Genomic DNA, 111,854 nt, shown 5'->3' with positions numbered 1-111,854 from the left:
GCGTACTGGGAGATCCAGACCGACCTCCACACGGGCAGGACGAAGCACGGCATCGGCGTCGGCGACATGGGCCTGTTGAACCTGGTCGCGTACTCGAAGTGGTCAGGTCGACTGATCACGGGCCCGCGGATCAACACGCGGTTCAAGGCGAACGAGCGCACCCCGTACAGCCTCTGGCGTCATAAGTAGGAGGCCGGCGTGGTGCGTCTGTCCGTGGTGGTGATGGCGCACCCGAAGCGCCGTCACGCCGCCGAGCAGCTCGCCCGCGACGTCGACGCGGCGATCGTCTGGGATGAGCGCGACGACGAGTGGGACACGGGCGCGCGCGCGATCGCCGCCTACGACCCCGAGGCGACGCATCACCTGGTGCTGCAGGATGACGCCCTGCCCGTGCCTGACTTCCGCCGGCACGCGGCCGCGGCGCTCGATCAGCACCCGGACGCGCTCGTGTCGTTCTACCTCGGCACCTCGCGGCCACCCCAGTGGCAGGCCGCCGTGGACCGGGCGTGTGAGCAGGCTGAGGATATCGGCGCCGCATGGCTGTCCGCACCCGTCCTACTGCACGGCGTCGCGATCGCGATCCCTACCCCGGAGATCCCCGCGCTGCTCGACTGGTGCGACCGGCCTACGGTGCCGTACGACGAGCGCATCGGCATGTACTGGCGCTACGTGCTGGACCGCCCGGTGCTGTACACGTGGCCGTCTCTCGTCGACCACGAGGACGGCGCACCGGTCGCCGCACACCGGGACGGGGAACCCCGCGACGAGCCGCGGCGGGCGCGACTGCTCGGCTGGCCGCAGACCTGGAACACCCCAGTCGTCCCGATCGGAGGCTGAGCATGGCGAAGCGTCAGCGCGACGGCCGCGGCAAGACCGCGTACCGCCGCAAGCGAGACGCACTGAAGCGCCGCGTCGAACGCGACAACCTCCCATGCGGCTACGGGTCGCCCACGCAGGAGGGCTGCGGCGAACCCATCGACCTCACCCTGCCCGCCGGGCACCCGCAGGCGTTCACCGCAGACCACCCGGAAGCGCTCGCCAACGGCGGACACCTCGTCGCGCAAACTCTGATCCCAATGCATAACGCCTGCAATAGCCGCAAGGGCAGCCGGGCTCCAGTCGAAATCTGGGAGGCCACATGATCGCGACCACTGCCGCGCTATGCGCGATCAACGGATGCGGCAAGCCTCGCCACCAGCGCCGCCGCTACTGCGGCTCCCACGCCATGCGCGCATACCGCTACGGCGACCCGAATGCCCGAAAGCCGCAACCTCGGCGCGATTTGATCGGCCAGGTGTTCGGCCTCCTCACAGTCCTCGAGACTGACGGCTACCACTGGCGATGCAAGTGCGAGTGCGGAGCGATCGCGACGATCCCGACCGGCAACCTCAACCGGGGCCAGACCACCTGCGGCAACCGCACCACGCACCGCAGAGAAGCCACGGTCGGCTACTACCAGGCACACAAGCGGCTCACCGTCGATAGAGGCCCAGCATCAGCGCACGCATGCGTCGACTGCGGGCAGCCCGCACAGCACTGGTCATACAGCAACGCCAGCCCTGACGAGCTCACCGACGTCACGGGACTGCGATACAGCCTGAACCAGGACGACTACCAGCCCCGCTGCGCACCCTGCCACTCCATCCACGACGGCAAGACCACCCGCGCAGCCTGACGGGGGTGGGGGGACCCCTCTGAAGCCCGTCACGCGGACACCTCCCGCCCAGCCTGCCCTCGTCTCTCTCCCGGTCACCTGACACCTGACACGCCTGGAGGTGCTCGATGGCGGCTGTTCTGGCTCCGTGCGGCACTCCGGCGGCGTATCGGCGGCACAAGCGCAAGGGTGAGCCGGTCGATGAGGCGTGTCGGGTGGCTGCTCGGCAGGCGGAGGCGGATCGGCGGCGTGAGGCGTCGGGGAATGGCGAGGGGAACGGCGCGGTGGTGCAGCTGCGGCCGTCGGCGGCGCCTGCTGCCGCGTCGACGGAGTCGCGTGAGCTCGCTCGGAAGCGGCTGGTCGCGCAGCTTGAGCGGCTCGAGCGTGCGATGGACAAGGTCATCGAGTCGGAGCCGATGCAGATCGTGACGTTATCGAAGCGTCACTCGGAAGTGCTCGCGGAGCTGCTGGCGCTGGATGCGCCCGGCCCTTCGACGCCGGGCCCGGCTGGAGAGGTGGACCCCTTTGAAGGGCTCTTCGGTGCTGGAGGTACTGCTCGGCGAGCAGCGGCCACGCCTCGCACGTAGGCCGGAGTCGGCGGTCGCCTCCTATGGCGACATGGTGGTCGACTTCGTTCGCGCGTGCGGGATGCGGTTGGACGACTGGCAGGAGTACGTGCTGTGGGCGTTGCACGACGTCGACGAGAAGGACCGGTGGGCGGCGTCTGAGGCTGGCCTGCTGGTGTCTCGGCAGCAGGGGAAGACGGAGATCCTGGTCGCCTTCGACCTGGCGCGCCTGTTCCTGTTCCCGATGGAGGATCTCCGCCGGCGGACGGTGCTGCACACGGCGCATGAGGTGAAGACGGCGACGGAGTCGTTCGAGGCGCTGAAGTCGATCATCGAGTCGCAGCCGCGCCTGGAGCCGCTGGTGGATCACATCTACTCGGCGAACGGCAAGGAAGCGATCGTGCTGAAGAAGCGGCGCGGTCAGCGACTGGGTGACCGCGTTCGGTTCGTGGCCCGGTCGAAGGGCTCGGGTCGTGGTTTCGCTGCGGCGGACATCGTCTACGACGAGGCGCAGTACCTGACCCACTCGCAACGGTCGGCGCTGTCGTACACGACGACGACGATCCCGAACCGGCAGCAGCTGTACTTCGGCACGGTGCCGGATGACGGCGAGGGCGAGGTGTTCGAGGGCGTGCGCGATCGCGGTCGCACGGGGCCGGCGCCGCGGACGATGTGGATGGAGTGGTCGCCCGAGGGTGCGGAGGATCCGAAGCTGACGGCGTCGATTGACCTGCACGATCCGATGGTGTGGGCGCAGTCCCTGCCGGCGCTCGGCATCCGTGTGGAGCCGGAGACCATCCAGGAGCAGGTGGACACGGCGACCGACCGCGGCGAGCTGCTGCGGGAGCGGTTCTCGGTGTGGCCGAACCGACCCGAGGTCGAAGAGGTCGCACTGTCGGCCCTGGACCTGAAGGCGTGGGACGACCACAAGGTCGAGAACCGCGAGCACGGGAAGGGCGCGGCGATCGCGCTCGCGCTCGGCGGTGGCGGCCAGTTCGCCTCCATCGGCATCGCATCGCAGACCGAAGACGGTCGCGTGTACGTCGAGCACCGGCACACCGCCGCGGGCACGCTGTGGCTGGCTGACTTCGTCGCGGTGCTGAAGAAGCAGATGCCCGACGCGCTCGTCGTCCTGGACCCGAAGAACGCGGCGATGGTGCTGACCGCGCTCGGCCGCCGCAACGTGCGGTACATGGCGATGTCGCTCGACGAGCTCGCCGCAGCGCACTCGCAGTTCATCGAGCACGTCAACGCCGGCCGGGTGGAGCACCGCGGCCAGGCGGAGGTGCGGAAGTCGCTGCAGTACGCGACGACGCGCGTCATCGGCAAGGCCGGCAGCACGTGGGAGGCCTCGGACCCGAGGTACCCGATCGCGCAGGCGCAGGTCGTCACGTGGGCCCTCTGGGGCGTGTTCAAGCTCGCGGCCAATCCGCCTCGAGACCCAGCGAAGGTGAAGGGATACGCCTGATGCCGACAGACGCAGAGCTGTACGACATCGACCTGCCGGAGGTGCCCGAGGGGGCGCTGACGGCGGTGGAGATCTCGACACTGGTGGACTCGTTCTTCTCGAAGGCGCGCCAGGAGTGGGCTCGCCTGGAGACGTTGCAGAAGAAGATCGACGGGAAGCTGACGCGCACGTGGATGCCGGCGAACGCCGACATGGAGTACAAGGACCTGTTCCGGAAGGCGTCGTCGCCGTGGCTGGACTTCGCCGCGGCCGCGCTCGGCCAGGGGTGCCGTATCGACGGGTTTTCCGATGAGGTCGTGTGGCGGCAGGCGTGGCAGGCGTCGGGGATGGACGGGCGTCAGGGTCACCTGACCCGACAGTCGATCTCGCTCGGCTACTCCTACCTGGCGGTCATCCCGCACCGGGACCCGGAGAAGGTGCTACTGCGGCCGATGTCGGCGCTGAAGACCTTCGCGGTGTATGACGAGCCGTGGGACGACTACCCGCGTGTGGTGCTGCACCTCGTCGAGGGGTCGCTGCGGGACACCAAGTCGCAGAAGTGGATGCTCATCACCGAGGAGGGCGTGCACCGCTTTAGCGGCGGCTACAAGGTGCCTGGTGATGTCGAGTTCGCGCCGCACAGCCTTGGCTACACGCCGGTGGCGCGCATCGGCGCGACCTACGATGACGTGCCGCGCTCGATCGTCGAGCCTGCCCTGCCGGTCTATAACCGGGTCGTGGATGCGACGTTCACTCTGCAGATGGTGCAGCGGTACGGCGCGTTCCCGCAGAAGTGGATGGCGGGCGGTGAGGCGCTCGACGAGAACGTGCGCGTCGCGGTCGACACCCTGATCCAGGCGGTCGGCGTGAACGGGGAGACGGCTCGCTTCGGGTCGTTCCAGCCGGCCGATCTCGACCAGGTGGTGAAGGCACTCGAGGCGCACATTCGCCACATGCTGTCGATCCTGCAGGTGCCGCCCACGTACGGGCCGTTCGCCGCGATGGTGAACATGAGCGCGGAGGGCATCGCAGCGGCTGAGGCGGGTTACTTCCGTCACCTGGGCGATCTGCAGGACCCGCTGGGTGAGGGCTACGAGCTCGCGCTGCGCATGGCGGGAGACCTGCTGAACGTCGATGTGCCGGATGACGCTGAGGTGTCGTGGGCGGACGTGTCTTCGCGGTCGCTCGCGCAAGCCGCCGACGCGATCCAGAAGCTCGCCTCGCTCCCGTCGCCGCCGCCGCTGGAAATGCTGCTCGGTCTCTTGCCGGGCTGGAAGCCGGCCGACGCGATCGCTGGCGCGCAGAGCGCCCGCGCGATCGCCCCCATCGACGTCCCTCCTGCCATCGAGCAGTAGGGGTCCACTCCCACCCGCCTACCCGGGCGGGGATGCAGGTACGCCAGCTGCTCCCTCTGGCGGTCACATCGACGGATTCACGGAGGCAACAGCCATGTCAGATCCCACACCTTCACCGGAGCCGACTCTCGAGCCGACCCCGGACCCCACTCCTGAGCCGAGCCCGTTCACGGCGCCCGCGTCGCAGGAGGAGCTGGACCGCATCATCGAGGCCCGTCTCGCGCGCGAGCGCAAGCGGTTCGAGGGCTTCGACGCCATCAAGGAGAAGGCGGCGAAGTGGGACCAGCTCGAGGAGGAGAAGAAGACCCCGAGCGAGAAGGCGATCGAGGAGGCGGCCGCGAAGGCCCGCGCCGAGGTCGCCTCGAAGTACGAGCGGCAGATCGCCGAGGGACGGGTCGAGTCGATCGCTGCGGCGGTCGGCTTCATCGACCCGGCCGACGCGGTGCTGCGCGTGCTGTCGGGGGATCTCCCGAAGAAGGACGACGAGCTGGACGTCGACGAGCTGAAGAAGCGCGTCGAGCAGCTCGCGAAGGACAAGCCCCACCTCGTCAAGACGGAGCAGCGTCAGCGTCCCGGCCGGCAGGAGCCGAAGCCGGGCGTGAAGGTCGCTGCTGCGGCTGGCGAGAAGGGCAAGGCGGCAGCCGCCATTCGGCAGCTCCGCGGCGCGCGTGGCTGAGGCCTGACGACCTCACTCAACCTCTCAACACAGAACGGAGGCCATCATGGCCGACATTTCGCGCGACGACGTCGCAACCCTCATCGAGGAGGAGTACACGAACGTGCTCCTCGAGAGCGCGGAGGTCGCCTCGGCGTCGCTGTCCGCGTTCACCACGGTGCCGCTCGGCACCAAGATCACGAACGCTCCGGTGCTCGCGACCCTGCCCGAGGCCTCCTGGGTCTCGGAGTCGGCGACCGACCCCGCGGGCGTGAAGCCGACCTCGCAGGCGACCTGGGCCAACCGCCAGTTCGTCGTCGAGGAGATCGCCGTGATCATCCCGATCCACGAGGACGCCCTCGAGGACATGACCGAGGACGGCGTCACCCGGCTGACGCAGCTGGGCGGCACCGCGATCGGGAAGAAGCTCGACCAGGCGATCCTGTTCGGCACGAACAAGCCGACCACCTGGGTCAGCCCGGGCCTGCTGCCGGCGGCGGTCGCCGCGGGCGCGGTGTTCCAGGTGTCGGCCACGCCCGGCGAGGACGACCTGGCCGGTTCGCTGTACCAGGCGGCCGACTTCGTCGACCAGTCGGGTGCCGACCCGTCGGTCATCCTGTCGCGCCGCGGCCTGCGGTTCAAGCTCGCGAACCTCCGCGACTCGGAGGGCAGCCGCCTGTACCAGTCGGCGCCCGACGGTGTCGGCGAGGGCTCGATCATCGGCATCGACGCAGCCTGGGTGCGTAACGGCGCCTGGAACTCGGCGTCGGCGACCGCGCTGATCGCCGACCGCGAGCGCGTCATGGTCGGTGTCCGCCAGGACATCACCGTGAAGTACCTCGACCAGGCGACCCTCGGCACCGGTGAGGGCCAGATCAACCTGGCCGAGCGCGACATGGTCGCGTTCCGGTTCAAGGCCCGCTACGCCTACGTGCTCGGCAACACGCTCACCGCGGAGGGCGCGACCGCCGTCCCGGTGGCCGCCGTCACCCCGGCGTCGGGTTCCTGATCCCACGGCGGGGCGCACCCATTCCTCCGGGTGCGCCCCGCGCTGGCCTTCCCACTGAGAGGGGACCCTCATGGCCGTAACGCTCGTGTGGAGCGACGTCAGCCCCTTCCTGCCCGGCCTGTCGAGTGCACAGACCACCATCGGTCAGGCGTGGCTCCCTGTGCTGGTGTTGCACCTCGACAAGCGGTACGGCAGCCACTACACGGACGCGCTCAAGCCGGCGTTCGCCTCGGCCGCGGCGGATGCCATTCGTACGCGCCTCGACCGACCTGGCATGGTGCTGCAGCAGGCGATCTCCGGCGCATCCGTGCGCTACTCCGACCGAGCCGCGCTGCTGTCCTGGTTCCAGCCCGAGCAGCTCGCGGAGCTCGACATGCTCTGCGGCCTGGGCACGGTGCGCTCCGTGCGCACGCCGGCGCCGGACGGCCAGCGGTTCGGGAACCTGGCTCGTGCGTTCGTCGACGAGGAGGAGCTCGTCGGCGGTGACGTCGTCGGGGGCTCCTGATGAAGTTCGCGTACGGGCAGACCGTGTACCGCGACCGGCGCATTCAGGTGCCCGACCCGTACAACCCGACGCGCACCGAGCCCGGCCCGTGGTCGTCAGCGGTGTCGATCGTGATCGAGGGCGCCTACGTCGGGCCTGCCTCGTCGGTGGCGGTCGCGGACCCTACGCGGAACCAGCTGCAGGTTGACCGGTCGCTCTACTGTCCGCCGACGGCCGACGTGCTGGTCGGCGATCGCATCCGCACCGGTTCGGAGACGTTCGAGGTGCGCGAGCTTCCCGACGCTCCGACGAATCCCTTCACTGGTTGGCGGCCGGTGCTCGAGGTGCCGCTGGAGAGGGTGGTGGGCTGACATGCAGTTCAACAATGCCTTCTTCGAGCAGCTGAGCCGCTCGCCCGGCGTGGTGAGCGTGACGGTCGAGGCGGCGAACCGGGTGGCCGCTACCGCGCGCGAGAACGCCCCGGTGGACTCCGGCAAGTACCGCAAGGGCATCGTGGTGCGGAAGAAGTTCCAGCGCCGCGTCGTCGCCCTTGTGGAGGGCACCGACCCGAAGACGATGCTCATCGAGTCGAAGACCGGCAACCTGGTGCGCGCGCTGCAGAAGAACAAGCAGGTGCGCCGTGGCTGACCCGCTCGTCATCGACTCCGACCTCGAGCTGTTCCTCACCACCTGGTACCGGCAGGCGCTCGCCGCCCGCCCGGAGCCGGTGTGCGCCGGCGTGGAGGTCGACAACAAAGAGCCCTCAACGGGAATGTTCCCGGCTCGCCTGCTCGTCATCCGCGACGACGGGGGACCGGCGACGTCGGCGGTCACCGGCGAGCGGTCGGTCGGGTTCACCGTGTTGGCGGGGTCGAAGCTCGCGCCGAAGGACGCGAACGACCTGATCCGCATCGTGCTCGCCCTCGTCGTGCAGATCCCCGGCCCGGATGTTCCGGGCCAGTCGCCGCGGAACCCCGTGTCCGCGGTGCTCGAGCGCAATGGCCCGTTCTCCGTCGTGGAGGAGCAGGACCGCGCGCGTCGGTTCGCGACGGTCACCTTCGCGGTGACGCCCGAACCGCTCTGACCTACCCACACCATCGCCCCTCCGGGGCACGACACCTGAAGGAGATGCCATGACTGCAGACAGCAGCGGCAACGACATCCTCGCCGTCGGAGTCCCGGTCACGGGCTTCATCGGCATCGCCCCCTACGGGACGACCATCCCCACGCCCTCGGGCGGCGCCGCCGAGCCCCTCGTGCTCGACCCGGCGTTCAAGAAGCTCGGCCTGCTGAAGACCGACGGCGGCCCGCAGTTCGCGTACGCGGCCGACGGCGACCCGATCGAGTTCTGGCAGGACTCGTACTCGATCCCCACCGGCCTCGCGAACGTCACCCTCACGGTGTCGATCGCCGAGGCGCTGAACACGAACGTGCGCGAGCTCATCGCCGGCGCGACGGTCGACGTGAACGGGTACCTCGAGTACGACGGCGGCGGCCACGCCACGAAGTACGTGGTCTTCACGGAGGAGATCTTCAAGAACGGCGCCATCCGCCGCCGCGTCTGCCCGAACGTGCAGGTGCAGGGCATCACGGAGGACCAGTCGAACCGCGGCCAGGTGAACGGTCAGCAGCTCGTCTTCGAGATCCTCCGCGACGCGGCGGTCAACGGGAACCACTTCGGCGAGTGGGTGCTGCCCGCAGCATCCGGCTCCTGATCTGAGCGGCGCCGCCTCGAGCTCGTGGGTGCTCGGGGCGGCGCCTTCACCCACACACCCACGACTCACCCACAGGAGAACCCATGTCCAGAAAGAACGGCAAGAGCCCTGCCCCCAAGCGGGCGCCGTTGGAGGTGCCCGTCTTCGCGCTCGCCCCGACGGACCCGCCGCCGCACATGATCGTCGGCGACCAGTTCGTAGCCCAGACCCCGGAGGGCCCTTTTCAGATCAGCCTGCGGCTGAAGGAGCGCCACATCCGCGAGATGCAGGACAAGCCGCTGCAGGACCAGTTCGACATCGCGGTGGCCACGCTCGCGCCCGACTGGTCGACGCGACTGCTTGATCTCGACCACGTCGACGTCGTGGTGCTGCAGCAGAAGTGGATCGCCGCGGTGTTCCAGTGGCAGGGGGCGCGCCTGGGGGAATCGCTCGGCTCCTCGACGTCCTAGAGGAGCACCGGGCCGCGCTGCGCTTCGACTTCCGCGACCGGTTCGGCTTGAGCCTCGACGACGCCGGCGACGGGTACACGTTCGGCGAGGCACTTGATCTGGTGCGTGAGCTCGTCGACGAGCAGGGCACGCGGTCGCACGCCTCCGTCCGCGGGTGGGCGTATGCGTTGTCGACGACGAACCAGACACTGCAGCACCTGCTCGAGCTCTACGCGGCCGTGCACCGGGACACGAATAAGCAGCCGAAGCCGATGTCGTTGGGCTGGCCATGGCCTGAGCAAGCGGACGTCACCGAGGAAGAGCGCGACGCGCTCACGCAACAGCTCATCGCACGGTCGGCGCTGGCCGACCGATGATCATCTTCGAGGGGAGGCCCTACAGTGTCGACTCCTCAGGTGGGCCAGGGCGCGGTCGCGATCTTCCCGACGTTCAAGGGCTTCCGGAAGGCTCTGACGGCCGAGGTTGACGACTCGACGCGTGAGGGTGGTCAGCGGTTCACGAAGGGATTCTCTGCTGCGGGCACGACTGCGGGGAAGGGCTTCGCGGAGGGCTTCAAGAAGCAGGCCGCCAACGTCTCGGCCGACGCGCTGAAGAAGGCCACCGACGAGGTCGCGAAGGCGACCCGCGAGCTGTCGGCGGTGCGGTTGAAGGAGCAGGACGCGCTCGGCAAGCAGCGGGTGGCGGAGGCTCAGCTGGCCGACGCGCGCAAGCGATATGCCGACGACTCGGTGCAAGTGGTGCGTGCGCAGGAGCGGCTCGCGTCGGCGCAGCGGCAGGTGCTGAACGTGCAGGAGTCGGTGGAGAACTCCACCGAGCGCCTCGCGCGGGCGAAGCGTGACCTGGCGGATGCGTCGACGGCGGCCGCGAACGGCGGCTCCGGTTGGGGTCGCGTGTTTGGCAACTTCGGCGGCCAGGCGGCCGACGGGTTCGGCGGTGGTTTCCGCCGCCGTGTGGGCGAGATATTCACCGGCAACTTCCTCGCCGACGTCGCGTTCTCGGTTGGACAGGCCGCTCTTCGCGGTGTCGTGTCGGGCGTGCAGGCGGGCGTGCAGTTCGGTTTCGAGGGCATTCAGCTGGCGAGCGACCTCGCTGAGGCGACCAACGCGGCACGGGTTACGTTCGGCGACGAGCTCGGCGCGCAGCTGGAGTCGCTGGCGAAGGATGCTCCGGCGAACCTTGCGCTTACTCGGCGCGCGTTCCTGCAGACCGCGACTCAGTTCTCGGCCTTCGCGCGGGTGGTGCGCCGTGACAACCCTGTCGGGTTCATCGACGAGCTCACCACGCGTGGTGCTGACTTCGCATCGGTGTACAACCTCGACGTGGCGGAGGCGCTGCAGCTGTTCCAGTCCGGGCTTGCCGGTGAGACAGAGCCGCTGCGTCGGTACGGGCTGAACCTGTCGGCGGCCGCGGTCGAGTCCTTCGCCTACGCGAACGGCATTGCTGCTGCTGGCCGCGAGTTGACAGAGAACGAGAAGGTGCAGGCCCGCTGGGGTCTTCTGCTCGAGCAGACCGCCGCGGTGCAGGGTGACGCGTCGAACACGTCGGGTGAGCTCGCCCGACAGCAGCGTGACCTCGCGGTCGCACTGGAGGAGTCCCAGACAAAGCTCGGCGAGTACCTCATCCCGGGGTTCCTCAGCTTGGTGACGGTCGCGAACGATCAGGTGCTGCCGGTTCTCGGCGGCATCGTCGACCGCGTCGGGCCGCGACTGGGTGCGGCGCTCGAGGACGTCGACTGGGCGGGCCTCGCCAGCTCCATCGCGCCCGTGCTCGAGGATGTCATCGAGCTCGGGGTCGACGGGCTGCCGGACATGATCCGCGGGTTCGAGGACTTCGCGAACGAGGCGCCGATCTGGATCGAGCGATTCCAGAGCATCGGCGCCGCGCTCGAGCCGATCGGCGGTCTCCTGGCGACCGCTGCCGCCGACAGCGCTGGGTTCTGGGCGCTCGCGGGTGACATCATCGGCGGCGACCTGCTGTTCGCGGACGACACCGAGCTCAACCGCCTGAAGTTCCGCGCTCAGGAAGGCCTGTACGGGCCGCTGCTCGAGGGCCTGTTCGACTTCTCGGTCGATTGGGATCGCGAGTGGAATCGTATCTTCGGCATCCCTGACACCTACTTCGGGCCCGGGGAGTTCGTCCCGACGGAGTCGATCGACGAGGGCTTCCGTTCAGGTCTTCGATCCACGCGAAGTGGATTGGATGCGATCAGCGACGAGTTCGCCGAGGAGGCGGAACGTAATGGGCGCCGCGGCGGTGGCGGCGCATTCGACCTCGGGCAGAGCGTTGGCGATGGACTTGAAGCGGGCCTGAACGCCGCGAGGGGCCGTGTGGGTCGCGCTGCATCGAACCTTGCGAACGAGGTGAAGAAGCAAACGCAGCTCACACTCGAGACCAACTCGCCGTCGAAGGTCGCGCGTGAGTTCGGCCAGTTCTACGGGGATGGGCTCGTGTTGGGCATGCGAGACCGGCAATCGTCTGTCGCGACTGCGGCGTCGATGTTGGCCGGTGTCATACCTGTCGCAACCTCCATGAACGCCGGCGGCGCTGGCGGGTCGTCGTCCTCAAGTTCCTCGTCGACGACGATCCAGCTGATGTCTCCGGACCCGTACGCCGCGGCCGCGATGGTCATGCAGGAACTCGACGAGAGGCTGAGGGTCAACGGATGATCACGGTCACGATCGACGGGCTCGTGTTTGAGGCGAAGCCGTCTTACCCCGCCTCTGGGTGGGTCTGCCGTCGACTGCAGGGTTGGTACTCGGGCGCTCCCATCAGGGATGACGCTGTGGACCGTCCTGCAGCCGACGGCGCCTTCGGCGTTTCTCGGGCGTTCCGGTCGGCGCGGCCGCTGCGGTTCGAGGGTGCGCTGGTGGGGGCGACGGCGCAGCAGGCTCAGGCTGACCTGTGGCGTGCGTTCTCCGCGGTGCAGTCCGATGGGCGCCCGTTCGAGATCTCGGTGACGGACAACGTCGGCACGCTGTCGGTGATGGCGTCGGTGTCGGGCGCGATCGAGATCGAGCCGGAGACGGACAAGGTCGCTCGAGTGACGGCGCGCTTCATTGCCTACGACCCGGTCAAGTACGGGCCGTCCCGTCAGTTGGTGACGGGCCTGCCGACCGCGGGTGGCGGCCTGGCGTACAACCTCTTCGACCCGGCAGGGCAGCTCGACTACGGGGCGAACGGGAACCTCGGCCGCGTGCAACTCACCAACGCGGGCACGGCTGACGTGTGGCCGCACGTTCGTGTCGACGGCGGCCTCGCCAGCGGATTCTTCATCCAGCGCCTCGACACAGGCCAGGTCGTCCGCTACGACCGCGTCGTGCCGCTGGGCAGCTGGGTGGAGATCGACTTCGCTTCGGGCGCCGTCATCATCGACGGGACGTCGGACGGGTCGACCTACCTGACCCGCGGCGAGTTCTTCGACGTGCCCCCTGGCGCAGCATTCGACGTGCAGTTCAACGCCATCGGCGCGGCGACCGGCACGCCCCTCATGACCGTGACGATCTCGGACGGCTACTGGTGACGACGTACATCATCGGCGACCTGCGCACCGGTCGCCGCATCCAGACCGTCCCGGCGCTCGCGGGCCCCTGGGATGACGTGCTCAACGACGCCGGCACCGTGTCGTGCACGGTGTCGCTCCGGGACCCGGATGTGCAGCGCCTCGGCCTGAAGGAGTCCGCGAAGCCTGGCAAGGCGTTCCTCGCCGCCGTCGACGGAGACCTGGTGCTACAGGCAGGCCCGATCTGGCTGCACTCGTACGACGCCGACCTGGGCCGTCTCACGCTGTCGGCCGCGGGGATGTGGTCGTACTTCGATCAGCGGCGCATCCTGCCGGTGCTCGCGGGCCGCTCGCCGACGGACCCGACGACGGACACGCGGTTCGCGCCGGCGTCGATCGACCCGGCGGGGCCGTGGCCGACGGACACGCGCACGTCGCTGCAGGGCATCGCTCGAGCGCTGGTGGCGCAGGCGCAGGCGTGGACGGGCGGGAACGTGCCGGTGATCCTGCCGGCGTCGATCGCTGGCACGTCAGAGCGCGTCTACCGTGGGGTCGACCTGTCGACGGTGGGGCAGGCGCTGCGCGATCTGACCGCGGTCGAGGGTGGCCCGGATGTGCGGTTTGAGCCGCGCCTCACCACGGACCGGCTGGGCGTGGAGTGGGTGATGCGGATCGGCACGCCGACGCAGCCGCTGCTGTTTTCGGCTGTGGAGCCGACGTTCACGATCGGCGCTCCGAAGTCGCCGGTGTCGTCGTTCAAGACGACGGTGTCGGGCCGGGGTGTGGCGACGCATGTGTACGCGGCCGCGGGTCGTGGCGCGAACGAGGCGATCGTCGGTGAGGGTGTGAACCAGGCGCTTCTGGATGCCGGCTATCCGGTGTTGGAGCTAGTGGATTCGTCGCGGTCGACGGTGTCGGAGCAGGCGACGATCGACGCGTTCGCGGAGGAGCTGCGGTTGCGGTCGGCGTCGCAGACGGAGACGTGGGAGTTCGCGCACGAGACGTCGGAGCGGCCGTTCCTGTCGGGGTACACGGTGGGTGACTTCGCGCTGGTGCGCGTCGTCGACGACCTGTATCACGGGCCGATCGACCCGCCGAAGCGGATGCGGATCGTCGCCCGGTCGGGCGATGCCGAGGGGCGGAAGGTGACCGTGAAGTTCCAGCCGGAGGTGGTCTGATGTCGGGCGGCTACGAGACACCTGCATCTGGCGACTACGCCGAGCTGATCAGGCAGATGCGCGACATGACGCGGCGGCTGGACGAGCTGGAGCGGCCGAGCGGTACGCAGATCGTGCTGGAGGACGAGTCGGAGCGTGAGGACGCGTCCGGGTTCGGTGTCGGCACGGGCTTTGCGACGGTGGTGACGATTCCGTACACGTGCCCGCCGTACAAGTGCCGCACGAACTTTCTGCTGGGCGGGCAGGTGTTTGCCCGCAACTCGCGCGGTGTGACGGACTTCCTGTATGCGCAGGTCGAGGTCGAAGGGTCGGTGTTCGGCCTCGGCCAGGGCAACCCGCAGCCGGTGCAGGTCGCGGCGTCTGCGTGGGGGTCGGCGACGACGGGCTACGCCGCGGATGTGACGACGCAGGCGGGGGAGACGATCACGTTCCGCCTGCTCGTGCGCGCGGACGGTGGTGCGTGGTCGGCCGACGGGTCGAACCAGGCGTCGCTGTGGGTCGTGGCGTCGCACAAGATCCGCTCCTGACCGGCCGACGAGGCCCTCTCAGATGAGAGACCTCTCATCTTCATCTCACTCTCTTCTCACCGTTGGAGGACGGCATGGCGATCACTCGAGGTCTCGGGACCACAGGGAACGCGGCGGGCACGGTCACGCCGCTGGACCACAAGCTGGCCCAGTCGGGTCTGCTGGCGAAGCAGGGGGCCGGGTCGAACCTGATCCGTCCGGGCTTGTTCTTCGACGGTGTCACGGCGATCGTGACGGGCACGTCCGGCATGAGCTACAACGTGGCTCCGTTCACGGCGGCGCTGTCGCGGGGTGCCGCGGCGGGGACGGTGCTGCTGTGCAATGACGGCACGGTGAACGTGGTGACGACGGCGGCGCCCGGGTCGAACTCGCGCATCGATGTGGTGTACGCGTGGCAGCGGGAGTTCTCCCTGGATGGGGTGGACTCGGATCCGGTGATCGGGGTGGTGCAGGGGTCGCCGGCGGCGGTGCCGGTGGCTCCGTCGCTGGCGGCGTTCCCGGGCGCGATCGAGCTGGCGCGCATCACGGTGCCTGCTGGTGTGACGGCGACGAACTCGGGTCCGACGATCACGCAGTCGGCTCCGTTCACTGCTGCGGCGGGTGGGGTGCTGGTGTTCCGCACGACGGCGGAGCGGAACGCGGCGGTGGTGGCTGACGGGACGCTCGGCTACGTGGTGGCGTCTGGGCTGCTGCAGATGTGGCGGGCGGATGTGGCGGCGTGGGTGAACGTCGACGGCGTGTTCGAGCGCGGCCGGCTCGGATTCTCGTCGGTCACTGCCGGGGCGGGTGGAGTGCAGGACCTGAGCGGGGTGGTGAGCTTCGCGGCCGTGCCCTATGCCACCGTGATCGACCTGGAGACGATGTGCATCGTCGACCTCACCGCGTCGCCGCCGTCAGCCCGAAGCGTGAACCTCGGCTTCAACACGACGGCGGGCACTCTCGATCAGGACATGTCGGGCAACATCGAGTGGGCGGCCTCCGTCGCGGCGGCGGGCAGCTCGCGAGTGATCACCCAGCGCGCCTCGGTCTCCCTGCCGGCATCCACCGCGACCGACATCAAGCTCCGCTGGAACCCCTCCGGGAACGCCGTGCGTGCCTTCGCGTCGGCGTGGCGGTACACGAGGCGACGCGCATGACCCGCCTGTCGCATCCCGCGCCGTGCCGACATGGACTGCAGACTTCACCGGCAACCCCGCCAGCCTCGGCACGTCGACTTCGACGTCGACACTCGCCACGCCCCTTGACGGCGACACCGATTCGTCGACGGTCAGCACCCTGTCGCCGTACATCGTCTTCAACTGCGTCATCAAGACCTAGCGCACGCGCTCACACACCTCGAGGCAACTCGAGCGCGCCGGGAGAGAGCTGAGTTGGTCGCTCTAGAGGCCACGGCCTTGAACGCTCTCGTCGTCACCAGCCCGGTAGCAGCGGTGTCCCCACGTTGTGCCTTTTCAAGGGTGCGACGTGGGGGCACGCGCCAACTCAAAAGTCCGATCAGGTGCGGGCTTTTCTAACGCATGGGGGTAACTCGCCGTGAAACTCCAAAGCCCTGCCCCGGACGGGTGGACTGAGTTTGGGTGGATGGCATGGCCGAACCATCGGGGCCGCGACTGGGGATGGTACAAACTGCATCCGATCAAGTCTCGCCGCACCTACTTTGCCGCACCCGGCACCGTCGTGCTCGTGGAGGACTACGCCGGGTACAACAACGGGTACGGGAACCGGATTTGGGTTGAGCACGCGCCCGGTTTCCGCACCGCCTACAACCACTACTTCAACGGTGTCACGTCAAAGTTCCGCGTCGGGCAGAAGGTTGCGGCAGGCCAGTATGTGGGGTCGATGGGCAACACCGGCAAAACGAACGGCACCATTCACCTGCACTTTGAGGTGTGGCGGCTGCTCAGTGGAACGTGGGTGCGTGTTGATCCTGATTCTTGGTTTCGCGCCGACATTCCGGACACCTCCCAACCCCCTTCGGACACGACGGATAGGAAGAGACGCACATGGCTTGGATGAAGTCGACCTCAGGCGCGAGCAAGGACCAGTGGTTCCTGACGGGGGAGTTCACCGTCGACCGCATCGGCAAGGACCGCAAGACGGCCGAGGGCATCACCGCCGTTCTGGGCTTCCAGTCGGAGGCGGTCACGCACGAGCAGGTCACGGCCGAGATCGCCCGCGTCGACGCACGCCGCGCTCGCCTTCTGGCAGACCTCGCCGCGCTCGTGAACCCTTCAGGCGTCGATGTGCGCCCGCAGCTCGCGCAGATTCAGGACCGCCTGGACGCGGTGCCCACGGCCGTGCAGAACGGGCAGGCCGCCCGGGCAGCGATCGTGAACGACCAGCGGGGGACCGGGGCGTGACCTGGGAGCACCTCGAACCTCTCCTGCTGCAGACCATCGCGACAGTCGGCATCGTGCTCGCCGCAGTCCTCCCGGCGGTGATCAGCACGCGGCGTTCAGCGAAGCGCGCGGAGAGCGCGGCCGTGCAGGCGAAGAAGGAGATCACGAACGGCCACTCTGAGCATGTCCGAGATCAGCTCGACCGGCAGCACGCAGAGGCGATGAAGGCCACGGACGAGCTGCGGTCGACCTTCGAGAAGCGCGCCGACCGTCTCGCCTCCGACATGAGCGGCATCCGCCGCGACGTCGGCCGTCTCGCCGACGCCCAAGCCGAACAGGGCAAGGCGATCCACACCCTGCAGCTGCAGCAGCTGCGCGACCACCCACCGACGACCTAGGAGGTCACCATGAACCCGATCACCGCACCGTGGGTTGCCACGGCCCGCACCATCCTGCAGAACATCCTCGGCGTCACGTTCGCCCTCGTCAGCGCGTTCCTCGCGTTCGCCGCGATCGCACCGGAGATCCTCGAAGCACTCCGGGACGTGCTGCCCGAACACGCCTACCTGTGGCTGCTCGGCATCGTCGGCACCGCGGGCGCCATCGCTGGTGCGATCGCCCGCGTGATGGCGATCCCGGCGGTGAACGCGTGGCTGGGTCGCCTGGGATATCAGTCCCCGGCCCAGACCGGCCTCGGCTCTCTTTCGTCCGAGTGATGGGCGGCGAGCAGGTCGCCGGCTATGAGGTGCCGGTCGACCCGATGGACGATCTGCAGTGTGAGTCCTGCCAGTAGGCAGGGCATTAGGACGGCCCCGAGCTTCACCCTTACGGGTGGGAGCTCGGGGCCGTTTCTGCATGCGCGGGGCCGGACGCGATGCGGCAGTGAGGGCACCACCAGCCGCTGACCACGAGCTGCATCCGTTCGAGGCACTGCGGGCAGTTCGGGTCGGCAGCGAACGCGAGGTCATCCATGCAGAGAGCTTCTCGACTCAGCGCGGCCACGGCTGGGATACTCCACAGGTGAGCAACGCCGACCGCCTGGCCCGCGACTACTTCCCCGCCCGCACCCCACTGCCGCCCGTGAGCGGCCTCGCGATCGCCTCGCTGATCCTCGGACTCCTCACGACACTCCCCGCGCTCCTGGCGCTCCTGATCCGCTCAGGCGGCTTCCTCGCCGTTCTCCTCTACCTCATCGTCGTGGGCGTGCCCGCCCTGATCGCTGTCGTGCTCGGCCACGTCGCACTGTCGACGATCAAGCGGGCAGAGCGGCGCGGCCGCGGCATGGCGGTCTGGGGTGTGGCGCTCGGCTACCTGGCGCTGGCGGCACCGCTCGTGGCCGCGCTGCTCGCCGACGGCCGGTAGCCCGGCTACTTGCTCTTCTCGTCCCGGAGGATGTCGTACAGGCAGTAGCCGACCAGACCGAAGATCGCGACGATCGCGACCCACCCCCAGCCGCTGAGCTGCAGAGCGTACCCGGTGAGGAACAGTGCGGCGATACCCATGATCACGAGCGTGACCAGGCCGATGCCGCTGATGATCTTGCTGAACAGCTTCATGGTGGTGACTCCTTGGGTGACTTTTTGGTCACCTTCAGGTCTGCGCCCCCGGCAGGATTCGAACCTGCAACCACCGGATTAGAAGGCCGATGCTCTATCCATTGAGCTACGGGGGCTCGACCGTCAGGTTACCCGGTTGGGTGGTCGCGTGCGGCGGCGTGCGGCCGCCTCTGGGCTCATGGGGACGTGCACTCTGGGAAGGCCCTCGATCACCGTTCTGAGGCGATCCTGGCCGGGCCGGACATACACGTGGATGGTCTGCTGGTCGCGGTGCCGGAGTGCATGCTGGACGTCGATACCGTCAGCGCCGAGCTCGAGCAGGGTGGTGCCCATCCATTTGCGCATGTCGTGCGCACGGTGGCCGGTGATGCCGGCGCGGCGGAACGCAGCGTTGAGCGTGCTCGAGACCGATTTGCCGCGCACGTGTTCGCCGTCGATGAGGCCGGGGAACCACCAGCTGTCGGTCGGGTAGGACTCGGCGATGGCGAGGTTGCGCACGAGCGGGTGTAGCGGGCGGGTGATGGTGGTGCGGCCTTTGCCTTCGCGGACGGTGATGGTGTCGGCGGTGAGGTCGATGTCGGAGCCGTGGACGGCGGCGATCTCGGAGGCGCGCATGCCTTGGTAGGCGGCGAGGAGGACCATCATGACGGTGCGGCCGCGGATGCCTGAGGTCAGCAGGGTCTGGATGTTCTCGGTGCTGACGGGGTTGGGTTCGCGGTATTCGACGCGGGGGCGGGGGAGGCGTGCGGCGGGGTTGTCGAGGCGTAGGCCTTCGTCTTGCATCCAGGTGAAGAACGTGTGGAGGGCGGAGCGGTAGTTCTGTTTGGTGCGGCCGGTGAGGTCGGGGCGGCCGAGGAAGGTGATGAGCTGCGGCTTGGTGATCTGGTCGAAGTTCTCGGCTTGGGTGTGGCGGAGGACGGAGCGCATGAAGATCATCCGTTCGCGGATGGTGCGTTCAGTGCAGTGTTGGGCGCGCATGTAGGCGGCCCAGTAGGTGAGGGTGTCTTCGGCGTTCATGGAACGTGAGTCAACTTCCCGTACGGCGGTTGTTCTAGCCCGTCAACTGGGTCTAGCGGACGCGGTTGGAGGGCCCCGTGCCGCGGTCGCGTCGGTTGGTGGGGCGGGTCTTGGCCGGTACCGGGGACTTGTAATCTCTTGGTCGCAGGTTCGATTCCTGCCGAGGGCGCGGCGTATATTGGCTGCGCCGCCGCTTCTGCGGCGCAGCGCCGCGTCCGCGGCGTGAGCGCGGTCACGCCGCTTCGCGTCTCGACCGTGCTGTCTGGCTGCGCCGCCGCTTCTGCGGCGCAGTGGCGCTTCCGCGCGCCGAGCGCGGTCGCCGCGCTTCGCGTCTCGGCAGACGCTGGGCGTGAGCGCCTAGCGTGAGGGGTATGAAGCGGTTTCGACGGGCGGCGGTGTGGGCGCTGCTCAGCGGCGTGCTCGCCGCGCTGATCGTGCCGTTCCTGGTGCCGGTCGAGACCTCGGGCACGCTGACCGAGCGCGAGGCCGCCGGGCCGGGTGCGGAGTTCGTCGAGGTGGGCGGTCTCAGCGTTCACGTCGAGACGGCCACCTACTCGGGCGAGAGCGCCGACCCGCCGGTGATCGTGCTGCTGCACGGCTTCGGCGCGAGCACGTTCTCGTGGCGCGAGGTGCTGCAGCCGCTCGCCGTGCTGGGCGACGTCGTCGCCTACGACCGCCCCGCCTTCGGCTTCACCGAGCGTCCCACCGGGTGGCAGGGCGAGAACCCCTACGGCGTGCCCGGCAACCTCGCGCTGCTCGACGCGGTCATCGACCGGTTCGCGGATGCCCGCGACGTGATCCTCGTCGGCCACTCGGCCGGCGGCCTCGTCGCCGGGGAGTACGCCCGCCTCCACCCCGACCGCGTCGACCGACTGGTGCTGGTCGCACCCGCGGTGCTCGGCGGCGGTGGGCCCCCCGCCTGGCTGACCCCGGTGCTCGGCCTCCCGCAGATCGACCGCCTCGGCCCCCTGCTCGTGCAGGGCATCGCATCGTCGGGAGATCAGATCCTCGAGCAGAGCTTCGCCGACCCGGCCGCGCTCACCGACGCCGTGCGCGCCGGGTACCGGGCGCCGCTGACGGTCATCGGCTGGGAGGCCGCGCTGTGGCGCTTCACGACCTCCCCGCGCGACAACGCGCTCGCGACGAACCTCGACGCGCTTTCCGTGCCGACTCTGCTCATCACGGGCTCCACCGACACCATCGTCGCGACGGCCGACACCGAGCGGCTCGCGACCCTGCTGCCCGATGTCGAGCTGGTGGTGATCCCGAACGCGGGTCATCTGCCGCACGAGGAGAGGCCCGAGCAGTTCGTCGCCGCACTCCTCACCTGGCTCGGAGCCAGCACGACGTAGCATCGGCGCCATGCGACGCCTCCTCGGCGCCACCCGTTTCGTGGTCGCCCTCCCTGCTGTGGCCGCCATCCTCGGCGGCATCTTGCTCATGCTCCAGGGTTCGGTCGCGACGGTCATGGTCATCGTCGACACCGTGTGGTTCGGGGCCGACCTCAAGACGACGACGGTCGATGTTCTCACCGCGATCGACGCGATTCTGCTCGGCACGGTGCTGCTCGTCATCGGTTACGGCCTCTACGAGCTGTTCGTCGACGCCGATCTTCCGGTGCCCGCGTGGTTGCGGGTCACCAACCTGGACGACCTGAAGTCGAAACTCGTCGGTGTCGTGGTGGCGATCATCGCTGTGATCTTCGTCGGCGTCCTGGTCGACGCGAACCGGGCTGCTGACGTCATGTCCTACGGCATCGGTGCCGGTGCGATCGTCGCCGGCCTGGCGCTCTTCTCGTATGCCACGCGCACGGGCGAGACACGCAAAGACGAGAAGGGCACCTAGGTCGTACGCACCCGAACGACCGCGCGCTAGACTCGCCGCACATCCCCGACACGAAGGAGTGCGGCGTGGGCCACAAGCGTGCCGTCACCCTGGAGGAGCTGCTACCGCAGGCCATCCAGGGCATCCAGACCCTGAAGGACACGTACGGGCAGTGGGAGGTGCATCCCAGCCAGCACGTCGACCCCGACCAGGTGGAAGGCGTGCTCGCCGAGCTTGTGGAGCGCCTCGACGACAACTTCCCGTACTTCCACCCGCAGTACGCCGGGCAGATGCTCAAGCCGCCGCATCCGGTCGCGATGGCCGCCTACATCGCGACCATGCAGCTCAACCCCAACAACCACTCCATCGACGCCAGCCGGGCCACCACGGCCATGGAGCACGAGGTCCTCGACCAGCTCGCCGCCATGTTCGACTACCCCGTCGACTACATGGGTCACCTGACCTGGAGCGGCACGACGGCCAACCTCGAGGCTCTGTGGGTGAGCCGAGAGATTGCGCCCGGTTCGGCTATCGCGCATTCGGCGGATGCCCACTACACGCACGCCCGCATGGGAGAGGTGCTCGGCATGCCGACGGTGGGGATCCCGACCGAGGCTGACGGCCGCATGAGCCTCGACGCCCTGGAGCGCGAGCTCGCGACCGGGCGCATCGGCGTCGTCGTCGCGACCCTCGGCACGACGGGGCTCGGCGCCGTCGACCCGCTCGCAGACATCATCCCGCTCGCACGGGCGCACGGCGCCCGTGTGCACGTGGACACCGCCTACGGGGGATTCTTCTCGATCATCGCCGACGAGCTCGAGCCGGAGACGGCGCGGCACTTCCGGGCGATCAAGGACGCCGACTCGGTCGTCGTCGACCCGCACAAGCACGGCCTCCAGCCCTATGGCTGCGGCGCGGTGCTGTTCACCGACCAGTCGATCCTGCGGTTCTACCACCACGAGTCGCCGTACACGTACTTCGCGAGCACCGAGCGGCACTTCGGCGAGATCCAGCTCGAGTGCTCGCGCGCCGGTGCAAGCGCCGCGGCGCTGTGGGCGACGCTCAAGGTCTTCCCGCTCACGAAGCAGGGGCTCGGCGGCATCGTCTTGCCCGGCTACCGCGCGGCGCAGACCTGGCACGGGCTCATCGCCGAGTCGGACATCCTGCAGCCCTATCAGCGCCCCGAGCTCGACATCATCACCTACCTGCCGAGGGTCACCTCGATGTCGGAGCTCGACCGCGTGAGCCACGCGATCTTCGAGTTCGCCGCCGACACCACGCGCCCCCAGCAGACGCACCTGGCGACCTACGTCGTCACCCCTGCCCAGCTGCGCGCCCGGGGCATCCACCTCGAGGAGGACGCCGAGCGCGGGCGCATCATGCGCAGCGTGCTGATGAAGCCCGAGCACGAGCCGCTCATCCCCGAGATGCACCACCACGTCTCGATGTGGTCGCGCCGGGCGTACGAGGCGACCCACTAGGGGATCGCCGCCCGGTCCGGCTCAGCCCGCCGAGGCGGGCAGCACGCGGTCGCGCACCGTGCTCGCCGGCAGCGGCGAGGTGATGATGAGCGGCATGCTGCCGGTCGCCGTCGCGACCGCGGTCGGCGGCTCCGGCGTCAGCGGCGAGGGCTCGCTCGCGGAAGTCTGCGGAATCCAGGTGTCCTCGGGGGCGTGCGCGCCCTCACCGCCGCCGCGGGTGGTCGGGCCGTCGTCGGACGGCGTCGCGGCCTCCTCGTAGCGCCACCGCTCGAGGTCGGCCCCGAACAGCTTCTTCGCCTGCCGCGGCCGTTCGCTCCAGGCGACCAGTCGGTCGCGGTACTCGGCGAGGGTCTGCTGGGCTTGGAACTGGAAGCCCGCCGAATCGCGCTTCATCGCGGCGAGCTCGTGGGCGGCCCACGACGCGGCGAGGCCGGCGCCGGCGATCGGCAGCAGACGGATGCGGGTCTCGGCCTCCGCGATGAGGTGGTCGAGCTGCGCGCGTTCGAGGTCGCTCAGCACGGTCCACTCCGCGGCCTTGCGGCCCGCGAGCAGGAAGCCTCCGAGTGCGGCCCCGAGAGCATCCCGTTGCTGCATCGCGATGAGGCGCCGCGTGGTGCCCCGCCCGATCAGGGCCGCGATGATGCCGGCGGTGATGATCGCGAGCGCCGGGATGATCGCGCCCGAGAGCACGCGCCACCCCTCCTCCGACGCCAGCCATTGCAAAGCACTGTTCCCCCAGTCCATGACGGGCAGGCTACCCCCCGAACGGGGGTCATGGCTAGGTCCTTGAGGGTGAGTCGGATTCGCGCACGATCGTGATCGGGCCGGTGGCGAGGGCCAGGTCGGCATCGACGACCGTCTTCGACACTCGAGCCGTCTGCGCCAGGATGACGCCCGCAAGCACGACGGCGGCCCCGATCACCTGCACCAGGGTCAGGGCCTCGCCGAGCCAGATCCAGGCGACCGCGAAGGCGAAGACGACCTCGCTCGACGCCGTGATGCCGGCCACCGTCGCCGGCAGGCGCCCGAGCGCCGCGAGGCTCAGCAGGAAGGGGGCGAAGGAGCCCAGCAGGATGTTCCAGGCCAGCGGCACCGCCATCGGCACCAGGAACTCGCCGTGCACCCCGCCCAGGTCGACGGGGGTTGTGAGGAACCCGGGGGAGAGCTCCCACCAGCCGGAGACGAAGCTCCAGAACACGGCCGCGATCGACATCGTCCAGAACGACACGGCCAGCGGCGAGGTGCGGGCGACCTGCCGCTCGCCGATCAAGAAGTAGAGGGCCAGACAGACGGCCGCGGCGAGCGCGAGCACGACGCCGAGTGCGTCGAGGGTGCTCGCCCAGACCTGCGCCACGACCGCGAGGCCGAGCAGCACGAAGGCGATGGCCACCCACAGGCGTGCCTTCACGGGCTCGCGGAAGATGAAGTAGGCGACCAGCGCCACCATGACGACGGCGGTGTACTCGAGCAGCAGGGCGATGCCGACAGGCAGCAGCTGCACGGCCGCGGCGTAGGTGGCCTGAAGCAGGGCGACACCGAACACGCCCAGCACGATCATGATCAGCCACTGCGACCGCGGCAGGCGGAACGCCCTGCGGTCGATGACGAGAAGCACGAGCCCGGCGATGATCGCGGTGCCGACGAGGCGGAACTCCGTCACCTGCGCGGGGGTGAGTCCCGCTTCCATCGTCGCTTTCGTGACACTGCCGTTCGCGCCGAACAGCACGGCGGCGAGGAGGGCGTAGACGTATCCCATGGCGCGTCTTTCCGAGGTCGGGGGTGGCGAGGAGGGTGAGGGGTGGTGCGGGGGAGTCGCGCGCGGTCAGCGGCGCGAGCCGGTGCCGTGCACGGCGTGCGGCTCGATCGCCGCGAGCTCGTCGGCCGTCAGCGCGGGCCCCTCGAGCGTGTCGAGGCTGTTGTCGAGCTGGCGCACGCTGCTCGCGCCGATGAGAGCGCTCGTCACCTGCGGGTGGCGCAGCACCCACAGCAGGGCCAGCTGCGCGAGCGACTGCCCGCGCGCCTCGGCGATCGCGTTGAGCGCTCGAGCCCGCTCCAGGTACTCGTCGTCGATCGTGTCGGCGGTGATCCAGCGCCCCTCGGCCGCGCGCGAGTCGGCGGGCACGCCGCCCAGGTACCGGTCGGTGAGCAGCCCCTGCGCCAACGGCGAGAAGACGATGCTGCCGAGGTCGAGCTCGGCGAGAGCATCCAGCAGCCCCTCCTCCATGCGTCGGTCGAACATGTTGTACCGGGGCTGGTGGATCAGCAGCGGAACGCCCAGGTCGGCGAGCACGCGGTGCGCGGCGCGCGTCTGCTCGGCGTCGTAGTTCGAGATGCCGACGTACAGCGCCTTGCCGCTCTGCACCGCGCTCGCGAGGGCGCCCATGGTCTCCTCGAGGGGCGTGTCGGGGTCGGGGCGGTGGTGGTAGAAGATGTCGACGTAGTCGAGGCCCATGCGCTGCAAGCTCGCGTCGAGCGAGCTCAGCACGTACTTGCGCGACCCCCACTCGCCGTACGGCCCGGGCCACATGTAGTACCCGGCCTTCGTCGAGATGATGAGCTCATCGCGGTAGCGGGCGAAGTCCTGCGCGAGGATCGTGCCGAAGTTCTGCTCGGCGCTGCCGGCGGGCGGCCCGTAGTTGTTCGCCAGGTCGAAGTGGGTCACGCCGCGGTCGAAGGCGCGGCGCAGAATCGCGCGCTGCGTCGCGAGCGGGCGGTCGTCGCCGAAGCTGTTCCAGAGGCCGAGCGAGATGCGCGGCAGCCGCAGCCCGCTGCGCCCGACCCGCGCGTACTCAAGGCGGTCGTAGCGGTCGTCGGCGGCGAGGTACGCGTCGTGGGTGTCGGCCATGCACACAGCGTACGACCGGCGGATGCCCGGCTCGTGCACGAGCGGGCCGCCTAGTATTCGCCTATGCGAACCTTCCACCTGGCCGGCGGCTGCTTCTGGTGCCTCGACGCGGTCTATCGCGTTCTCGACGGCGTTCACGACGTGGTGTCGGGCTACACCGGCGGCCATGTCGTGAACCCGAGCTACGAGCTGGTGTGCACCGGCTCGACCGGTCACGCCGAGGCCGTGGCGGTGACCTTCGACCCCGACGTGATCCCGGCCGACGTGATCCTCGACGTCTTCTTCACACTGCACGACCCGCGGCAGCTGAACCGTCAGGGCAACGACATCGGAACCCAGTACCGCTCGGCGATGTTCTACGCCGACGACGAGCAGAAGGCCCTGTTCGAGGCCGCGCGCGACCGGGCATCGGAGTACTGGGACGGCGGCATCGTCACCCAGATCGAGAAGCTCGGCCCGTACTACATCGCCGAGGAGTACCACCAGGACTTCTTCGCGAAGAACCCTGGGCAGGGCTACTGCCTCGCCGTCGCCCTGCCCAAGGTCAACAAGATCCGCGCCTCCTACGCGTCGTACGTGAAGGCCTAGCGGCCGACCACCGCCGGGGCGGATGCGCCTCCGCCGCGCGCGCCCTCGAGCGGGGCGGCGGGCAGCCGCACGCCCTTGACGATCAGCCACACGCCGAGCGAGAACTCCCACACCGCGATCGGCAGGGCCGCGACCGCGCCCACGGTGCCCGTCTGCTCCCAGAGACCGAGCACGACGCCGTAGGACGACAGCAGCAGCAGCGGCCCGCCGATGAGGCCGATCGTGGGGATGATCCGCGGCACGAGGCGCCCGCGCAGCATCACGGTGCCGAGCAGCAGTGCGTTGACTGCCGACATGAACGCCGGACCGAGCAGGAACGCAGCGTCGTGGAGTTCGACGAGCGCCGGCGACATCGCGTTGTCGCGCCCGAGCGCGATCAGCGCCATGACCGGCAGCACACCCGACAGGATCATCCCGGCCTCGACCGTGCGCGAGGCGACGAAGCCGACGGCGAGCGTCTGGCTCACGCGGCGCGCGATCGGCAGCAGGAGCACGGCTGTGGCGACGCAGCTGAAGGCGAGCGTGATCTCGAGCACGAGCCCCCAGGCCGCGAGGCCGGGCTCGGCGCCGCTCTCGAGCAGCGGGGTCTTGAGCGCGAGGGCGGGGATCGAGGTGACGAAGGTCACCAGGTAGGCGATGCCGGCCCAGAGGGCGAGGCGGCGGTCGGTGGACATGGGTTCCTCTCGAGCGGGATGGGGATGAGACAAGGTGTACGGCGTACACCTTGCACCTCGACACCATAGGCGTACGCTGTACACCATGTCAAGAGCGACCCCCGATGCCGCCCGGGCTGCCGGGCGCCTGAGCCGCGCGCAGGTGCTGGAGGGGGCGGTCCGGCTCGCCGACGCCGACGGGCTCGATGCGGTGAGCATGCGCCGGCTCTCGGCCGAGCTCGGGGTCGTGCCGATGGCCCTCTACAAGCACGTTGTCGACAAGGACGACCTCGTCGCGGGCATGATCGACAGCGTCGTCGCCCGGTACCCCGCGCCCGAACCGGATGCGGGCTGGCGCGACGCGGTGCGGCAGCGCGTTCTCGGGGCCCGGGACGCCCTGCAGGAGCATCCCTGGTTGCGCTGCGCGATCGAGCGCGCCACCCTGCGCACCCCGACGGTGCTCGCGTACATGAACGCCGTCGCCGGCGATCTGCGGGGAGGGGGGCTCTCGTACGACCTCGTGCACCACGCCATGCACGCGCTCGGGCACCGCATCTGGGGCTTCAGCCCCGAGGCGTTCGCGGCCCCGGATGCTCCTGCCGGTGCCGCGGGAACCGGTGCGGCCGCCCCCGCTCCCGAGCCCGCCGAGCTGGAAGCCCTGGCCGCGCACTTCCCGCACGTCGTCGCGATCGCCGTCGACACGGCGCAGCGCAACCCGCTGGGTGCCTGCGACACCGACGCCGAGTTCGTCTTCACCCTCGATCTGCTGCTCGACGCGTTCGGGCGGCTGCACGAGGCCGGGTGGGCATCGCACTGATCGCAGCACCTCTCCTCCCGACCCGGCTTCTCGCGATCACGCGACGACAGTCTCCGGATGCTGGTGCCTCGCCCCGACAGTGACAGGCACTCTCGGGGCGGGCGCCGGCGTTCTCCGGCACGAACCGCCGGCGCCCACCCGGCGTCCATCCGCCGCCGGGGTCGACCCCAGCGTCAGGAGAACCCATGACCGACACCATCGCCCTCACCGGCCTGGTCGCGACCAGCCCCCGCCACATCGTCACCAGCGAGGGGCTCACCATCACCTCGTTCCGTCTCGCCTCCAACCAGCGCCGCTTCGACCGCGGGCAGAACGCGTGGGTGGACGGCGACACCAACTGGTACACCGTCACCGCCTTCCGGCAGCTCGGCACGCACGTCGCCAGCTCGATCGAGAAGGGGCAGCGGGTCATCGTCATCGGGCGCGTGCGGATCCGCGACTGGGAGAGCGGAGAGAAGTCGGGAACCACCATCGAGATCGACGCCGAGTCGATCGGCCACGATCTCACCTGGGGCCGGGCGACCTTCACGCGCACGGTCGTTGCGGCCAAGACCGACAGCGCGGAGGAGGCCGGTACGTCGGCGGCGGAGAGCGACGGCATGGACGATGCGCCCGCGCCGTCCGCCGAGTCGACCCTGGTCGGGGCGAGCTCCGTCCCATTCTGATCGAGCCCCGCCTGACGATCGACGGCCCCGAGCGACACGTTCGGGGCCGTCGGCGTGCAGGCGACCCACGATGGCGCCGCGCACGCCGGGCTAGCGCACGCGGATCCCGCCGCGCTGCCAGAGCGTGACAGCGGCCACCCGGGGGTTCGCGTTCTCACTGGTATCCAGGCCGAGTGCGAGGAAGAGCCGGTGCAGCATCGTCTCGACCGCGCGCACCGTCGTGCCGCGCGCCTCGGCGAGCGCGCGGGTCGAGGCACCCTCGGCGAGCATCCGCAGCACCTCGGCCTGCGCCGCGGTCACCACCGGCACGTCGTCGTCGCTCTCACTCTCCGTGGCTTCCGGCTCCTGACCGCTGATCGCGCGTCCGACCGCATCGACCAGGTCGTCGATCCGTCCGAGCTGCGCCTTGACCAGGTAGACCGCGCCGGCGGGGATCTTCTCCGGATTGGCGACGGCGAGCTCGGGGGAGCGGTGGGAGGTGAGCACGACCAGGCCCACCCAGGGGAACTCGTCGGCGACCGCGCGCAACAGCTCGGCGCCGGTCTCGGTCGTGCCGAAGTTCAGATCGCTGATGATCGCGTGCGGGTCGACCTCGCGCACGGCCTCCAGCGCCTGCGCGACGGAGGTGGCAGCGGTCACCGCGAAGCCGCGGCTCTCCAGCCCGCTGCTCACCAATGACAGGGTGAACGCGTCATCGTCGGCGATGACGACGCGCAACTGACGACCGTCGGGTGCGGTCACCGGTCCTCCTCCGTCTGCGTCTCCGTGCGGGTTCGGTGCTCCCGAAGAGTATCGCTGACCGAGGTGATGAGGGTGTGCGTCGTGTACGGCTTTGCCAGGAATCGGGCGATGCCCATGCCGACCCCGCCCGGGTCGGAACCCGACTCTCCTCCCGAGCTCAACCCGCTCGAGGCGATGATCGGCAGGTCGGGATGGTGCTCCTCGAGGTAGGCGGTTGTCGCGGCACCGTCCATGACCGGCATCATCATGTCGGTGATCACGAGAGCGACAGGGGTCGAGCCGTTCTCGATCTCGGCGATTGCCTCCTGCCCGTTTCCGGCCACGAGAACCCGGTAGCCGTAGGCCTCGAGGGTGCGTCGCGCGACCGAGCGGATCGACTCCTCGTCGTCCACGACCAGGATCACCTCGCCCTCCCCGCGCGGCAGTTCGCTGGCGTGCTGCTCTGCGGCCTGCGCTGCGCCTTCGGGCTGGCTGGTGTCGATCGGCAGCCCGACGATGAAGCGCGTGCCGCGCCCCTCCTCGCTGTACACCTGCATGAAGCCGCCGTGGCCCCGGACGATCGAGAGCGACGTTGAGAGCCCCAGGCCGGTGCCGCGGCCGTGCGGCTTGGTCGTGAAGAAGGGTTCGAAGACCTTCTCCGCGACCGCGGGCGGCATGCCATGCCCGTTGTCCTCGACCGCGATCTGCAGGTAGGAGCCGGGGGCCGCCGCATGGCTGACCGAGGAGTACTCGTCCAGGATCGTCAGCGTGTTCGCCGTGATGGAGATGTGACCGTCATCGCCGACCGCGTCGCGGGCATTGGTGATCAGGTTCACGAGCACCTGCAGCAGCTGGGTCGGGTCGCCCACGGTGGTGCCCAGTTCGGTGTCCCGCTGCACGGTCACCGTGATGCCGCGCGGCACGAGGTCGCGGGTGAGCGAGACCAGGTCATCCAGCAGCACATTCGGATCGATCGAGACCCGTCGGCCGTCCACGCCGCGGGCGAAGGTCAGCACCTGACGGATCATCTCCGCCCCGCGCTTGGCCGCGGCCTCCATCGTGCGGAGCATCTCACGGCGCTCCTGGTCCGCCTCGTCCTGTGCGAGCAGCTGCACCGACATCAGGATCGGGGTGAGCACGTTGTTGAGGTCGTGGGCGATGCCGCCGGCGAGCGTCCCGAGGCTCTCGAGCCGCTGGGCCCGCTGCCGATTCTCCTGCTCGCGTCGATACTCGGTGATATCCGTGTTCACGGCGAACACCCCGGTCGTCTCGCCCTCGTCGTCGACCAGCAGCTGCCATCGGACGTCCACGATGATCGTCCGTCCGTCACGGGTCCGCTGTGAAACCTCGCCGGAGAAGTACCCGGTGCGCATCAACTCGTCGATCGCTGCCGCCCGCTCCGACGGCTCCATGCCGATGAGGTCGTAGGCGCTGCGACCCACCGCCTCCTCCTGCGACCAGCCGTACAGCTCGACCGCGCCGCGGTTCCAGAACAGCACGGTGCCGTCTACCTCGCGCACCAGCATCGCATCGCGGGCGTTGTCGATGAGGGCGGCCTGGTACTCCATGCGCTGACGAGCAGTCGCCTCCGCCGTGACGTCGAGGATGGCGCCCCGCGCGCCGATGATCACGCCGTCGGTGCGCCGCTCCGGCTCGCCGACCGTCCTGACCACCAGACGCTCGCCGGTCGTAGTGAACATGACGCTCTCGAGCTCGAACGGCGTGCCGTCGGTCATGCATCGCTCGAGATGCTCCGTGATGCGCGGCCGCTCCTCCTCCGGATGCAGCGCCCAGGCCGCCTCGCTCAGGTTCGGCTCGTCATTCGCGATGCCCAGCAGGTGGCGGGCACCCTCCGACAGGTCGATGGCCCTCGTGGCGGCGTCGACCGACCAGCCGCCGAAGCGGGCGATACGGCCGGCGAGCCGGAGCAGGTCGGCCCCACGGCGGGCCTGGACCTCCTGCGCCTCGACCTCGGTCAGATCGACGGCGATGCCCACGACGCCGACCACGTCGTCGCCGCTGAGGCGCAGCGGAAAGAGGGTCACTTCGGCAATGAACTCCTCGCCGTTCAACCGGGTTCCGGAGTTGCGGTACCGGGACCACGTGCCGTCGAGCGCGACGGCCACGGCCTCGCGGATCCGCTCGGCATCGGTCGATCGCGCCGAGCGGTCGTAGGGCTGGCCGAGGAGCTGGTCCTCCGTCACCCGGAGGAACTGGCAGAGGGTCTCGTTGACCATCAGGAAGCGGTTCTCGGTGTCGATCACGAAGACCGAGTCGGGGCTCGACCGGAAAGCTGCCCGGAGGGCGTTCACCGTCGCGGCGAGGGCACCCTCGCGCTCCCCGACGGCGCCGCTCATTGCGGGTCCGTCACCGGATCGACGAGGCGCTGCACGCGATCGAGCAGGTCGTCGAGCTCGATCGGCTTCCGCGCGAAGTCGGCGAGCGGCCCCTCGAGGTTGCGCGGTGCGTTGCTCTCACCGCTGAGAACGAGCACGGCGATCGCGGGGTGCTGGGCGCGCAGCGCCCTGAGCGTCTCGGGGAGCGTGCCCCCGGGCATGTTGATGTCGAGCACCACGACGCGGGGTGAGTGCTCCGCGGCGGCCGCGATCGCCGTGGGGGCATCCGCCGCTTCGACGACGTCGTACCCGGCCCGGCTGAGTGCCATGCGCAGCACACCCCTCACCAGGGCGTCATCGTCGGCGATGAGCACGGTGGCGAGCGACCCCTCGGGTGCGGTCATGCCTGCAGTGTACGGGTCGCGCCGTGCTGCTCGACAGGAACAACGGGTCAGCGACGGCCCCCGTTAGGGGGCGGTGACGGATGCGGCGCCCGTGATCTTCGCGAGGTCGCGCGAGACGGCGCGCAGGTGCTCGAGCACCGAGTCGGCGAGATCGCGGCCCTGCTCGGGGGTCGCGTCACTTGCGGCGTGGAAGTTCAACGCCATGATGCAGGCGGCGATGCGCCCCTGCACCGGGCCGTGCATGAGGTCGGAGAGCCTTTCGCGCTCGCGCTGCATCAGCGCAGCGTTGCGCTCGTACAGGGCGTGGAGCTCGCCCTGCAGGGCGGTGAGCCGCCGTTCGGCATCGAGGTTGGCATCGGCGAGCAGCAGCGCTGCCGTCGCCGTCGCCGTCGCGATCGTGAGGCCGAGCGCGAGCAGGGGCAGCAGCACGAGGCCGTGCCAGGTGATGGGGTCGATGCCGCTGTTCAGCATGAGCACGGTGGCGACGAAGACGCCGAGCAGGGCGGCGAGGCCGGTGATGCGCTGGCCGCTCTTCTGCAGCACCTCGGGGTTCACCACGCCCACGGCGGCGGGCACCGCGCCGATGACGATCGCGGCGGCGGCGGTCGAGATGGCCACCTCGAGAGCGGCGAGGCTCCCGAAGATGATCCACGCGTCGAACACGATCAGCGCGATCGTCCCGGATCCCACGAGGAGGGCGGCCACCCAGGGCCGCCGCGGAGGCACGTCGAGGGCACGGCGCAACGAAGCGACGGCGCGGGGTGGATGGCTCGGCGCCTCGCGAGCCGACTCGAGCAGGTCGGCGGCCTCGTCGTGCAGCTTCGACACCCGCAGGCTCAGCTCGGCGACCGCCCCGCGATCGAAGCGGGTGCGGCTGGCGTCGAGGCTGCCCTGCAGATCGTGGAGCGCCGGCGCGAGCGACTCGGCGATCGCGATGCGCAGCTGCCGCTGCACCTCGGCACTCGAGGCGTCGGCGCGCGGCCGGGCGCGATCGAGCTCGAACTCGGTGATATCGATGGCGCCGAGGATCAACCGACGCCGTTCGAACTGCGCGATCGCGTAGACGACAGGCGGCACCCACACCAGGCTAACGAGCACCCAGATCGCCGAGCGGATCAGGATCTGGCCGTCAACACCGGCCACCTGCTCCGCGAGCACCCCGGCGACGACGCCGCGCAGCACCGCCCCCAGCGTCCAGATCGCGAGCACGGTCGGCAGGGGCACGATGTCGTGTCGCGCACGGGCGATGCGTGCGCCGAGGAGGATCACCGCGCCGGTCACGAGGTGCTGCGCCCCGGCCGAGACCAGCGGCCACCACCACTCGGGGTAGGGCGTCGCGGACTCCCGCAGGATCACCAGCAGTGTGGTCGGCGGCAGGAAGGCGACGAGCACGAGCCAGTGGGCGGCCCAGGGCCCGCCCAGCGCCTCGCGAATCGTCATCTCGCCCCTGCCTTCTCCGAGCGGGAATGAATGCAGCGGCTCGGGATGCCCACAGTGTGCCTTAACGAGAGCGGTCGTTCCTGGTCCCACCCGAAGAGACCAGGAACGACCGCGAATCGTGAGGAACTCGGAATCGACCCGAACGATTCCGATCCTCCGGTTCCTGCGGGCCCCCGGTGATCCCCCGACCACCACCCGCTGATGTTCCGAACTGGAATCATGCTCCGCCCGCCGCTGCAGTGCAATGCATGCCCTCTTGGCCGTGTTCGCAATGCGAACGGGCCCCGGCTCCCGGTCGCGCCGCGGTTGTGGCCCTAGAATCGAGGCGGCCGACGACCGGCGGCCGGGAGAGGTGGACGACGTGCGGAAGCGGAGCGGAGCATCCGTCGGCGGGATGATCGCCCTGGCCGCCGCCCTGGTGCTCGGCCTCGTCGCCGGATGCGCACCCGCGGCCCCGCTGCCGACGCCCACGATCACGCCCTCGGTGACGGCGACGCCGACCCCCACCGCGACCCCGGACCCGGAACTCGTCGAGGGCGGCACCGCCGGCCAGAACCGTCCGTACTTCGTCTTCGTGCTCACACGACTCGTCGAGGAGAATCCGAGCCCCTCGAGCAAGCGCCTGCTGCGCACGCTCGTCGAGGCGGGCTTCGATCGCGAGGCGATCGAGATCACGCAGGACCGCACTCGGATCGACGCGCCCGCCGACTCGATCCTCATCGGGGTTCTCATCGACGGGCAGTGCCTGCTGGGTCAGGTCATCGACGGCGAGGTCGTGACCGAGCTGGCCGAGGTGCTCGGCACCGGCCGGTGCCTGGTGGGTCGCACAGCCTCTCTAGACTGAGAGCCATGGCCGAGTTCATTTACACCATGGTGCGCGCCCGCAAGTCGGTCGGCGACAAGCTCATCCTCGATGACGTCACGATGTCGTTCTTCCCCGGCGCGAAGATCGGCATGGTCGGCCCCAATGGTGCGGGCAAGTCGACGATCCTGAAGATCATGGCGGGGCTCGACACCCCGTCGAACGGCGAGGCGCGCCTCAGCGACGGCTACACCGTGGGCATTCTCATGCAGGAGCCCGAGCTCGACGAGTCGAAGACGGTGCTCGAGAACGTGCAGGACGGCGTGCGCGAGCTGCACGGCAAGATCACCCGCTTCAACGAGATCTCGCTCGCGATGGCCGACCCCGACGCCGACTTCGACGCGCTGCTGGCCGAGATGGGCGCCCTGCAGGAGGATATCGACGCGGCGAACGGGTGGGATCTCGACAGCCAGCTGGAGCAGGCGATGGATGCCCTGCGCTGCCCGCCCGGCGACGCCCAGATCACCCACCTCAGCGGTGGTGAGAAGCGCCGTGTCGCGCTCTGCAAGCTCCTGCTCGAGAAGCCCGACCTGCTGCTGCTCGACGAGCCCACCAACCACCTCGACGCCGAGAGCGTGCTCTGGCTCGAGCAGCACCTGCAGAAGTACCCCGGCGCCGTGATCGCGATCACCCACGACCGGTACTTCCTCGACCACGTCGCGCAGTGGATCGCCGAGGTCGACCGCGGCCGCCTGTATCCCTATGAGGGCAACTACTCGACCTACCTCGAGAAGAAGGCCGAGCGCCTCGAGGTGCAGGGCAAGAAGGACGCCAAGCTCGCCAAGCGACTCGCGGACGAGCTCGACTGGGTGCGCTCGAACGCCAAGGGCCGCCAGGCCAAGTCGAAGGCCCGTCTGGCCCGCTACGAGGAGATGGCGGCCGAGGCGGAGAAGACGCGGAAGCTCGATTTCGAGGAGATCCAGATTCCCGCCGGTCCGCGCCTGGGCTCGATCGTGATCGAGGCGAAGAACCTGCAGAAGGGCTTCGGCGACCGGACCCTCATCGACGGCCTCAGCTTCAGCCTGCCGCCGAACGGAATCGTCGGTGTGATCGGCCCGAACGGTGTCGGCAAGACGACCCTGTTCAAGACCATCGTGGGGCTCGAGCCGCTCGACGGCGGCGACCTCAAGATCGGCGAGACGGTCAAGATCAGCTACGTCGACCAGAGCCGGTCCAACATCGACCCGAACAAGACGCTGTGGGAGGTCGTCAGCGACGGCCTCGACATCATCACGGTCGGCAAGACCGAGATCCCCTCGCGCGCCTACGTGTCGAAGTTCGGCTTCAAGGGCCCCGACCAGCAGAAGAAGGCCGGCGTGCTCTCCGGCGGTGAGCGCAACCGCCTCAACCTGGCGCTCACCCTCAAGGAGGGCGGCAACCTCCTGCTGCTCGACGAGCCGACGAACGACCTCGACGTCGAGACGCTGCAGTCGCTCGAGAACGCGCTGCTGGAGTTCCCGGGTTGCGCGGTGGTCATCACGCACGACCGGTGGTTCCTCGACCGCATCGCGACGCACATCCTCGCCTACGAGGGCACCGAGGAGGACCCGGCGAACTGGTACTGGTTCGAGGGCAACTTCGAGGCCTACGAGGCGAACAAGATCGAGCGTCTGGGCGCCGAGGCCGCGCGGCCGCACCGCGTGACCTACCGCAAGCTGACGCGCGACTGACCGCGGGGGAGCATCCGTGTGTCGGCTGACGACGAGGTGCCGCGCGTGACGCAGCGGCACGGCGCGAGGGCGCGATGACCCGCCTGCACGTCGCGATCCCCGTGCGCTGGAGCGACCTGGATGCTCACGGGCACGTCAACAACGCCCGCATGTTCACCCTGCTCGAGGAGGCGCGCATCGCCGCCTTCTGGGGCGGCGGGCCCGCGTCGCCGCCGACGGCGGTGCTCGAGACGGGCGCGGGCGCGGAGATGCTCACCCTGATCGCCGCGCAGCAGATCGAGTACCGCGCGCCGATTCCGTACCACCGCGAGCCGCTCGACGTCGAGCTGTGGATGGGCCGCCTCGGCGGCGCGAGCCTGCAGGTCTGCTACGAAGTGTTCGGCCCCGTCGGCCAGGAGCCGCGCACCCTGTACGTGCGGGCCGCGACGACGATCGTGCTCGTCGACCGCGATTCGGGCGCGCCTCGGCGGCTGCCCGACGAGGCCCGCGCGGCCTGGGAACCGTTCGTGGGGGAGCCGCTGGCGTTCCGCGGCTGAGATGTCGACCGCGCGCGTCGCCCGCGCGCGGCGCCGGCACGGCGCTCGATCAGGTGGCGGGCGCCAGCACCCAGAGCACCTCGCTGACCGTGTCGGTCGAGGCGTTGCGCCAGGTGTGCGGGTCGCGCCCGCGGAAAGTCATCGAGTCGCCGGCGTCGAGCGTGTGGTCGTCGTCGGCGAGCGTGACCGTGAGGCTGCCGCGCAGCACGAAGACGAACTCGACGTCGCAGTCGAGGCTGTAGAGGTCGTCACCGGCGGAGCCCCCGGGCTGGATGATCGAGTGGATCACTTCGACGTCGGTCTGCGTGCCGGGGGTGAGCAGGAACTCCTCGGCGCCCTCCCCTCCGAAGTTGATGGGGGCGCCCTGGCCGGCGCGCACGATCTGCGAGGGCGGCGGCTCGAACAGCTCGCCGACCTTCAGCCCGACCGCCTCGCAGATGGCGACGAGCGAGGCGACCGACGGCGACACCTGGTCGCGCTCCAGCTTGCTGACGAAGCCCTGGCTGATGCCGGCGGCCTGGCCGACCGCCTCGAGCGTGAGCCCGCGCGCGAGCCGGGCGGCGCGCAGCCGGGCACCGATCTTGACGTCGCTGGTCATGTCTCCATCCTTCCGCACCGATTCGACGAGCGCCGATTCGACGAGCGCCGATTCGACGAGCGCCGACGGATGCTCTCCGCGGCACTCGTCGTCGCGCAGGTCAATCGACCTCGAGGGCGACGGCCCGTACGGGTGCGCCGTCGGCGCCGACGAAGGCGAGGGGCAGCACGGAGATCAGAGGCTCGGCGCTGCGGATCGCGGCGAGGTTGGTCATGTTCTCGATGATCACGCCGGCGACCTCGGCGATGAGGTGGTGACAGGGGAACCCCTCGCCCGGGTGCGTCTCGTCGGGCGTCTCGTCGAGGTTGATCGCGTCGATGCCGATCGTGCGCACCCCGTGCTCGAGCAGCAGGGCGCACGCCTCGCGGTCGAGGTACGGGTGGGCGAAGTAGCGCTCGGTGCCGTAGTGCGCGCTCCAGCCGGTGTGCAGCAGCACGATGACGCCGGGCTCGAGGCGGGGCAGCACGGGCGCGAGGTGGGCGGGAGTGATGCGTCCGCGCTCACCGGCCTCGCGAGCATCCACGATCACACCGCGCCCGACGAAGCGCTCGAGCGGCAGCTCGTCGATGCGCGGGGTCGCATCGTCGAAGTGGTACGGGGCGTCGACGTGGGTTCCGCTCTGCGAGCCCATGGCGACGGAGAGCAGGTTGAAGCCATCGGCGTCAACCGTGCTGTGCGGTGTGAAGCGCACCTCGGGGTCGCCGGGGTAGACCTGGGTCTCGGCGGTGAGGGGCACGGAGAGGTCGACGACGCGATCTATCTTCATGGTCAAGAAGCTTTGCACGACAGGAAAGATGCGTCTATAGTCAGCCGCACTGCACACCCTCGCAGGCCACCCCCTGCCTTCCCCAGTAGACGACCCTCATGACCGACAACAGAGTCGTTGTCCCTTCGTACGACGACATCGCCCTGAACCCGCGCCCCAAGGCCACGGAGGTGGAGCAGCGCGGCATCGACACGGTGCCCGACTCCGACCGCACGTCGACCTGGGTCGACCTGATGCGCATCCAGTTCGGCGGCGCGAACACCTTCGCCACCGTGCTGCTCGGCACCTTCCCCATCCTGTTCGGCCTGTCGTTCTGGGAGGCCGTCGGCGCGGTGGTGCTCGGCCTCGCGGCCGGCATCCTCGTGCTCATGCCGATGGGTCTCTTCGGCCCGAAGACCGGCACCAACAACGCCGTCTCCTCCGGCGCCTTCTTCGGCGTCCGCGGCCGCGTCGTCGGCTCGTTCCTCTCGCTGCTGACCGCGGTCGCGTTCTTCTCGATTTCGGTCTGGGTCGGCGGCGACGCCCTCGTCGGCGCGCTCAACCGTCTCGCCGGCGTGCCCGACTCCATCGGCCTCCGCACGGTCATCTACGGCCTCATCGGCCTGATCGTGATCATCGTGGTCGTGTACGGCTACCAGTTCATGCTGCTGATCAACAAGACGGCCGTCATCGCGAACTCGGTGCTCTTCCTCCTGGCGATCGTCGCCTTCTCGGGCACGTTCGACCCGTCGTATGCGGGCACCGGCGAGTACCTCCTCGGAGGTTTCCTGCCCACCTTCGTGCTCTCCGCCCTCATCGTGATGTCGAACCCGGTCTCGTTCGGCGCCTTCCTCGGCGACTGGTCGCGGTACATCCCGGCGAAGACCCCGGCGCGCAAGCTCTTCGCCGCGACCGCACTCGGCCAGGGCCTCACGATCATCCCGTTCCTCTTCGGTGTCGCCACGGCGACGCTCGTGGCGGGGGAGGCCGACTACGTGTTCGCGCTCATCCAGACCTCGCCGCTCTGGTACGCGGTGCTGCTCATGGTGGTGGCCTTCATCGGCGGTCTCTCGACCGGCTCGACCTCGCTCTACGGCACGGGCCTCGACTTCTCGTCGGTCTTCCCGAGCTTCAGCCGGGTGCGCGCCACGATCTTCATCGGGGTCATCGCCTTCCTGTTCATCCTGCTCGGTCGCATCTTCTTCGACCTGCTCGGAGCGGTGAACGCGTTCGTCGGCGCGATCATCGTCACGACGACCCCGTGGATGGTCATCATGGCGATCGGGTACTTCGTGCGGCGGGGCGCGTTCTCGCGCGATGACCTCCAGGTCTTCAACCGCGGCGAGACCGGCGGTCGCTACTGGTTCACCGCCGGTGTCAACTGGCGCGGCATGGTCGCCTGGATCGCCTCGGCGGTGCTCGGCCTCATGTTCGCCTACTACCCGCCGGTCATCGAGGGTCCGTTCAACGCCGTCGCCGGCGGTGTCGACCTGAGCCTCATCGTGGCGATCGGTTCGGCGGCCATCCTCTACATCGGTGCCCTGCTGATCTTCCCCGAGCCGACCTACGTCTACCCGGCTGAGGGCCCGCGCCTGGTGCGCGAGCGCGCCGGTGAGCCGCAGGCGATCGTCACCGACCACGGTTCGGCGGCCGCCAAGGCCGCCGCCCGCCGGGCGGGCTGAGCTGACGGTCGACCCGGCGACTCCGGGTCGGCCGCACCGACTCGGCCGGCATCGCGTGCCCCTGCGGCGCGGTGCCGGCCGAACCCCTTCCACCCCCGATCGGAGAGACTGAGCAGATGGACGAGCAGACCCCGCGCCTGCACGTGAACGGCAACCTGGGCCAGGTCGACGCGACCGTCGTGCCCCGGTACGGCGGCGCCCCGACCTTCGCCCGTCTGCCACGGTGGGACGAGGTCGACGCGGCCGACGTGGTGATCCTCGGTGTGCCGTTCGACACCGGCGTCAGCTACCGCCCCGGCGCGCGGTTCGGGCCCTCGCACATCCGCGAGTCGTCGCGCCTGCTGCGCCCCTACAACCCCGCGCAGGATGTCTCGCCGTTCGCCGTGCAGCAGGTCGTCGACGGCGGCGACGTCGCGGCGAACCCGTTCTCGATCGAGGAGGCGCTGGCGAGCATCCAGCAGAGCGCGACGCGCGTGCTCGAGACCGGGGCCTCGCTGCTGACCCTCGGCGGCGACCACACCATCGCACTGCCGCTGCTGCGGGCGATGCACGCGACGCACGGCCCGATCGCGGTCGTGCACTTCGACGCGCACCTGGACACCTGGGATACCTACTTCGGGGCGGACTACACGCACGGCACGCCCTTCCGCCGAGCCTCGGAGGAGGGCCTGCTCGCCGCCGACTCGTGCCTGCACATCGGCATCCGGGGCCCGCTGTACACGACCGAGGACCTCGACCAGGACGGCGACCTCGGCTTCCAGATCGTGCATTCGACCGAGATGGATGCTCTCGGCGCGCCCGGCGTCATCGAGCGCATGCGGGCTCGGGTCGGCGACCGTCCCGTCTACGTGTCGATCGACATCGACGTGCTCGACCCCGCCTTTGCGCCGGGCACCGGCACGCCGGAGGCCGGTGGCTTCACCAGCCGCGAGCTGCTGGCCGTGCTGCGCGGCTTCGCGGGCGTGAACCTGGTCGGTGCCGATATCGTCGAGGTCGCCCCGGCCTACGACCATGCCCAGATCACCGGCATCGCCGCTGCACACGCGGCCTACGAGCTGCTCTCGGTGCTGGCCCAGGCGAGGAGTGCACGATGACCGGAACGAACCAGCCCGATGCGGCCGTGACCGAGGCCGTGCTGGCCGCCGCCGACGCGATCGTCGACGACTTCGGCGAGCACCGCACAGCGGCCTACTTCGCCGGCTTCGCCGAGGACGCGACCTTCGTCTTCCACACCGCCGACCGCCGCCTCGAGAGCCGCGCCGACTACGAGGCCCTGTGGGCCCAGTGGGAGCGCGAGGACGGATTCCGGGTGCACGGCTGCACCTCGAGCGACCGCCGCGTGCAGCTGCTCGGCGACGTCGCGATCTTCACGCACTCGGTGCACTCGCGCGTCGAGCTGGGCGGCGAGGTGTCGGAGGTTGACGAGCGGGAGACGATCGTCTTCGCGCACCGCGACGGCCGCTGGGTGGCCGTGCACGAGCACCTCTCGTCGGCGGCCGACGCCGCCTAGGGCGTGTTGATCAAGAAGGTGCGGGGTGGCCAGCCGCCGCGAGTTGCGCGGGAGAATGGGCGTGTGAAGATCCAGGTGCTGCATATCGAGGATTGCCCGAATTGGCAGGAGGCGGGCGATCGAGTACGGCTGGTGCTCGACTCGATCGGACGGGGCGATGTTCCGGTGGAGTTCGTGTTGATCCGCACCGAGGCTGAGGCGGTGAGCTCTGGTTTCGCGGGCTCGCCCACGATTCTTCTGGACGGTCAGGACTTGTTCCCGTCCCAGGGGAACACTGCCGACTTGGCGTGCAGGGTCTATCTGACCGAGCGCGGCTTTGCGGGTGCGCCGACGGTGGGACAGCTTGAGCGCACGCTGCAGGAGCGCGAAGCGCTCAGCGGAGATCGGTCTTGATCCAGATCAGCGCCGCGGCGAGGCTGACGGCGGCTCGGTAGTTGCGGGCGAGTTTGTCCGAGCGCATCGCGATGCCGCGCCACTGCTTGAGACGGTTGAAGCAGCGTTCTACGACGTTGCGTCCCTTGTAGCGTTCCTTCTGCTTGTCGCCGAAAGCGATCGGCCGGCCCGGCTTCTTGCGGCGGTGCGCGATCTGGTCGTCCCGCTCGGTGATGGTCGCCGCGATCCTCCGGTCGCGGAGCCAGGCGCGGTTCGCCCTTGAGGGGTACCCCTTGTCGGCGAGCACCCGGTCGGGGCGGGTGCGGGGGCGGCCCTTCCCGTCGCGGGGAACGCGGATGTTCTCCAGCACCGCGCTCATCATCGTGGTGTCGTTGATGTTCCCGGCGGTGATCATCATGCTCAGCGGCCGGCCGCGGCCGTCGCAGACCAGGTGCAGTTTGGTCGTCAGCCCGCCGCGGGAGCGTCCGATCCCGTGATCAGGCGGCTCGGACCACGGATTCTTGTGATTCGGCACAGCCCCCTGTGTCCCGGGCGAGGGTCGCGCCGTGCTGATGCACGCGCGCGATCGTGGAGTCGATCGAGACGACCCAGTCGATTTCCCCAGCGGCGTCGGCCTGCTTCTGCACCTCGGTGAGCAGCTTCTGCCAGGTGCCGTCCCCGGCCCACCGGTTGAACCGCTTGTAGATCGAGTTCCACTTCCCGAACCGTTCCGGAACGTCACGCCACGGCGCACCGGTCCGGTACTTCCACGCCATCCCCTCGATAGCGAGCCGGTGATCCGTCCACGGCCGCGACCGACCGGTCACCGTCGGCATCAACGGCTCCATCACGGCCCACACCTCGTCAGAGATCTCCTGTCGCGTCACCGTTCAAGACTCACCCACCGAGGAGCGGAACCTCTTGATCAACACGCCCTAGCCGGCGGGCTCCGGCGATCGCGCTCAGGCGACCGGTTGCGAGTACCGCACGCCGGTGACGCGCGCCTCGAGCGGGTACTCGGCGGGGTCGCGCGGGTTCCCGTCGGGCAGCTCGTACAGGTTGAGCATGAGCTGCAGCGGGTAGGCGGGTGACTGGCCGGTCTCGGCGATGAGCTCGTCGTCGAGGAAGAAGCGCGCGGCCCCGGGCATCCACTCGACCGCGTAGGTGCGCTCCCGCCGCAGGTCGACCGCCGTCTCGACCTGCACGAAGTCGTCGCGCAGCCCGGGGTCGCCGAAGGGGTGCACGCCCACGCCGACCCGGCCTGCTCCATCGGCGCGGATGTCGCGGCCGAACAGCTCGACGACGCACAGCTCGCCCGACTGCTCGGGCGTGCTCTCGAAGCCGATCAGCCACAGGGCGGTGAGTGCGCGCGGGTGCAGGCACGGCACGAGGCTGATCTCGATGAGGCCGTAGTGGGGCAGCCACAGCCGTTGCTCCGGCTGCGGGGTGCGCACGACGAGACCCTCGCGAAACGGATGCTGGCCCGAGCCCGACCCCGCCGGCCCCGACCGCACGCCCGTCTGCAGGTTCGACACCCGCAGCTCGCCGTCGTACTCGGGGCTCCACGCTGGCTGGTCGTGGTCGATGCGCAGGGTGAGGCCGCGCGTGCCGTCAGTCCCCAGCGTGTAGCGCGCCGCCGAGCGGTCGGGGGTGCTCCACTGCGGCAGGTAGTGCGGCAGCCAGCGCGCGGTATCGAGCTCGGGGCCGTCGAAGCGCTCGTCGACGGCGAGCCGATAGCCCGAGCGATCGAGCCGTGAGGGAGGCAGGGTGTCGCCGACTCGCACGCCGACCTCAGCGGTTGTCGGTCTCGGGCAGGCGGATCATGCCCTCCTGCGCGACGCTCGCCACGAGGATGCCGTCGCGGGTGAAGATGCGCCCCTGTGCGAGGCCGCGGCCGCCCTGGGCGCTCGGCGACTCCTGAACGTAGAGCAGCCAGTCGTCGACGCGGGCGAAGCGGTGCCACCACATGGCGTGGTCGAGGCTCGCCATCTTGAGCCCCGGGGCGGCCCAGGTGATGCCGTGCCGCCGCATGATCGGCTCGAGGATCGTGTAGTCGCTCGCGTAGGCGAGCGCCGCCCGGTGCAGGTTGGGGTCGTCGGGCAGCGGGCTCGTGGTGCGGAACCACACGGCCTGGTGGGCGACGGCCTCGGGGCCCTGCCGGAAGTAGACGGGAGCATCCACGTGCCGCAGGTCGAACGGGCGCTGGGTCGCCCAGTACTGCGCGACCGGGTGGTCGATGCTGCCCAGGATCTCGGCCGCGCTCGGCAGCGACTCCGGGTCGGGGATGCCCGCGGGCATCTCGGCGTGGTGCTCGAGCCCGGGGTCGACGTCTTGGAAGCTCGCGATCATCGAGAGGATCGGCTGGCCGTTCTGGTACGCCTGCGTGCGCCGGGTCGAGAACGATCGACCGTCGTGGATGCGGTCGACCGAGAAGGTGATCGGCTGCTCGTCGTCGCCGGGCCGCAGGAAGTACCCGTGCATCGAGTGAATGAAGCGGTCGGCGTCGACGGTGCGCATCGCCGCAAGCACGGCCTGCGCCGCGACCTGACCGCCGAACACGCGGCGCTGCGGGGTCCAGAGGCTGGGGGCCGTGAAGATGTCCTCGCGGGTGCGCGCGCCGGTGCTGGTGAGCGTCAGGGCGGTGAGCATGTCCTGCACGGGATCAGGGGTCTTGGTCACCCGCGTAGTCTATGAGCGATGTCCGCCGCCTTCGTCCTGACCACCCGAGCCGCGGCGCACGATCTCTCGGTACTGCTGGGTCGCGCGCAGCGGCTCGATGAGGCCGGAGCCGTGCGCCTCATCGCCGACAGCGGCGTGCTCGCGGTCTACGTCGCCGTCGTCACCCCGAAGGGTCTGCTCGACCGCGGCCCGACCGTGCTGGGCCTGCGCACGCTCGCCCTCGCCGAGGGCGCGTTCGACGAGGTCGTGCCGATCCGCTCGCTGCTGGCGCGGGTGGATGCGGCGCTCGCCGCCGCCCCCGACTCCGAGCCGACCGCACCGGTGCCGGTGGGTCTCCCCGCCGGGGTGAGCACGATCGTCTGGGCGGGCATCACCCCGCCGCGCGGCGGCTGGCAGCGGCTCGCGCCGCTCGAGCCCGCCCCGTTCGCGGCCGCGGCCCGGGTCGGCATCGAGGAGATCGCGACGGCGATCCCCACCGGCACCGGCGAGCAGATCGTGCACCGCGTTCGTAGCGAGGTGTGGGGTCGTCCGCTGCCCGAGGCCGAGCACCTGCCCGCGGGCGCGGCGTTCGCGTTCGAGACCCTCGGGTTTCTCGGGGAAGACCCGGTGCAGCAGTTCGCGGCCGGCTCGTGGATCCGCCTCAGCACCGCGCGTGGGCACGTGCTCGTGAAGCACAGCGGCTGGTCGCTGCAGCGCTAGCCGCGCGCGATCGCGCGGCCCGCGCGCAGCCCGGTGTGCAGGCACCCGCCGAGGAAGGTGCCCTCGAGCGAGCGGTAGCCGTGCACGCCGCCGCCGCCGAAGCCGGCGGCCTCGCCGACGGCGTACAGCCCGGGGAGCACCGTGCCGGAGGCGTCGAGCGCCCGGCAGTCGAGGTCGGTCTGGATGCCGCCGAGGCTCTTGCGCGTGAGCACGTGCAGCCGTACCGCGATCAGCGGCCCGTGCTTGGGGTCGGTGAGCCGGTGCGGCGGCGCGACGCGGATGAGCTTGTCACCCCGGTACTTCCGTGCGCCGCGGATGGCGGTGAGCTGGGCATCTTTGCCGAAGTCGTTGTCGAGCATCCGGTCGCGCGCGGCGATCTCGTCGCGCACACGGGCGACGTCGAGCGGAGCCTCCGGTTCGAGCGCCGCCATGCGGGTCACGAGCTCGTCGACCGATGACGCGACGATGAAGTCGACGCCCTTCTCCTTGAACGCCTCGACCGGCTCGGTGGCGCCCTTTCCGAGCCGCTGGCGGAGCAGCTCGCGCACGCTGCGGCCGGTGAGGTCGGGGTTCTGCTCGCTGCCGCTGAGCGCGAACTCCTTCTCGATGATCGACTGCGTCGTCACGAACCAGCTGTGGTCGTAGCCGGTCGTGCGCAGGTGGGCGAGGGTGCCGAGCGTGTCGAAGCCGGGAAAGAGCGGGGTGGGCAGGCGGCGTCCGGTCGCGTCGAGCCACAGGCTCGAGGGGCCGGGCAGGATGCGGATGCCGTGCTTCGCCCACACCGGCGCGTGATTCTGCACACCCTCGACGTAGTGCCACATGCGGTCGCCGTTCACCAGGCGTGCCCCGGCCGCCTCGGCGATGCCGAGCCCGCGGCCGTCGACGTGCGCGGGCACCCCGCTGATCATGTGCTGCGGGGCGGTGCCGAGCCGCTCGGGCCAGGCCGCCCGTACGAGGTCGTGGTTGCCGCCGATGCCTCCCGTCGCGATGACGACCGCGCTCGCCTCGAGGGCGAACTCGCCGACGACGTCGCGGTTCGAGGGGGCGCCGCGCTCGGCGCTGTCGGGGGCGAGCACGCTGCCGCGCACGCCGACCACGCGCCCGTCGGTGCCGGTCAGCGTGTCGACCCGGTGACGGAAGAGCAGGGTGACGAGGCCGGCATCCACCCCTCGCCGCACCGTGGCGATGAAGGGCTCGAGAATCGCCGGGCCCGTTCCCCACACGATGTGGAAGCGCGGCACCGAGTTGCCGTGCCGCGTGGCCGTGTCACCGCCGCGCTCGGCCCAGCCGACGACCGGGAACAGGCCGATGCCCTTCTGCTTCAGCCAGGCGCGCTTCTCGCCCGCGGCCCACGCGAGGTACGCATCCGCCCACGCCCGCGCCTGGTCGTCCTCCGGCCGGTCGAATCCGGCCGTACCGGCCCAGTCCTGCCGGGCCAGTTCGAGAGAATCGCGGATGCCCATCCGCCGCTGCTCGGGGCTGTCGACCAGGAACAGCCCGCCGAACGACCACCACGCCTGACCGCCGAACGTGGCCTCCGGCTCCTGGTCGACGATCGTGATGCGCTTGCCCGCATCCACCAGCTCGGCGGCCGCCACGAGACCGGCAAGACCGGCCCCGACGATGATGGCGTCGCACTCCGTTGTGCTCACGCGGGATCCCCTAACTGAACGGAACGGCCGAGAGCGCGTCGATGACCTGCTGCACGAGCACGATCGCGAACACCATGGCGACGACGAAGCCGCCGACGAGCACGGCGATGGTCGCCCACATCACCGACAGCCCGGTGCCGGTGCGGCGGTAGGCGACGACAGCGCGACCGATCGTGTACACGGCGAAGCTGATGACGAGGGTGAGGAAGATCCACGCCCAGTGGAACGGCTGGGGCACGCCGCGACGATTCAGCTCGCGCCAGTCGAGGTAGGCGAACGCGATCATCGCGGCGGTGCCGATCCAGCCGAGGGCCACGACGGCGAGGTAGGCGGGGTCGGTGAAGAGCGCGGTGGTGCTCGTTCCGGTCGGGTCGACGATCGCGGCCTCCACGAAGCCCGCCCAGTCGAGGAAGAAGACCGGCAGGGTCTGCACGATCGGCACGAGCAGGATCAGCCAGATCCACGGCGTGCTCGGGTCGGTGCCGGGCGGGGCCTTCAGGTCGGCCGCCGGTTGCTGCGGGCGGTAGGGCTCGGGCTGCGAGTAGGGCGCGGCGTCAGACGGAGTGTCGGTCACGGGGTCTCCTCGAAGGTGTTGACCATGGCGTGGGCGGCTCGCTCCAGGTAATCCCAGAGCGCGGCCTCGTGCAAGGGGGGCAGCTGCAGCTCGTCGACGGCGACGCGCATGTGCCCGAGCCAGCGGTCGCGGGCATCGGGGTTGACGTGGAACGGGGTGTGGCGCATCCGCAACCGCGGGTGCCCGCGCTGCTCGCTGTACGTTCCCGGCCCGCCCCAGTACTGCTCGAGGAAGGCGGTGAGACGCCAGATCGCGCCCTCCATGTCGTCCTCCGGGTACATCGGCTTGAGCACCGGGTCGGCGGCGATGCCCTCGTAGAAGCGGCGCACGAGACGGTCGAAGGTGGCGTGCCCGCCGACCTGCTCGAAGAAGCTCGTAGCTTCGCTCACAGGTCGCTGTCCTCCGGCGGCGTGACCGGGCGGCGGCTCGACCGCGCAGCCTCGCGGGCGTCGATGCCGTCCATGACGATGCGGTTGAGCGAGGGCACCGCCACCCCCATCTCGTCGAGCGCGAGCTTGAGCCGCAGGCGCAGGGCGCGCGCCATGTCGAACTGGTCGCCCGAGCGCACCTTCATCACGAGACGGATGACGAGGGCTTCGGCCGAGATCGACTCGATGCCCCAGATCTCCGGCGGTTCGAGCACCTTGCGCTTGTACTCGGGCTCGGCGGCCATCGCGGTGGCCGTGTCGAGCAGCACGCGCTGCACCTCGTCGACGTCGGAGGTGTACGGCGCCGGCAGGTCGATGATGACGCGCGCCCAGCCCTGCGACTTGTTGCCGACGTTGATGATCTCGCCGTTGCGCACGTACCAGAGCACGCCGCCGACGTCGCGCACCTGCGTGACGCGCACGCCGACGATCTCGACCACGCCGCTCACCGGCCCCTGGGTCGACTGCAGCTCGACGATGTCGCCGACACCGAGCTGGTCTTCGAAGACCATGAAGAGCCCGTTGAGCATGTCTTTCACGACGTTCTGGGCGCCGAAACCGAGGGCGGCACCGAGGATGCCCGCCGAGGCGATGAGCGCCGTCACCGAGAAGTTCAGCTCACCGAGCACCAGCACGATCGCGACCGCGACGATCGCCCAGGTGGTGAGGTTGTTGAGCACGGTGCCCATCGTGCGGGTGCGCTGCACGACGCGCACGGCGTGCAGCGGCGACGCACTGAGCTCGACGGTGTGCTCGACGTTCTGGGCCTTCTTGACGCCGGAGACCACGCGGTCGACGACGCGCCGGATCACCACGCCGAGCACCCAGCGCAGCACAGCCGCGCCGACGATCACGCCGACGATCCGGAACGCCGCCTCGTAGGTGGCGAGGAAGCTGCCGACGCCGGCCCAGAAGCCCGCCCAGTCGAACCCGTCCACGAGCGGCTACACCCGGTCGCGGGCCTGGGCAGCGAGGGCGCGCTCGACGCCGGCGAGGTTCTCGGACACGAGGCGCCGCAGCGCGGGAGCCGCGTCGGTGTGGGCGTCGAGCCACGCGCGCGTCGCATCCACGAGGCCCTGCGAGGCCAGCGGCGCCGGGTACAGGCCCAGCACGATGTACTCGGCGATCGCGTGCGTGCGGCTCGACCAGATCTCGGTCAGCGCGTCGAAGTACGGCTGCACGAGCCCCTCGAGCGAGGCCGGGTCGTTGACGTGCGTGTAGCCCATCGTCGTCATGCGCACGACGACGTTCGGTAGCTCGTCGCGCGCGACCAGCGAGTCGAAGGCGACGCGCTTGTCGTCGGCACCGGGCAGCGAGGCCGCGGCACGGGCGGCCGCCTGCTGGCCGTTCGAGGTGTGGTCGCGCTCGAGCGCGGCATCGATGTCGGCGCGGGATGCGGCGCCGTTGAGCGCAAGGCCCTCCAGCAGCTCCCACTCGAGGTCGGTGTCGATCTCGACGCCGGGCAGGGTGATCGAGCCGTCGCGCAGCCCGCGCAGCACCTCGACGTGCGCCGGCGTGCTGGCGACGTTGGCGAAGAACTTCACGAATTGGAACTGGCTGTCGCTGCCGGCCTCGGCCTGCTGCGCGAGTGTCCACAGCGCGTCGCCGATCTCGGCGATCACGCCGGGGCGCGCGGCCGGGTCGACGTACATGCGGGCGACGGTGAGCAGCTGCGTGAGCGTGGTGCGCACCGTCGTCGACTCGGTCTCGTGCGCGATGTTGCCGAGCACGAGGCGCACGTAGTCGCGCGGGGCGGTCTCGGCGTCGCGCGTCGAATCCCACGCCGAGCCCCACACGAGCGAGCGCGCGAGCGGGTCGCTGATGGTGGCGAGGTGCTCGATGGCCACGGCGAGCGAGGCGTCGTCGAGGCGGATCTTCGCGTAGGCGAGGTCGTCGTCGTTGAGCAGAATGAGGTCGGGGCGGCTGCGACCCACGAGCTCGGGCACGTCGGTGCGCTCGCCGTCGACGTCGAGCTCGAGGCGGTGGGTGCGCGTGAGCGCACCATCCACCCGGTCGTAGAAGCCGATGGCCATTCGGTGCGGGCGGATCGTCGGGTAGTCGGGGTGCGCGCTCTGCAGCACCGCGAAGCCGGTGATGATGCCGGCGTCGTCGACGGTGACTTCGGGGCGCAGCGTGTTGACGCCGGCGGTCTCGAGCCATTTCTTCGACCAGGATGCGAGCTCGCGCCCGCTCGTGGCCTCCAGCTCGGTCAGCAGGTCGGTGAGCTCGGTGTTGCCCCAGGCGTGCTTCTGGAAGTACTGGCCCACCCCGGCGAAGAAGGCCTCTTCGCCCACCCAGGCGACGAGCTGCTTGAGCACGCTGCCGCCCTTGGCGTAGGTGATGCCGTCGAAGTTGACCTGCACGTCTTCGAGGTCGTTGATGGTCGCGACGACGGGGTGGGTCGAGGGCAGCTGGTCTTGCCGGTAGGCCCAGCTCTTCTCCATGGCCTGGAAGGTCGTCCACGCTTCGTGCCACTCGGTAGCTTCGGCGGTGGCGATGGTCGACGCCCACTCGGCGAACGACTCGTTGAGCCACAGGTCGTTCCACCACGTCATGGTGACGAGGTCGCCGAACCACATGTGGGCAAGCTCGTGCAAGATCGTGACGACGCGGCGCTCCTTGACCGCGTCGGTGACCTTGCTGCGGAAGACGTAGACCTCGGTGAAGGTGACGGCTCCGGCGTTCTCCATGGCGCCCGCGTTGAACTCGGGCACGAACAGCTGGTCGTACTTCTCGAACGGATACGGGAACCCGAACTTGCCCTCGAAGTAGGCGAAGCCCTTGCGGGTGATGTCGAAGATGTAGTCGGCGTCGAGGTGCTCGAACAGGCTCGCGCGCGCGTAGATGCCGAGGGGAATGGTGCGGCCGTCGGCGCTCGTCAGCTCGCTGTGCACGCTCTGGTAGGGGCCGGCGATGATCGCGGTGATGTAGCTCGAGATGCGCTTCGTGGTCTGGAAGACCGTGGTTGCGGCGTCGCCGCTTTCGGCGCGCGACTCGACGGGCGCGTTCGACACGACGACCCAGCGGGCCGGGGCGGTGACGGTGAAGCGGAACGTCGCCTTCAGGTCGGGCTGTTCGAAGACCGCGAACACGCGACGGCTGTCGGGCACCTCGAACTGCGAGTAGAGGTAGACCTCGCCATCGACGGGGTCGACGAAGCGGTGCAGGCCCTCGCCCGAGTTCGTGTACTCGTGGTCGGCCACGACCGTGAGCACGTTCTGCTCGGCGAGCCCGTCGAGCTGGATGCGCGTGCCGTCGGCCACGGCCGCCGCGTCGAGCTCGACGCCGTTGAGGGTGACGCTGTGCACCGTGCGCGTGATCGCGTCGATGAAGGTGCTCGCCCCGGCCGTGGCGGAGAAGGTGACGGTCGACGTCGACCGAAACACCTCGTCACCGGTCGTCAGGTCGAGGGCGACGTCGTAGCTCTCGGTCGAGACGAGGGCCGAGCGCTCCTGCGCTTCAATACGGGTCAGGTTCTCAGCGGGCACAGCGGCAGCCTCCTTGGGGCGCGGTACGAGGGATGCGGGGCTCGTGACCCCGCCCCTTCAGCGTAGTGCGGGGCTGCGGTGGAGCGGCTGCGCGTGCGGGTGTCCCAATTGCCTTGGCAGTCACGGAGCGTCCATGCTCAGGCCTGTTGACGACTTGCCCAACAAGTCCCCTGTGTGGGACGAGGGACTCAATGCTTGACGAGCAGTTTCTGGTGGCGTCCCCTGGGTTGGTGTAGTTTCCCGGCTCGGGTGTCACGTCGTGGACGCGGTGAGCCATCGTGCGATGGTCAGTGAGAACTGTCTAGGAATCTCACGGAAGGACACAAACGCACGATGGCTCTTGACCAGTCTGCCCTCCTCGAGCTACTCGGGGAACTGAAACTCACCGATGTGAACGACCGGATCCGGGTCGCGACCGAGACGCTCTACCAGGAGCTGATCGACGCGGAAGCAGCTGCGTTCATCGGCGCTGCCCCGTTCGAACGCTCCCCGGACCGTACGACGCAGCGCAACGGGACCCGGCTGCGGACCCTCACCACCACCGCGGGGGAGCTGGAGTTGCGGATCCCGAAGCTGCGGCAGGGATCGTTTTTCCCGTCGCTGCTGGAACGCCGCCGCCGGGTCGATCAGGCCCTGTTCGCGGTCGTGATGGAGGCGTACGTCCACGGCGTCTCCACCCGCAAGGTCGACGACCTGGTGAAGGCGCTCGGTGCCGACACCGGGATCAGCAAGTCGGAGGTGTCGCGGATCTGCAGCAACCTCGACGAGGACGTCGCGGCGTTCCGCGATCGGCCGCTCGCGGACAGCACGTACCCGTACGTGTTCCTCGACGCGACCTACTGCAAAGCCCGCGTCGGCCGGCGGGTCGTCTCCCAAGCCGTCGTCGTCGCGGTCGGTGTCGCCGCCGACGGGCGCAGGGAAGTCCTCGGCTTCGAGGTCGGGGACACCGAATCGCAACCGTTCTGGACCGCGTTCCTTCGCTCGCTGAAGGCCCGCGGGCTGGGCGGAGTGAAGCTGGTGATCTCCGACGCGCACACCGGGCTGATCGCGGCGATCGACACCGTCTTCCAAGGCTCGTCATGGCAGCGGTGTCGGGTCCACTTCATGCGCAACGTGCTTGCCAACGTCCCCAAGACCGCTGGGCCGATGGTCGCGTCGATCATCCGCACGATCTTCGCCCAGCCAGACACCGAGCACGTGTTCACCCAATTCCACGAAGTCGTCCGCATGCTCTCGAGGTCGCACCCGAAGATCGCCGGCATGCTCGAGGACGCGCAGAACGACATCCTCGCGTTCTGTCAGTTTCCCGCCACACACTGGCGGCAGATCTGGTCCACGAACCCGCTCGAGCGGGTCAACAAGGAGATCAAACGCCGCACCGACGTCGTCGGCACATTCCCCAACCCCGCCGCGTTGCTGCGCCTGGCCGGACACGTCCTGATCGAGCAACACGACGAATGGGACGGCGCTGACCGCCGCTACTTCAGCGAGCACTCCATGAAGCTCCTGAACGTCACCGAAGAGGAGGTCGCGATCCCGGAACTCGCTGCGGCATAATCACAACAGCTGACCCGCACGGTGTTGAGAAACTCCACCACTCAGCGGGACGTCACCCAGTTTCTCGACTCCAGATGAACCACTCACCGCTCGAATGCGGCGACCTTCCAGGAGGAGCAGCGGCACCTATGGCGTCTGCTGTACTCGCGATGCGCATCGCGCGGCACGTTCCATGCGGCCTCTCGAGGGACAACTCCCGCGCAACGGCCAACGAGTTGTCCTCGAACTTGTCGAATACCTTGGGGCGTGAGACGAGTAGCTCTGGGTCGAGCAACTTCGGGTCGCGACACTCGAGTGGGATCGGCGACAAGACAGCCCTTGCGGCCGGAGCGCTCGACACGTACACCCGAAGCCGGCTCAAGAAAGTGCTGCGTTTCCTCTAGACCTGTGTATCGGGCACCTATATGACCAGTGCGAAACGTAGCGCGACTCAGTAATCTGAATGGCCTATCTGGCGACGCCATAAGTAAGGAGGTGACTGGTGGCCCGATACAGTTCTGGCCGATGGTCTCGCCCAGCCACCGGTCGCCAAGTCGCCGCTCTGAAAGCGCACGGCAGATATGACGGCAAGTACTACTCGATGGGTCGCGCAAGTCAGGCGATCGGCCGTGGGTCAACGAGTAGGAGCAGATTCACCAACAGCGGGTATCCATTGCCGGCAAACTCCGCGGCGATTGCGTCGCCGGAACCGTCGATGAGCGGGCTGATCGCTGGGCTGCTGGGTGTGCCGGACAGCATGGAGTCGCTACTTGCCCTAGACGATATGGGTCTTCGGTCTGGTTCTTGAGGCTGGGGCCTCGATTCGCGTATTCGTGGGTTGCCAGCCGTTGAGGGCTGGCCTGTCCACCAGGCGAATGGAGGCCCCAGTTGAGAATCCAGCGTACGAGCGTCGGTCTGGACGTGCACGCCCGCAGCGTCGTGGGATGCGCGATCGACGAGGACACTGGGGAAGTGATCCGTCACCGTTTCGGCTACGACCCCGCGGCAGTGCTGGAGTGGGTGCGGAGCCTGCCGCAGCCGGCAGCGGTGACGTATGAGGCCGGGCCGACCGGGTTCGCTCTGGCCCGCTTGTTCACCGCCGCAGGCATCGAGTGCCTCGTGGCGGCGCCGTCGAAGTTGCAGCGCCCGGTCGGGGAGCGAGTCAAGACCGACGCCAGGGACGCGATGCATTTGGCAAGACTGCTGCGACTGGGAGAGATCGTCGCGGTTGCCGTGCCCACGATCGAGCAGGAAACCGCACGCGACCTGGTGCGAGCACGAGAGGACAATCGGGGTGAGCTGATGGCTGCACGGCATCGGCTCTCGAAGCTGCTGTTGCGCCACGGGATCATCTATGACGGCAAGCAGGCGTGGACCGGCGCGCATGATGCCTGGCTGCGCCGGCAAAGGTTCGACCATCCCGGACTGCAGGCCGCGTTCGATGCCGACTACGAAGCAGTGCAGCAGGTGCGCGCCCGCAAAGACCGACTCGACGCGATCATCGAGCAGATGGCCGCGACCAGCAACTACGCGCCCGTGGTGCGACGCCTGGGGTGCTTGCGCGGGATCTCGACCTTGACCGGGTTCGGCCTCGCGGTCGAGATCGGCAACTGGGAGCGCTTCACCGGATCCAGCATCGGCGCGTTCGTCGGGCTGGTGCCCTCAGAGCACTCCTCCGGACAGTCACGCTCGCAAGGCTCGATCACCAAGACCGGCAACACTCACGCCCGCCGCCTGCTGGTCGAGGCCGCCTGGCATCACCGCAAACCCTATCGGCCCGGAGCGGTGATGCAGGCCCGGTGGGCTGCCGCGCCCAGCCTCGCCGTGTCCCGCGGCGACGACGGCAACCGGCGCCTGCATCAGAAATGGCAGCACTTCACCGCACGCAAGAAGCGGCCCACGATCGCGAACGTCGCCATCGCCCGCGAGCTCGCCGGCTGGTGCTGGTCCCTGGCTGTGATGCCCGACTGACCTGGGCCCCCTGACCGGTCGGTTCAGACGGCAGGTGACGGCAGCGCGAGGAGCGACCCGCGGAACAGCTATGAGCAGCCCGCCCGAAGGGCAGGCGACGCTCGATCCTAGACAAGCGGAACCGCTCCAGCCGAACAGCACGTCCTGCGGTAACCAACCCGCGCATATCAGTCTGACCGCGCGTCGCCCACGACACGCACGACACCCACACCGCCCGCGCCGACCACACGAAAGAGCGCCCGAAGCATGATCACTCCGGGCGCTCTTTCCCCTGCCACTTGACAGGAATCAGTCACATATCAGCTGTCCAGTACGCCCCACCGCAGCCGGGTAGCGAGTCGGACCCGGTTCAGTCGGTGGTTTTCACTGTGGCACCTGACGAGACCGACCCGGGGGAGATTCGCATTCAGTTCGGGGCCACTGTCACGAGGGATTCCGGCTTCGCTGGGGATGCAGACATCAGCGTGAGATTCATCAGCAACGTCGAGTTCGGAAAGGCCCCGCCGACTCCGTCGGCAGAGTTCCGAAGCGGTGTCAATTTCAGTGAGTGAGACAGCCGAGCGGACTCTGATCTTCGATCCGGCGGACCTCGTCGCGCCGGACGCCCGCCTGTTCATTGACACGAACGTTTTCATGGATACGGACCCCTCTCGGCAAGGCGGGCTTCAAAAGCTGTTCGCGCGGGTTGCCCCGAAGATCGAGCTAGGCGGAAGCCCGGTGGTCGTGCCGACTAAGGTCATCGCTGAACTTACTGATCAGAGCGCCACTGACCCGTCGGGTGAAGACCCGGATCGAGTCGAGGCAATCAAGAAGGCCGCGAACGCACTGCTGTTCCTACAGTCAGCGAGCGCACAAGGTCTCGTTCGCAAGGATCTCGGCGACGACTCCAACCCATACGCGGATGATCTCTTCGTCGACATATTCACCGCGTATGCCGGCCACTACGCGATGGCGTTGCTCACGAACGACGTGACGCTGCTGCTCCGGATCAACCTCCTCGGAATCGAGCGAAACGTTTGGCTTGTCGCAGGGCGACTCAGTAGCGAGGGCCTCATCGAGTGCGAAGTGCCCCAGGTCCTCTACGAACGGGGCCTCGCCAAGCTTCGCCGAATCCAACGCCGCCTGATGACCAAGGACGCTGGACCGAGGGACCAGCTGGAGGCTGCATCACTGGAGGACACGCTGGAGGCATTCGCTCTTGCTACCAATGTGGTTGTGCCGGATTCACCGTCTCGACTGGCGGTTACCCGAAAGGCTGAAACAGCGCCGACAGTCGCAGCTGGCGCGTTTCCGGCGGATACCCCGTTCCGTGGCGAGGATTTCCCGCTGAAGGTAGCCGAGGTTCCCGGCGAAGGTGACGAGGTGCTCGTCGAAGCGGCCTCCGGTGCAGTTAGGATTCGACTTGCTGACAAGCTCGGGACGGGTGGCGAGGGGAGCGTGTACGCCGTCTCGGCGACAGATGTAGTGAAGGTATTCGACCAGGATCACATCACCGCGCACCGCCAGGCGAAGATCGAGTTGCTGGCGGCTCGAGGCTTCACGATGGCTGGGATCGGCTTCCCAAGGGCGATCGTCAAGAACCTCCGGGGCGAGTTCGTAGGCTACGTAATGCCACGCGCAACCGGTCGCGACTTCTCCAAGGCGCTCTTCAACCCTCGCCGATTCCGAAACGAGTTCCCGACTTGGACCAAGGCCGACCTTGTCGATGTCGCCATCTCGTTCCTGGAGAAGGTGTCCTACCTCCATTCGCTCAACATCATCCTCGGCGACATCAACCCTAAGAATCTCCAAGTCGATGCCGACAAGAAGGTGTGGATAATCGACGCCGACTCCTGGCAGTTGGACGGGTTCCCATGTCCCGTCGGAACCGAAATGTTCAGTGCGCCCTCAGTGATCGGGAAGCGGTATCCGGAGTTCCTTCGGTCCATCGAGGACGAGCGGTTCGCGGTAGCCACCATGCTGTTCATGATCCTGATTACCGGACAGTTTCCCTACGCCAGGTCCGGATCGGACGGTGACATCGTCCGGCTGATTAAGGAGGGCAACTTCTCGTTCCAATACAAGGAGAATTCGAACCAGGACCAACCCGCCGGGAACTGGAAGTACATGTGGTCCCACATTCAGCCGAACCTCAAGGGGCTTTTCTGGAACACTTTCCACAAGGACGGTGACCGGTACGATGACCGGCCTTCAGACGCCGAGTGGTTAGGCGCGTTCCGGGACTTTCGTCGCTTCCTAACTAGCGCCGAGAGTTTTGACCCAATGTCGAATGACGTGTATCCGACTCGGTTCAAAGCGATGGCCCGTGATACACCCATCTACTCGTGTTCTGAATGCGGCACTTCTATGGTCGGGATTTGGGATGGGAAGTCGGGGAGATACGCCCAGCCGGCCCTATGTCGCGCCTGTCGGTCGAAGCTGCCGAAGTGCGTTGACTGCGGCAAACCCAAGTCCTCGCTGAAGAGTGGCGTCTGCTGGAACTGCAATCGGAAGCGCAACTTCGCAGCTTGCGTGGAATGCGGGCGGGAGAAACCGCATCAGTCTCTCATCGAGGGTCGTTGCTACGACTGCAACCAGGGGAGGTGCGCGAGCTGCAACCGTAGCGTTCCAAAGCGCTACCTCGTCAACGCTCTCTGCGATCGCTGCGCACCCGCGAACTGCAAGGACTGCGGCCTTCCGTCCCAGAAGTCAGACATTACCTACGGTCGATGCCCGTCTTGCCATCGAAACGACGTCGAGCGCCAGCAGCGGGTAAGGGCGGAGATCGCCGAGAAGGCGAAGCGGGATGCGGAGCTCGATCCCGAGCGGCTGTGCACACGCTGCGGGAAGCCATTTATCAGCCGGGGCAACGTCGCGTGGCATCAGCGAATGGGCAAGACGGTGCCGACCAAACACAAGATGGGGTATGGCTACACCTATCCGCCGGAATGTGTGCCACTGCCTACCCCGGCACGGACCACGTCAGCTAGCCGGACGTCGTCACCGCCTCCAGCGGCGGCCAAGAAGCCCGGCGGCTGCTACATCGCCACAGCGGTCTACGGCTCCTATGATTCTCCGCCAGTTCGGGTCCTGCGCCGCTGGCGGGATGAGGTCCTTCAGACTTCGGCCGCGGGCCGCGTTGTGATTCATTTCTACTACTGGGCGAGTCCTCGCCTCGTAGCCGCTCTGGGCGAGCGTCGAGTTTTCACTGTGTCTGCACGATTCGCGTTGGACCGCTTTGTGCGCAAGCTCGAACGGGCTGGCTTCTCCCGCCGCCCCTATCAAGACCACTAACCGCTCACGAGAGAACGGAACCCCAACATGGCAAGACTCGACATCAGCACCGAAGACCTAATCGAAAACCCGACACCGCGCGTCCCTGTAGCACTCTGCATCGACACAAGCGGCTCGATGGATGGCGCGCCGATCGAGGAACTCGTCACTGGCGTCAACCAGTTCTACGACGCAATAAACGATGACGATGATGCGCACGATGCTGCCGAAGTCTGCATCGTGGAGTTCAACTCGGGGGCCAGGGTAATCCAGGAGTTCGCGAGTATCGAGCGTCTGCAGCGAATCAGCTCCATCCGCGCAAGCGGCGGAACGGCGATGGGAGAAGGAGTGAACCTTGCGCTCGACACACTCGAAGAAAGAAAGCGCTTGTACTCCGACAATGGCGTCCTGTACTACCAGCCCTGGCTCGTACTGATGACCGACGGTGCGCCGAACGGTAGCGCTGCCGAACTCGAGCGGGCCGTTCAACGAGTGACGGATCTAATCGGAAACAAGAAGCTCACGATCTTCCCAATCGGCATCGGGGCCGGTGCTGACATGGACGTCCTCAAGCGCTTTAGCCCGACTAAGCCCCCGCTTCGACTACAGGGATTGAGCTTCAAGGAATTCTTCGAGTGGCTGTCGAAGTCTGTGGCCCGAGTCTCACAGTCGAGCCCGGGCGACGCGCCGCCGAAGCTCGACCTCGAGGGCCTGGCAGGTTGGGCGGAGCTCTAGTTGTTCCGGGAGTTCCACCATCAGACGCGGGGACGCGGGCACGTGGAAGACGGCACCCCATGTCAGGACCGCACGGCATATCTCAACCGTGCCGGCATCCAAGTCCTGTGTCTCGCCGATGGTGCGGGCTCCGCAGCAAGGTCAGAGCTTGGCGCGCAGGCACTTGTCGAAGAAGGAAGCAAGCTATTGGCCGACTCCTTCAGGAGTATCGTCACGAGAGATGACGGCGCACAAATCAAGGTGGAAATCGTTCAGCGCCTTCTCCGCCGTGTTGAGCGCGTGGCGAAGCGCAGACGCCTCGTTGTCCGAGATCTGGCTGCCACATTTCTCGGAGTCGCGGTTTCGGACGACCAGTTCATCGCGGCACATATAGGAGATGGGGTCATCGGATACGTCAAGGACGGCGAGATGAAGGTCATCTCAGGGCCTGAAAACGACGAGTTTGCCAACCAGACAACATTTGTGACTTCGGAGTCTGCAGCAACGAACATGCGACTGCTTCGAGGGTCGCTGGTCGGCGTCAGTGGTTTTGTCTTGATGAGTGACGGGCCTGCCTCAGTTCTCTTCGATCACCGATCGAAGACTCTCGCCCCAGCGTGTCGAAAAGTCGTGGATTTGGTATCGTCGGCGGGCAACTTTTCGGTGCCCAGTTACCGGTACCAACTTCGCCGCTTACTCGACACGAAGATCCGCGACTCCACAAAGGATGATTGCAGTTTGGCCATCTTCGGTAGAGTCCCACCCGTCGGCGAGGCGGTCGCCTAGCATCACGACCGGCCTTTGAACAGTCGTAACCTTGCGCTCTGCGCCAATTTCGCAAGAGCCATGACCGGGTTCGAGATCGCCAGAAGCCAGGACGGTGCGAGGTCTTGGTCTACCTCCATTCGTACGCGGCCGGTTCGAACGGATATTCGACGGCCAAACTCGGCCTGAGCTCGTGGCCTAAACGGTTCTTGGAACTGTTATCGCTTCGTAGCCTCACCCGCGCAACCACACCACGCCGTGGGCTGGCAGGGTGAGGCCGGCGCGCAGGTCGTGGTGGGCATCCGTCAGCAGGTCGGTCATGACCCCGGGCAGGCCCGAGAGAGTCAGCGGGTCGATGGGCTGCGGGTCGTCGGCGACGTTGACGAGGCAGACGACGGGGCCGCGGGGGCCGGGGCGCTGGTAGCCGATGATGTGCGGGTTCTTGGCGTCGAAGCCGATGAGGGTGTTGCCGGCGAACTCGGGGGTGGCGCGGCGCACCGTGATGAGGTGCTGCAGGCCGGCGTAGAGGCGGCCGGCGGTGGTCGTCGGGTCGGTGCGCTGCGCGTAGAGCTCGGCGGGGTAGTGCGGGCGGTGCGCCCAGCGGCTGTCGTCGGTCTGGCTCGGGTCGTCGGCCCAGTGCGGGTCGTTCAGCTGGCCGACCTCGTCGCCCAGGTAGATCAGCGGAATGCCGCCCGTCGACAGCACGATCGAGTGGGCGAGCAGAATGATGAAGACACAGCCCTGGGCGGCACGGCACGAGGATGACGGCCGCGACAAGGCTCCAGAACTCTGGTCGAATAGCCAACATGAGTGGCAAGTGGCGTTGCAGGCCGTGGGCCCGTCACGGGGCTCCTCGCGCTCTTGCCGCTCTCATGGGCGTTTGTCTTGCCGTCTCACTCGCCGGCTGTGTTCCGCTCGACCGGATGTCAGCGAGGTACGTCGACGGGGAACTCCAGTTCGCGACTTGCCACACGGTCACCGCGAACACGATCGAAGTGGCCGTTCGTCCCGTCCTGGATAGTGACGAAGTTCAGACAGTCTGGCTGCTTGAGGGCGAAGCCCGCGTACGTCCAGGGGACACATTCTTGCTGGGTCAAGACGTCGAGGGCATGACTACTGTGCAGGATGAGGTGCTCATGCCAGACGCGCATCACGTCTTCTTCACGATCGGTTTCCGTGACAAGCACGGCGAGTACGGCGACGTGCGTACGGCGAGGTTCACTGTTTCCGATATCCGGGAGGGTGAGTGGACTCGAAGCGACGGCACGAGAGGCGAGGAGCCCTGTGAGTGATGTCTTCTTTGTCGTGGGCTGCAGGTCGTCGGCTAGGCGTTGTTCTTCGCGGTCAGGACTCCAGTCCAAAGGCCACAGCCCGCTGCCAGGACTCCACGGAACCCGGGACACGTCACAACAGATTTTGGTGAGGCGATGCGAAACAGATGTATCGCAGTATTGTGCCCTGTCGACGACGCTTGAGTTCTGGACGGTTCCGACGCTGGAAAAGTGAACGGTTGCGGGCAGTCTAGCCAGCGGTGTTGTCGGTCGTGGTGCGACTGCTGGGGAGACTGTCGATGCCTCGGCCGCGCAGTCGGTAGCTGGCGCCCTTGAGGGTGAGCACGTCGGCGTGGTGCACGATGCGGTCGATCATCGCCGCGGCGACGGCTTGGTCGCCGAAGACGTTGCCCCAGCTGGAGAACGGCAGGTTGCTGGTCAAGATGAGCGAGGCGTGTTCGTAGCGGGAAGAGACGAGTTGGAAGAACAGGTTCGCGGCGTCTTGCTCGATGGGGAGGTAGCCGACCTCATCGACGATGATCAGCCCGTAACGCCGCAACCGCGCGAGCTCTTGCGGGAGGCGACCTTGCCGGTGGGCGTCGGTGAGGCGGGTGACCCAGTCCGTCGCTGTCGCGAAGAGCACGCGATGCCCGGCGCGGGCCGCGACGATCCCGAGCGCTGTCGCGAGGTGCGTTTTGCCGGTGCCGGGCGGGCCCAACAGCACCACGTTGCGAGCCTCGGTGAGGAAGGCCCCCGAGGCCAGTGCTGCGATCTGCTGACGTGTTGCCGGTTGAGCGTCCCAGTCGAAGTCTTCCAACGTCTTGCGGGTCGGCAAGGCTGCGGCTTTGATCCTCAGCTCTGCTCCGGAGGCGTTCCGAGCGGACACCTCGCGCTCCAGCACGGCGGCGAGGTAGTCCTCGTGCGTCCAGCTGGCATCTCGGGCTTGGTCAGCCAGGCGCGTGGCGGCCTCCACGATCCGGGGCGCTTTGAGCGCGGCGGCGAGATAGGTGATCTGCTTCACCGACTCCGAGGACGTCTTCGAGGTTGCCATCAGCTGACCTCACCGGTCAGGCCGAATGCGCGGTCGTAGTCGCCAAGGTCGCGGGCCAGATCATCAGCAACGCGAACCGGGCGTGGCTCCTGAAACTGTTGACGCAAGCGTGCCGCACGCTCAACGTGGACCGGATCGGTGATCGTCATCCCCCGCGCCCACGCTCGGGGGTGATCGGCGACCAAGCGTCCCGCGGCGCGAACCCGGACGCGGTGCAGGTCCGCGGTGACATCGACGAGTTGACCGATCACGCTCGGATCGACGGAGTAGTCGTTGGTGTCCAACCGAACGTAGTAGTCGCGTCCCAACCGGATCCTGGAGCGCCACCCCAAATGCAACGGGATTGGCGGCAGGGGCAGCATCGCGGCACGATCAGCATCGATCCTCTCGATCGGGCGCGCCTTGATCGTGCGCACCACCCGCGAGTTCGCGCGAGTGAGCCAGTCGGAGAACTGAGTGTTGAAGTCCGCCGGGGAGATGAAGGAACGGCCGGGCATGAATGAGGTCTCGAACCAGCCGTTGCGTCGCTCCACGATGCCCTTGGACTCCGGATCTCTGGGCGGCAACAACACCAACCTCGTCGCCAACGTGCCCATGAAGGAGGCAACACCATCGGCGCCAGACCGACCCCGGCCGATGCCAGGCTCGTTATCCCAGATCAGTCTGCGCGGCACGCGACCCAACTGCTGGATCAGCTCCCACGATGCCAACAAGAGATCCTCCGTCTTGCGAGTCGGGATCATCGTGGCGACGGTGAACCGGGAATGGGCGGCGGTGATCACCAGCACCGGCAGCAGCTTCAGCGTGCCGTCCTCCAACAGGATCTTCCGCGGCGGGAACCACAGATCACACTGCGCAGCATCTCCTGGCTCCCAGGTGAGCCGGTCCGCGGGATCAATCCGGCGATGATCCGGCCTCAGCCGCTTCACGTTCTGACGGAACCAGCTCATCGACCCCGTCCACTCGACCCGCTCCGCGAGCACCACAGCCGGCAACTCGGGATTGTCTTCCAACAGTTGCCGCACCCGCGCCTCGACGGGGCTGAAGGACGACGAGGCAGGTTTGCGCTGATACCTCGGCGGGGAATCTGACTGCACCGCCTTCACCACCGTGGTCCGCGATATCCCCAACCGCGCCGCGATCCGCGCCTTCGGCACGCCCTCCGCAGCCAACCTCCGAATCAATGCCCAATCTTCCAAAGTGATCACTCTCCAATCGTCGAGTGTTCACTTTTCAAGCGTCGATACTGTCCAATTTTCGAGCGTTGTCGACATGCCCAGACTTCTAGTACCGCCAGCAATACGTCCCGGACACCCGAGCAGAAGGGCATTGCATGCCAAATCGATCAAGGCAAGTTCTTGCAATCGCCAGCCCGATAATCGTTCTGTTGATCTCGATCACTATTCTTGCTCGCTACGCCGACGGAGCTGGGGCGGATATCTTGATCGGCCTGGCGATCGGCTCGCCACTTGTTCTGCTTGCCGTCGGTTCAGTCTTTTTTGTGCGACGCGCTCGAACTGCCGCGATCAGGGCGGCGAAAGAACTGAGCAGCCAGTTTCCTGAGTCCCGCCTGATTCTAGCTGAATTCGATTCAAGGGCGACTCGAGTCACCAGACGAGCTTCAACGCTGCTCAGTCAGGACTTTAGGGGAGGCCTACTGGTAGCTCGGATTGAGCCGGATCGCTTGAGCTTGTTCAGGCCAGCAGATCTCTTCAATCTGGGCTCGCTGGTCGTCGGCGTCGACATTGAGAAGTTTTGCGGGACGATGATCAACCGGAGCAAGCCGTACAACGAACCCTGCCTGAAGGTGCTCTTTCTCGACGGGTCTTCAGTCGACGTCGTGCTCTATGACGTCTCGACTGGAAAATGGCTGGATGAGCCTAGCCTCACCTCTATAGAGAGCGGTTTCTGAGCACTGAACTGACCATGTGTGGCGATCTCTTCAACCTCAATTCCACCGCGTTGGAAACAATTTCGCTGAGTGTTTCTGATCTGGCCGGAATACTTTCCCAGGCCGCGTGACTCGGCCTGAATTTTTTCACGATCCACGCCGAGTCTTGGCGGCCGGGCGCGTACCAGTTTCGCGGGTCAGCCTCGCAACCACACCGCGCCGTGGGCGGGGAGGGTGAGGCCGGCGCGCAGGTCGTGGTGGGCATCCGTCAGCAGGTCGGTCATGACCCCGGGCAGGCCCGAGAGAGTCAGCGGGTCGATGGGCTGCGGGTCGTCGGCGACGTTGGCGAAGCAGACGACGGGGCCGCGGGGGCCGGGGCGCTGGTAGCCGATGATGTGCGGGTTCTTGGCGTCGAAGCCGATGAGGGTGTTGCCGGCGAACTCGGGGGTGGCGCGGCGCACCGTGATGAGGTGCTGCAGGCCGGCGTAGAGGCGGCCCGCGGTCGTCGTCGGGTCGGTGCGCTGCGCGTAGAGCTCGGCGGGGTAGTGCGGGCGGTGCGCCCAGCGGCTGTCGTCGGCCTGGCTGGGGTCGTCGGCCCAGTGCGGGTCGTTCAGCTGGCCGACCTCGTCGCCCAGGTAGATGAGCGGAATGCCGCCCGTCGACAGCACGATCGAGTGGGCGAGCAGAATGCGGTCGATCGCCCCCGCATCGCCCGCCTCGAGGCCGGCAAGTGAGGCAGTCGTGCCCGAGATGCGGCAGTCGCCGGTCTTCGGGTTGTCTTGAAACGGGATGCCCCGGGCAAAGCTGCCCGCGAAACGGTTGACGTAGAAGCTGTTCAAGAACCGGCGGTGGTCGAATCCGTCGATGCCGAGCTCGGCGGCGTCTTCATCGGCGAACGTCCAGCCGATGTCGTCGTGACTTCGCACGTAGTTGACCCACGCGGTGCCGGCGGGCAGGGTGTGGCGGCGGTCGAGCGCCTGCTGCAGCATCCGCCCATCGCGCGTGGCCAGTGAGTTCCAGATCAGCGCCATCTGCAGCGGGTTGTAGCTGATGCGGCACTTCTCGACCGAGATGTACTCCACCACCTGGTCGGGATGCACGATCGCCTCGCTCTTGAACATCACCGCGGGCGCCGCGACGCGCAGGGCCGCCGTGAACAGCTGGATCAGCACGTGCGCCTCGGGCAGGTTCTCGCAGGCGGTGCCGAGCCGCTTCCAGATGAACGCGACCGCGTCCATGCGCAGGATGTCCACCCCCTGATTAGCGAGAAACAGCATCTCGCCCACCATGGCGGCCAGCACCGCGGGGTTCGAGTAGTTGAGATCCCACTGGAAGTCGTGGAACGTCGCCCACACCCACCGCCCACTGCCGTCGGGCATCGGCACGAACGAGCCGGAGTGGTTGTCGGGGAAGATCTCGCGCACGTGCTGCTCGAACTGGTCGGGCATCGTGCGGTCGGGGAAGACCCAGTAGTAGTCCTCGAACTGCTTCTCGCCGGCGAGCGCGCGCTGGGCCCACTCGTGCTCGTTGGAAGTGTGGTTGAGGATGAAGTCGAGCACGAGCGCGATGCCGTTCTCGTGCAGCTCGGCGGCGAGGGCCTGCAACTGTTCCATGGTGCCGAGGGCGGGGTTCACCTCGCGGTAGCTCGACACCGCGTAGCCGCCGTCGCTGTTCTCGGCCGGCGCCGCGAACAGCGGCATGAGGTGCAGGTAGGTGAGGCCCAGCTCGCGGAAGTACGGGATGCGCGCCCGCACGCCCTCGAGGTCGCCCGCCCAGCGGTCGACGTAGCAGACGCCGCCGAGCAAGCGGTTCGACTGGAACCAGTCGGGGTCGGCCAGGCGCTGGTCATCGAGCGCCCGGAGCGCGGGGGAGCGCTGCTGCCAGTGCTCGGCGAGCACGGTCATCAGGCCGGGCAGGGCGTCGGCGGTGCCGTAGAGCTGGGTGAGAAGGGTCGCCATGCGCGGGGCCTCGGCCTCGGCGCGGGCGCGGAAGGCGGCCCAGGCGTCGTCGTCGGTGTCGGGCCGCCGCGCGGCGTCGAGTGCGGCGGCGGGCTCGAGGTTCGGCACGGTCGTCAGTCTAAGTCGGCTGCGACACCGTGATTCCTTGTTGTCCATCTGGACAACTCGTGGCACCATGGAGCAATGCACACGACCGTCTTCGAGCGCCAGCGACCCGACGCCCGCCTCATCACCGAGAGCCTCGAGGGCTCGCGGCTGCAGCCGTTCTGGCTCGACGACCTGCCCGAGCGTCCGGTTCGTCCGGCGCTCGCCGCGACCGTGCAGGCCGACCTCGCCGTCGTCGGCGGCGGCTACACCGGGCTCTGGACGGCCCTGCTCGCCAAGCGCCGCAACCCCGACGTCCGCGTCGTGCTGCTCGAGGGCAAGCGCATCGGCTGGGCGGCCAGCGGTCGCAACGGCGGCTTCGTCGAAGCCACCCTCACCCACGGCGCCAAAAACGGCGAGACCCGGTTCCCCGACGAGCTCGCCACGCTCGACCGGCTCGGCATGCAGAACCTCGACGAGATCCAGGCCACGGTCGAGGCCGAGCGCTGGGACTGCGACTTCGAGCGCGTCGGCTCCTTCGCCGTTGCGACCGAGAGCTACCAGGTGGCCGCGCTCGAGGCCGCCCACGACGGCGAGCACGAGCTGTTCTACGACGCCGCCGCGATGCGCGCGCAGATCAACTCGCCCACCTATGAGGGCGGGCTGTGGTCGGTGCGGGATACGGCGCTCGTGCATCCCGGAAAGCTCGCCGATTCTCTGCTCGGTGCCGTGCTCGATGCCGGCGTCGAGGTCTTCGAGGGCACCCCGGTGCTCGACCTGCGCGCCGAGCGGGACGCCATCGAGCTGCGCACGCGCGAGGGTGCTGTTCGTGCCGCACGGGTGGCGCTCGCCACCAACGCCTTTCCATCGCTGCTCAAGCGCTACCGCCTGCACACCGTGCCGGTCTACGACTACGTTCTCATGACCGAACCGCTCACGGATGCCCAACTCGCGTCGATCGGGTGGCAGGGTCGGCCGGGCGTCGCCGACAGCGCCAACCAGTTCCACTACTACCGCCTCAGTGCCGACAACCGCATCCTGTGGGGTGGATACGACGCGATCTACCACTTCGGCGGGCGCATCCGCCCGCAGTACGACGACCGTCGCGAGTCGTACGAGAAGCTCGCCAGCCACTTCTTCACGACCTTCCCGCAGCTCGAGGGCGTGCGCTTCACGCACCGCTGGGCGGGCGTCATCGACACGTGCAGCCGCTTCTGCGCGTTCCACGCGACCGCGCACCAGGGCCGCGTCGCCTACTCGGCGGGCTTCACGGGACTCGGGGTCGCGGCCACCCGCTTCGCGGCGAACGTCATGCTCGACCAGCTCGCCGGCGAGACCACCGAGCGCACCTCGCTCGACATGGTGCGCAGCATGCCGCTGCCCTTCCCGCCCGAGCCCGCCACCTATCCGGCCGTGCAGTCGGTGCGCTGGGCGCTCGACCGCGCAGATCACAATTCGGGAAAGAGAAATGCCTTCCTGCGCACGCTCGACGCCGTGGGGCTAGGGTTCGACTCGTGACCCTTCCCCTCGACGCAGCAACGGTGCTGCAGGCCCTCGAGCTCGAACTCGAGCACGAGCCCGTCGACGCCGAACAGGTCGTCGAGGGCTCGCCCACCACGGGTATCGCCGCCCTCACCGAGCTCGACGACTGGGAGGTCGGGGTGTGGGAGATCACGCCCGGCACCGTCACCGACGTCGAGGTCGAAGAGGTGTTCATCGTGCTGCGCGGGCACTCCATCCTGCGCCGCGGTGACGGCTCCGAGGTCGAGCTGCGCGCCGGCTCGGTCGGCCGCCTCGACGACGGCGAGGAGACCGAGTGGCGGGTGCTCGAGACGCTCCGCAAGATCTACATCGCGTGACCGCGACCTGACACATCGCGTAGCGCCCCGAGCAGCCCACTGTCCTACCAGGTCGAGTCGCCGCGGATCACCACGTCGCTGCCGCCGTCGACGAAGACGACCTGACCGCAGAGGTGCGAGTTCTCGACGCTCGTCAAGAACGCGATGAGGTTCGCCACGACGGGCGCGTCGGCGATGCCGTTGAGCGGCATCGGCACCATCTGCAGGATCGCCTTCTCGGCCTCCTCCGTCGACGTGAACTGCGCTGTCATGGCAGTGCGGATGACTCCCGGGGCGACGGCATTGAGCGGGATGCCCGCACCGGCCCACTCGGGCGTCGCCGCATTCCGGCGGATCCAGCGCGCCAGCGCGCGCTTGGTCGAGCCGTAGATGAGCCCGCCCTGCCCCTCGTCGAGCAGCTGCTGCGCGCGGTGCAGCGCGGCCGGCTCGTCGTGGGCGAGGCATGCGTCGACGAGCGCGTCGTCGACCGGGAAGAGCGAGGCCATCGACGCGGTCGCTGACGCGCGCGGAGCATCCGAGCCCGCCAGCAGCGGCCGCAGCCCCTCGAGCGTCGCGATCGCTCCGAAGTAGTTGACGGCGACCGTGGCGGTCGACTCGGTGGCGAGGCCGGCGTTGGCGATGATCGCGTCGATGCGGCCGCCGCTGAGCTCGGTGACGTGAGTGACGAGCGCGGTGCGCCCCTCGTGCGTGGTGAGGTCAACGGTGACGTCGGCGTCATGAAGGTCGACCCCGATGACGCGGTGGCCCTGCCCGGTGAGGAGGGCGGCGGTCGCGGCCCCGATGCCGCTGGCGGCGCCGGTGACGACGTAGGTGCGAGTCATGGTGACTCCTCTCGTTCGGTGGTGCCCCCAGGGTGCCACTGAGGGTCTCTCAGCGACAGAGTCGAACGTCCTGCCCTCGTAGAATCGAGCCCATGCGCATCCACGTCGCGACCGACCACGCCGGCCTCGAGTTCAGCCAGACGGTGCGCGAGCACGTCGCCGCTCAGGGGCATGAGGTGCACGATCACGGGCCGCAGTCGTACGACCCGCTCGACGATTACCCGAGCTTCTGCATCAACGCCGCCCGCGCCGTCGCGCGCGACCAGGCGGCGGGCGTCGAGGCGCTCGGCATCGTCTTCGGCGGCTCGGGCAACGGCGAGCAGATCGCCGCGAACAAGGTGCAGGGCATCCGCGCCGCCCTGGTGTGGAGCGACGCGACCGCGACCCTCGCCCGCGAGCACAACGATGCCAACGTCATCGCGATCGGCGCACGCCAACACACGGTCGACGAGGCGCTGCGCTTCATCGACCTCTTCATCGGCACGCCCTTCCCGGGCGAGGAGCGCCACGCGCGCCGCATCGCGCAGCTCGCCGAGTACGAGACCACCGGCCAGATCGCCGGGCACGAGATCGTCTAGGGCGCCGTGCCCGAAGGCCACTCCGTTCATCGCATCGCGCGGCAGTTCGCGCGGCACTTCGTCGGCGAGCGCGTGCTCGTCAGCTCGCCGCAGGGCCGTTTCGCCGACGGCGCGGCCCTACTCGACGGCCGCACCATGAGCGATGCGAAGGCCGTCGGCAAGCAGATGTTCCTCGAGTTCGACGGCGCCCTCTGGCTGCGCGTGCACCTCGGCATCTACGGCGCGTGGGACTTCGCTGGCTCTGTGACGCAGGACGCCACCCAGCGCTCGGCCGGCGGACGCATGGGGCAGACCAACCAGCGGGGCACGGAGGCTGACGCCGCTGCGGCGTCTGCTGACGCGGCACGGGATGCTCGCTCGACGGTCGTCGGCGAGCACGAATCCTCGCTCGCCTCGATCGGAGCCCCCCGCCGCACGCGTCTGCGCATGGCCGAAGCCGAGAAGGAGAGCGTTCTCGACGACGCCGCCCTCGAGGGGTTCCCGCCCGAGCCGATCGGCCAGGTGCGCGTGCGGCTGCTCACCGAGCGGGCGGTCGCCGACCTGCGCGGGCCGACCGCGTGCGAGGTGCTCGACCCGGCCGGCGTGCAGGCGGTCATCGACGCGCTCGGGCCCGACCCGCTCGTCGACGACCCGCGCGCGGGGGAGGAGCGCTTCGTCGAGCGCGTGCGGAGGCGCCGGACGCCCATCGGCCTGCTGCTCATGGACCAGTCGGTGGTGAGCGGCATCGGCAACGTGTACCGGGCCGAGATCCTCTTCCGGGCGCGACTCGACCCGCACGCGCCGGGCTCGTCGCTGCCGGCGGAGCTGCTGCGCGACCTCTGGCGCGACTGGGTCTACCTGCTCGGGGTCGGCGTCGAGACCGGGCAGATGCTGACCATGGACGGCCTCGACGAGCAGGGCTACCGCGCTGCCCTGCGCAATCGGGCCGACCGGCACTGGGTCTACAAGCGCGAGGGCCTGCCGTGCCGCATCTGCCGCACGAATATCGCCCTCGAGATCGCCGCGGGGCGCAAGCTCTACTGGTGCCCGAGCTGCCAGGAGGGCCGCTGATGCGTCACACGCCGCACTACCTGCTGACCGACCCGGAGGAGGTGCGCCGGCTGATCCGCGAGAACCCGTGGCTGACGATCGTGTCGCACACCGCGGCCGGGCTGGTCGCCTCGCACTACGCCTTCCTCCTCGATGAGGAGGCGTCGACGGGCGACGACATCGTGCTGATCGGCCACCTGGGGCGGCCCGACGAGGTCGCCCACGAGCTCGGCCGGCACGAGGTGATGCTCATCGCGCAGGGCCCGCACGGCTACATCTCGCCCAGCTGGTACGCCCCCGGCGACATCATCCCGACCTGGAACCACGTGACCGCCCACCTGTGGGGCACGCCCGAGATCCTCAGCGACGAGGAGAACATCGCGGCCCTCGATCACCTCACGAACCACTTCGAGCAGCACGTCGACGAGCCGCGCGGCCTGCACCTCGACCCGGAGTATTCTCGTCGTGTCGCCCGCGGCACGATCGGGGTGCGACTGCGCGTCTCCCGATTCGACGCGCGCGCCAAGCTCAGCCAGAACAAGACCCCCGAGGTCGTCGACCGTATCGTCGCCGCGCTCGAGGGCGAGGGCCCGTACGCCCACCCCGGCCTGGCCCGCGAGATGAGGAGAGTCCATGATCCGCGCGATTCGTAATGCGCGTCCGCTCGGCGGCCACGAGCCGATCGACCTCCTGATCGACGACGGGGTGATCGTGGGCATCCTGCCCGCCGGTCTGGGAGGTGCCGAGCTCCGCGGCGACGAGCTCGTCGAGGGGGAGATCGACCTCGAGGGCCGCCACGTCATGCCCGCCCTGTGGGACGAGCACGTGCACATGACCCAGTGGGCGCAGCACCGGCGCCGCATCGACCTCGGTGGCGCGGAGAGCGCGGCCGAGGCGGCGGCTATCGTGCGCTCCGCCATCGGCAGCGGCGAGGCCCGCGACGCGGTCGTCGTCGGCGTCGGCTTCCGCGACGCGCTCTGGCCCGACGCGCCGACCGCCGCCCTGCTCGACCAAGTGTCGAGCGACCGGCCGATCGTGCTGATCAGCGCCGACGTGCACTGCGTCTGGGTCAACAGCGCCGCCCTCGTTCACTTCGGGGTCGACGGCGACTCGGCCGAGGCCCATGAGGGCGTGCTGCGCGAGGACGCGGCCTTCGCCCTCACCTCGCGCCTCGACAGCACCACGGATGACGAGCTCGACCAGTGGGTCGCCGACGCCGCCGCCGAGGCGGCCCGGCGCGGCGTGGTCGGCATCGTCGACCTCGAGATGCGCTGGAACCGCGACGACTGGGCCCGCCGCGTCGCCCGCGGCTTCGACGCTCTCCGCGTCGAGTTCGGCGTCTACCCGCAGCACCTCGATCAGGCGATCGCGCTCGGCCTGCGCAGCGGAACCCCCGTCGCGGGCACCGTCGCGGTCGGCCCGCTCAAGGTCATCACCGACGGCTCGCTGAACACCCGCACCGCCTACTGCTGCGACCCGTATCCGGATGCTCCCGCCGAGCCCTACGGCCGCCTCAACGTTCCCCCCTGCGACCTGCACCCGCTGCTCGCCCGCGCGAGCGAGGCCGGGTTCGACCTCGCCGTGCACGCCATCGGCGACGGCGCGAACAAGCTCGCGCTGGACGTGTTCGCCAAGCTCGGGCGCGGGGGTCGCATCGAGCACGCGCAGCTCGTGCACGAGAGCGACTTCGGCCGATTCGCCGCGCTCGGCGTGACGGCGAGCGTGCAGCCCGAGCACGCGATGGACGACCGCGACGTCGCCGAGCACTACTGGTCGGGTCGCACCGGCCGCGCCTTCGCGCTGCGCTCGCTGCTCGACGCCGGCGCGCGCATCGTGCTCGGCTCCGACGCACCGGTCGCGCCGCTCGACCCGTGGCAGGCGATCGCGGCCGCCACGAGCCGCAGCCGCGACGCCCGCCCCGCCTTCCACCCGGAGCAGGCGATCACGATCACCGAGGCGCTGACCGCGTCGACGCGCACCCTGGTCGGCCTGGGCGAGCCCGCCGACCTGATCGCCCTCGACGTCGACCCGCTCGCGGCCGATGGCGACACGTTGCGGCGCATGCCGGTGGCGCTCACGATGCTCGGCGGACGTGTCACACACCACGACCGCGCGCTCAGCGCGGGCGCCCTCGCGACCGTCGGGGTCTGACTCCGTTCCTGGCCCTGCGCCGGGCCCCGCACCCTCGTCGGTGCGGCCCGCTGCCGGTCAGCGCAGATCGCTGATGCGGCGCGCGAGATCGCGCGCGTTCTGCAGCCGGCGCTCGTAGCGGGCGGCGACGGCGACGATCAGCACGCCGGCGAGGCCGAGCCAGAGCCACCACTCCACCGCACGGCCGACCTGCGCGAGCAGCGGCCACGACTGCACGAGCAGGTGCACGAGCAGGGCGGCGCCGCCGAGCACGAACGGAGCCTGGAGGCGGCCGACGAGGCCGCCCACGAACACGCCGGCGGCGACGAGCCCGACGGCGACCGCACGCCACAGCGGCTCTCCCGCGCCATCGATCGCGAGCAGCGAGGGGCCGAGCAGCAGCACGATGCCCGGGGCGAGCCACAGCCAGCTGCGGGCGGCCGGGCGCTCGGCGAGCGCGAGAGCGCCGACCGCGAGCGCGGCTACCGCGACCGGCACGCTCACCAGCTCCACCGTCGCCACGGCCCCCTGCTGGCCGAGCAAGACCGCGGCAATCGCGGCGGACCCGAGCAGCGCGCCCACGACGCCGTCGCGGACGCGCCCCTCGCCGAGCAGCTGGCCGACCACCGCGAGAGCGGCGGGCAGCGCAACGGTGATCACGGCGTGGGCGAGCGCCCCGCCGGCGAGCGGAGCGGCCTGCCGGTCGATCGCCCCCGTGGCATCGGCGGTGAGAGCGAGGGCGTGACCGACCGAGCCGAGGGCGAGGGTCGCGGCGCCGGCGGCCGCGAGCGCTGCGCCGATGCCGGGCAGGCGCTCGGCGAGGCGGGCGGGGGCGAGCATCCCGCCCAGGAGCGCCGCGATGGCGACGACCGCGACGAGCGCACCGCGCAGCGGCTCGGTCAGGGGCTCGTGCAGCGCGGAGGGAAGGAGGGCGAGCCCCGCCGCGGCCGCGACGAGCGGGGCGACGCTGCGGGCGGGGGCGGTGCTCGCGCCGGCCGTCCGGCGCCCGGCGGCCCGGTGGGCGGCCGCGGCGATCAGCAGCAGAGCGCCCGTGACTGGAAGCGTGTACGGCTCGGGGGCGGTCACGTCGCTCGCCGCGAGGCGCGTCCACAGGGCAGCCGCGGCGAGCGCGAGCGCGACCCAGCCGAGGTGCCGTCGGGGTGAGGCCGCGCCGACCAGCCCGTCGCGGCTGATCGCGACGACGAGCACCACGAGAGCGGCGAGCAGCAGCGGCACCCAGGCTGCGCCCTCGGCGGACGCCGACAGCCCGGTGCTGAGGGTGCCGAGGGCGGCGACGAGTACGGCGAGGTCGCCGGCGCGACGCTCGGAGCCCGGGCCGGAGGTCAGTTCGCTCAGAGTGCGGCGGCGCCGGGCGTGTGCCCCACCGTCGTCCGCAGCGCCGTCCGGAGCGCCGACGATGGTGGCTGTGGCTGTGGCTGTGGCTGTGGCGGTGGCGGGGGTGCCGGTGTCGGGGGCGGCGGGGCGCGACGCGGCCATCAGGCTCGCGGCGGCGACGACGGCCAGGGCTCCGAGAGCCGCGGCGGCCGCCGCCTCCGCGGGCGGGAGGCCCGAGGCTGCGCCGGGACTCGTCGGGCCGAGAGTGCCGCTCGCGAGATCCCGCACGGCGAGGGCGACCGCGAGGGCGGTCGCGAAGGGCAGCAGGATGCGTGCTGCGACCCGCGCCATCCGCTCACCCCGTGCCCCGACGAGCGCGAGGGCTGCGATGCCGAGCGCCAGTGCGGCCGCCTCGTCGAGCAGCGTGCCGCCGGGCAGCGCCCCGCCGGGCTGCGCCGGGTCGGGGATCAGGGCGGCGAGCGCGGCCGCGCCGGCCGCGACCGTTTGCGCGGTGTGACGCTCCATGACGGAGAGCCGCCCGAGCTGGGCGCTGACGATGATGACGGCCGCGACCGCGATCACCGTTGAGGCGCGGCTGATCGTGAGGCCTTGCACCGTGACCAGCAGCTCCGCGACGAGCGGGGCGGCCGAGACGAGCACGAGCGCCGCGGCCCCGCCGGTCGCCACCGCCCGCACCACGGGGGTGCGCACGGCATCGCGCCCCAGCGCGACCGCGACGAGGGCGGCGGCGAGTCCGAGGCCGGCCCCGCGCGGCACGGCCCAGCTGATGGCCACGGCGCCGATCGCCGCACCCGTGCTGAGCGGCGCGCAGAGGGCGAGGAGCGCGCGCCGGGCATCCGCGTCGGCGATGCGCTGCACGGCGGGCACGCTGGCCGCCGCGCCGATCGCGAGCAGGGCGAGCACGGCCAGCACCAGCCACCAGGTGGGCAGGAGGGGCACAGCCGCGACGATCACGACCGCGGCGATCGCAGTCAGTGCCCGGGCGCGGCGCACCAGCACGCCGAGGGCGGCCCAGCCTGCGGCGATGATGCCGAGCGACACGGCGAGAGCGCCGAGGGCGGCGATCGTGGCGGTCTCGACCGAGGCAACGCGGTCACCGGGGCCGAGCGGCAGGGTCTCGAGACTCTGCGTGGCCGCTTCGAGGAAGGCTCCGGCGCCGACGATGGCGGCGAGGCCGCCCGCGAGAGCCGCGAGAGCCGTTGCGGTCAGGGTTGCAGCGGCGGAGGCGGTACGCGCGGCGGAGGAGAGCGGCAGTCGTCGCCAGGCTTGCTCGGCGGCGACGGCGACGAGCACGGCGGCCAGCAGGGGAGCGCTCACGGCGACCCGCTCCTGGTCGAACCGGGCGGCGGAGACGACGGCACCGACCATCGCAGCGAGGGCGGCACCGGCACCGAGCGCCGCCAGGGTCGCACGGTCGAGGCCGATGAGGGCTCCGCTCGCCCCGCGGCGAGCCGCGAGCGGGCCGCGCGTGAGAGCGATCACGTGCAGCAGGGTCGCTCCGGTGAGGAGGCCGCCGGCGAGCACGGGGGTGAACCGCGCTCCGGCGTCGAGGTCGATCATCGCGGCCAGTGCGATCATCGCGGCCACCGCGCCCGCCGATCGGGCGACGATCGCGGACGCTCGCCGGGCGCCGGGCTGGTCGGGTGCGGCGACGCCGGCGACGGCGGCCACGACGAGGCCGGCGATCGCGCCCGCGAACAGGCCCGCGCCGGTCACGGGCGTGGCGCTGTCGATCATCTGCCCCACCAGCAGCGCGGCTCCCACGGGCAGGATGCCCGCCGCCGCCACCCCCGGCGCGACGAGGCGGCTGGTGCGTGCCCACGCGGCGGCGGTCGCGCCGACGATCAGAAGGGCGATGCCCCAGTAGAGCTCCGGGTCGGTCGCGCCGAGGCCCTCGGGCTCATTGAGCCGCAGCGCCCACGCATCGAGCGTCAGCATGACGGTGCCGAGCACCGCGACGCCCTCGGCGGTCGACCGCAGGCCCCGCCGCCCCAGCGCGCCGGCCGCAATCATCGTGGCGAGCGTGCCGCCGATGATGATCGCCATGCGCACGTCGGCCCCGTAGGTGACGAAGGCGTACACCAGGCCGAACACGGCGAAGACCGAGAGCAGCGTGATGCCGACGACGATGAGGGCGATCTGGATGCCCGAGCGGCCCCGCGCGGATCCCGCCGCCTGCCCGGTCGGAGCTGGCGCAGGCTGAGCCGGCGCAGGCCGAGCCGGCGCGGCCTGAGCGGCAGCGGCCGGAGCCGCGACGGCGCGGTCGGGCACGGCCGGCGCTGCCGCAGCAGCCGGGGCCGCCGCGGGCTCCGGCGCCGGGAACACCGCGGCGGCGGTCTCGCGGCGGATGCGTCCGATGAGGTCGAGCCGGGCATCCAGTGCATCGGCGATCGCCGCCGAGGAGGTCGCGAGGTCCGCCGCAGCCGGGTGCCGCAGGTCGAGGCCGCAGCTGGTGCAGACGGTCGCGGTCAGCGGCGTGAGGCAGGCCGGGCAGGTCGTCGTCGACCGCAGCTCGGCGGTGGAGCGGGGGAAGACCGTGCGGCCGGCCCAGGCGCGATCGGGGGTGGCGTCGCTCATGCGGCCACCGTACCGGCGCGACGATCGACACACCCGAAACGTTGGGATGCCTGTTGACGCCTTTCGTCGTCAGAATGACCCCATGCCCGAGCCCGTCGAGCCCTTCGTCGCCGTGTACAGCGAGCACCTGCCCGCCGTCAGCCGCTACCTCGCCCGCCGCGTCGCGCGCGACGACGTCGACGACCTCGCCGCGGATGTGTTCGCCATCGCCTGGCGCAAGCGCGAGCAGGTCGCACCGGGGGAGGAGCTGCCCTGGCTGTACCGCATCGCCGCCTACCAGGTGGCCAACCACCGGCGCCGCCTCGCCGCCCGTGCCTCGGTGCTGGGGCTGCTCGCTGCGCCCGACTCGGCGCCCTCGGCCGAGTCGCTGGTGACCGCCGACGCCGAGCTGGCCCGCGCCTGGGCGGCGATCGGCCCGCGCGACCGCGAGGTGCTCGCGCTCGTGGTGCTCGACGACCTGCCGGTGAGCCAGGCCGCGGTGGCGCTCGGCACCTCGGCCAATGCGGTGAGCATCCGTCTGCACCGCGCGAAGAAGGCGCTCGCTGCCGCGCTCAGCGCTGCGCACGCCGAGTCAGCGCCCGATTCTGCCGAGGGTGAAAGATCGACCCAGCCCGCGACATAGACAGGGTATGAACGATCACTCCGACGATCTGACCGACCGCCTCCGGCGTTCCGCCGGCACCGATGCTCCGGCGCTGTCGCCGGAGCTCGTCGCGGGGGCCCCCGGCCGCCGCGCTCCCCGCCTCATCGACCACGGCCGCACCACCCGCGTCGCGAGCGCTTCGCTCGCCGCTGTCGCCGTGGTCGCCGTGGGCTCCCTCGTCGTCACCAACCCGTTCGCGCCGCGTGCCCCGCTCTTCGCGGCGGCCGCGGGTGCCCCCGCCGGTCCGGCCTCCGCCGGAGCCATGGCGGAGGACGCGCGCATGATGATGTGGATCGACTACGACTACATCGCCGGCCCCGGTCTCAGCACCGCGGGCGGCGCCGGCAGCGTCTACCAGCTGCAGCGCGTCGGCACAGCCGACGGCCTGCTTGCCGACCTGGCCGAGCGCTTCGACGTGGCGGGAGAGGTCGTCGAGACCTCGTACTTCGACCCCGCGTGGCCGAGCTACATCGTCGGCCCGGAGGACGGCACCGCCCCCTCCATCAGCGTGACCTGGAGCGGCACCGGCAACTGGTGGTACACCAACCCCGCCGCCTACCCCGAGCCGGTCTGCGAGCTCGTCGAGTACGAGACCGAGAACGGGCTCGAGGAGTTCGAGGAGTGCATCCAGCCCGAGATCCCGGCGGAGGAGTCGCTCGCCCCGAGCGAGACCGAGGCCGCGGCGCTCGCCGCCGACCTGTTCGGCTCGCTCGGCCTCGACGTCGACGCCTCCGACGTCCGGGTCGTCTCCGACGTCTGGCAGACCATGGCGATGGTCAGCCTCACCGTCGACGGCATCGCCACGGCCATCGACTACAGCATCGGCTGGACCCCGCTCGGCGAGATCGCCTGGGCTTCCGGTCACGCGATCGAGGTCGTCGACCGCGGCACCTTCGGAACGGTCTCGGCCGTCGACGCGGTCGAGCGGCTCGACGACTGGCGCTGGTTCGGCGCCGGCGGCCCCGACTACCAGGGCGGCATGAACATCCTCGCCGCCGAGGCGGGTGTGGCCCGGGATGCCGCTGCCGGCATGGCCGGACCGGACACCTCCGTCTCGTCGCCGGCCGAGGAGCCGGGCACCACCGACCCGGGCGAGCCGATCGAGCCGAGCGAGCCGGCTGAGCCGACTGAGCCCGGCACGAGCGAACCCAGCCCCGGCGAGCCGGGTGAGGAGCCCGTCGTGGAGCCGACCGAGCCCGGTGAGGAGCCCATCGTCGACCCGACGATCGAGCCCGAGCCGATGCCCGAGCCGACCCCGGAGACGGTCACCGTCACCGTGGATACCGCCGAGGCGACGCTGCTGCTGATGTGGGACGCGGACGGTAACGCCTGGCTCGTGCCCGGCTACGCCATGCAGCACCCGGACGGCTTCTGGAACACCATCGTGTCGCTCGTCGACGGCGTCATCGAGTTGCCCGCCCCCATCGAGGGCGAGGTCGTCCCCTTCACGGAGGACTGACCCCGACGGCGCTGTAGCTGACGACAGCGCCCCCGCAGTTCCGACTGCGGGGGCGCTGCTGTGTGCCTTCCAGACCTGCGGATGAGGATGAATTTCGTTCACCCGCATCCGCAGATCCGGAAGCTCCAGGCGACAGAGCCCGCACAGGCGGAGTGCGCGATTCCGCGGGAACGTCGGTGCGGGCAAGGAGAGCCGGGACGCGGAGCGCGGCGACCGCGTTCGTCGCGCGGATGGGCCGCGACGCCGCAGGAGCGGCGGCGTCGCCATTAGCGGAGGGGCGGACGGTGTCTGGTTTCAGCACATCGTGGACACCTGTCTCACGACATCGTGGACAGTGACCCACCCTGCGCCGTGATGTCTCACGTCATCGTGGACACCCGGTCAGGGTCGATGGGTGAGCAAACAGGAAGTGCTGATCCTCGCCGTCACCGTGCAGGGCCTGTCCTACCGCGAAGCCGCCCGCGTCCACGGGGTGTCGAAATCGCTGGTCCATAAGCTGCATCAGCGGTGGCTCACCGAGGGGGAGGCCGCGTTCACTGCTCGCTCGAGGGCACCGCGGTCGCAGCCTGCCCGCACACCCGACGCGATCCGCGCTCGCGTGCTGCAGTTGCGTGCGCAGCTCACTGCCGACGGCCTGGATGCCGGCGCCGACACAGTCTGCTCACTCCTGGCCGCCGAGCAGGTGACCCTGTCACGGTCGACGATCTGGCGCATCCTGCGCAGCGCCGAGGTGATCGTGCCGCAACCGCAGAAACGTCCCCGTTCCTCCTGGCAACGCTTCACGGCCGAGCAACCCAACGAGCTTTGGCAGTCCGACACCACCCACTGGCGCCTTGCCGACGGGTCAGAGGTGGAGATCATCGGTTGGATCGATGACCACTCCCGTTTCGTCACGCATCTGTCGTGCCACCTGCGCGTCACGGGCCGCACCGTCACTGACACCTTCCAGCAGGCGGCCGCCGTGCACGGGTTCCCCGCGGCAACGTTGACCGACAACGGCAACATCTTCACCACCCGCTTCGCCGGCGGCCTGAAGGCTCGCACCTCTGGCAATGCGTTCGAGACACTGTTGGCCCTGCACGGCATCACCCAGAAGAACGGCAAACCTTACAAGCCCACCACGCAAGGCAAGATCGAACGGTTCTGGCAGACGCTGAAGAAGCGCCTGACCATGCGGCCCGCCAGCAGCCTGGAAGAGCTGCAGCGTGAGCTGGATGAGTTCGTTGACCACTACAACCAGCACCGCCCGCACCGGGCGTTGAACCGACGCACGCCCGCCTTCGCCTACACGCTGATCCCGAAAGCAGCACCGACGCAGCCCGATGACCCAAACATCTGGCGGGTCCGCTACGACACCATCGACGCGCACGGGAAAGTCTCCCTGCGTTTCGGCAACCGCATGATGCACCTCGGCTACGGGCGAGGCTTGGCCCGCACCGCCGTGATCGTCCTCATCCACGGCCTGCACGCCGTCACAATCACCCCCGACGGCGAAGTGCTTGCCGAGCATCTGATCGACCCGAACAAGGGCTACCAAGCCAAGACGTGAAAAACGGGCGAACCCTCCCGCTGGGGGTTCACCCGTCCACGATGTCCTGAGACATCACAGCGGAGGGGCGGACGGGAATCGAACCCGCGTAATCAGTTTGGAAGACTGAGGCTCTACCATTGAGCTACCGCCCCGGGGCGGGCTGTGCCCGCGCGTGAGAGAGCGTATCGCATGCCTCGGCTAGACTTGCCAAGGCCATTTTTCGTAGCGACGCCGCGTCGTGACGCTGACGTGGTCCACGGTCACGGTTTCGGGGCGTAGCTCAGCTTGGTAGAGCGCCCGCTTTGGGAGCGGGAGGCCGCAGGTTCAAATCCTGTCGCCCCGACCATCGCCCCCGCACTGCCCCGAGCCGCCCGGCAACCCGCACACGATTCAGGAGAAACCCCTTGGTCCAGTCCACGGTCGAGAAGCTCAGCCCCACGCGCGTGAAGATCGCCATCACGGTCACGCCCGATGAGCTCAAGCCGAGCATCCAGCACGCCTACAAGCACATCGCCGAGAGCGTGAACATCCCGGGCTTCCGCAAGGGCAAGGTGCCGCCGCCCATCATCGACCAGCGCGTCGGCCGCGCCGAGGTGCTCAACCACGCCGTCAGCGAGGGTCTGGACACGTTCTACCGCGAGGCCGTCGCCGACCAGAAGCTGCGCACGCTCGGCCGCCCGAGCGCCGACATCACCGAGTGGCCCAGCGAGAAGGACTTCTCGGGCGACCTGCTGGTGACGATCGAGGTGGATGTCCGCCCCGAGTTCGACCTGCCGAAGTACGACGGCCTCACGATCGAGGTCGACGCGGTCGACGTCACCCCCGACGAGGTCGAGGCCGAGCTGGAGAACCTGCGCAGCCGCTTCGGCACGCTCGTGACGGTGGATCGTCCGGCGGCGAAGGGCGACTTCGTGCAGCTCGACCTGGTGGCGACCGTCGGCGGCAGCACAGTCGACACGGCCAGCTCGATCTCGTACGAGCTCGGCTCGGGCGAGCTGATCGAGGGCATCGACGACGCGGTCGAGACGCTCACCGCGGGCGAGAAGACCACCTTCGAGTCGAAGCTGCTCGGCGGCGACCACGAGGGCGAGACCGCGCAGATCGAGGTCACCGTGCTGTCGGTGAAGGAGCGCGAGCTGCCCGAGGCCGACGATGACTTCGCCCAGATCGCCAGCCAGTTCGACACGATCGGCGAGCTGCGGGCCGACCTGCGCGAGCAGCTGCTGAAGCAGAAGTCGTTCGGGCAGGGTGCCCAGGCGCGCGAGAAGCTCCTCGAGGCGCTGCTCGCGAAGGTCGAGATCCCCGTTCCCGACTCGCTGGTGGAGGCCGAGGTGCACCGCCACCTCGAGAACGAGAACCGCCTCGATGACGACGTGCACCGCGCCGAGGTCACCGAGTCGACCACGACGACGTTCCGCAACCAGATCTTCCTCGACGCGCTCGCCGAGAAGGAGGAGGTCAAGGTCAGCCAGGACGAGCTGACGCAGTACCTCATCCAGGGTGCCGCGCAGTACGGCATGGAGCCGGGCGAGTTCATCAAGATCCTCGACCAGAACGGCCAGATCCCCGGCATGGTCGGTGAGGTCGCCCGCTCGAAGGGTCTCTCGGTCGCGCTGAGCAAGGCGAAGGTCGTCGACGCGAACGGCAAGCCGGTCGACCTGTCGGCGTTCACCGCCGCGGCGGTCGCCCCGGTCACCGACGCGGTCGAGGCCGACGACCACGCTGGTCACGACCACGACGACCACGAGGGCCACGACCACTAGGTCGCTCACGCCTCTCGACGGACGGGCTCGGTGCTGCAGCACCGGGCCCGTCGTCGCTACTACCTGTCTTGATGTTCGCGAATGCAAAATGCGAGCTATGCGCAGATTGGGCCAATCGTGGCTGTAGCGTTCGGGGTATGGACACCGACGGCATATTGCGGGGGACCCCGTACCTTATTGAGCAAGACTCTGATTCACAGCGGGCGTTCTTGCGGCATCGTGACAAGTCTTTAGGGCTACGGGAGCGTGCAACTCGACTCGAAACGGCTATTCGCCGACAAGCCAAGGGCGTCATGAAGCCGTTTCTTCGAGCCACTCGAACAGACCTTGTCGCAGAGAGCAATGTGATCGAGGGCTACTTCTGGACGAAGGATGAAGTCCGAGAAGTGATTCTTAAGAATGCCGAATTGCTTGACGCGCCGACGCGGAATCTTGTCGAAAGCGTGAAGTCGGATGCGCGTGTATACGAAGTCCTCGGACTTTACAAGGCGCATGAGATTGCCGAAGAGTGGCTGACTTCCTACGCGCCTCCCACTGCCGCCGAGGTGCGCGAGCTTCACCGACTGATCCTTGGCGATACCTACATCGCCGGTCGATACAAGACCGGGCCCAATGAGATTGAGGGTTCAAACCTGCAAACTGCGGAGCCTATGGATGTGGGACGTCTGATGCTCAATCTCAGTGATTGGTGGAGAGCAGGCTCCGAGGATCCAGTTCTCACTGCGACCGTCGTACATGCGTGGCTAGTGCACATCCATCCCTTCATGGACGGAAACGGCCGTCTCGCTCGCGTGATCGCCAATCTCGAGCTCGCTCGAAACTCCTACCCGCCGCTTGTACTGAGGGCGCAAAGCGACCGTGCCGAGTACTACGCCGCTCTTGCGGAGAGCGATGAGGGGAACATCCTGCCTTTGTACAAGCTGTTCGTTCGCGTCATGCAGAGGCAGGTCAGGTTGATGTCATCGCCGTCGTACGTTGATGACCTAATCGAAGAGCCTGAGTCCCGTGGGGTGGTGGACTTTCCGGTCCTGAGCGTCGTGTCGTTGACGTGAGGGGCCACCGTGCGATGGTCAGTGAGAACGACCAAGTTACTCACGACAGGAGATCGCACGATGGCCCTCAATCAGTCTGCCCTGCTTCAGCTGCTCGCCGAGCTGAAACTCACCGACACCACCGACCGCATCCGTCAGATGACCGAACGGCTCTACCAAGAACTGATCGACGCCGAAGCCGCGTCGGTGATCGGCGCCGGACCCTACGAGCGCACCGCCGAGCGCGTTGCGACTCGCAACGGGGCGAGGTTGCGCACCCTGTCGACCACTGCGGGAGATCTGGAGTTGCGGATCCCGAAGCTGCGGGCCGGCAGTTTCTTTCCGTCGTTGTTGGAGCGGCGCCGCCGGGTCGATCAGGCGCTGTTCGCCGTGGTGATGGAGGCCTACCTGCACGGCGTCTCCACCCGCAAGGTTGACGATCTGGTCAAGGCGCTCGGCGCCGACACGGGCATCTCGAAGTCCGAGGTGTCTCGCATCTGCGCCGGCCTGGACGCGACGGTTGCGGCATTCCGCGACCGATCCCTGTCTCAGATCGCCTACCCCTACGTCTTCTTGGACGCCACCTATTGCAAGGTTCGCATCGACGGGCGGGTGGTGTCTCAAGCGGTTGTGGTCGCGATCGGGATCACCGCTGACGGGCACCGTCAGGTGCTCGGCTTTGACGTGGGCGACAGCGAAACGGAGGAGTTCTGGAAAGCGTTCCTGCGATCGTTGAAAGCTCGAGGGCTTTCCGGGGTGAAGCTGGTGATCTCCGACGCGCACGCGGGTTTGAAAGCAGCTATCGCGGTGGTGGTGCAGGGAGCGGCCTGGCAGCGGTGCCGCGTGCATTTCATGCGCAACGTGCTCACCGTCCTGCCTAAGGGTCGGCAGGAGATGGTGGCCTCGATCATCCGCACGATCTTCGCCCAACCCGACGCTGAGCATATTGACGCGCAGTTCGAGGAGGTTGCTCGCATGATCGACCGCGTTCACCCCAAGGCTGCCCAGATGCTCCACGATGCCCGAGCCGACGTGCTGGCGTTCAAGCACTTCCCCGCCCGGCATTGGCGGCAGATCTGGTCGACGAATCCGCTGGAACGGCTGAACCGTGAGATCAAACGTCGCACCGACGTCGTCGGAGTGTTCCCGAACACTGCCAGCCTGCTGCGCCTGACCGGCGCCGTTTTGATCGAGCAGCACGACGAATGGGAAGCTGGCGACCGCCGTTACTTTTCCGAAGCGTCCATGGCCGAACTCACCGCCACCAGCTCGGTCGAGGACGCGGTGATGCTGCCCGAGATCACGGCCGCCTAGACTGCAGCCAGCTGATCATCGCGTGGAAACGAAAGACCACCACTCAGCGGGACGTGGCCATCGAAGATCGGTTCCTTGCGACTGAACGAGACAAGCATCAGTTTTGGCTATCTGTGGCGGGACACCTGGCTGAGGGGATCAAGACTGCATTTGCCTCAGGCACAGTCCAGTATCAGCCTCAAGGAACTCCAGATCTCGCTGGATTCGCTGCGCTCTGGAACAGAGATGCATCGGGAAACGGTTGGTTCGCATTGGTCGGCGAAGACCTGCGATCTGCGGATTGGCTTGTCTGGTACGGCTACCGCTCGACGACTATGGCAGACCTCTCGGGCAACTACGCAAGAACTCCGTTCCCGTCATTGTTCTTGTCAAGGCGAGATGACCGGCCTGGAGCCCCACACCCCTTTCGTCGGGTCGATGAGTCTGAAGATCGGGACCTGCGCCCCTTCGATGAGATCGGGCTATTCCCAGGACGAAGCCACCCTGTGGCCGTTCGGAAAGGTCTCGATGTGACCTGGCTCAACACTGATGAAGCCGGGGCTTCCGTGGCAGCTCTGCTGAGCTAAGAACGGCCCCGCTTCGACTATTCCCGTGCGGCAGGGTCGGTCAGAGCGCGCGCGCCATGATCACGCCGCCGTCGTCCTCGACGGCCACACGGGCGAAGCCGAGGAGCTCGTAGAAGCCGATGGCGCGCGTGTTGGTGGGGGACACCCCGAGGTGCACCCCGCCGACGCCCCGCTGCCGCAGTTGCGCCACGAGGCGCTCGATCAGCAGGCGCCCGAGCCCGGTGCCCTGCAGCCGCGGCAGCAGGTTGATGTGCAGGTGCGCCGGGTACCGATCGGTGAGGGATGCGGGGGTCACCTCGGACGCGTGGAGCAGCCGCACCAGCTCACGATCGGTGTCGCGCCGCTCGGCCTGCAGCGGATACCGCTGCCGCAGCGCCGGCCACCAGTGCTGCGCGCACCAGCGCTCGAACGCGACCGTGTCGGCGGTGGCCACGAGGTATCCGGCGGGGCCGTTGTGGTCCTCCACGATGGTGCCGAGCGCCGGGTCGGCGAGCAGGTGCGGCGTGGCCCACAGGTGGGCGAGCAGCGTCGGGTCGTCGTAGCGGTCGGCGGCGTCGCGGCCGTCGTCACCCGTGGCGACGCAGATCTCCTCGACGGCGGCGCGGTCGGCGGGGGCGGCGGGGCGGATGCTCAGCACGGCATCCACTGTAGGCGGGTAGTTCCTGCTCATTGTCGGCGGTCGCCCGGCGGAGTAGCGTCGCAGCAGTCCACCCCCGTCGCTTCCGAGAGGCCGATCATGCACCGCACCTCCTTCCGTCTCGTCCCCGTCGGTCTGGCCGCGGCCGCCGTGCTCGCCCTCGCGGGTTGCGCGGGCTCGATCGACACCTCCGGCGCCGAGCGCGTCGACGGCACGATCCCGGCCGCCGACCTCGCGCTCGCGGCCGAGGGGGTCGTGCTCGAGCAGGGCTTCACCGTCGACATCGACTGCGGCACGGGCACGGTGCCCTTCGAGGTCGGGGCAGCAGTCGAGTGCACCGGCGTGGAGGAGTCCTCCGGGGCGACGGGCGGCTACACGGTCACGATCACCGAGATCGAGGGCTCTGACTACCGCATCGAGGTCGTCGGCTCGGAGGCGGAGCCGACGGAGCCGACCGAGCCGAGCGAGCCCACCGAGTCGGCGCTGGAGAGCGCGTCGGCGTTCGCCGACCTCACGGCACAGGCGATCACCGACTCGCTGGGCGAGGTGCCGCTGGTGAACTGCGGCGAGCAGGACATCGAGATCTTCGTCGGCCAGGAGGTGCGCTGCGCCTACGAGACGAGCGCGGGCAGCGGGTTCGTCATCGCGACCGTGACCGAGTTCGACGGCTCCAGCTACGCGATCGAGGTCGTCGAGGAGTAGTCCTTCCCGGCGGGCGCGGCGCGCTCCTCGTCACGCCCGCCGGGAGTTCGCCGAGGCCTGCTCTGCCCACGGCGAACACGGCCGTTCGCGCGCGTTCGCTTCTGTAGATTCGAGCTACGAGACGAACAGGAGCTCCTTCCATGGCTGAACCGGCAATGCCGAACAGTGTTTTCGACCGACTGCTGAAAGACCGCATCATCTGGCTCGGGTCGGAGGTTCGCGACGAGAACGCGAACGAGATCGCGGCGAAGCTGCTGCTGCTCGCGGCGGAGGACCCCGAGAAGGACATCTACCTCTACATCAACTCGCCCGGCGGCTCGATCACGGCCGGCATGGCGATCTACGACACGATGCAGTTCGTGCCGAACGACATCGTCACGGTCGGCATCGGCATGGCCGCGTCGATGGGGCAGCTGCTGCTGACCGCGGGCACCAAGGGCAAGCGGTACATCACGCCGAATGCGCGCGTGCTGCTGCACCAGCCGCACGGCGGCTTCGGCGGTACCGCGAGCGACATCCAGACCCAGGCGCAGCTCATCACCGACATGAAGCACCGCCTCGCGGCGATCACCGCGGCGGCCACCGGCAAGACCGTCGAGCAGGTCAATGCCGATGGTGACCGCGACCGCTGGTTCACCGCCGAGGAGGCCCTCGAGTACGGCTTCGTCGACCACATCCGCGCCTCGGCCTCCGACATCGTCGGCGGCGGCGGCACCGAGAAGCACTGAGCCGGCCGAGACGAGAGAAGCGAGAACCATGGAATTCCCGACCTACGGCGCCGCGAACCCGATGCTGCCCAGCAGCCGGTACATCCTGCCCAGCTTCGAGGAGCGCACGGCTTACGGCTACAAGCGGCAGGACCCGTACGCGAAGCTCTTCGAGGACCGCATCATCTTCCTCGGCGTGCAGGTGGATGACGCCTCCGCCGACGACGTGATGGCCCAGCTGCTCGTGCTCGAGAGCCAGGATCCTGACCGCGACATCGTCATGTACATCAACAGCCCCGGCGGCTCGTTCACGGCCATGACGGCGATCTACGACACGATGCAGTACATCCGCCCGCAGATCCAGACGGTGGTGCTCGGTCAGGCTGCCTCGGCCGCGGCCGTGCTGCTCGCCGCCGGCACCCCGGGCAAGCGCCTGGCGCTGCCGAACGCGCGCGTGCTCATCCACCAGCCGGCGACCGGCGATGCGGGCCGCGGCCAGGCGAGCGACATCGAGATCCAGGCCAAGGAGATCGCCCGCCTGCGCGAGTGGCTCGAGGTCACCCTCGCGAAGCACTCGAACCGCACCGTCGAGCAGGTCAACAAGGACATCGACCGCGACAAGATCCTCATCGCGGAGGAGGCCCTCGAGTACGGCCTCATCGACCAGGTGCTGACGAGCCGCAAGACGGTGCAGCCGGCGCTGACCAGCTAGCGCGGCCTGCGCGTCGAACGACGAGGGCCCCGCATCCGCCGCCTCATCGGCGGGATGCGGGGCCCTCGTTCGTCCGCGGCGCGAGCTACGCCGCGCGGCCGCGCCGCCCGCTCAGCGCCACCGCCGTGACGACGCCCGCTCCGACCAGCACGCCGATCACGGCGACGATGATCAGGATCACGTCGGCCTCGGCGATGCCGCCTCCTGCCGGCGCGGCCGAGGGCTCGCCCTCGGTGCCGACCGCGGTGCCCCCGCAGGAGGGCACGGTCGCCGAGCCCTCCGCTGCGGGAGTGCCGGCGGCCGGCTCGTAGCGGAAGCTGATGCTCTCGGAGAGTGTGTGCCCGTCGGCCGAGATGAGCTGGAAGGCGAGCGTGTAGTCGCCGGCGGCACCCAGCGACGCGACCGTCGACAGCGAGCGCCCGTCGATCGTGACGCAGCCGTCGCCGTAGTGCAGGCCCGCGGCATCGGTGATGACCATGCCGAAGCCAGCCCCGTCGCCGCTGAGGTCGAGCAGCACGTCGTTGGTCGTCACCGTGAAGGTCTCGGGTGCGGCGGTGATCGTCGCCCCGTCCTCGGGCGTCGACGAGACGACGTAGTTGTGGGCCGCGGCCGGCGAGGCCGCCCCGAGCACGAGGCCCAGGGCGACCGCGACGGTGCCGAGCGCGGCCAGTGCGCGCTGTCGCTGCATGGTGGCGATCCTCTCGGTCGATTCGCGCCGCGCTAGGCCTGTGCGGCCGGACGGCGGGCGAGCACGGCGAGGGCGATGCCGACCGCGCCGACGATCAGGCCGACGATGCCGAGCACGCGGGCGACCAGGTCGACCTGCGCGGCGCTGCCGGTGCCGCCGGCGCTGTCACCGCTGGCGCTGGCCTCGTCGCCGCCGTGGGCATCCGTTTCGTCGTCGCCGCCGTGGCCGTGGCCGTCGGCGACCGCCTCGGTCAGGACGACGAGCGGCACATCCTCGCCCACCCACTCGGCGGTGCCCTCGGTGCAGGTCTGGGTCACCGGAAACTCGACGCGGTCGCCGGGCGCGCCCTCGGGCAGGCGGAACGACAGCTCGAAGGTGTCGCGGAGTCCGTCGGCGAGCCCGCCGGTCAGGGAGGTGTAGACCACCTGGGTCATGGTGTCGCCCTCGGCGACGGTCTCGACCGACCATGAGGGGTTCACGGTCGGCGTCACGCTCGGTACCGACTCGGGCAGGTCGATCGTGACGACCTGCGTGGGCGAGCCCTCGCAGCCGTGCGGCACCGAGACGGTGAGCACGGTGTACGAGCCGGCCGCCGTGCTGCTGGCGCTAGCGCTGACGTGCGCCTGCGCGGCGAGCGGGGCCGAGAGGGCGAGGGCGGTGCCGGCAACGGCGGCGATGGCGAGAGAAGCAGTGGTGCGCATGATGATGTCCTTCGGTAGGAGTGCGTCGACAGCGGTCGGCTCGAGAGGGAGCGCGACCGAGGACGCGAAAGAGAAAGGGATGCCGGAGGCGGGTCTAGACGACCGCGAGCAGCGGCGGGCCCCGACCCTCCGGCAGGCGCAGCTGACGGCGCAGAAGGGTGATCGCCCCCGCGGCGCGGGCGAGCACCCGGGGCCGCGGAAGGGGAGCGAGGGCGACGGGAACGTCGAGGGCGCGCGCGACGGCACGACCCAGAGCCCGCAGAACGGTCTCGACGGCGCGCACGCCCGAGCGGAGCATCCCGTAGGCGAGAACGGCGGCCACGAGGTGGCTGACGGCCATGACCGACTCGGGGGCGCCGGCGATCGGCTCGGCGGCGAGCGCGGGCAGCGGGGCGCCATGGCTGTGGCCGGCACCGACGAGCGGTGCGCTGGCAGCTGATGCGGCGACGGATGCGGTGCCGAAGAACGCGAAGACGCTGTGGAACACCACCTGGTCGACGAGCACCCCGACCGCGGTGCGCCCGCGGGTCAGGCGCCGCCCGACCGCGAGCATGCCGAGCCCGAGCGAGAGCAGCAGAGCGACGGCGAGGGCCGGAACGGAGGGGATGCCCCCACCCGCGGCGGCGTGCACGGCGGCGGCGACGACCGTGGCGACGATGCTCACCAGCAGCGACGCCCCGATGCGGTGGCGCCGCGCGATGAGTCGCGGGTCAGCGGTCATGATGCCTCTCAGCCTAGGGTCCCGTGCTGGGTACCTGCTCCGTGTTCGGAGCGCGCGGGGCCCCGGATGGGTCGGGAGGGATACCGGGCGACACTCGCGCGGGGCCCGGTGCGCCGCGAACGTCGTCGCCGCGCGTTAGGCTCGTGCCAGGGCGGGTCACTGCGCATCCGCTCACGACGTGAGGGGTGAGGCCATGGCTCGCATCGGAGAGAGTGCCGACCTGCTCAAGTGCTCGTTCTGCGGGAAGAGCCAGAAGCAGGTGCAGCAGCTCATCGCCGGCCCCGGCGTGTACATCTGCGACGAGTGCGTCGAGCTCTGCAACGAGATCATCGAGGAGCGTCTCGCCGAGTCGAACGAGACGACGGCGGGCGAGTTCGAGCTGCCCAAGCCGAAGGAGATCTACGCCTTCCTCGAGGAGTACGTCATCGGCCAGGAGGCGGCGAAGAAGTCGCTGTCGGTGGCCGTCTACAACCACTACAAGCGCATCCGCGCTCGCCAGACTCTCACCGCGGCCGACCAGCTCGCCGACGACGTCGAGATCGCGAAGAGCAACATCCTGCTGATCGGCCCGACCGGCTGCGGCAAGACCTACCTCGCCCAGACGCTCGCGAAGCGACTCAACGTGCCGTTCGCGGTCGCCGATGCCACGGCGCTCACCGAGGCCGGCTACGTCGGTGAGGACGTCGAGAACATCCTCCTCAAGCTGATCCAGGCCGCCGACTACGACGTCAAGCGGGCCGAGACCGGCATCATCTACATCGACGAGGTCGACAAGATCGCCCGCAAGGCCGAGAACCCGTCGATCACCCGGGATGTCTCGGGCGAGGGCGTGCAGCAGGCCCTGCTGAAGATCCTCGAGGGCACGGTCGCGAGCGTTCCGCCGCAGGGCGGCCGCAAGCACCCGCACCAGGAGTTCATCCAGATCGACACGACGAACGTGCTGTTCATCGTCGCCGGGGCGTTCGCCGGGCTGGAGGACATCATCAGCCAGCGTGCGGGCAAGCGCGGCATCGGCTTCGGCGCCCCGCTGCACGACAAGGCGCTCGAGAAGGACATCTTCAGCGAGGTGCTGCCGGAGGACCTCCACAAGTTCGGCCTCATCCCCGAGTTCATCGGGCGCCTCCCCGTGGTCACGACGGTCTCGCCGCTCGACCGCACCGCCCTCATCGACATCCTCACCACCCCGCGCAACGCCCTCGTGCGGCAGTACCAGCGCATGTTCGAGCTCGACGGGGTCGAGCTCGACTTCGAGCCGGATGCTCTCGAGGCGATCGCCGACCTGGCCGTGCTGCGCCAGACCGGGGCGCGCGGGCTGCGCGCGATCCTCGAGGAGGTGCTCGGGCCGATCATGTTCGAGGTGCCCTCGCACGACGATGTCGAGCGCATCGTGGTGACGCGTGAGGCGGTCATCGAGAACGCGGCCCCGACGATCGTGCCGCGCCGCGTCGCCGCGCGCCGCGAGAAGTCGGCCTAGCGATCACCGGCTAGCGGCCACGGCCCAGCGCCCGCCGACCTGCGACGACGCGCGCCTTCCCGCTCGCGTGATCTCGGTGCCGCACCAGCCCTCCGGGGTTACCCTGAGCGCATGAGTGAGAGCCTGCGCGACCGCCTCCGTGCCCTGCCGGCCTTCGCCGCCGAGCTGCCGGAGTTCGATCCGACCACCGCCCCCGCCCGCGCCGACGAGCTCTTCCTGCAGTGGCTCGACCACGCGCTCGCGCACGGGGTCATGCAGCCGCACGCCTGCACACTGTCCACGGCCGGGCCGACCGGGCATGTCACGGCGCGAACGCTCATTCTGAAAGACCTGGTCGATGGCGCCTGGGTGTTCGCGGGTGCGCGCTCGACCCGCAAGGGCATCGACCTCGCGGCGAACCCCAGCGCGGCGCTGACCTTCTACTGGCCCGAGCTGGGCCGGCAGGTGCGCGTGACCGGCGAGGTCGAGGAGCTGCCGAGCGCCGTCGCCGCGGCCGACTGGGCCGCGCGCCCCGCGGTGACCGAGCCGCACAACCCCGACTGGGCGGCCTGGGCGCTGACCCCGACCGAGGTCGAGTTCTGGCAGGCCCGCCACGACCGCCAGCACGTGCGGCACTGGTACCGCGCCGAGCCCTAGACGATATGGGTCTTCGGTCTGGTTCTTGAGGCTGGGGCCTCGATTCGCGTATTCGTGGGTTGCCAGCCGTTGAGGGCTGGCCTGTCCACCAGGCGAATGGAGGCCCCAGTTGAGAATCCAGCGTACGAGCGTCGGTCTGGACGTGCACGCCCGCAGCGTCGTGGGATGCGCGATCGACGAGGACACTGGGGAAGTGATCCGTCACCGTTTCGGCTACGACCCCGCGGCAGTGCTGGAGTGGGTGCGGAGCCTGCCGCAGCCGGCAGCGGTGACGTATGAGGCCGGGCCGACCGGGTTCGCTCTGGCCCGCTTGTTCACCGCCGCAGGCATCGAGTGCCTCGTGGCGGCGCCGTCGAAGTTGCAGCGCCCGGTCGGGGAGCGAGTCAAGACCGACGCCAGGGACGCGATGCATTTGGCAAGACTGCTGCGACTGGGAGAGATCGTCGCGGTTGCCGTGCCCACGATCGAGCAGGAAACCGCACGCGACCTGGTGCGAGCACGAGAGGACAATCGGGGTGAGCTGATGGCTGCACGGCATCGGCTCTCGAAGCTGCTGTTGCGCCACGGGATCATCTATGACGGCAAGCAGGCGTGGACCGGCGCGCATGATGCCTGGCTGCGCCGGCAAAGGTTCGACCATCCCGGACTGCAGGCCGCGTTCGATGCCGACTACGAAGCAGTGCAGCAGGTGCGCGCCCGCAAAGACCGACTCGACGCGATCATCGAGCAGATGGCCGCGACCAGCAACTACGCGCCCGTGGTGCGACGCCTGGGGTGCTTGCGCGGGATCTCGACCTTGACCGGGTTCGGCCTCGCGGTCGAGATCGGCAACTGGGAGCGCTTCACCGGATCCAGCATCGGCGCGTTCGTCGGGCTGGTGCCCTCAGAGCACTCCTCCGGACAGTCACGCTCGCAAGGCTCGATCACCAAGACCGGCAACACTCACGCCCGCCGCCTGCTGGTCGAGGCCGCCTGGCATCACCGCAAACCCTATCGGCCCGGAGCGGTGATGCAGGCCCGGTGGGCTGCCGCGCCCAGCCTCGCCGTGTCCCGCGGCGACGACGGCAACCGGCGCCTGCATCAGAAATGGCAGCACTTCACCGCACGCAAGAAGCGGCCCACGATCGCGAACGTCGCCATCGCCCGCGAGCTCGCCGGCTGGTGCTGGTCCCTGGCTGTGATGCCCGACTGACCTGGGCCCCCTGACCGGTCGGTTCAGACGGCAGGTGACGGCAGCGCGAGGAGCGACCCGCGGAACAGCTATGAGCAGCCCGCCCGAAGGGCAGGCGACGCTCGATCCTAGACAAGCGGAACCGCTCCAGCCGAACAGCACGTCCTGCGGTAACCAACCCGCGCATATCAGTCTGACCGCGCGTCGCCCACGACACGCACGACACCCACACCGCCCGCGCCGACCACACGAAAGAGCGCCCGAAGCATGATCACTCCGGGCGCTCTTTCCCCTGCCACTTGACAGGAATCAGTCACATATCAGCTGTAACGACCCGGGACGTTGTGAACGTGTGAAGTAGCGAAGACCTCCGGAACGATGTGGGTATCTGACAACTCTCATCGAGACCGGAGGTCTTGGGACTGATGCACGTTTAGGTGACAGGTTTAGTCACGCGGCAACGGCCGTGCTGGTGCTCATCATGGTCTCGAACTCGATGGGGGTCAAACGGCCCAACGCGGCCTGACGGCGTTGCCGGTGATACTTCCGCTCGATCCAGGTCACGATCGCGATTCTCAGCTCCATGCGGGTGGTCCAGGAGCGGCGGTTCAGGACGTTCTTCTGCAGCAGCGCGAAGAAGCTCTCCATGGCGGCGTTGTCTCCGGCAGCACCGACGCGGCCCATCGATCCGACCAGGCCATGACGCTCCAACGTGCGCAGCACTTTCCGGCTTCGAAATTGACCGGGCTCAACCAGTCGATGCAACACCGGCCTGTTGGAGCAACAGTAGCTGCTCGTTGAAGGCCTCCGCGGGGGTCATCCACCCGAGCGACTTGCGAGGGCGCGTGTTCAGCGCGAATGCGACGGCTTCGATGTCTTCGGCGCTCCATCGGGACAGGTCGGTGCCCTTCGGGAAGTACTGACGCAGCAGGCCATTCGTGTTCTCGTTCGTGCCGCGCTGCCAGGGCGACTGCGGATCGGCGAAGAACACTGGGATGCCCGTCTCGACGCGGAACTGCGCGTGAGCAGACATCTCCTTGCCGCGATCCCAGGTCAACGAACGTGTCAGCTGCGCCGGCAGCGCCGACATCGTGTTCGCGAGAGCGTTCTTCATCGTGACTGCGCCGTAGCCAGCCAACGCCGGCCCGTTCTTCGGCGTTTCCTTGTGCCGATAACCCTCTTCTCGCGGGAGGTGGACGAGCAGCGTGTAACGGGTCTTGCGCTCGACGACCGTGCCGACCGCGGAGCGCTCCAACCCGATCAGCAGATCGCCCTCCCAATGGCCTGGAACAGCGCGGTCGTCGGCTTCCGCTGGCCGTTCGCTGATGAGCGTCTCCGACGTGACGTGCGCCCAGGTCTTGCGCCGCGACCGCTCCCTCGGGACGCGCAGCGCCCTGCCCGTACGGAGGCTCCAGACGAGTTCGCGCTTGAGCGCGCCGCGGCCCTCGATGTAGAGCGACTGGTAGATCGCCTCTGGGCTGATGCGCATGGACTCATCATCCGGGAAGTCGATCCTCAACCGGTGCGAGATCTGCTCCGGACTCCAAGCCCAGGACCAGGCCCTGTCCTTCCGATGCGGCTTGCCTCTCCCGGTGAACCGCGGCGGCTCGGGACCGGTGACGACCGTGCCATCGGAGCGGGTGATCTTCCCCGACAGGCGATCCTCGACATACGCGCGCAGCCTCAGGTTCGCGACAAGCTTCGCAACCTTGGGTCGCTTCGCGGCCATGTCCGCCTTCCACTGCGCGACCGAGGCCCGATACTCCAGCTTCCCGCCCCGCGTGGCCGCGTTGCGCCGCAGCTCGCGAGAGATCGTCCCGGCATCGCGGCCGATGGAGCGAGCGATCTCGCGAACGCCCTTGCCCTTCTCCTTGAGAATCGCGATCTCCTCGCGCTCAGCGAACGAGAGGTAGCGGCCCGACGGCTGCTGGGTGATGTCGAACGGCGCCATGCCGCCAGCGTGTCGGAACCATCTCGCGCCGACCGCGGACGCCACGCCGACAACACCCGCGGCTTCCTCCGCGAGCAGCCCTTTCGCGATCTGCACCCAGAACGCCGCCTCGACCGGCTTCTGGAACTTCGGATGCCCCGGCGAGCGGAGCTTCGGACGAACCGCCCTGTCCGCGCCCTGCTGACGACGAACCATCGAACACCTCCTGATCGAGGTGTTGCGACGACCAGTTGAATTCGCCTTGGCTGCCTCTGTCGGAATGGACCACGCAGCCGGCAACGTCGCCGCGGCGGGCGATCGCGTTCTGAAGCGCGTTGACGACCAGGCGGGCCTGCATGCGGTCGGAGATGGAATAGCCCACGATGCGGCGGGAGAACACGTCTTTGATCGCGCAAAGATAAAGCTTCCCTTCCGCAGTCCTGTGTTCCGTGATGTCGCTGAGCCAGAGCTGGTTCGGGGCATCAGCGGTGAAGTTGCGCATGACGTGGTCATCGAAGACCGGAGGGCCCGGCTTCTTGCCCCGCTTCTTGCGGGTCTTGATGATCGCGGCCATGATCCCGGCCTTCGAGCACAATCGCCACGCGGTTCGATCCGCCATCGGGAACCCGGCATCGCGCGCTTCGTCGGCCAACAGTCGATAGCCGAACTCGACGTCGTCCTCATGGGCGGCGGTGAGGGCAGCAACACGCTGCTTTCGGAGCTGCTCGGCGGGACCTTCAGGGTTTCGCACCCATCGGTAATACGGGGCGCGCGCAAGCTTCAATACCCGACACGACACCGCCACGGGAATCCCGTCGACGGCGAGCTCACTTACGAGCGGGTAGAACCTTTTCCCGGCAGGGAGCCCTGGGAGACATACGCTAACGCGCGACGCAGCACCTCAGCTTCTTGCTCCAGCAGACGAATGCGTTTGTTCGCCTCCCGCAGCTCCGCCGACTGCTCACTCGTGACGCCCGGCTTCACGCCGTCTTCCACATCAGCACGGCTCAACCACTTCGACAGCGTCATCGGGTGAACGCCGAAATCGGCGGCGATCTGTTCCAAGGTGACGCCGGGCTCGCGGCTACGGGCGACCCGCACGACGTCCTGGCGGAACTCGATCGGATAGGGCTTGGGCATGAGGTTCATCCTTCCAGGCCGCCCTTACGGGCAAGCCAGATCAGATGTCACCTATCCGTGCATCAGTCCCCTTCGTGGTTCACGCTAATGCCGATCTGACACCGAAAGGGCGTCTGCGTGTCGCTCGCGCCGTCGTCATCGACGGGTGGAGTCTTGCTCGAGTCGGGGAGCGGTTTCAATGCTCGCCAGCAACAGCGAAGAAGTGGGCCGATCGATATCGAGCAGGCCAGCCGATGACCGACCGCAGCTCGCGACCCCGTCACTCGCCCCGACGCCTCAGTCAGCGCACGGAGCGACGGATCATTGCGTTGCGATTCACGCGCCGCTGGGATGCGCGTCGGATCGCGTGGCATCTGGGGCTCAACCCCTCGACGGTCGGTCGAGTGCTGGCCCGCTATCGAATGCCTCGGCTGTCGCACCTGGACCGCAACACCGGCTTGCCGATTCGGAAGCAGCAACCGGTCCGGTTCGAAGCGGCTGCCCCTGGGGACATCGTCCACGTTGACATCAAGAAGCTCGGTCGTATCCCGGACGGTGGAGGGTGGCATGTTCATGGTCGCGGGTCACCCCAAGACCGTCGTGCCGGTGCTGCCCGAGATCGCGCCGCACGACGCGGAGCCTCGTCATCGCGCGGCTACACGTTCCTGCATCACGCCGTCGATGGATGCACAAGGTTGGCCTATTCCGAAGAACTTCCGGATGAGCGCAAAGAGACCGCGGCCGCGTTCTGGGTTCGTGCTCGCCAGTTCTTCGCCGATGCCGGCTTCGAGGTCAAGGCGGTCATGACCGATAACGGCGCCTGCTACCGATCCCGTGACTTCGCCGCCGCTGTCGGACAGGCCCGACACATCCGCACCCGCCCCTATCGACCGCAAACCAACGGCAAGGTCGAGCGCTTCAACCGCACACTGGCCGCCGAATGGGCTTACGCAGCGAACTACACCTCCAACGAGGCCCGATCAGCGACCTATGCTGACTGGCTCGAGGAATACAATCGCCGACGACCCCACAGCGCCCTCGACGGTCACACGCCCGCTTGCCGCGTTCACAACCTCACGGGTCGTTACACCTAGCCCGCTCTCGCCCGCCCTAGCCTGCTCTGCGGCTCTAGGCTGACACCGTGCTGCAGCCGATCATCGCCGGGGTCATCGGCGCGCTCACCGGGTTCGCCAGCTCGTTCGCGCTCGTGATCGCGGGCCTCATCGCGGTGGGAGCGAGCCCCGCCGAGGCGGCGAGCGGCCTGCTGGTGCTGTGCATCGCGCAGGCCGTGCTGGCCGGGCTGCTGTCGTGGCGGTTCCGGCTGCCCCTGAGCTTCGCGTGGTCGACGCCCGGTGCCGCGCTGCTGGTCGCGGCGGAGGGCACGACCGGCTCGTACGGTGCAGCCGTCGGCGCCTTCCTGGTGTGCGGGTTGCTCATCGTCGTGAGCGGGCTGTGGCCGTGGCTCGGTCGGGCGATGACGCGCATCCCGATGCCCCTCGCGGGGGCGATGCTCGCGGGCATCCTCTTCCCGATCTGCATCGCGCCGGTCACCGCGGTCGTCGAGGAGCCCCTGCTGGCGGCCCCCGTCGTGCTGGTGTGGCTGCTGCTGGTGCGCTGGCTGCCGCGCTGGGCGGTGCCGGCGGCGATGCTGGTCGCGATCGTCGGCGTCGTCATCAGCGCCGGCGGCGAGTGGATGCGCGACGCGAGCCTCGCGCCCGCCCTCACCTTGACCGCGCCGGTGCTCGACCCGCTCGTGATCGTGTCGCTCGGGGTGCCGCTGTACATCGTCACGATGGCGGGGCAGAACGTGCCCGGGTTCGCGGTGCTGACCACGCTCGGCTTCCGGGGGGTGCCGGCGCGCACGGTGCTGGCGGCGAGCGGCGCCGCCACCGTGCTCACCGCGCCGTTCGGGGGATACGCCCTCAACCTGGCCGCGATCACCGCGGCGCTCATGGCGGGCCCCGATTCGCATCCTGAGCCGGCACGGCGCTGGGTGGCTCCGGTCGCGGGCGGGGTCACCTACGTGCTGCTCGGCCTCGGTGCGGGTGTCGCCACGGCTCTCGTCGCGGCCGCACCCCCGATTCTCATCATCGCCGTCGCGGGGCTCGCCCTCTTCGGGGCGTTCTCGACCGGCATCGTCAGCGCCTTCGAGGCGCCGGAGACTCGGCTGACGGCCGCGGTCACCCTCATCGTGGTCGCCTCGGGCGTCGTCGTGCTCGGCATCGGCAGCGCCTTCTGGGGCCTCGTGGTCGGCGCGCTGGTGATGCTCGTCACCGCGCGGCGGAGTACCGTCGTACTCACCCCGACAGAGGAGTCGCCATGACGAACGCCCGCCTACGCGCCGAGGAGCGCCGCTCGAGCACCATCGGCGCCGCCCGCAAGGGCGCCATCTACGGCATCATCGTCTCGTTCTCACTGGCCGCTCTCGTCGGCATCATCGCGCTGCTGAGCGGCGAGTTCGGCGAGACCCAGGGCCGCATCATCCTCACGACACTGCTGATGGGGGCGACGAGCATCACCGCCCTTTGCCACCTCGCGATCGCCGACCGGGCCATGCGCATGGTCGGCTTCGTCGGCCTCGCGGCCAGCGGCGTCGCCCTCATCACGGGCCTCGTGCTGATCTGGCGCAACTGGAACGACCCGGGCTTCGAGGACTGGTTCAAGGTCTTCGCCACCGCTGGCGTGCTCGCGGTGAGCTTCGCGCACGCCAACCTGGTCCTGCTGCTCGCTGGTCGCCGCCGCCGGGTGATCCGCGTCGGCGTTCTCGTGACCCTCGCGATGATCGCCGCGGTCGCGATCATGATCATCCTGCCGATCGTCAGCGAGGGCGAGATTCCGGGCATCGGCAACGAGGAGTGGTACTGGCGGCTCTTCGGCGTCGTCGGCATCCTCGATGTGCTCGGCACCGTGGTCGTGCCGGTGCTCGCGATCTTCGTGAAAGACGCGCCCGCGGTCGCCGTGGTCGATGGCGCGGATGCTGCCGCCCCCGCCGGCGCGACGCCCGACCAGCTCGTGCTCAGCCTGCCCGCCGACCTCGCGACCGCGCTCGAGCGGCGCGCCGCGGCCGACGGGGTGGATGCTGCGGCAGCGGCCGTCGCCGCCCTCCGTCGGGGGCTCGAGCCCGGGCAGTAGCCTGTAGCCGGGTGCAGCCGGGCAGTAGCCTGCGGCCGGGTGCGGCCGGGCAGTAGCCTGCGGCCGGGTGCGGCCGGTCAGTAGCCTGGGGTCATGACCGACCCCGCCAACGCCCTGCCGCTCGACGAGACCTCGCGCGCGGCGCTCGCCGCCCAGGGGCTCGAGTACGCGGTCGTGCCGACCGGCGAGGAGGCCGTCCAGGGCAGCCCCGAGGCCGCGGCGCACGAGCGCTGGCTGCAGGCGTACCACCGCGGCTTCCACTTCGAGGGCCTCAGCCCCGAGCAGCTCGTCGAGTACCGCGCAGCGCTGGCCGCACCCCGGACGGTCGGGGTGTGGGATGCGACGACGGCCGAGCCGGAGCATCCGGTCGCCACGGTCGCCTCGTGGCGGTCGCCGCTGAGCATGGGCGAGGGCGGCATGGGCGAGGGCGAGGCAGGCGTGGGCCGCGAGCTCGAGGGCTGGGCGATCAGCCTCGTCTCGGTGGCGGCGACGCATCGGCGCCGCGGCATCGCGAACGCGCTGCTCGAGGGCGAGCTGCGGGCCGCGCACGCTGCGGGCATCCCGATGGCGATGCTCACCGTGTCGGAGGCCACCATCTACGGGCGCTGGGGCTTCGGCCCCGCGACGAGCGTCGCCGAACTGCGCGTCGACACCCGCGGGCTGCGCTTCACGGGGCCAGCGCCGCAGGGCCGCGTGCACCAGGTGAGCACGCCGAGCCTGCGCCCGATCGCTCCCGAGCTGGCGCGTCGCGCCGCCGTGCGCCGAGGTGGCGATGTGCCGCAGCGTCCGCTGCACTGGGACCGCCTGCTCGGGCTCTCCACCCGCACCGCCGGGCGCGCGAACGCCCTGCGCGCGGTGCGCTACGACGACGCCGACGGCACGCCCCAGGGCTTCGCCGTGTACTCCCTCGCCGGCAACCCGCGCGACTTCGCCGACCACACCCTCGCGGTCGAGTACCTCTGCGCGGCGACCGACGACGCGCTTGCCGCCTTGTGGCGCTGCCTGCTCGACCAAGACCTGGTCACGGCGGTGACGGCCCCGATGCGCCCGATCGACGACCCGTTGCCGTGGATGCTCACCAACCCCCGCGCGGTCGCTACCGCCGCGCGCACCGACCACCTGTGGCTGCGCATCCTCGACGTGCCCGCCGCGCTCACCGCGCGCCGCTACGCGGCGGCCGACACCCTGCTGCTGCGCGTCAGCGATCCGCTCGGCTTCGCCGCCGGCGCGTGGATGCTCACGACGGGCCCCGACGGTGCCGCGACCGTGGCATCCGATCCTGACGAGCACGGTGGGTGGGAGCACGGGGCCGTCGTCGACCTGGGCGTGGCCGAGCTCGGCTCGCTGCTGCTCGGCGGTGTCTCGGCCGACACCCTGCGTGCGGCGGGGCGCCTCACCGAGGGCACGCCGGGCGCCGCGCAGCGCTTCGACGCCGTGCTGCGCGTGCCGCGCGCGCCGTTCCTCAGCTACTGGTTCTGAGTTCGACCCTCCCAGCCAATCCACAGGGGCGATACGCTCGCAGCACGTTCCACCCCTGACCCCTTGGAGGCATCGTGGCCCGCTTGTGGACTGTTCATGGAGACGGCAAGACCGTCGCACCCGGGGCGATCGTCGCCCCCGAGGAGCGGCTCAGCTGGCCGCGCACGATCGGCTTCGGCCTGCAGCACGTCGTCGCGATGTTCGGGGCGACCTTCCTCGTGCCGATCCTCACCGGCTTCCCGCCGTCGACGACGCTGCTGTTCTCCGGCATCGGCACGATCCTCTTCCTCCTCATCACCCAGAACCGGCTGCCGAGCTACCTCGGCTCGTCGTTCGCGTTCATCGCGCCGATCCAGGCCGCCTCGATGTCGGAGGGCCGCGAGGTCGCCCTCGGCGGCGTGCTCGTCGTCGGCCTGTCGCTCGCGCTCGTGGGCATCCTCGTGCACGTCGTCGGCACCGGCTGGATCCACCGGCTGCTGCCGCCGGTCGTCGCCGGCACGATCGTCGCCCTCATCGGCTTCAACCTCGCCCCCGCCGCGAAGAGCGGCTTCCAGGCCTCGCCGCTGACGGCCGTCGTGACGCTCGTCGCGGTGATCCTCGTCGCCGTCCTGTTCCGCGGCATCATCGGCCGGCTGTCGATCATCATCGGCGTCGTCGTCGGCTACCTCTTCGCGCTCGCGCGCGGCGAGGTCGACTTCAGCGGTCTCGAGGGCGCGGCTGCGGTCGGCCTGCCCGAGTTCACGCTGCCGGTACTCGGCGTCGAATACCTCGGCACCTACCTCGCCTTCCTGCCCGTCGTGCTCGCGCTCGTCGCCGAGAACGTGGGCCATGTGAAGGGCGTCGGGTTCCTCGCCAAGCGCGACCTCGACCCGCTCACCGGCCGCGCCCTGTTCGCCGACGGCCTTGCCACGACGATCGCGGCGATCGGCGGCGGTTCGGCGACCACCACCTACGGTGAGAACATCGGCGTCATGTCGAGCACGCGCGTGTTCTCGACCGCGGCCTACTGGGTCGCCGCGATCACCGCGATCGTGCTGAGCCTCTCGCCGTGGTTCGGGCAGTTCCTGTTCACGGTGCCCGCGGGCGTGATCGGCGGTGTCACGACGGCCCTGTACGGCCTCATCGGCATCATCGGCGTGCGCATGTGGGTCGACGCGAAGGTCGACTTCTCGAAGCCGAAGAACCAGTTCACGGCCGCGATCGCGCTCATCATCGCGATCGCCGACTTCACGGTGTTCGACGCGGCGGGCGGCGTGCTGTTCAGCGGCATCGTGCTCGGCACGATCGCCGCGCTCGTCGTGTACCACTCGATGGATCTGCTCGGTCGCCTGCGCAAGACCGACGTCGCCGACGAGCCGGTCGCGGCCAGCGCCGACTAGCGACGGCCGCTGCTGCGGCTACGCGGCCAGCCCGCGGCGCTGCAGCAGCGGCTCGATCTCGGCGTCGCGCCCGCGGAAGGCGCGGTAGGCCTCGAGCGGGTCGCCCGCGCCGCCGAGCCCGAGCACGTACTTCCTAAAGCGGTCGCCGTTGGCGCGCGTGAGCCCGCCGTTCTGCTCGAACCACTGCACGGTGTCGGCGTCGAGCACCTCGCTCCAGATGTAGCTGTAGTAGCCGGCGTCGTAGCCGCCCGAGAAGGTATGGGCGAAGTACGTCGAGCTGTAGCGGGTGGGCACCGCCGGGTTGTCGAGCCCCACGCGCGCGAGGGCCTCGGCTTCGAAGGCGGCGACATCCGTCACGGCGGCGGCCTCGGCGGCGCTGAGCGTGTGCCAGGCCTGGTCGAGCAGCGCCGCGGCGAGGTACTCGCTCGTCGCGAAGCCCTCGCCCCACAGCTGCGCCGCCCGCACGCGCTCGAGCACCTCGGCGGGGATCGGCTCCCCCGTCTCGTGGTGCACGGCGTAGTCGTTCACGATCTCGGGCCAGAGCATCCACATCTCGTTGACCTGGCTGGGGAACTCGACGAAGTCGCGGTACACGTTCGTGCCGGTGAACCGCGGGTAGGTGACGTGCGCGAAGAGCCCGTGCAGCGCGTGGCCGAACTCGTGGAAGAACGTGTTGACCTCGTCGTAGGTGAGCAGGGTCGGCTCGCCCGCGGCGGGCTTGGGCACATTGAGGTTGTTGACGACGACCGTCGGATGCCCGAGCAGCGCGTTCTGCCCGATCAGCTCGTTCATCCACGCGCCGCCGCGCTTGCTGTCGCGGGTGTACAGGTCGAGCAGGTAGAGCCCGAGCTCGGAGCCATCCTCGTTGCGCACCTCGAACACCCGCACCTCCGGGTGGTAGCCCTGCAGATCCGTCCGCTCGGTGAAGGTGATCCCAAAGACCTTCGTGGCAGCGGCGAAGACTCCGCGCCACAGCACGCGCTCGGCCTCGAAGTAGGGGCGCAGCTCGCCCAGGTCGACGTCGTACTCGGCCTTGCGCACCTTCTCGCTGTAGTGCGCCCAGTCGTGGGCGGCGATCGGGTGACCGGCGAGGGCCTCGAGCTTGGCCTGCTCGGCGGCGGCGTTGCGGGCCGCGGCGGGGGCGAGGCGCTCGAGCATGGCGGCGACCCGCTCGGGGGTCTTGGCGGTCTGGTCGGCGGTGACGAAGGCGGCGTGGTTGGCGAAGCCGAGCAGCTCGGCGCGCTCGGCGCGCAGGCGCGCGATCTCGAGCAGCACGGGCCGGTTGTCGTGCTCGCCGGCACGCGAGCCGCGGGCGCGCGAGGCGGCCATGATGCGCTCGCGGGTCGCCCGGTTCGTCAGGCTTTCAAGCCAGGGGTGGCCGGTCGGCAGCACGAGGGTGACCAGGTGCTTCCCCTCGAGTCCGCGGTCGGCGGCGGCCTGCGCGGCGGCGCTGATCTCGCCGGGGGTGAGCCCCGCGAGCTCGGCGGGGTCGTCGATGACGACGGCCAGTTCGTTGGTGTCGGCGAGCAGGTTCTTCTCGAACGCGGTCTCGAGGGTCGAGATGCGGGCGTTGAGCTCGCTCAGTCGCTGCTTCTGCGCCTCATCGAGCCCGGCGCCGGCGAGGGTCATCTCGGTGTAGTGCCGCTCGATCAAGTAGCGCTGCTCGGCCGTCAGGGGTAGTAACTCGCGCTGATCGTGCAGCTGGGCGATGCGCCAGTAGAGCGCGGCGTCGAGCTTGATCGCGTCGGTGTGCGCGGCGAGCTTCGGGGCGAGCTCGGCCTCGAGCGCGTTCGTGGTGTCGTTCGAGTCGGCCGAGGCCTTGTTGTAGAAGACCCGCAGCACGCGGGTCAGAAGCTGTCCGCTCTGCTCGAGCGGCACCATCGTGTTCTCGAAGGTCGGCATGTCGCGGCGTCGCGTAATGGTCTGGATCTCGGCGAGCTGCTCGGCCATGCCCTGCTCGATGGCGGGCGCGTAGTGCTCGTCGCGGATCTCCGCGAAGGGGGGCAGCTGGTAGGGGAGGGTGCTCGGCGCGAGGAACGGGTTCGACATGTCTCGACCCTAGCGCCCGGAATGCAAAGGACTCATTGCAAAAGAGTCATTGCAAAAGACACATTGCAAAGAAGTACTTGCAAAGAAGTCTTTGCATCGCTATCGTGGTCGTCATGGGACACCACCAGGACGAGCTCGAGGGTCGCGCCGCCGACCTCGACGGCCTCAAGGCGCTCGCGCACCCGCTGCGCGTCCAGATCATCGAGGCGCTGTCGACCTACGGCGAGCAGACCGCCAGCGGCCTCGCCGAGCGGCTCGGCGAGTCGAGCGGTGCCACCAGCTACCACCTCCGCCAGCTCGAGAAGCACGGCTACGTGCGCGAGGTCGCCGACCGCGGCACCGGGCGCGAGCGGTGGTGGGAGCGCGTTCCCGGGCCCATCCACCTCGGCAGCCCCGAGCTCGACGCCACCGAGGCCGGGCGCGCCGCATCCCGCGTCATCATGCGCGAGTGGCTGCACCACCGCGAGGCCGGCCTGCGCGATGTCATCGAGCGTGGCCACGAGGCGCTCAGCCCCGAATGGCGCGACGCCCTCGCGCTGCAGTCGGCGAGCATGCACGTCACCGCCGCGCAACTCGACGAGCTCAACCACCAGATCGTCGACCTCATCATCGGGTTCGCCCGTGAGCACCGCGGCCAGCGCGTGCCCGGCTCGCGACCCGTGCACGTGCAGTACTACGCCTACCCCGTGCTCGATGGCGTCGAGATCCCTCTCGACGCATCAGCAGGCGACGCCGCGACCGGCACCGCCACCACCAGCACCGCCACCACCGCCCCTGTCTCAACCCCGAAGGAGGGCTGATCATGACCACGATCACGCTCACCGTGCCCGGCTGCGCTCCCCGCGAATCGCGACTGCGCCGCCTCGCACTCACCGCCGGCCTTGCCCTCGTGCGCTGGGCCCACCAGCGCCCGGAGCGCGTGCTGCGCCGCGCGCAGCTCACCCACGAGCAGCAGGCGCTGCGGCTGGCCACGGAGCGGGCGATTGCCCAGCAGGCTTCCAGCCGCTGTTATGGAATCGCCCAGTAGATTCGCCCCAGGTCGCGCCCCCGGTGCGACCGCCCCGAGCCCGACACCCCGCGTTCAGCGACGCAATGCACCGGTGCACCACGGATGATCCGAGCATCCGCACCGGGCGGGAGCTACGCCCCGCACCTCCCGTCGCTCAGCGCGGGGTGTCGCCGTTGTCCGTCACGACCGTGCCGTCGTTCGCGACGCGGATGACCGTGCCGTCGTCGAGCTCGACAACCGGTCGCCCCTCCAACCACGTGAGGGTCCAGCGCCACATCGTGGTGTCGCGGCCGAGCAGCTCGCCCTCCACGGCGCGCACGGCCGCCCGCACCTCCGGGCTCAGGCGTGCCGGCGGTTCGCCGCCGACGCTCCAACGGGTTCCGAGCTGCATGGTCAGACCTCCCACTCGTAGGTGACCCAGCTCGTGCGGGTCGCCAGCCGGTCGTAGACGCCCTGTGCGCGCGTGTTGTCGGCGGCGGTGATCCAGCGGATCGTGCCGCCTCCGTGCGATCGCGCGTGCGCGGCGATCGCCTCGAGCAGGGCGGTGCCCGCACCCGAGCCGCGCACGGCGGGCTCGGTGTACAGGTCGTCGAGGTACCAGCCGGGGCCGGCCGTGAACGTGTCGGGCTGCTCGCGCAGGTGCGCGAACCCCACGAGTGCGCCGTCGCGCTCGGCGACGAGGCAGACCAGCGGGTGCCCCGCATCCATCAGCCACGCCCACACGCCGTCGAGCACGGCGTCATCGAAGGCGGTCTCGTAGAACACGCCGTACGCGGTGAACAGTTCGCGCCAGCGCTGGTGGTCGCGCGGCTCGATCGCGCGCACGACGACGCCGGTAGCGGATGCGGAGCTCATGCCGTCAGTCTGCCGCAGCGTCGCTGCCGCGGCCGAGAGCCGCGCGGCTCACGCCTCGGGCAGCTCGCCGAGCTCGATCTCGACCACGGCGACCTCGTCGGCCGGCGTGAACGAGAGCGAGGCGATGCGCCCGACGGCGGCGAGGTCGGCGGCCGCGTGCTCGAGCAGCGCGGGGCCGGCGATGACGGCGCGGGTGACCGGGGTCTTCTGCGAGGCCTTCGCGTCGGTCTTGGCGCGGCGGATGCCGATGAGCGCCTCCGACACGAGCGGCAGCAGGCCGCCGTGCTGAGCATCCACGCCGAGCTCGGCGACGGTCGGCCACGGCGCGCGGTGCACCGACGCCGTGGCACCGCTGCCCGCGTGCGTCCAGCTCCAGACCTCCTCGCACGCGAACGGCAGCACCGGCGCGAGCAGGCGCACGAACACGTCGATGGCGAGCTGCAGTGCGGCGACCGCGCTCGCCTGGCCGTCGGCGCCCTGCGAGCCGTAGGCGCGCTCCTTCACCAGCTCGAGGTAGTCGTCGGTGAAGGTCCAGAAGAACTGCTCGGTCACCTCCAGCGCGCGGGCGTGGTCGTACTCCTCGTACGCGCGCGTCGCGGTCGCGACCACCTCGCCGAGGGTGGCGAGCATGTCGATGTCGAGCGGCTCGGTCACCGCATCCGTGCCCGAAGCGGCCCCGGCCGGGGCCTCGAAGCTGTAGACGAACTTGGCGGCGTTGAGCACCTTGATGGCCAGGCGGCGGCCGATCTTCATCTGCTTCGGGTTCTGCGGGTCGAAGGCCGCGTCGGTGCCGAGGCGCGATGAGGCCGCCCAGTAGCGCACCGCGTCGCTGCCGTGCTCGTCGAGCATGGCAGCGGGGGTGACGACGTTGCCCTTCGACTTCGACATCTTCTTGCGGTCGGGGTCGACGATGAAGCCCGAGATGCCGGCGTGCTTCCACGGCACCGTGCCATGCTCGAGCTCGGCGCGCAGCACCGTCGAGAACAGCCAGGTTCGGATGATGTCCTGCCCCTGGCTGCGCAGGTCGTAGGGGAAGACCAGGCCGAAGAGCTCGGGGTCGTCCTCCCACTTGCCGGCGATCTGCGGGGTCAGCGACGAGGTCGCCCAGGTGTCCATGATGTCGACCTCCCCGGCGAAGCCGTTCGCCTGCCCGCGCTGGCTCTCGTCGAAGCCGGGGGCGGGCATCGAGGCCGGGTCGACCGGCAGCATGTCCTCCGACGGCACGATCGGGTCGCCGGTGGGCTCGCCGTTCTCGTCGAGGCGGTACCAGACCGGAATCGGCACGCCGAAGAAGCGCTGCCGCGAGATCAGCCAGTCGCCCGACAGGCCGCCGACCCAGTTCTCGTAGCGCACCCGCATGAAGTCGGGGTGGAACTCCACCTCGCGGCCGCGCTCGAGCAGGCGCGCGTTGAGCGCCTCGTCGCGGGCGCCGTTGGCGATGTACCACTGGCGGGTGGTGACGATCTCGAGCGGCTTGTCGCCCTTCTCGAAGAACTTCACCGGATGCGTGATCGCACGGGGCTCGCCGATCAGGTCGCCCGACTCGCGCAGCAGCTCGACGACGCGGGCCTTCGCACTGAACACGGTCTTGCCGGCCAGCTCGGCGTACACCTCGGCCGCGGCACCCTCGATGCCCTGCGGGGCCTCGGCGAGAATACGGCCGTCCTTGCCGAGGATGGGGCGCATCGGCAGGTCGAGCTCGCGCCACCAGACGACGTCGGTCACGTCGCCGAACGTGCAGACCATGGCGATGCCCGAACCCTTGTCCTGCTGCGCCAGGTGGTGGGCCACCACCGGAACCTCGACGCCGAACAGCGGGGTGCGCACGGTGGTTCCGAACAGCGGCTGGTAGCGGGGGTCATCGGGATGCGCCACCAGCGCCACGCAGGCGGGGATCAGCTCCGGGCGCGTCGTCTCGATGTCGACCGTGCTGCCGTCGGGCGCGTGGAAGCTGACGCGGTGGAAGGCGCCGGGCATCTCCTTGTCCTCCAGCTCGGCCTGCGCGACGGCGGTGCGGAAGGTGACGTCCCACAGTGTGGGCGCGTCGGCGCGGTAGGCCTCACCGCGGGCGAGGTTGCGCAGGAAGGCGCGCTGGGCGACCCGCTGCGCCTCGTCGCCGATGGTGCGGTAGGTCTGGCTCCAGTCGACGCTGAGGCCGAGCGTGCGCCACAGGTCTTCGAACTGCTTCTCGTCCTCGACGGTCAGCCGCTCGCACAGCTCGATGAAGTTGCGGCGGCTGATCGGCACCTGGTCGGCGGCCTTGCCGCTGGCGTTGTCGCCCCCCTCGAACGGCGGCGTGAAATCGGGCTCGTAGGGCAGCGCCGGGTCGCAGCGCACGCCGTAGTAGTTCTGCACGCGGCGCTCGGTGGGCAGGCCGTTGTCGTCCCAGCCCATCGGGTAGAAGAGGTTCTTGCCGCGCATGCGCTGGAACCGCGCGGCGAGGTCCATGTGCGTGTAGCTGAAGACGTGGCCGATGTGCAGCGAGCCCGAGGCGGTGGGCGGGGGGGTGTCGATCGCGTAGACCGAGTCGGGGCCCGCATCCACGGCCGCCTGGCGGTCGAAGCGGTACGTGCCCAGCTCCTCCCAGACGGGGCCCCACTTGGCTTCGAGACCCTCGAGGGCGGGCTTGTCGGGCAGGCTGGCGTTGCTCATGGCGGGGTCTCGCTTCGGTATGTGCGGCACCGTGTCAACGGGTGCCTGAGTGTGGGAGGTGACACCATGGTAGCGGGCGCTCCTGCGGCCCCGCGGGGGTCTGACCCCCGTTCGGGTGAGGGGACTATCGGCTCGACGACTTCTGCCATAGCCTGACCGGAGTAGCACTCAATAACTGATCTGAAGGACGTACCGATGCGGCGACGCAGCACCACACTTTCCCTGCTGCTCGGCGTCGCCGTGGCGCTCTCCTCCGCGCCGCTGGCGGCGGTCGCCGCTCCGGATGCTCCGCCGGTGCCGCCCAAGCTGCAGGCTCTGCTCGATGCCGACGGCGAGCGTCCCGCGGGCGAGGCCGTGGGTCTCATCGTGCGCTACGCGCCGGGCGTCGCCCCCACGCAGGGTGGCGAGGTGACCGGGGCTGCCCGCGTCGCGGCCGAGCTGACTCCGGGCGAGAACCTCGGCCGCGGGCTCCGCACCGTGGAGTTCGACGAGACCCTCACCGCCGAGCAGGCGCTCGAGGCGGCCGCGCAGCTCGAAGCGTCGCCGCTCGTCGTCGAGGCATTTCCGAACTTCGTCTACCGGGTCGGGGAGGTCGTCGAGACGGCGGGAGACCCTTTCGTTCCCCCCTACTCCTTCCCGAAGACGCAGACCTCGACACCCTGGGGCCTCGGCCGCATCGACCAGGTCTCGGGTTCGCTCGACTACCGCTACACCTACGACACGACCGGCGAGGGTGTGACGGCGTACATCGTCGACACGGGCATACGCCCCGATCACGTCGAGTTCACGGGCCGGCTCGCCCCCGGCTTCAAGCTCTCGAAGTTCACGACCACGGGCGACTGCAACGGGCACGGCACGCATGTCGCCGGCACAGTCGGCGGTACGACGTACGGCGTCGCCAAGAAGGTCACCCTCGTGCCGGTGCGGGTCTTCGGTTGCGACGGCGCCGGTGACTCGGCTGGCATCATCACGGCGCTGAACTGGATCATCGCCGACCATCAGGCGGGGGAGCCCGCGGTCATCAACATGAGCCTCGGAGGGCCGAGGGACCGAAATTTCCCCTTCGACGCCGATCCTGTGAACCTCAAGGTGCAGGAGGCCATCAACGACGGGATCTCGGTCGTTGTCGCTGCTGGCAATAACTCCTACTTCAGCTGTGAGTACAGTCCCGCGAGCGCACCGAATGCGATCACTGTGAACGCCGCCACGAGCGGCAACGATGACGCTGTCTACTCAAATTTCGGTGCCTGCAGCGACCTTTACGCGCCTGGCAGCGCGATCCTGTCGGCGGACAAGGACAGCAGCACCGACAAGAGAACCCTCAGCGGCACCTCGATGGCGACCCCGCACGTCGCCGGTGTCGTGGCGCGCATCCTGAGCCACGAGCCCGACCTCACCCCGGCCGAAGTCACCGCTCGAGTGCTCGGCACCGCTTCCTACTTCGACCCTGGACTCAACCAGGACATCTACGACTACTGCTTCAACTCCAGCGACTACGAGTTCTGCTACTACCCGTACATGGGAGAGGACCCGACGAAGTACCTGAACGCGACGCTTCTGCCGGTCTTCAACCCCCAGCCTGTCCCGACTATCACGGGTTCGCCCGTGGGCGCGTCGACGCTGACCGCGACGGTCGGCTCCTGGTTGCAGACGTCGCCCGAGCCCGATGTCGACCCCCCGCTCACCTACCAGTGGAAGCGCTCGGGCACGGCGATTCCGGGGGCCACCGGCCTCGAGTACACGTTGACCCCGGCTGACGTCGGCAAGACGATCACGTTCACGGTGACGGGCAACGTGCAGGGCTACTCCACGCTCGCGAAGACCTCGACGCCGACGGCGGTCGTCACCCGTCCCGCGCTGACCGCGCCGCAGGCGCTGAGTGTGACCCCACGACCGCGGCAGCTCGACCTTGCCTGGGAGGCTCCCGCCGAGACGGGCGGCACGATCAGTGACTACGTCATCCAGTACCGCTCGACTGCGACCTCGACCTACACGACGCTGTCTGACGGTGTGAGCACGCTGACCTCGGCGACGATCACGGGCCTGAAGGGCGGGTCGTCGTACTATGTGCGGGTCGCGGCCAAAGACGAGTTCGGCACCAGTGCGTACACGCCCGCCGTGCTCGTGAAGGCGCTCACCGGCGTCACGACGGCGCCGACCGGGTTGGCCGCGACGCCGGCGCCGCGCAGCATCCAGCTCAACTGGAGCGCGCCGTCGACGCTCAACGGCGGCACGGTGACCGACTACATCGTGCGGTACCGGGTGACCGGCACGACGACGTGGAAGACGTTCTCCGACGGCGTCAGCACGAACACCACCGCGACGGTCACCGGGCTCTCCGGCAGTCGCAGCTACGAGTTCGCCGTGCAGGCGCGCACCGCCTTCGGCACCAGCTCGTCGGCCACCATCAAGAAGTCGACGCTCTCGGGTCTGCCCACGCGCCCGGCCACCCTGACCGCCACGGCCAGCCGCACGAGCATGGAGCTGGTGTGGGGTCTGCCCGACACCACCAACGGTGGCGGTGATGTGACCGCCTACGTCGTTAAGGTGCGGCGCAGCGGAACGACCACGTGGACGACGGTCGCGACGACCGCTTCTGATGCCTCCAGCATCACGGTGCCCAACCTCGCGCGCGGGGTCTCGTACGAATTCTCCGTCGCGGCGAAGACCACGTACGGCACCGGCTCGGCGGCGACGCTGAAGAAGTCGACCCTCACCGGCCTGCCGTCGGCGGTCGTGGGGTTGACGACGACGCCGTCGCTGACGGGCATGGAGCTCGCCTGGTCGGCTCCGGCGACCACCAACGACGGCGGCTCGGTCACCGACTACGTGATCAGCTACCGCCGCACGGGCACGACGACGTGGACGACCGTCAGCGACGGCGTGAACGACACCACCGGCTTCACGTTCGCCAGCTTGCGGCGGGGAACCTCGTACGAGTTCCGGGTCTCGGCGAAGACGATCTACGGCACGGGCACGTCGACGACGGTCAAGAAGTCGACGTTGACGGGAATCGCATCGGCGCCGACGGCGCTGGCCGCATCCGCCCGCACCGCGAAGACGCTCTCGCTCAGCTGGACGGCCCCGTCGACCACCAACGGCGGCACGATCACCGACTACGTGGTGCGCTACCGGGTGGCCGGCACCACCACCTGGGTGACGTTCGCCGACGGGGTGAGCACCGACACCACGGCGACGATCACGGGTCTTACGCGCCTGCGGTCGTACGACGTGAACGTCTACGCGCGCACGCTTGCCGGCTCGACGGCCCTCGTGGGGTCGAGCACGACCCTGCGCCTCTCGACGCTCTCGGGCGCGCCGGCAGCCCCGACGTTCATCGAGGGTGACACGGGCACCGAGAACATCGCGTTCGACGTGAGCGCTGTGGCTGACCCCGCTTACCCGATCACCGCGTATCGGGTCGAGTACCGCCAGCAGGGCCAGGTGACCTGGCTGGTGGCGCCGCAGTCGCTCACCGGGGCAGGCGGCACCCTCAGTATCAGCGGGCTGACCCCCGGTACTGACTACGAGGTGCGGGCAACGGCCACGAGCGCTGGCGGAACGAGTCCGTACAGCGCCATCTACACCGACCGGACCGCTCCGGCCAGCATCACGCAGTAGCCGCGACGGTCGCGCGGCGCGTTCGGTACGCGCCGCGCGACCGTGCGCTACTGCCGCACGATCTCGACGGTCTTGTGGGTGAGGCGGCCCGCGGCGTCTTCGAGGGTCACGGTGTAGCGCTGGCTCGCCTCCGAGCACTGGTAGTTGAAGGTGTAGGTGGCCGTCGTCGGCACCGACTCGAAGGGCTCGGCCTTCGCGTTGTTCGTGCCGATGCCGAACCAGGCGTTGACCGCGTTCGTGCTGCTCCAGCTCCAGGTGATCGCCACCGAGCTGGAGGTGTCGGGGCAGGGGGCGCGGTTCGGCCCGCTGAAGGTCGCGAAGCTCGGGCTCTGCGGCGGCGGGGGAGGCGGAGCGGCGGTCGCGCTCGGCGAGGCGGCGGGCTCCTCCGAGGGCTCCTCGCTCGGCACCGGCGACTCCGATTCGGTCGGCTCGGGCGTCGCGGTGTCGCTCGTCGTCGGCTCGGGCATCGGGGCGGCGGTGTCCTCGCCGCGGCCGCCCACGAGCACCACGATGAGCACGATGAGCGCGATGAGGATCGCGCCGGCCACCGCGATGAGCGCGATCAGCAGTCCGCGCTTCTGCTTCTCCTCCGGTGTCGCGCCCTCGGCGGGC

General features: G+C 69.2%; 111 protein-coding genes, 3 tRNA genes and 2 pseudogenes (2 of these 116 only partly in view). 75 read left to right on the top strand and 41 right to left on the bottom strand.

Annotated features, from left to right (window positions below; genetic code table 11):
* From BJ959_RS03610 to BJ959_RS03480, 27 genes are all read left to right on the top strand, one after another.
* On the top strand, positions 1–189 hold the end of the coding sequence (locus BJ959_RS03610; RefSeq protein ID WP_153982545.1) for a glycosyltransferase family 2 protein. Its footprint begins 1,224 nt before the window's first position; 189 of the gene's 1,413 nt are visible here — the last part of the coding sequence; its start codon lies beyond the left edge, outside the window; it ends in the stop codon at positions 187–189.
* Between the two features lie 9 nt (positions 190–198).
* A complete protein-coding gene (locus BJ959_RS03605) occupies positions 199–837 on the top strand; it encodes a hypothetical protein (protein WP_153982546.1) in 639 nt (212 codons plus the stop codon).
* A gap of 2 nt (positions 838–839) precedes the next feature.
* Positions 840–1,142 carry an HNH endonuclease gene (locus BJ959_RS03600; protein WP_153982547.1) on the top strand — a complete coding sequence of 101 codons (303 nt, stop codon included), beginning with the start codon at positions 840–842 and terminating at the stop codon, positions 1,140–1,142.
* The gene (locus BJ959_RS03595; protein WP_153982548.1) at positions 1,139–1,675 is read left to right on the top strand and encodes a hypothetical protein; all 537 of its coding nucleotides are present in this window, start codon (positions 1,139–1,141) and stop codon (positions 1,673–1,675) included. The genes BJ959_RS03600 and BJ959_RS03595 overlap by 4 nt, the downstream gene beginning before the upstream one ends.
* A gap of 194 nt (positions 1,676–1,869) precedes the next feature.
* Complete coding sequence (locus BJ959_RS03590) at positions 1,870–2,241, top strand: hypothetical protein (protein ID WP_165879018.1); 372 nt, start codon at positions 1,870–1,872, stop codon at positions 2,239–2,241.
* The gene (locus tag BJ959_RS03585; RefSeq protein WP_153982550.1) at positions 2,195–3,688 is read left to right on the top strand and encodes a hypothetical protein; all 1,494 of its coding nucleotides are present in this window, start codon (positions 2,195–2,197) and stop codon (positions 3,686–3,688) included. The genes BJ959_RS03590 and BJ959_RS03585 overlap by 47 nt, the downstream gene beginning before the upstream one ends.
* Complete coding sequence (locus BJ959_RS03580; RefSeq protein ID WP_153982551.1) at positions 3,688–5,022, top strand: phage portal protein; 1,335 nt, start codon at positions 3,688–3,690, stop codon at positions 5,020–5,022. Before BJ959_RS03585 ends, BJ959_RS03580 begins: the two co-directional genes overlap by 1 nt.
* 94 nt (positions 5,023–5,116) lie before the next feature.
* The gene (locus tag BJ959_RS03575) at positions 5,117–5,698 is read left to right on the top strand and encodes a hypothetical protein (RefSeq protein ID WP_153982552.1); all 582 of its coding nucleotides are present in this window, start codon (positions 5,117–5,119) and stop codon (positions 5,696–5,698) included.
* A 46-nt stretch (positions 5,699–5,744) separates the two neighbouring features.
* On the top strand, positions 5,745–6,686 hold the full coding sequence (locus tag BJ959_RS03570; protein ID WP_153982553.1) for a phage major capsid protein: 942 nt from the start codon (positions 5,745–5,747) through the stop codon (positions 6,684–6,686).
* A gap of 70 nt (positions 6,687–6,756) precedes the next feature.
* A complete protein-coding gene (locus BJ959_RS03565; RefSeq protein ID WP_153982554.1) occupies positions 6,757–7,191 on the top strand; it encodes a hypothetical protein in 435 nt (144 codons plus the stop codon).
* The gene (locus BJ959_RS03560) at positions 7,191–7,541 is read left to right on the top strand and encodes a hypothetical protein (protein WP_153982555.1); all 351 of its coding nucleotides are present in this window, start codon (positions 7,191–7,193) and stop codon (positions 7,539–7,541) included. Before BJ959_RS03565 ends, BJ959_RS03560 begins: the two co-directional genes overlap by 1 nt.
* 1 nt (position 7,542) lies before the next feature.
* Positions 7,543–7,818 (top strand): HK97 gp10 family phage protein, encoded by a 276-nt coding sequence (locus tag BJ959_RS03555; protein WP_153982556.1) that lies wholly within the window; start codon positions 7,543–7,545, stop codon positions 7,816–7,818.
* A complete protein-coding gene (locus BJ959_RS03550; protein WP_153982557.1) occupies positions 7,811–8,254 on the top strand; it encodes a hypothetical protein in 444 nt (147 codons plus the stop codon). The genes BJ959_RS03555 and BJ959_RS03550 overlap by 8 nt, the downstream gene beginning before the upstream one ends.
* A 49-nt stretch (positions 8,255–8,303) precedes the next feature.
* The gene (locus BJ959_RS03545) at positions 8,304–8,885 is read left to right on the top strand and encodes a phage tail tube protein (protein WP_153982558.1); all 582 of its coding nucleotides are present in this window, start codon (positions 8,304–8,306) and stop codon (positions 8,883–8,885) included.
* Positions 8,886–8,968: 83 nt separating this feature from the next.
* On the top strand, positions 8,969–9,334 hold the full coding sequence (locus BJ959_RS03540; RefSeq protein WP_153982559.1) for a hypothetical protein: 366 nt from the start codon (positions 8,969–8,971) through the stop codon (positions 9,332–9,334).
* A gap of 47 nt (positions 9,335–9,381) precedes the next feature.
* The gene (locus BJ959_RS03535; RefSeq protein WP_153982560.1) at positions 9,382–9,690 is read left to right on the top strand and encodes a hypothetical protein; all 309 of its coding nucleotides are present in this window, start codon (positions 9,382–9,384) and stop codon (positions 9,688–9,690) included.
* A 24-nt stretch (positions 9,691–9,714) separates the two neighbouring features.
* Positions 9,715–12,000: a hypothetical protein gene (locus BJ959_RS03530; protein ID WP_153982561.1), complete on the top strand. Its 2,286-nt coding sequence runs from the start codon at positions 9,715–9,717 to the stop codon at positions 11,998–12,000.
* Between the two features lie 116 nt (positions 12,001–12,116).
* Positions 12,117–12,854 (top strand): phage tail family protein, encoded by a 738-nt coding sequence (locus BJ959_RS03525; protein ID WP_165879024.1) that lies wholly within the window; start codon positions 12,117–12,119, stop codon positions 12,852–12,854.
* Positions 12,851–14,011, top strand: coding sequence for a hypothetical protein (locus BJ959_RS03520; RefSeq protein ID WP_153982563.1), 1,161 nt, complete (start codon positions 12,851–12,853; stop codon positions 14,009–14,011). Before BJ959_RS03525 ends, BJ959_RS03520 begins: the two co-directional genes overlap by 4 nt.
* Complete coding sequence (locus BJ959_RS03515; protein WP_153982564.1) at positions 14,011–14,538, top strand: hypothetical protein; 528 nt, start codon at positions 14,011–14,013, stop codon at positions 14,536–14,538. The genes BJ959_RS03520 and BJ959_RS03515 overlap by 1 nt, the downstream gene beginning before the upstream one ends.
* A gap of 74 nt (positions 14,539–14,612) precedes the next feature.
* On the top strand, positions 14,613–15,674 hold the full coding sequence (locus BJ959_RS03510) for a hypothetical protein (RefSeq protein WP_153982565.1): 1,062 nt from the start codon (positions 14,613–14,615) through the stop codon (positions 15,672–15,674).
* Between the two features lie 22 nt (positions 15,675–15,696).
* The gene (locus BJ959_RS03505; RefSeq protein ID WP_153982566.1) at positions 15,697–15,855 is read left to right on the top strand and encodes a hypothetical protein; all 159 of its coding nucleotides are present in this window, start codon (positions 15,697–15,699) and stop codon (positions 15,853–15,855) included.
* A gap of 264 nt (positions 15,856–16,119) precedes the next feature.
* Positions 16,120–16,554 carry a M23 family metallopeptidase gene (locus tag BJ959_RS03500; RefSeq protein ID WP_153982567.1) on the top strand — a complete coding sequence of 145 codons (435 nt, stop codon included), beginning with the start codon at positions 16,120–16,122 and terminating at the stop codon, positions 16,552–16,554.
* The gene (locus BJ959_RS03495) at positions 16,542–16,898 is read left to right on the top strand and encodes a hypothetical protein (protein WP_221234918.1); all 357 of its coding nucleotides are present in this window, start codon (positions 16,542–16,544) and stop codon (positions 16,896–16,898) included. Before BJ959_RS03500 ends, BJ959_RS03495 begins: the two co-directional genes overlap by 13 nt.
* Positions 16,895–17,275, top strand: coding sequence for a hypothetical protein (locus BJ959_RS03490; RefSeq protein ID WP_153982569.1), 381 nt, complete (start codon positions 16,895–16,897; stop codon positions 17,273–17,275). Before BJ959_RS03495 ends, BJ959_RS03490 begins: the two co-directional genes overlap by 4 nt.
* Before the next feature lie 9 nt (positions 17,276–17,284).
* The gene (locus tag BJ959_RS03485; RefSeq protein ID WP_153982570.1) at positions 17,285–17,593 is read left to right on the top strand and encodes a hypothetical protein; all 309 of its coding nucleotides are present in this window, start codon (positions 17,285–17,287) and stop codon (positions 17,591–17,593) included.
* A 304-nt stretch (positions 17,594–17,897) separates the two neighbouring features.
* Complete coding sequence (locus BJ959_RS03480) at positions 17,898–18,239, top strand: DUF4190 domain-containing protein (protein ID WP_165879025.1); 342 nt, start codon at positions 17,898–17,900, stop codon at positions 18,237–18,239.
* A gap of 5 nt (positions 18,240–18,244) precedes the next feature.
* Here the strand turns inward: BJ959_RS03480 and BJ959_RS03475 are convergent, their stop codons facing one another.
* From BJ959_RS03475 to BJ959_RS03465, 3 genes are all read right to left on the bottom strand, one after another.
* Positions 18,245–18,433: a hypothetical protein gene (locus BJ959_RS03475; protein ID WP_153982572.1), complete on the bottom strand. Its 189-nt coding sequence runs from the start codon at positions 18,431–18,433 to the stop codon at positions 18,245–18,247.
* 43 nt (positions 18,434–18,476) lie between these two features.
* Positions 18,477–18,549, bottom strand: a tRNA-Arg gene (locus BJ959_RS03470).
* Between the two features lie 7 nt (positions 18,550–18,556).
* Positions 18,557–19,450 (bottom strand): tyrosine-type recombinase/integrase, encoded by an 894-nt coding sequence (locus BJ959_RS03465; RefSeq protein WP_153982573.1) that lies wholly within the window; start codon positions 19,448–19,450, stop codon positions 18,557–18,559.
* A gap of 371 nt (positions 19,451–19,821) precedes the next feature.
* On the opposite strand from BJ959_RS03465, the gene BJ959_RS03460 reads away from it, so the two are divergent.
* From BJ959_RS03460 to BJ959_RS03450, 3 genes are all read left to right on the top strand, one after another.
* Positions 19,822–20,802 (top strand): alpha/beta fold hydrolase, encoded by a 981-nt coding sequence (locus tag BJ959_RS03460; RefSeq protein WP_153982574.1) that lies wholly within the window; start codon positions 19,822–19,824, stop codon positions 20,800–20,802.
* 10 nt (positions 20,803–20,812) lie between these two features.
* A complete protein-coding gene (locus BJ959_RS03455) occupies positions 20,813–21,295 on the top strand; it encodes a YqhA family protein (RefSeq protein ID WP_153982575.1) in 483 nt (160 codons plus the stop codon).
* 65 nt (positions 21,296–21,360) lie between these two features.
* On the top strand, positions 21,361–22,755 hold the full coding sequence (locus BJ959_RS03450; protein ID WP_221234917.1) for an aminotransferase class V-fold PLP-dependent enzyme: 1,395 nt from the start codon (positions 21,361–21,363) through the stop codon (positions 22,753–22,755).
* Positions 22,756–22,776: 21 nt separating this feature from the next.
* On the opposite strand, the gene BJ959_RS03445 is transcribed toward BJ959_RS03450, so the two are convergent.
* From BJ959_RS03445 to BJ959_RS03435, 3 genes are all read right to left on the bottom strand, one after another.
* Positions 22,777–23,499, bottom strand: coding sequence for a hypothetical protein (locus BJ959_RS03445; protein ID WP_153982576.1), 723 nt, complete (start codon positions 23,497–23,499; stop codon positions 22,777–22,779).
* Positions 23,500–23,533: 34 nt separating this feature from the next.
* On the bottom strand, positions 23,534–24,511 hold the full coding sequence (locus BJ959_RS03440) for an EamA family transporter (protein WP_153982577.1): 978 nt from the start codon (positions 24,509–24,511) through the stop codon (positions 23,534–23,536).
* 66 nt (positions 24,512–24,577) lie between these two features.
* Positions 24,578–25,600 (bottom strand): aldo/keto reductase, encoded by a 1,023-nt coding sequence (locus BJ959_RS03435; protein ID WP_153982578.1) that lies wholly within the window; start codon positions 25,598–25,600, stop codon positions 24,578–24,580.
* 63 nt (positions 25,601–25,663) lie between these two features.
* Between BJ959_RS03435 and msrA the strand changes: the two genes are divergently transcribed.
* Positions 25,664–26,188, top strand: a complete 525-nt coding sequence (msrA, locus tag BJ959_RS03430) for a peptide-methionine (S)-S-oxide reductase MsrA (RefSeq protein WP_153982579.1) — start codon at positions 25,664–25,666, stop codon at positions 26,186–26,188.
* On the opposite strand, the gene BJ959_RS03425 is transcribed toward msrA, so the two are convergent.
* Positions 26,185–26,862: a DUF4386 domain-containing protein gene (locus tag BJ959_RS03425; protein WP_207949255.1), complete on the bottom strand. Its 678-nt coding sequence runs from the start codon at positions 26,860–26,862 to the stop codon at positions 26,185–26,187. The two genes, msrA and BJ959_RS03425, sit on opposite strands and share 4 nt — an antisense overlap.
* Before the next feature lie 85 nt (positions 26,863–26,947).
* Between BJ959_RS03425 and BJ959_RS03420 the strand changes: the two genes are divergently transcribed.
* Together BJ959_RS03420 and BJ959_RS03415 are read left to right on the top strand one after the other, a co-directional pair.
* Complete coding sequence (locus BJ959_RS03420) at positions 26,948–27,658, top strand: TetR/AcrR family transcriptional regulator (protein ID WP_153982581.1); 711 nt, start codon at positions 26,948–26,950, stop codon at positions 27,656–27,658.
* Between the two features lie 185 nt (positions 27,659–27,843).
* Positions 27,844–28,323, top strand: a complete 480-nt coding sequence (locus BJ959_RS03415) for a single-stranded DNA-binding protein (protein WP_153982582.1) — start codon at positions 27,844–27,846, stop codon at positions 28,321–28,323.
* 90 nt (positions 28,324–28,413) lie between these two features.
* On the opposite strand, the gene BJ959_RS03410 is transcribed toward BJ959_RS03415, so the two are convergent.
* The 4 genes from BJ959_RS03410 to BJ959_RS03395 form a co-directional block, all read right to left on the bottom strand.
* The gene (locus tag BJ959_RS03410; RefSeq protein WP_153982583.1) at positions 28,414–29,064 is read right to left on the bottom strand and encodes a response regulator; all 651 of its coding nucleotides are present in this window, start codon (positions 29,062–29,064) and stop codon (positions 28,414–28,416) included.
* Positions 29,061–31,400, bottom strand: a complete 2,340-nt coding sequence (locus BJ959_RS03405) for a hybrid sensor histidine kinase/response regulator (RefSeq protein ID WP_153982584.1) — start codon at positions 31,398–31,400, stop codon at positions 29,061–29,063. Before BJ959_RS03405 ends, BJ959_RS03410 begins: the two co-directional genes overlap by 4 nt.
* Positions 31,397–31,783 carry a response regulator gene (locus BJ959_RS03400; protein ID WP_153982585.1) on the bottom strand — a complete coding sequence of 129 codons (387 nt, stop codon included), beginning with the start codon at positions 31,781–31,783 and terminating at the stop codon, positions 31,397–31,399. The genes BJ959_RS03405 and BJ959_RS03400 overlap by 4 nt, the downstream gene beginning before the upstream one ends.
* 63 nt (positions 31,784–31,846) lie before the next feature.
* Positions 31,847–33,223, bottom strand: coding sequence for a hypothetical protein (locus BJ959_RS03395; RefSeq protein WP_153982586.1), 1,377 nt, complete (start codon positions 33,221–33,223; stop codon positions 31,847–31,849).
* Between the two features lie 361 nt (positions 33,224–33,584).
* Here BJ959_RS03395 and BJ959_RS03390 point away from each other — a divergent pair, with 361 nt between their 5' ends.
* The 3 genes from BJ959_RS03390 to BJ959_RS03380 all read left to right on the top strand — a co-directional run bounded on the left by BJ959_RS03390 (position 33,585) and on the right by BJ959_RS03380 (position 36,291).
* The gene (locus tag BJ959_RS03390; protein WP_153982587.1) at positions 33,585–34,067 is read left to right on the top strand and encodes a DUF6993 domain-containing protein; all 483 of its coding nucleotides are present in this window, start codon (positions 33,585–33,587) and stop codon (positions 34,065–34,067) included.
* A gap of 5 nt (positions 34,068–34,072) precedes the next feature.
* Positions 34,073–35,755 carry an energy-dependent translational throttle protein EttA gene (ettA, locus tag BJ959_RS03385; protein WP_153982588.1) on the top strand — a complete coding sequence of 561 codons (1,683 nt, stop codon included), beginning with the start codon at positions 34,073–34,075 and terminating at the stop codon, positions 35,753–35,755.
* A gap of 74 nt (positions 35,756–35,829) precedes the next feature.
* Positions 35,830–36,291 carry an acyl-CoA thioesterase gene (locus BJ959_RS03380; protein ID WP_153982589.1) on the top strand — a complete coding sequence of 154 codons (462 nt, stop codon included), beginning with the start codon at positions 35,830–35,832 and terminating at the stop codon, positions 36,289–36,291.
* A gap of 49 nt (positions 36,292–36,340) precedes the next feature.
* Here the strand turns inward: BJ959_RS03380 and BJ959_RS03375 are convergent, their stop codons facing one another.
* A complete protein-coding gene (locus BJ959_RS03375) occupies positions 36,341–36,889 on the bottom strand; it encodes a helix-turn-helix domain-containing protein (RefSeq protein ID WP_153982590.1) in 549 nt (182 codons plus the stop codon).
* Positions 36,890–36,989: 100 nt separating this feature from the next.
* Positions 36,990–37,655 (bottom strand): cyclase family protein, encoded by a 666-nt coding sequence (locus tag BJ959_RS03370; RefSeq protein ID WP_153982591.1) that lies wholly within the window; start codon positions 37,653–37,655, stop codon positions 36,990–36,992.
* A gap of 98 nt (positions 37,656–37,753) precedes the next feature.
* Between BJ959_RS03370 and BJ959_RS03365 the strand changes: the two genes are divergently transcribed.
* From BJ959_RS03365 to BJ959_RS03350, 4 genes are all read left to right on the top strand, one after another.
* Positions 37,754–39,316 carry a purine-cytosine permease family protein gene (locus tag BJ959_RS03365; protein ID WP_153982592.1) on the top strand — a complete coding sequence of 521 codons (1,563 nt, stop codon included), beginning with the start codon at positions 37,754–37,756 and terminating at the stop codon, positions 39,314–39,316.
* Between the two features lie 116 nt (positions 39,317–39,432).
* On the top strand, positions 39,433–40,410 hold the full coding sequence (speB, locus tag BJ959_RS03360; RefSeq protein WP_183321864.1) for an agmatinase: 978 nt from the start codon (positions 39,433–39,435) through the stop codon (positions 40,408–40,410).
* Positions 40,407–40,826, top strand: coding sequence for a nuclear transport factor 2 family protein (locus BJ959_RS03355; RefSeq protein WP_153982593.1), 420 nt, complete (start codon positions 40,407–40,409; stop codon positions 40,824–40,826). The genes speB and BJ959_RS03355 overlap by 4 nt, the downstream gene beginning before the upstream one ends.
* A gap of 63 nt (positions 40,827–40,889) precedes the next feature.
* Entirely contained in the window at positions 40,890–41,219 is a 330-nt protein-coding gene (locus BJ959_RS03350) for a hypothetical protein (protein WP_026095586.1), read from the top strand.
* Here the strand turns inward: BJ959_RS03350 and BJ959_RS03345 are convergent.
* From BJ959_RS03345 to BJ959_RS03335, 3 genes are all read right to left on the bottom strand, one after another.
* A protein-coding gene (locus BJ959_RS03345) for an IS5 family transposase (RefSeq protein WP_243738983.1) occupies positions 41,200–42,046 on the bottom strand; the annotation gives its coding sequence in 2 pieces (ribosomal slippage) (positions 41,200–41,739 and positions 41,741–42,046; 846 coding nt in all). The genes BJ959_RS03350 and BJ959_RS03345 overlap by 20 nt on opposite strands.
* A 114-nt stretch (positions 42,047–42,160) precedes the next feature.
* A complete protein-coding gene (locus BJ959_RS03340; RefSeq protein ID WP_153982594.1) occupies positions 42,161–42,982 on the bottom strand; it encodes a glycoside hydrolase family 16 protein in 822 nt (273 codons plus the stop codon).
* Positions 42,983–42,989: 7 nt separating this feature from the next.
* Complete coding sequence (locus tag BJ959_RS03335) at positions 42,990–43,847, bottom strand: acyl-CoA thioesterase (RefSeq protein WP_153982605.1); 858 nt, start codon at positions 43,845–43,847, stop codon at positions 42,990–42,992.
* Positions 43,848–43,895: 48 nt separating this feature from the next.
* Between BJ959_RS03335 and BJ959_RS03330 the strand changes: the two genes are divergently transcribed.
* Entirely contained in the window at positions 43,896–44,576 is a 681-nt protein-coding gene (locus BJ959_RS03330) for a DUF8185 domain-containing protein (protein WP_153982595.1), read from the top strand.
* Here BJ959_RS03330 and BJ959_RS03325 read toward each other — a convergent pair.
* Genes BJ959_RS03325 through pepN form a run of 5 tightly spaced genes read right to left on the bottom strand, consistent with a single transcriptional unit; the run spans position 44,573 to position 50,718 of the window.
* Positions 44,573–46,228, bottom strand: coding sequence for an FAD-binding dehydrogenase (locus BJ959_RS03325; RefSeq protein WP_153982596.1), 1,656 nt, complete (start codon positions 46,226–46,228; stop codon positions 44,573–44,575). The genes BJ959_RS03330 and BJ959_RS03325 overlap by 4 nt on opposite strands.
* A 10-nt stretch (positions 46,229–46,238) precedes the next feature.
* A complete protein-coding gene (locus BJ959_RS03320; RefSeq protein ID WP_153982597.1) occupies positions 46,239–46,802 on the bottom strand; it encodes a hypothetical protein in 564 nt (187 codons plus the stop codon).
* Positions 46,799–47,191 (bottom strand): globin domain-containing protein, encoded by a 393-nt coding sequence (locus tag BJ959_RS03315; protein ID WP_153982598.1) that lies wholly within the window; start codon positions 47,189–47,191, stop codon positions 46,799–46,801. Before BJ959_RS03315 ends, BJ959_RS03320 begins: the two co-directional genes overlap by 4 nt.
* The gene (locus BJ959_RS03310; protein WP_153982599.1) at positions 47,188–48,168 is read right to left on the bottom strand and encodes a mechanosensitive ion channel domain-containing protein; all 981 of its coding nucleotides are present in this window, start codon (positions 48,166–48,168) and stop codon (positions 47,188–47,190) included. Before BJ959_RS03310 ends, BJ959_RS03315 begins: the two co-directional genes overlap by 4 nt.
* Positions 48,169–48,174: 6 nt before the next feature.
* Positions 48,175–50,718 (bottom strand): aminopeptidase N, encoded by a 2,544-nt coding sequence (gene pepN / locus BJ959_RS03305; RefSeq protein ID WP_153982600.1) that lies wholly within the window; start codon positions 50,716–50,718, stop codon positions 48,175–48,177.
* Positions 50,719–51,051: 333 nt separating this feature from the next.
* Here pepN and BJ959_RS03300 point away from each other — a divergent pair, with 333 nt between their 5' ends.
* The 5 genes from BJ959_RS03300 (at position 51,052) to BJ959_RS03280 (ending at position 58,977) form a co-directional block, all read left to right on the top strand.
* Positions 51,052–52,275 (top strand): IS256 family transposase, encoded by a 1,224-nt coding sequence (locus BJ959_RS03300; RefSeq protein ID WP_166194845.1) that lies wholly within the window; start codon positions 51,052–51,054, stop codon positions 52,273–52,275.
* 867 nt (positions 52,276–53,142) lie between these two features.
* Positions 53,143–54,225 carry an IS110 family RNA-guided transposase gene (locus BJ959_RS03295; RefSeq protein ID WP_183321837.1) on the top strand — a complete coding sequence of 361 codons (1,083 nt, stop codon included), beginning with the start codon at positions 53,143–53,145 and terminating at the stop codon, positions 54,223–54,225.
* A 531-nt stretch (positions 54,226–54,756) separates the two neighbouring features.
* The gene (locus BJ959_RS03290; RefSeq protein ID WP_153983177.1) at positions 54,757–57,498 is read left to right on the top strand and encodes a CFI-box-CTERM domain-containing protein; all 2,742 of its coding nucleotides are present in this window, start codon (positions 54,757–54,759) and stop codon (positions 57,496–57,498) included.
* A 27-nt stretch (positions 57,499–57,525) separates the two neighbouring features.
* Positions 57,526–58,212, top strand: coding sequence for a vWA domain-containing protein (locus BJ959_RS03285; RefSeq protein ID WP_153983178.1), 687 nt, complete (start codon positions 57,526–57,528; stop codon positions 58,210–58,212).
* Positions 58,213–58,977, top strand: a complete 765-nt coding sequence (locus BJ959_RS03280) for a PP2C family serine/threonine-protein phosphatase (protein WP_153983179.1) — start codon at positions 58,213–58,215, stop codon at positions 58,975–58,977. It abuts the gene before it with no gap.
* A gap of 213 nt (positions 58,978–59,190) precedes the next feature.
* On the opposite strand, the gene BJ959_RS03275 is transcribed toward BJ959_RS03280, so the two are convergent.
* A complete protein-coding gene (locus tag BJ959_RS03275) occupies positions 59,191–59,733 on the bottom strand; it encodes a hypothetical protein (protein ID WP_153983180.1) in 543 nt (180 codons plus the stop codon).
* Positions 59,734–59,879: 146 nt separating this feature from the next.
* On the opposite strand from BJ959_RS03275, the gene BJ959_RS03270 reads away from it, so the two are divergent.
* A complete protein-coding gene (locus tag BJ959_RS03270) occupies positions 59,880–60,248 on the top strand; it encodes a hypothetical protein (protein WP_153983181.1) in 369 nt (122 codons plus the stop codon).
* A 229-nt stretch (positions 60,249–60,477) separates the two neighbouring features.
* On the opposite strand, the gene istB is transcribed toward BJ959_RS03270, so the two are convergent.
* Entirely contained in the window at positions 60,478–61,278 is an 801-nt protein-coding gene (istB, locus tag BJ959_RS03265) for an IS21-like element helper ATPase IstB (protein ID WP_152584343.1), read from the bottom strand.
* Entirely contained in the window at positions 61,278–62,486 is a 1,209-nt protein-coding gene (gene istA / locus BJ959_RS03260) for an IS21 family transposase (RefSeq protein WP_183321862.1), read from the bottom strand. The genes istB and istA overlap by 1 nt, the downstream gene beginning before the upstream one ends.
* 179 nt (positions 62,487–62,665) lie before the next feature.
* Between istA and BJ959_RS03255 the strand changes: the two genes are divergently transcribed.
* Positions 62,666–63,190: a hypothetical protein gene (locus BJ959_RS03255; protein WP_153983086.1), complete on the top strand. Its 525-nt coding sequence runs from the start codon at positions 62,666–62,668 to the stop codon at positions 63,188–63,190.
* A gap of 176 nt (positions 63,191–63,366) precedes the next feature.
* Here BJ959_RS03255 and BJ959_RS03250 read toward each other — a convergent pair whose 3' ends face one another.
* Complete coding sequence (locus BJ959_RS03250; protein WP_341800060.1) at positions 63,367–65,235, bottom strand: alpha-amylase family protein; 1,869 nt, start codon at positions 65,233–65,235, stop codon at positions 63,367–63,369.
* Positions 65,236–65,310: 75 nt separating this feature from the next.
* Here BJ959_RS03250 and BJ959_RS03245 point away from each other — a divergent pair, with 75 nt between their 5' ends.
* A complete protein-coding gene (locus tag BJ959_RS03245) occupies positions 65,311–66,729 on the top strand; it encodes an NAD(P)/FAD-dependent oxidoreductase (protein WP_153983087.1) in 1,419 nt (472 codons plus the stop codon).
* The gene (locus tag BJ959_RS03240) at positions 66,726–67,070 is read left to right on the top strand and encodes a cupin domain-containing protein (RefSeq protein WP_153983088.1); all 345 of its coding nucleotides are present in this window, start codon (positions 66,726–66,728) and stop codon (positions 67,068–67,070) included. The genes BJ959_RS03245 and BJ959_RS03240 overlap by 4 nt, the downstream gene beginning before the upstream one ends.
* A gap of 44 nt (positions 67,071–67,114) precedes the next feature.
* Here BJ959_RS03240 and BJ959_RS03235 read toward each other — a convergent pair whose 3' ends face one another.
* The gene (locus BJ959_RS03235; RefSeq protein WP_153983089.1) at positions 67,115–67,891 is read right to left on the bottom strand and encodes an SDR family oxidoreductase; all 777 of its coding nucleotides are present in this window, start codon (positions 67,889–67,891) and stop codon (positions 67,115–67,117) included.
* Between the two features lie 92 nt (positions 67,892–67,983).
* Between BJ959_RS03235 and BJ959_RS03230 the strand changes: the two genes are divergently transcribed.
* The 4 genes from BJ959_RS03230 to BJ959_RS03215 are packed head-to-tail and all read left to right on the top strand — an operon-like array spanning position 67,984 to position 71,649.
* A complete protein-coding gene (locus tag BJ959_RS03230) occupies positions 67,984–68,469 on the top strand; it encodes a ribose-5-phosphate isomerase (RefSeq protein ID WP_153983090.1) in 486 nt (161 codons plus the stop codon).
* 6 nt (positions 68,470–68,475) lie between these two features.
* Positions 68,476–69,519, top strand: a complete 1,044-nt coding sequence (locus BJ959_RS03225) for a DNA-formamidopyrimidine glycosylase family protein (RefSeq protein WP_153983091.1) — start codon at positions 68,476–68,478, stop codon at positions 69,517–69,519.
* Positions 69,519–70,151 (top strand): FMN-binding negative transcriptional regulator, encoded by a 633-nt coding sequence (locus BJ959_RS03220; RefSeq protein WP_153983092.1) that lies wholly within the window; start codon positions 69,519–69,521, stop codon positions 70,149–70,151. The genes BJ959_RS03225 and BJ959_RS03220 overlap by 1 nt, the downstream gene beginning before the upstream one ends.
* Positions 70,132–71,649: an amidohydrolase gene (locus BJ959_RS03215; protein ID WP_153983093.1), complete on the top strand. Its 1,518-nt coding sequence runs from the start codon at positions 70,132–70,134 to the stop codon at positions 71,647–71,649. Before BJ959_RS03220 ends, BJ959_RS03215 begins: the two co-directional genes overlap by 20 nt.
* Before the next feature lie 57 nt (positions 71,650–71,706).
* Here the strand turns inward: BJ959_RS03215 and BJ959_RS03210 are convergent, their stop codons facing one another.
* Entirely contained in the window at positions 71,707–75,561 is a 3,855-nt protein-coding gene (locus BJ959_RS03210; RefSeq protein ID WP_153983094.1) for an SCO7613 C-terminal domain-containing membrane protein, read from the bottom strand.
* A gap of 82 nt (positions 75,562–75,643) precedes the next feature.
* On the opposite strand from BJ959_RS03210, the gene BJ959_RS03205 reads away from it, so the two are divergent.
* From BJ959_RS03205 to BJ959_RS03195, 3 genes are all read left to right on the top strand, one after another.
* On the top strand, positions 75,644–76,183 hold the full coding sequence (locus BJ959_RS03205) for an RNA polymerase sigma factor (protein ID WP_165879067.1): 540 nt from the start codon (positions 75,644–75,646) through the stop codon (positions 76,181–76,183).
* 7 nt (positions 76,184–76,190) lie between these two features.
* Positions 76,191–77,663, top strand: a complete 1,473-nt coding sequence (locus BJ959_RS03200; RefSeq protein ID WP_153983096.1) for an ICP22 family protein — start codon at positions 76,191–76,193, stop codon at positions 77,661–77,663.
* A 394-nt stretch (positions 77,664–78,057) separates the two neighbouring features.
* Positions 78,058–79,212 (top strand): IS481 family transposase, encoded by a 1,155-nt coding sequence (locus BJ959_RS03195; RefSeq protein WP_183321858.1) that lies wholly within the window; start codon positions 78,058–78,060, stop codon positions 79,210–79,212.
* Positions 79,213–79,275: 63 nt separating this feature from the next.
* Here the strand turns inward: BJ959_RS03195 and BJ959_RS03190 are convergent.
* Positions 79,276–79,346 (bottom strand) — tRNA-Gly (locus BJ959_RS03190).
* A gap of 117 nt (positions 79,347–79,463) precedes the next feature.
* Between BJ959_RS03190 and BJ959_RS03185 the strand changes: the two genes are divergently transcribed.
* From BJ959_RS03185 to BJ959_RS03170, 4 genes are all read left to right on the top strand, one after another.
* Positions 79,464–79,540 (top strand) — tRNA-Pro (locus tag BJ959_RS03185).
* A 58-nt stretch (positions 79,541–79,598) separates the two neighbouring features.
* Positions 79,599–80,957: a trigger factor gene (gene tig, locus BJ959_RS03180; protein ID WP_165879077.1), complete on the top strand. Its 1,359-nt coding sequence runs from the start codon at positions 79,599–79,601 to the stop codon at positions 80,955–80,957.
* Between the two features lie 137 nt (positions 80,958–81,094).
* Positions 81,095–82,009 carry a Fic family protein gene (locus tag BJ959_RS03175; RefSeq protein WP_165879076.1) on the top strand — a complete coding sequence of 305 codons (915 nt, stop codon included), beginning with the start codon at positions 81,095–81,097 and terminating at the stop codon, positions 82,007–82,009.
* A gap of 60 nt (positions 82,010–82,069) precedes the next feature.
* The gene (locus BJ959_RS03170) at positions 82,070–83,302 is read left to right on the top strand and encodes an IS256 family transposase (RefSeq protein ID WP_183321849.1); all 1,233 of its coding nucleotides are present in this window, start codon (positions 82,070–82,072) and stop codon (positions 83,300–83,302) included.
* Positions 83,303–83,908: 606 nt separating this feature from the next.
* Here BJ959_RS03170 and BJ959_RS03165 read toward each other — a convergent pair.
* A complete protein-coding gene (locus tag BJ959_RS03165; protein WP_341800065.1) occupies positions 83,909–84,505 on the bottom strand; it encodes a GNAT family N-acetyltransferase in 597 nt (198 codons plus the stop codon).
* A gap of 99 nt (positions 84,506–84,604) precedes the next feature.
* Between BJ959_RS03165 and BJ959_RS03160 the strand changes: the two genes are divergently transcribed.
* From BJ959_RS03160 to BJ959_RS03150, 3 genes are all read left to right on the top strand, one after another.
* Positions 84,605–85,207, top strand: a complete 603-nt coding sequence (locus BJ959_RS03160) for a hypothetical protein (RefSeq protein WP_153983168.1) — start codon at positions 84,605–84,607, stop codon at positions 85,205–85,207.
* A gap of 140 nt (positions 85,208–85,347) precedes the next feature.
* Positions 85,348–85,935, top strand: coding sequence for an ATP-dependent Clp protease proteolytic subunit (locus BJ959_RS03155; RefSeq protein ID WP_153983167.1), 588 nt, complete (start codon positions 85,348–85,350; stop codon positions 85,933–85,935).
* 28 nt (positions 85,936–85,963) lie between these two features.
* Positions 85,964–86,626 carry an ATP-dependent Clp protease proteolytic subunit gene (locus BJ959_RS03150; RefSeq protein WP_153983166.1) on the top strand — a complete coding sequence of 221 codons (663 nt, stop codon included), beginning with the start codon at positions 85,964–85,966 and terminating at the stop codon, positions 86,624–86,626.
* Positions 86,627–86,711: 85 nt separating this feature from the next.
* On the opposite strand, the gene BJ959_RS03145 is transcribed toward BJ959_RS03150, so the two are convergent.
* From BJ959_RS03145 to BJ959_RS03135, 3 genes are all read right to left on the bottom strand, one after another.
* Positions 86,712–87,314, bottom strand: coding sequence for a copper resistance CopC family protein (locus tag BJ959_RS03145; RefSeq protein WP_153983165.1), 603 nt, complete (start codon positions 87,312–87,314; stop codon positions 86,712–86,714).
* Positions 87,315–87,346: 32 nt separating this feature from the next.
* Positions 87,347–88,015 (bottom strand): DUF1775 domain-containing protein, encoded by a 669-nt coding sequence (locus BJ959_RS03140; protein WP_165879074.1) that lies wholly within the window; start codon positions 88,013–88,015, stop codon positions 87,347–87,349.
* Positions 88,016–88,109: 94 nt separating this feature from the next.
* Positions 88,110–88,736 carry a hypothetical protein gene (locus BJ959_RS03135; RefSeq protein WP_165879073.1) on the bottom strand — a complete coding sequence of 209 codons (627 nt, stop codon included), beginning with the start codon at positions 88,734–88,736 and terminating at the stop codon, positions 88,110–88,112.
* 193 nt (positions 88,737–88,929) lie between these two features.
* Between BJ959_RS03135 and clpX the strand changes: the two genes are divergently transcribed.
* The 3 genes from clpX to BJ959_RS03120 all read left to right on the top strand — a co-directional run bounded on the left by clpX (position 88,930) and on the right by BJ959_RS03120 (position 92,038).
* A complete protein-coding gene (gene clpX / locus BJ959_RS03130) occupies positions 88,930–90,210 on the top strand; it encodes an ATP-dependent Clp protease ATP-binding subunit ClpX (protein ID WP_153983163.1) in 1,281 nt (426 codons plus the stop codon).
* 111 nt (positions 90,211–90,321) lie between these two features.
* Entirely contained in the window at positions 90,322–90,846 is a 525-nt protein-coding gene (locus tag BJ959_RS03125; RefSeq protein ID WP_153983162.1) for a pyridoxamine 5'-phosphate oxidase family protein, read from the top strand.
* 109 nt (positions 90,847–90,955) lie between these two features.
* Positions 90,956–92,038: an IS110 family RNA-guided transposase gene (locus tag BJ959_RS03120; protein ID WP_183321837.1), complete on the top strand. Its 1,083-nt coding sequence runs from the start codon at positions 90,956–90,958 to the stop codon at positions 92,036–92,038.
* A gap of 429 nt (positions 92,039–92,467) precedes the next feature.
* Here the strand turns inward: BJ959_RS03120 and BJ959_RS03115 are convergent.
* From BJ959_RS03115 to BJ959_RS12455, 4 genes and pseudogenes are all read right to left on the bottom strand, one after another.
* Positions 92,468–92,758 (bottom strand): annotated as a pseudogene (locus BJ959_RS03115) (integrase core domain-containing protein); the annotation flags it as partial.
* Positions 92,759–92,765: 7 nt separating this feature from the next.
* Positions 92,766–94,163, bottom strand: a complete 1,398-nt coding sequence (locus BJ959_RS03110; protein ID WP_183321856.1) for an IS30 family transposase — start codon at positions 94,161–94,163, stop codon at positions 92,766–92,768.
* A gap of 46 nt (positions 94,164–94,209) precedes the next feature.
* Positions 94,210–94,752 (bottom strand): annotated as a pseudogene (locus BJ959_RS13060) (DDE-type integrase/transposase/recombinase); the annotation flags it as partial.
* Positions 94,753–94,778: 26 nt separating this feature from the next.
* On the bottom strand, positions 94,779–95,087 hold the full coding sequence (locus BJ959_RS12455; RefSeq protein WP_047571054.1) for an IS3 family transposase: 309 nt from the start codon (positions 95,085–95,087) through the stop codon (positions 94,779–94,781).
* 74 nt (positions 95,088–95,161) lie between these two features.
* Here BJ959_RS12455 and BJ959_RS03100 point away from each other — a divergent pair, with 74 nt between their 5' ends.
* From BJ959_RS03100 to BJ959_RS03080, 5 genes are all read left to right on the top strand, one after another.
* On the top strand, positions 95,162–96,160 hold the full coding sequence (locus tag BJ959_RS03100; protein WP_183322013.1) for an IS481 family transposase: 999 nt from the start codon (positions 95,162–95,164) through the stop codon (positions 96,158–96,160).
* A gap of 47 nt (positions 96,161–96,207) precedes the next feature.
* Positions 96,208–97,389: a benzoate/H(+) symporter BenE family transporter gene (locus BJ959_RS03095; protein WP_153981714.1), complete on the top strand. Its 1,182-nt coding sequence runs from the start codon at positions 96,208–96,210 to the stop codon at positions 97,387–97,389.
* Entirely contained in the window at positions 97,386–98,198 is an 813-nt protein-coding gene (locus BJ959_RS03090; protein WP_153981713.1) for a hypothetical protein, read from the top strand. Before BJ959_RS03095 ends, BJ959_RS03090 begins: the two co-directional genes overlap by 4 nt.
* Positions 98,199–98,291: 93 nt before the next feature.
* Positions 98,292–99,677, top strand: coding sequence for a GNAT family N-acetyltransferase (locus BJ959_RS03085; protein ID WP_153981712.1), 1,386 nt, complete (start codon positions 98,292–98,294; stop codon positions 99,675–99,677).
* 74 nt (positions 99,678–99,751) lie between these two features.
* On the top strand, positions 99,752–101,056 hold the full coding sequence (locus BJ959_RS03080; RefSeq protein WP_153981711.1) for a solute carrier family 23 protein: 1,305 nt from the start codon (positions 99,752–99,754) through the stop codon (positions 101,054–101,056).
* A gap of 18 nt (positions 101,057–101,074) precedes the next feature.
* On the opposite strand, the gene BJ959_RS03075 is transcribed toward BJ959_RS03080, so the two are convergent.
* Positions 101,075–103,105: a M3 family metallopeptidase gene (locus BJ959_RS03075; protein WP_153981710.1), complete on the bottom strand. Its 2,031-nt coding sequence runs from the start codon at positions 103,103–103,105 to the stop codon at positions 101,075–101,077.
* A 113-nt stretch (positions 103,106–103,218) separates the two neighbouring features.
* On the opposite strand from BJ959_RS03075, the gene BJ959_RS03070 reads away from it, so the two are divergent.
* Both BJ959_RS03070 and BJ959_RS03065 read left to right on the top strand, forming a co-directional pair.
* The gene (locus tag BJ959_RS03070; RefSeq protein ID WP_153981709.1) at positions 103,219–103,905 is read left to right on the top strand and encodes an ArsR/SmtB family transcription factor; all 687 of its coding nucleotides are present in this window, start codon (positions 103,219–103,221) and stop codon (positions 103,903–103,905) included.
* Positions 103,906–103,907: 2 nt separating this feature from the next.
* A complete protein-coding gene (locus tag BJ959_RS03065; RefSeq protein ID WP_153981708.1) occupies positions 103,908–104,132 on the top strand; it encodes a hypothetical protein in 225 nt (74 codons plus the stop codon).
* Between the two features lie 136 nt (positions 104,133–104,268).
* Here the strand turns inward: BJ959_RS03065 and BJ959_RS03060 are convergent, their stop codons facing one another.
* Genes BJ959_RS03060 through valS form a run of 3 tightly spaced genes read right to left on the bottom strand, consistent with a single transcriptional unit; the run spans position 104,269 to position 107,621 of the window.
* Positions 104,269–104,505 carry a hypothetical protein gene (locus BJ959_RS03060; protein ID WP_153981707.1) on the bottom strand — a complete coding sequence of 79 codons (237 nt, stop codon included), beginning with the start codon at positions 104,503–104,505 and terminating at the stop codon, positions 104,269–104,271.
* A gap of 2 nt (positions 104,506–104,507) precedes the next feature.
* Positions 104,508–104,969, bottom strand: a complete 462-nt coding sequence (locus BJ959_RS03055) for a GNAT family N-acetyltransferase (protein WP_153981706.1) — start codon at positions 104,967–104,969, stop codon at positions 104,508–104,510.
* A 48-nt stretch (positions 104,970–105,017) separates the two neighbouring features.
* Positions 105,018–107,621 carry a valine--tRNA ligase gene (gene valS, locus BJ959_RS03050; RefSeq protein WP_153981705.1) on the bottom strand — a complete coding sequence of 868 codons (2,604 nt, stop codon included), beginning with the start codon at positions 107,619–107,621 and terminating at the stop codon, positions 105,018–105,020.
* 195 nt (positions 107,622–107,816) lie between these two features.
* Here valS and BJ959_RS03045 point away from each other — a divergent pair, with 195 nt between their 5' ends.
* On the top strand, positions 107,817–111,242 hold the full coding sequence (locus tag BJ959_RS03045) for a fibronectin type III domain-containing protein (protein ID WP_183321854.1): 3,426 nt from the start codon (positions 107,817–107,819) through the stop codon (positions 111,240–111,242).
* A gap of 47 nt (positions 111,243–111,289) precedes the next feature.
* Here the strand turns inward: BJ959_RS03045 and BJ959_RS03040 are convergent, their stop codons facing one another.
* Positions 111,290–111,854 carry the 3' portion of a hypothetical protein gene (locus BJ959_RS03040; protein ID WP_153981704.1) on the bottom strand. It continues 56 nt past the right edge of the window, so the window shows 565 of its 621 coding nt (coding positions 57–621); its start codon lies off the right edge, out of view; its stop codon occupies positions 111,290–111,292.

It is taken from the genome of Microcella frigidaquae (genome assembly GCF_014200395.1).
Classification (GTDB): domain Bacteria; phylum Actinomycetota; class Actinomycetes; order Actinomycetales; family Microbacteriaceae; genus Microcella; species Microcella frigidaquae.
Note: the sequence above shows the minus strand (reverse complement) of the source record. Positions and strands in the feature narration are given on the sequence as shown.

What these genes read in the sequence shown, in the direction of transcription:
- BJ959_RS03125 (WP_153983162.1), top strand. Translation starts at nt 90,322, where the DNA reads ATGAGTGAGAGCCTGCGCGACCGCCTCCGTGCCCTGCCGGCCTTCGCC.
- BJ959_RS03210 (WP_153983094.1), bottom strand. Translation starts at nt 75,561, where the DNA reads ATGAGCGACGCCACCCCCGATCGCGCCTGGGCCGGCCGCACGGTCTTC.
- BJ959_RS03065 (WP_153981708.1), top strand. Translation starts at nt 103,908, where the DNA reads ATGACCACGATCACGCTCACCGTGCCCGGCTGCGCTCCCCGCGAATCG.
- BJ959_RS03500 (WP_153982567.1), top strand. Translation starts at nt 16,120, where the DNA reads ATGGCATGGCCGAACCATCGGGGCCGCGACTGGGGATGGTACAAACTG.
- valS (WP_153981705.1), bottom strand. Translation starts at nt 107,621, where the DNA reads ATGAGCAACGCCAGCCTGCCCGACAAGCCCGCCCTCGAGGGTCTCGAA.
- BJ959_RS03440 (WP_153982577.1), bottom strand. Translation starts at nt 24,511, where the DNA reads ATGGGATACGTCTACGCCCTCCTCGCCGCCGTGCTGTTCGGCGCGAAC.
- BJ959_RS03380 (WP_153982589.1), top strand. Translation starts at nt 35,830, where the DNA reads ATGACCCGCCTGCACGTCGCGATCCCCGTGCGCTGGAGCGACCTGGAT.
- BJ959_RS03070 (WP_153981709.1), top strand. Translation starts at nt 103,219, where the DNA reads ATGGGACACCACCAGGACGAGCTCGAGGGTCGCGCCGCCGACCTCGAC.
- BJ959_RS03205 (WP_165879067.1), top strand. Translation starts at nt 75,644, where the DNA reads ATGCCCGAGCCCGTCGAGCCCTTCGTCGCCGTGTACAGCGAGCACCTG.
- BJ959_RS03045 (WP_183321854.1), top strand. Translation starts at nt 107,817, where the DNA reads ATGCGGCGACGCAGCACCACACTTTCCCTGCTGCTCGGCGTCGCCGTG.
- BJ959_RS03335 (WP_153982605.1), bottom strand. Translation starts at nt 43,847, where the DNA reads ATGCTCACCGCCCTGACGCTCACCAGCACCGGCGCGCGCACCCGCGAG.
- BJ959_RS03365 (WP_153982592.1), top strand. Translation starts at nt 37,754, where the DNA reads ATGACCGACAACAGAGTCGTTGTCCCTTCGTACGACGACATCGCCCTG.
- BJ959_RS03495 (WP_221234918.1), top strand. Translation starts at nt 16,542, where the DNA reads ATGGCTTGGATGAAGTCGACCTCAGGCGCGAGCAAGGACCAGTGGTTC.
- BJ959_RS03160 (WP_153983168.1), top strand. Translation starts at nt 84,605, where the DNA reads ATGCACCGCACCTCCTTCCGTCTCGTCCCCGTCGGTCTGGCCGCGGCC.
- BJ959_RS03285 (WP_153983178.1), top strand. Translation starts at nt 57,526, where the DNA reads ATGGCAAGACTCGACATCAGCACCGAAGACCTAATCGAAAACCCGACA.
- BJ959_RS03595 (WP_153982548.1), top strand. Translation starts at nt 1,139, where the DNA reads ATGATCGCGACCACTGCCGCGCTATGCGCGATCAACGGATGCGGCAAG.
- BJ959_RS03370 (WP_153982591.1), bottom strand. Translation starts at nt 37,655, where the DNA reads ATGAAGATAGATCGCGTCGTCGACCTCTCCGTGCCCCTCACCGCCGAG.
- speB (WP_183321864.1), top strand. Translation starts at nt 39,433, where the DNA reads ATGGACGAGCAGACCCCGCGCCTGCACGTGAACGGCAACCTGGGCCAG.
- BJ959_RS03455 (WP_153982575.1), top strand. Translation starts at nt 20,813, where the DNA reads ATGCGACGCCTCCTCGGCGCCACCCGTTTCGTGGTCGCCCTCCCTGCT.
- BJ959_RS03145 (WP_153983165.1), bottom strand. Translation starts at nt 87,314, where the DNA reads ATGCAGCGACAGCGCGCACTGGCCGCGCTCGGCACCGTCGCGGTCGCC.
- BJ959_RS03425 (WP_207949255.1), bottom strand. Translation starts at nt 26,862, where the DNA reads ATGTCCACCGACCGCCGCCTCGCCCTCTGGGCCGGCATCGCCTACCTG.
- BJ959_RS03300 (WP_166194845.1), top strand. Translation starts at nt 51,052, where the DNA reads ATGGCTCTTGACCAGTCTGCCCTCCTCGAGCTACTCGGGGAACTGAAA.
- BJ959_RS03085 (WP_153981712.1), top strand. Translation starts at nt 98,292, where the DNA reads ATGACCGACCCCGCCAACGCCCTGCCGCTCGACGAGACCTCGCGCGCG.
- BJ959_RS03395 (WP_153982586.1), bottom strand. Translation starts at nt 33,223, where the DNA reads ATGACGATTCGCGAGGCGCTGGGCGGGCCCTGGGCCGCCCACTGGCTC.
- BJ959_RS03540 (WP_153982559.1), top strand. Translation starts at nt 8,969, where the DNA reads ATGTCCAGAAAGAACGGCAAGAGCCCTGCCCCCAAGCGGGCGCCGTTG.
- BJ959_RS03545 (WP_153982558.1), top strand. Translation starts at nt 8,304, where the DNA reads ATGACTGCAGACAGCAGCGGCAACGACATCCTCGCCGTCGGAGTCCCG.
- BJ959_RS03485 (WP_153982570.1), top strand. Translation starts at nt 17,285, where the DNA reads ATGAACCCGATCACCGCACCGTGGGTTGCCACGGCCCGCACCATCCTG.
- BJ959_RS03175 (WP_165879076.1), top strand. Translation starts at nt 81,095, where the DNA reads ATGGACACCGACGGCATATTGCGGGGGACCCCGTACCTTATTGAGCAA.
- BJ959_RS03575 (WP_153982552.1), top strand. Translation starts at nt 5,117, where the DNA reads ATGTCAGATCCCACACCTTCACCGGAGCCGACTCTCGAGCCGACCCCG.
- BJ959_RS03220 (WP_153983092.1), top strand. Translation starts at nt 69,519, where the DNA reads ATGCGTCACACGCCGCACTACCTGCTGACCGACCCGGAGGAGGTGCGC.
- BJ959_RS03110 (WP_183321856.1), bottom strand. Translation starts at nt 94,163, where the DNA reads ATGGTTCGTCGTCAGCAGGGCGCGGACAGGGCGGTTCGTCCGAAGCTC.
- BJ959_RS03075 (WP_153981710.1), bottom strand. Translation starts at nt 103,105, where the DNA reads ATGTCGAACCCGTTCCTCGCGCCGAGCACCCTCCCCTACCAGCTGCCC.
- BJ959_RS03055 (WP_153981706.1), bottom strand. Translation starts at nt 104,969, where the DNA reads ATGAGCTCCGCATCCGCTACCGGCGTCGTCGTGCGCGCGATCGAGCCG.
- BJ959_RS03375 (WP_153982590.1), bottom strand. Translation starts at nt 36,889, where the DNA reads ATGACCAGCGACGTCAAGATCGGTGCCCGGCTGCGCGCCGCCCGGCTC.
- BJ959_RS03465 (WP_153982573.1), bottom strand. Translation starts at nt 19,450, where the DNA reads ATGAACGCCGAAGACACCCTCACCTACTGGGCCGCCTACATGCGCGCC.
- BJ959_RS03215 (WP_153983093.1), top strand. Translation starts at nt 70,132, where the DNA reads ATGATCCGCGCGATTCGTAATGCGCGTCCGCTCGGCGGCCACGAGCCG.
- ettA (WP_153982588.1), top strand. Translation starts at nt 34,073, where the DNA reads ATGGCCGAGTTCATTTACACCATGGTGCGCGCCCGCAAGTCGGTCGGC.
- BJ959_RS03460 (WP_153982574.1), top strand. Translation starts at nt 19,822, where the DNA reads ATGAAGCGGTTTCGACGGGCGGCGGTGTGGGCGCTGCTCAGCGGCGTG.
- BJ959_RS03405 (WP_153982584.1), bottom strand. Translation starts at nt 31,400, where the DNA reads ATGAGCGGCGCCGTCGGGGAGCGCGAGGGTGCCCTCGCCGCGACGGTG.
- BJ959_RS03090 (WP_153981713.1), top strand. Translation starts at nt 97,386, where the DNA reads ATGACGAACGCCCGCCTACGCGCCGAGGAGCGCCGCTCGAGCACCATC.
- BJ959_RS03510 (WP_153982565.1), top strand. Translation starts at nt 14,613, where the DNA reads ATGGCGATCACTCGAGGTCTCGGGACCACAGGGAACGCGGCGGGCACG.
- BJ959_RS03170 (WP_183321849.1), top strand. Translation starts at nt 82,070, where the DNA reads ATGGCCCTCAATCAGTCTGCCCTGCTTCAGCTGCTCGCCGAGCTGAAA.
- BJ959_RS03560 (WP_153982555.1), top strand. Translation starts at nt 7,191, where the DNA reads ATGAAGTTCGCGTACGGGCAGACCGTGTACCGCGACCGGCGCATTCAG.
- BJ959_RS03420 (WP_153982581.1), top strand. Translation starts at nt 26,948, where the DNA reads ATGTCAAGAGCGACCCCCGATGCCGCCCGGGCTGCCGGGCGCCTGAGC.
- clpX (WP_153983163.1), top strand. Translation starts at nt 88,930, where the DNA reads ATGGCTCGCATCGGAGAGAGTGCCGACCTGCTCAAGTGCTCGTTCTGC.
- BJ959_RS03355 (WP_153982593.1), top strand. Translation starts at nt 40,407, where the DNA reads ATGACCGGAACGAACCAGCCCGATGCGGCCGTGACCGAGGCCGTGCTG.
- BJ959_RS03515 (WP_153982564.1), top strand. Translation starts at nt 14,011, where the DNA reads ATGTCGGGCGGCTACGAGACACCTGCATCTGGCGACTACGCCGAGCTG.
- istB (WP_152584343.1), bottom strand. Translation starts at nt 61,278, where the DNA reads ATGGCAACCTCGAAGACGTCCTCGGAGTCGGTGAAGCAGATCACCTAT.
- BJ959_RS03330 (WP_153982595.1), top strand. Translation starts at nt 43,896, where the DNA reads ATGTCCGCCGCCTTCGTCCTGACCACCCGAGCCGCGGCGCACGATCTC.
- BJ959_RS03060 (WP_153981707.1), bottom strand. Translation starts at nt 104,505, where the DNA reads ATGCAGCTCGGAACCCGTTGGAGCGTCGGCGGCGAACCGCCGGCACGC.
- BJ959_RS03400 (WP_153982585.1), bottom strand. Translation starts at nt 31,783, where the DNA reads ATGACCGCACCCGAGGGGTCGCTCGCCACCGTGCTCATCGCCGACGAT.
- BJ959_RS03140 (WP_165879074.1), bottom strand. Translation starts at nt 88,015, where the DNA reads ATGCGCACCACTGCTTCTCTCGCCATCGCCGCCGTTGCCGGCACCGCC.
- BJ959_RS03565 (WP_153982554.1), top strand. Translation starts at nt 6,757, where the DNA reads ATGGCCGTAACGCTCGTGTGGAGCGACGTCAGCCCCTTCCTGCCCGGC.
- BJ959_RS03235 (WP_153983089.1), bottom strand. Translation starts at nt 67,891, where the DNA reads ATGACTCGCACCTACGTCGTCACCGGCGCCGCCAGCGGCATCGGGGCC.
- BJ959_RS03475 (WP_153982572.1), bottom strand. Translation starts at nt 18,433, where the DNA reads ATGAAGCTGTTCAGCAAGATCATCAGCGGCATCGGCCTGGTCACGCTC.
- BJ959_RS03415 (WP_153982582.1), top strand. Translation starts at nt 27,844, where the DNA reads ATGACCGACACCATCGCCCTCACCGGCCTGGTCGCGACCAGCCCCCGC.
- BJ959_RS03435 (WP_153982578.1), bottom strand. Translation starts at nt 25,600, where the DNA reads ATGGCCGACACCCACGACGCGTACCTCGCCGCCGACGACCGCTACGAC.
- BJ959_RS03580 (WP_153982551.1), top strand. Translation starts at nt 3,688, where the DNA reads ATGCCGACAGACGCAGAGCTGTACGACATCGACCTGCCGGAGGTGCCC.
- msrA (WP_153982579.1), top strand. Translation starts at nt 25,664, where the DNA reads ATGCGAACCTTCCACCTGGCCGGCGGCTGCTTCTGGTGCCTCGACGCG.
- BJ959_RS12455 (WP_047571054.1), bottom strand. Translation starts at nt 95,087, where the DNA reads ATGCCCAAGCCCTATCCGATCGAGTTCCGCCAGGACGTCGTGCGGGTC.
- BJ959_RS03570 (WP_153982553.1), top strand. Translation starts at nt 5,745, where the DNA reads ATGGCCGACATTTCGCGCGACGACGTCGCAACCCTCATCGAGGAGGAG.
- BJ959_RS03230 (WP_153983090.1), top strand. Translation starts at nt 67,984, where the DNA reads ATGCGCATCCACGTCGCGACCGACCACGCCGGCCTCGAGTTCAGCCAG.
- BJ959_RS03135 (WP_165879073.1), bottom strand. Translation starts at nt 88,736, where the DNA reads ATGACCGCTGACCCGCGACTCATCGCGCGGCGCCACCGCATCGGGGCG.
- BJ959_RS03155 (WP_153983167.1), top strand. Translation starts at nt 85,348, where the DNA reads ATGGCTGAACCGGCAATGCCGAACAGTGTTTTCGACCGACTGCTGAAA.
- BJ959_RS03200 (WP_153983096.1), top strand. Translation starts at nt 76,191, where the DNA reads ATGAACGATCACTCCGACGATCTGACCGACCGCCTCCGGCGTTCCGCC.
- BJ959_RS03445 (WP_153982576.1), bottom strand. Translation starts at nt 23,499, where the DNA reads ATGGACTGGGGGAACAGTGCTTTGCAATGGCTGGCGTCGGAGGAGGGG.
- BJ959_RS03150 (WP_153983166.1), top strand. Translation starts at nt 85,964, where the DNA reads ATGGAATTCCCGACCTACGGCGCCGCGAACCCGATGCTGCCCAGCAGC.
- BJ959_RS03555 (WP_153982556.1), top strand. Translation starts at nt 7,543, where the DNA reads ATGCAGTTCAACAATGCCTTCTTCGAGCAGCTGAGCCGCTCGCCCGGC.
- BJ959_RS03600 (WP_153982547.1), top strand. Translation starts at nt 840, where the DNA reads ATGGCGAAGCGTCAGCGCGACGGCCGCGGCAAGACCGCGTACCGCCGC.
- BJ959_RS03270 (WP_153983181.1), top strand. Translation starts at nt 59,880, where the DNA reads ATGTCAGCGAGGTACGTCGACGGGGAACTCCAGTTCGCGACTTGCCAC.
- BJ959_RS03245 (WP_153983087.1), top strand. Translation starts at nt 65,311, where the DNA reads ATGCACACGACCGTCTTCGAGCGCCAGCGACCCGACGCCCGCCTCATC.